Source organism: Bradyrhizobium sp. USDA 3315 (assembly GCF_054056795.1).
In genome coordinates this window covers 2,142,423-2,255,052 of record NZ_JBSRYP010000001.1, presented here as the reverse complement: position 1 = coordinate 2,255,052, position 112,630 = coordinate 2,142,423, and the positions used below count along the sequence as shown (strand labels likewise).

Below are 112,630 nucleotides of genomic sequence, written 5' to 3'. Positions count from 1 at the left end.
GGCATGACCACCAAGATCGAGGCCGCGAAGATCGCGACCACGGCCGGCACCCACATGCTGATCGCCTCCGGCAAGATCGAGCATCCGCTTGCTGCGATCGCCGACGGCGGCCGCTGCACCTGGTTCCTGACCCCCGCCAATCCCGTCACCGCGCGCAAACGCTGGATCGCGGGCTCGCTCGAGCCGAAGGGCACGCTGACCATCGATGCCGGCGCGGTGGCGGCGCTGCGCGCCGGCAAGAGCCTGCTGCCGGCCGGCGTGATCCGGGTCGACGGCCAGTTCGCCCGCGGCGATGCCGTGGTGGTGCGCGGCCCCGACACCCATGAAATCGGCCGCGGCCTGGTCGCGTACGACGCCGAGAACGCCGAGAAGATCATGGGCCGCTCCTCGCCCGACGTGATGACCATTCTGGGCATCAGCGGCCGGTCCGAGATGATCCATCGCGACGACCTCGTGATCGGCCCGGCCGGGGCGATCCCGCCCAAGTAGGCCATTGGATAGGCCATTGGCCGAGCGGGGCGGCCTGCCGCCCACCTGCCATGCCGGTTCCGCGCCTCGCCACCCTTCAATTGCCATGCTAGAACATGGTCTTAGTCCAAAGCTGGTAGTTTCATGAGCGCCCCCCTGAAGGCGATCGACGGCAACGCCGATCTCACCGCCCTGATGACTGACCTCGCCGCCAAGGCGCGCGCCGCCGCGCGCGTGCTGGCGCTGGCGCCGCCGGAGCAGAAGGACCGGGCGCTCGCCGCGATCGAACGCGCGATCCGCGCCAATGCGCCGGCCATCCTCGCCGCCAATGCCGAGGACGTCGCCGAGGCGCGCGCGGGCGGCATGAGCTCTGCCTTCGTCGACCGACTGACCCTGACGCCGGCGCGCGTTGCCGGCATGGCCGATGGCGTTGCGACCGTGCGCGAGATCATCGATCCGGTCGGCGCCGTCACCGAAAGCTGGCAGCGGCCGAACGGCATGACCATCGAACGCGTCCGCGTGCCGCTCGGGGTCATCGGCGTGATCTTCGAGAGCCGGCCCAACGTCGCCGCCGACGCCGGTGTGCTGTGCCTGAAGTCCGGCAACGCCGTGATCCTGCGCGGCGGCTCGGACAGTTTCCGCTCCTGCCGCGCGATCCATGATTGCCTGGTGCAGGGCCTGCGCGAAGCCGGCCTGCCTGAGGCCGCAATCACCCTGGTGCCGACCCGTGACCGTGCGGCCGTCGGCCTGATGCTGACGGGATTGAACGGCGGCATCGATGTGATCGTGCCGCGCGGCGGCAAGAGCTTGGTCGCACGCGTCGAGGCGGAGGCACGCGTTCCGGTGTTCGCGCATCTCGAAGGCGTCAACCACATCTACGTCGACGGCAGCGCCAGGCTCGATATGGCCAAGGCGGTCGTATTGAACGCCAAGATGCGCCGTCCCGGTGTCTGCGGCGCCGTCGAGACACTGCTGGTCGATCGCAAGGCTGCCGGGACGCAGCTGAGGCCGCTGGTCGAGCTGTTGATCGATGCCGGCTGCGAGGTGCGCGGCGATGACGTCGTGCAGGGCGTCGATGCCAGGGTGAAGCCCGCATCCGACGAGGACTGGGACACCGAATATGAGGACGCGATCATCTCGGCGAGGATCGTCGACGGTCTCGATGAAGCGATTGCGCATATTCATAATCACGGCTCGCATCACACCGATGCGATCGTAACGGAGGATGCCGCTGCCGCGGAAAGATTTCTCAACGAGGTCGATTCGGCGATCGTGCTGCACAACGCCTCGACCCAGTTCGCCGACGGCGGCGAGTTCGGCTTCGGCGCGGAGATCGGAATTGCCACCGGCAAATTCCACGCCCGCGGGCCGGTCGGCGCCGAGCAGCTGACGAGCTTCAAGTACCGCGTCCACGGCACCGGGCAGACGCGGCCGTGATCATTGTCGCACGCGCACGGTAAGCCATTGCAGCAAGCATCGAGCGTGTCGTTATCCGCAGCCCAAGCGCTTCCGTTCTATACCAACGGCATGCGCATCGGGCTGCTTGGCGGCTCGTTCAATCCACCGCACGCCGCGCATCGCGCCATCAGCCTGTTCGCGCTCAAGCGCCTGCAGCTCGACCGCGTGTGGTGGCTGCTGACGCCGGGCAATCCGCTGAAGAACCATGATGGCCTGCACGCGCTCGCCGAGCGAGCCGAGGCCGCGCGCCGCGTTGCCGACGATCCGCGCATCGACATCAGCTGTCTCGAAGCTGTCATTGGCGTCAGCTACACTGTGGACACGATCATCCACTTGCGCCGCCGTGTCTCCGGCGTGCACTTCGTCTGGATCATGGGCGCTGACAATCTCGCGCAATTTCATCGCTGGAAAGATTGGCGGCGCATTGCGTCCGATGTGCCGATTGCCGTGATCGACCGTCCGCCCCAAAGTTTCCGCGCCCTTGCCGCACCGGCGGCGCAGGCGCTCGCGCGCTATCGCATGCCCGAAAATCAAGCGACACGGCTGGCCGACCAGCAGGCGCCGGCCTGGGTGTTCCTGACAGGAATGAAATCCAATTTGTCTTCGACCGGACTTCGGAACCCGGACGGGAGCTGGAGAACGGCATGAAGCGCAAAAGGGTTACTGGAATATTGAAACCATTAACCCCACATGCGTAGTATGGCGCGTGGGGCCGAGGATTCGGCACCCGCGATACAGTGAAAGGAATGGTCCCTGGCCACATCTGTATTGTCAAAGTCTGTTTTACCCAAGGTTCCAAAGACTGCGCGTAAAACATCGACGAAAACCGCGGCCTTGCAGGCGCAACCGGACGCCGACAAACCGGATGCCAACAAGACGCTGAGCCTGATCCTCTCCCGCCTCGAGGACATGAAGGCGGAAGAGACGGTCACCATCGACCTTCGGGGCAAATCCGCATATTCCGACTACATGATCGTCACCACCGGCCGGGTTAACCGGCACGTTGGCGCGATCGCGGAAAATGTGACGAAGAGCCTCAAGGAGAACGGGGTCAAGAACATCCATGTCGAGGGCTTGCCCAATTGCGACTGGGTGCTGATCGATTCCGGCGAGGTGATCGTGCACGTGTTCAGGCCTGAGGTGCGCGAGTTCTACAACCTCGAGCGGTTGTGGACTCAGAACCCGGCGGTCGCGGCGGTATAAGGGGGTTCGAGGCCGATGCGAATCGGCTGCAGCGCAGCTAGTCTGCGTTGATGCGCCTTGTCGTGATCTGCATCGGCCGTCTGAAACAGGGCCCTGAACGGGAGCTCGCCGAGCGTTATCGCGAGCGCTTCGAGGATATCGGCCGCAAGCTCGGGTTTCGCGGCCTCGACATCCACGAGATCGCGGAAAGCCGCGCGCGCGACACCGCCGCGCGCATTGCCGAGGAGGCTGCGGCGATCTCCGCATTGCTGCCTGAGAAGCACGCGCTGGTCGCCCTCGACGAACGCGGCAAGAGCATCGACAGTGCGACCTTTGCCCGGCAGCTCGGCCGCTGGCGCGACGAGGGAACAGCACATACTGTCTTCGTGATCGGCGGCGCAGACGGACTTTCGCCTGAATTGCAGCGCAAGGCTTTGTTGCGAATTGCATTCGGCTCCGCGACCTGGCCGCATCAAATGGTCCGCGTCATGCTTCTGGAACAGATTTATCGCGCCGCAACCATTTTGGCCGGCCACCCCTATCATCGCGCGTAAGGCGTGGTGACGGACAGTCGAAACCACTGAACTCACGCGAATGCAGCACAAGCGGGACACAGCTTCGTATTCGGCTTCGCATCTCGGCACCGCCGCGCGCCGCCGCCGGCTGCCGGCATCGCTGCCGCTGTCGCTCGCGATGTTCGCCGCCTATCCGCTGGCCGCGGCGCACGCGCAAGCGACACCACCAGCGCAGCAATCCGCGCCGCCGGCGCAGCAGGCCGCAACCGCGGAGACATCGCCCGATGCGATCAAGCAGCGCGAGCAGGAACTCGAGGCCGCGCGCGAGCAGCAGCGCAAGGCGACCGAGCTGCAGGAGAAGCTGAAGGCCGACATCGCCGCGATCGGCCAGGACCGCAGCAGGCTCAATCAGCAGCTGATCGATATTGCCGGCCAGGTCCGCGGCGTCGAGACGCGGATCGCGGACGCCGAGGCACGCCTGCAGCCGCTCGACGGCCGTGAGCGCGAAATCCGCGCCTCGCTCGATTCACGCCGCTCCGAGGTGATCGAGGTGCTGGCCGCGCTGCAGCGCGCCGGACGACGCACGCCGCCGGCGCTGCTGGTGCGGCCCGAGGATGCGCTGCAATCTCTGCGAACCGCGATGCTGCTCGGCGCCGTGGTGCCGGAGTTGCGCGTCCGCGCCGAGAAGCTTGCGGCCGATCTCGGCGAACTGGTGGCGCTGCGCAAGACCATCTCGACCGAGCGCGACGCGCTGGCGGCCGACCGCGACAAGCTGAAGGAAGACCAGACCCGCCTGGCGGCCCTGGTCGACGAACGGCAACGGCAGCAGAGCGCGGCCGAAAAGGACATGGAGGCCGAAGGCGCCCGTGCCATCGCGCTGTCGAAGCAGGCCGACAATCTGCAGACCCTGATCGCCAAGATGGAGCAGGATCTCAAGAGCGCGGCCAAGGCCGCCGCCACGGCCAGCCTCCAGGGAGCGCCGGCGACGGTTAACGGCAAGCCGAATCTGGGGGCGCTCAAGGACCCGGCCCGCATGAGCCCGGCGGTCGCTTTCGCCTCGGCCAAAGGCCTGTTCTCCTATCCCGTGAATGGCACCAAGATTCGCGAATTTGGCGGTTCCGACGGCGCGGGGGGCGTACAAAAAGGCATTTCTTTGGCAGCCAAGCCGGGCGCGCAGGTCACAACCCCGTGTGACGGCTGGGTTGTTTACGCTGGTCCTTTCCGTAGCTATGGACAACTCTTGATCCTCAATGCCGGGGGCGGGTATCATGTCCTGATCGCCGGGATGGAGCGTATTTCGGTAAACATCGGCCAGTTTGTACTTACGGGGGAGCCGGTTGCGACCATGGGGTCGACGTCCCAAGTTGCATCCATTCTCGCGACAAATGCGAGCCAGCCAGTGCTCTATGTCGAGTTCCGGAAAGACGGCACTCCAATCGATCCAGGTCCATGGTGGGCCGCAAATGAAGGCGAAAAGGTTCGCGGATGATGCGCAAGACTTCGGTAATTCTCCTTAGCGCCGCCACCGGCGCGGCCCTGACGCTTTTCGTCACGCAGCCCCGCGCTGTGCTGATGGGATCGAGCGCGCGCGCCGCGACGTCGGACACCTATCGCCAGCTCAATCTGTTCGGCGACGTGTTCGAGCGGGTGCGCAGCGACTATGTCGAGAAGCCCGATGACAGCAAGCTGGTCGAATCCGCGATCTCCGGCATGCTGTCCGGCCTCGACCCGCACTCGAGCTACATGGACGCCAAGAGCTTCCGCGACATGCAGGTGCAGACCCGCGGCGAGTTCGGCGGCCTCGGCATCGAAGTCACGATGGAGGACGGCCTGATCAAGGTCGTCTCGCCGATCGACGACACCCCGGCCTCGAAGGCCGGCATCATGGCCAACGACATCATCACGACCCTCGACGACGAGGCCGTGCAGGGCCTGACCTTGAACCAGGCCGTCGAGAAGATGCGCGGTCCGGTCAACACCAAGATCAAGCTCAAGATCATCCGCAAGGGTCAGGACAATCCGATCGACGTCACGCTGGTGCGCGACAACATCCGCGTCCGCTCGGTGCGCGCGCGCGTCGAGGCCGATGACATCGCCTATATCCGCATCACCACCTTCAACGAGCAGACCACCGAAGGCCTGAAGAAGGAGATCACCAATCTGCAGGGCCAGATCGGCGACAAGCTGAAGGGCTACGTCATCGATCTCCGCAACAACCCCGGCGGCCTGCTCGAGGAAGCGGTCACGGTGTCCGACTCCTTCCTGGAGCGTGGAGAGATCGTCTCGACCCGCGGTCGCAACGCCGAGGAAACCCAGCGCCGCGCCGCCCATCCGGGCGACCTGACCAAGGGCAAGCCGGTGATCGTGCTGATCAACGGCGGCTCGGCATCGGCCTCCGAAATCGTCGCCGGCGCGCTGCAGGACCACAAGCGGGCGACGCTGGTCGGCACCCGTTCGTTCGGCAAGGGCTCGGTGCAGACCATCATCCCGCTCGGCTCGGGCAATGGCGCGCTGCGCCTGACCACCGCGCGCTACTACACGCCGTCGGGCAAGTCGATCCAGGCCAAGGGCATCGTGCCCGACATCGAGGTGCTGCAGGACGTGCCGGAAGAGCTGAAGGCGCGCACCGACACCAAGGGCGAAGCTTCGCTGCGCGGCCATCTCAAGAACGACGGCGACGAGAAGACCGGCTCGCAGTCCTACGTCCCGCCGGACGCCAAGGACGACAAGGCGCTGAAGATGGCCGACGACCTGCTGCACGGCATCAAGTCGACCTCCAGTGCGCCAGCGGCGCCGGAGGCCGCGCGCGACAAGGCCGCGGTCGACAAGCCGGGCAACAAGGCCGCGAACTGATTTAATCCGATCGATTCGGCGAACAGGGCGGCCCCGCGGGCCGCCCTTTCTGCTTTCGGTGTCCACCTGTAACCGTGCTTTGCCGGGCAGGCCGGCGCGCGGGATTGCACCGCATCGTGCTATCGTTCGCGCTGTTGATTCGGGGAGGGTCATGGCAGAAGCGGCCGACGAACTGAGCACGCCGCTTGGGCAGACGACCGTGGGCAGGACGCGCCGGTTTCGCCTGCCATTCACGGCGATGCAGGCGCTCGCCGTGCTGCTCGGGCTCGTGCTGGTCGGCTTTGTCGGCATCGCGCTGTTCAACGACAACCCGCTCGGGGGCGAGCCGATCGCCCGTGTCACGCTCCGCAATCCTCCGCCCGCCGCCGCTGACGACAAGCACGCTCCAGCGGCCGAACCGGCGGCCAAATCCGCCGCCAAGACCCCGGCCGCAGCCAGTGACGCGAGAACCGTCACCATCATCGACGGCTCCAGCGGCAAGCGCCAGGACGTGGTGATCGGCGCCGGCGATCCGGCCGACAAGGCCGATGGCGATACGCCGCCACTGGCGATGACCGGCATCGATCCGCGCCTGCTGGAAAAGTCACGCTACGGCATGATCCCGGTGGTCGCCGACGGCCTGAAGCCGTTCACGGTCTACGCGGCCGAGGCTGACCGCGCCAAGGCCGCCCGGATGCCCGTGGTCGCCATTGTGGTCGCCGGCCTCGGCGTCGGCGCCGCCAAGACCACCGACGCCATCATGAAGCTGCCGCCGGCGGTGACGCTGGCCTTCACGCCCTATGGCTCCGATCCGGGCAAGCTTGCGGAACGTGCCCGGACCCAGCGTCACGAGATCCTGCTGCAGATCCCGATGGAGCCATTCGACTATCCTGACAACGATCCCGGGCCGCAAACCCTGCTGACCACGCTGAGCAGCGAGCAGAACCTCGACCGCTTCTATTGGCACCTCAGCCGCCTGCAAGGCTATGCCGGGATAGCCAATTTCATGGGAGGCCGGTTCGTTGCGGCCGATCACGTGATGCAGCCCATCGTCCGCGAAGCGGCCAAGCGCGGCCTGAGCTATTTCGACGACGGTTCCACCCCACGTAGCGTCGCGCAGACCCTCTCAGCGGGCCAGTCATTGCCGTTCGCCAAGGCCGATTTCGCCATCGACGCGGTGCCGACGTCGGCGGAAATCGACCGCGCGCTGGTCAAGCTGGAAACCATCGCTAAGGAACGCGGCACGGCGGTGGGCGTCGCCTCGGCGTTGCCGGTCTCGATCGAGCGGCTCGGCGCCTGGCTCAAGACACTGGACTCCAAGGGCATTATGCTTGTGCCATTGACAACGGCGATGCTGAAATCAAAATCGGGCTAAAGATTCAATCCGTTGGTGCAGCTCGATACCTTGCCGGGGGGCCGGGTCGGGCGGCTCCAGAAAATGTGCGAGGTAGCGGCAGCATGGCACGTTATGAAGACCTGCCCTATCGAACCTGCGTCGGCATCATGCTGCTGAATACAGCGGGGCTGGTCTTCATCGGACGCCGCGCGGGCGGCATCGAGCATGTTGACGACGCGCATGTCTGGCAGATGCCGCAAGGCGGCGTCGATCCCGGCGAGGATACGTTTCAGGCGGCGCGACGCGAGCTCTATGAGGAGACCAGCATCAAGTCCGTGGAGAAGCTCGGCGAGGTCTCGGACTGGCTGATCTATGATATCCCACGCACCGTCGCCGGCCGCGCCTGGAAGGGCCGCTATCGCGGACAGCGGCAAAAGTGGTTCGCGTTGCGCTTCACCGGCAATGAGAACGAGATCAACGTCGCCAATCCGGGCGGCGGCCACAAGGCCGAGTTCATCACCTGGCGCTGGGAACCGATGAAGAATCTGCCGGAGCTGATTGTGCCGTTCAAGCGTCCGGTCTATGAGCGCGTCGTGAAGGAATTTGCCGGTCTGGCGGCCAAGTAGCCGACCGGGTCAACGCGCGACGTACCCACTGAATGTCATCAGATAAGCCCTATCGCCCCAATGTGGGCATCGCGCTGTTCAACGCCGACGGACGCGTGCTGATCGGCCACCGGATCAAGGACGACGGTCCGGAGATCGTGCTGCCCGGCCTCGAATGGCAGATGCCGCAGGGCGGCATCGACGCCGGCGAGGATCCGCGCCAGGCCGTGATGCGCGAATTGTGGGAGGAGACCGGGGCGGTCAACGCCGACTATCTCGGCGAGACCGACTGGATGACCTACGAATTCCCCGCCTATGACGGGCCGACATCGCACCGGCTCGCCAAGTTCCGCGGCCAGCGGCAGAAATGGTTTGCGCTGCGCTTCACTGGACGCGACGAGGAGATCGATCCATTGACGCCGCGCAACGGCCAGCCCGCCGAATTCGATCAATGGCGCTGGGAGCGCCTCGACCGCGTCGCCGATCTCGTGGTGCCGTTCCGCCGCGACGTCTATCGCGCGGTCGCGACCCGGTTCGCGGAATTCGCCGGCTGATCCTGCGGCGGTATGCGCCGCGCGTCGCCCGGTGTCATGCCGTAGGTCGAACGGAAGACGCGATAGAAGGTCGCGATGCTGTCGAAGCCGCACGAGAACGCGATCTCGTCGATGCTGCGCTCCCGTATGGCGTAGAGCGCGCGCCTCGCCGCCTTCAACCTTGCCGCCGTCAGCGTCCGCGCAAATGACAGGCCGGTCGGCTCGAACAGCGCATGCAATTGCCGCAGTGAGATGCCGAGCTCGGCGGCAACCGCGGCCGGCGTGAGCGAGGCGCGATGCAGATCGCGGTACAGAATTTCGCGGACGGCATGAAGGTAGCCTGCATGCAGCGCGGCACGGATTTCGTCCTGGCGTGGCCGCACGCGTCCGCGCGCGAGCAGCGCCAGGCGCACCATATGCGCAACGTCGCCAGCGAACTGCCCGGCTTGCGCGAGATCTCGCGTCATCGAGCGGAACATGGCGCCGACAAGCCGGGTCAGGCTCGCATCGCGCGCCAGCGCGACCGGCGGCGCATCCTCGATCCGCGCGCCGAGCACGAGTTCGTCGGTGACGGGGATCTTGAGGCTGAAGAAGTCAAAGCCGTCGGTCCGTTCGGGTGTCGAGGCAAACGGAAGATTGGAATGGCCGAACACCAGGTCGCCGTTGCGCACAAACTGGACACGATCGCGACCGATATTCATGTGGCCGGGGCCGCGCACCTGCCAGGCAAGATGCAGGCTGTTGCTCGGAACGCGCGCGATGTCGGAAGCGGTCCGGCTGACGCGGTAGGAGGAGGCCGACATTTGCGCCAGCACGGCACTGCCCACCGGCGTCGCGGAGAAGCGCCCGCTGAAATCGGCCCTCTTGTCGCGCTCGAGCTCGATCGTGACCCCGAACAGGCTCTTGCCGCGCACCTCGCACCAGTGCTCGAAACGGTCCTGCGGGCGGAGAGCATCGGTGGTGAAAGTCAGCACGGCAGCTTGTCCGTTATGTCAGGAATGAAATCGCGATGCGGTCGGGCCAAATCGTCGTCGCGCTGCAGCTTGTCATTTGTGCACGATCCCTGCTGCAAGCTGCTTCACATATTTGCAGGTCGTTCGTTCGGGCCGACCGCGAAGAAGCGGACTTGTCGAGAAGAGGCGAGCCGCCGCAGCGTCTCTTCCTCATCGTCGGCAACCAATCGGCTCTGACTTGCGATATCGGCCGCGAGGATCGCTGCGACCTTGCGCTTCATGAGTACCAGCCCCCGAACCCAGATATGCCGGGGAGAATGCCGCCAGACGATCCCGCGCGCAACAAGCATTGAACGCTCGCCAGGGCGTGGCGAGCGTTGAATTATTCAAGCCTTGGTGGGCGATGACTGGAAGAGTGTGAGCTATTCCACTAAGGGGGTCGGCTCACTCGACATGGCGGCGCGATCGCCGGTCGGCAACCGCGCCCTAGTGCATAGCCGTCGTGTTGAGCTCTTGCTGGATGCTCTTGAAGTGGTCGAGCCGCTCGATCGCGTGGTCGAGCTCGGAGCCCTCCTTCTCGGCCAGCTTCTCCTGCATCTCGTTGATCGTCTCGGCGAACTTCGCGCGATCGATGTCTGCAAGCGCGGTCGCGACGTCGGCGAGCACGGTGAGGCCCTTGTCCGAGACCTCGGCGAGGCCGCCGAGCACGATCACCTTCTCGCGCTTGCCGGCAGTCGTGATCGTCAGGATGCCCGGTCGAACCGTGGCGATGACCGGAGCGTGTCCGGCGAGCACACCGAAATCACCCTCCACACCGGGGACGTCAACCTGATCGACCTCGCCGGAGAAGGCGAGCTTTTCGGGAGAGACGAGATCGAAGTGGAAGGTGGTCATGGTCTTTCCGTTCTTTGCGCTGTCACCCGCGGGCTCGACCCGCGGGTCCATCAGTCAAAATACTTCACGTGCGATGGATCGCCGGATCAGGTCCGGCGATGACGACATCCCAAAGCTTAGGCGGCTTCGGCCGCCAGCTTCTTGCCCTTCTCGACGGCTTCTTCGATGGTGCCGACCATGTAGAACGCCGCTTCCGGCAGATGGTCGTACTTGCCCTGGCAGAGATCGCGGAAGCCCTTGATGGTGTCGGCGAGGTCGACGAACTTGCCCGGCGAGCCGGTGAAGACTTCGGCGACGTGGAACGGCTGCGACAGGAAGCGCTCGACCTTGCGGGCGCGGGCGACCGTCAGCTTGTCCTCTTCCGACAATTCGTCCATGCCGAGAATGGCGATGATGTCCTGCAGCGACTTGTAGCGTTGCAGGATCTGCTGGACCATGCGCGCGGTGTTGTAGTGCTCGTCACCGACGACGAGCGCCGACAGCATGCGCGAGGTCGAGTCGAGCGGATCCACCGCCGGATAGATGCCCTTTTCCGAGATCGCGCGCGACAGCACCGTGGTGGCGTCCAAGTGCGCGAACGAGGTGGCGGGCGCCGGGTCGGTCAAGTCGTCGGCCGGCACGTAGATCGCCTGCACCGAGGTGATCGAGCCCTTCTGGGTGGTGGTGATGCGCTCCTGCAGCGCGCCCATGTCGGTCGCGAGCGTCGGCTGATAACCCACCGCCGAAGGAATACGGCCGAGGAGCGCCGACACTTCCGAGCCCGCCTGGGTGAAGCGGAAGATGTTGTCGACGAAGAACAGCACGTCCTGGCCCTGGTCGCGGAAGTGCTCGGCGACGGTCAGGCCGGTGAGGCCGACGCGGGCGCGGGCGCCCGGCGGCTCGTTCATCTGGCCGAACACCAGCGCGCACTTCGACTTCACGCTCGGATCCGGATTGTGCGGATCGGCATTGACCTTCGATTCGATGAACTCGTGATAGAGGTCGTTGCCCTCGCGGGTGCGCTCGCCGACGCCGGCGAACACGGAGTATCCGCCGTGCGCCTTCGCGACGTTGTTGATCAGTTCCTGAATCAGCACGGTCTTGCCGACGCCGGCGCCGCCGAACAGGCCAATCTTGCCGCCCTTGGCGTACGGAGCAAGAAGGTCGACGACCTTGATGCCGGTAACGAGGATTTCGGCCTCGGTCGACTGGTCGGTGTAGGTCGGCGCTTCCTGATGGATGGCGCGCACGCCGTCAGACTTGATCGGGCCGGCTTCGTCGATCGGCTCGCCGATGACGTTGATGATGCGGCCGAGCGTGCCCTCGCCGACCGGCACCCGGATCGGTTCGCCGGTGTCGGTCACTTCCTGGCCGCGCACGAGGCCCTCGGTGATATCCATCGCGATGGTGCGGACGGTCGATTCACCGAGATGCTGCGCGACTTCGAGCACCAGACGGTTGCCGCCGTTCTTGGTCTCGAGCGCATTCAGAATCGCCGGAAGGTGGCCTTCGAACTGCACGTCGACCACGGCGCCCGTGACCTGGGTAACGCGACCGATCGGATTGGCTGCTGTAGCCATGGACTGTTCTCCTTCGAAAATCTGCCTTAGACCGCCTCAGCGCCGGAGATGATCTCGATCAGCTCCTTCGTGATCTGGGCCTGACGGGTTCTGTTGTAAATCAGGGTTTGCTTGCGAATCATCTCGCCGGCATTGCGGGTCGCGCTGTCCATCGCGCTCATCTGCGCGCCATAGAACGAGGCGTTGTTCTCCAGCAGCGCGCGGAAGATCTGCACCGCGAGGTTGCGCGGCAGCAGGCTGCCGAGGATCTGATCCTCTTCAGGCTCGTATTCGTAGGACGTGGCGGGCGCCGCGTTGACGGCGGGTGCAGCCACCTCGAGCGGGATGATCTGCTGCGCGGTCGGGATCTGCGCGATCACCGACTGGAAGCGCGAGTAGAACAATGTGCAGACATCGAACTCGCCGGCCTCGAATCGCGCCAGCACCTTGTTGGCAATGTCCTCGGCATTGACGAAGCCGATCTGGCGCACCGAACGCAGGTCGAGATGCTCGACAATGCGCTTCTCGAAGGTCCGCCGCAGCTGCTCGTAGCCCTTGCGGCCGACGCAGAAGAACTTCACTTCCTTGCCCTGCGCGAGCAGCGCGTTCGCCCGCTCGCGCGCCAGGCGCACGATGGCGGAGTTGAACGCGCCGGACAGGCCGCGCTCGCCGGTGCAGACCAGAAGCAGGTGGACCTGATCGTTGCCGGTGCCGGCAAGCAGCGCCGGCGCGCCGGGCGTGCCGTTGGCAGCCGCGGCGATGTTGGAAATCACCGCATCCATCTTGGTGGCATAAGGCCGCGCCGCTTCGGCGGCGTTCTGCGCGCGGCGCAGCTTCGAGGCTGCGACCATCTGCATGGCCTTGGTGATCTTCTGCGTCGCCTTGGTCGAGGCGATGCGGACCCGCATGTCTTTTAGTGACGCCATTCTTCGTTCACCCCGGCGATCCGACCACAATGGTCAGATCGCAAGCCTCCGTTCGTCACGCCCGGCGGCGAGCCGGGCGACGCCCCACTCGTTATGCAAACGTCTTGGCGAAACCTTCGACCACCGTCTTCAGCTTGGCGGCGGTGTCGTCGGACAAATCGCGGCTGGTGCGGATCGCATCGAGGATCTCGGCGTTCTTGCCGCGCAGCAGCGACAGCAGGCCGTCCTCGAAAGCCTTCACCTTGTTGAGCGGAAGCGGATCGAGGTAGCCGTTGGTGCCGGCCCAGATCACGCAAACCTGCTCTTCCATCTTCAGCGGCGAGAACTGCGGCTGCTTCAAGAGTTCGGTCAGGCGCGAACCGCGGTTGAGCAGGCGCTGCGTGGACGCGTCGAGGTCGGAGCCGAACTGCGCGAACGCCGCCATTTCGCGGTACTGCGCGAGCTCGCCCTTGATCTTGCCGGCGACTTTCTTCGTCGCCTTGGTCTGCGCCGACGAACCGACGCGCGACACCGACAGACCGACGTTCACGGCCGGACGGATACCCTGGAAGAACAGGTCGGTCTCCAGGAAGATCTGACCGTCGGTGATCGAAATCACGTTGGTCGGAATGTAGGCCGACACGTCGTTGGCCTGGGTTTCGATGACCGGCAGCGCCGTCAGCGAGCCCAAACCATGCTCCTTGTTGAGCTTGGCGGCGCGCTCGAGCAGGCGGGAATGCAGGTAGAACACGTCGCCCGGATAGGCCTCGCGGCCCGGCGGGCGGCGCAGCAGCAGCGACATCTGGCGATAAGCGACGGCCTGCTTCGACAAGTCGTCATAGATGATCACGGCGTGCATGCCGTTGTCGCGGAAGTACTCGCCCATGGTGCAGGCGGTGAACGGCGCGATGTACTGCATCGGCGCCGGATCGGACGCGGTCGCCGCAACGATGATCGAGTATTCCAGCGCGCCCTGCTCTTCGAGCACCTTGACGAACTGCGCGACGGTGGAGCGCTTCTGGCCGATCGCGACATAGACGCAATACAGCTTGAGGTTCTCGTCCGGCTGGGCGTTGAGCGGCTTCTGGTTCAGAATGGTGTCGAGCGCGATCGCGGTCTTGCCGGTCTGGCGATCGCCGATGATCAGCTCGCGCTGGCCGCGGCCGATCGGGATCAGCGCATCGATCGCCTTGAGGCCGGTGGCCATCGGCTCGTTCACCGACTTGCGCGGAATGATGCCGGGCGCCTTGACGTCGACGCGCTTGCGTTCGGTGGCCTGGATCGGGCCCTTGCCGTCGATCGGATTGCCGAGTGCGTCGACGACGCGGCCGAGCAGGCCCTTGCCGACCGGCGCGTCCACGATCGCGCGAGTGCGCTTGACGGTCTGGCCTTCCTTGATCTCGCGGTCGGCGCCGAAAATCACGATACCGACGTTGTCGGTTTCGAGGTTGAGCGCCATGCCGCGCGTGCCGTTCTCGAACTCGACCATTTCACCAGCCTGAACGTTGTCGAGACCGTAGACGCGGGCGATACCGTCACCGACCGACAGCACCTGGCCAACTTCGGTGACCTCGGCTTCCTGGCCGAAATTCTTGATCTGGTCCTTGAGGATCGCAGAAATTTCTGCGGCGCGGATGTCCATCAGCCTGCCTCTTTCATCGCGTTCTTGATCGAATTGAGTTTGGTGCGAAGCGAACTATCCACCATGCGGCTGCCGAGCTTGACCACCAGGCCACCAATAATGGAGGGATCGACCTTCACGTTGAGCGCGACGTCCTTGCCCGTCACTGATTTCAGTGCGGCCTTCAGCGCGTCGAGATTCTTGTCACTGAGCTGCTCGGCGACGGTGACTTCCGCAGTCGCCTCGCCCTTGAACTTCGCCACCAGCGCGCGATAGGCGCGGATCACATCGGCAACGGCGAACAGCCGGCGATTGGCGGTGAGCACCTTGAGGAATTTGGCCGACGTGCCGGAGATACCGGCCTTGTCGAGCACCGCGGTCAGCGCCTTCAGCTGGGCGTCGGCGGCGAACACCGGGCTGCGGACGAGGCGCTTGAGATCCGCGCTCTCGTTGAGCAAGGCCTCGAACTTGTCGAGGTCGGCCCGGACTTGATCGACGGATTGCTCGTCGCGCGCCAACTCGAACAGGGCCGTTGCGTAACGACCGGACACTCCCGAAACGGACGGATCTTCAGCAGCCACGAGCTCGCTCTTTTTTGCTGTCAAATTCGCAAGGGAAAAACCGTCGCCACCAAAGCAGCGCCTAGCGATCCAAGCCCTTGGAATTCAAGCGGGACTTCGATTTTCGACCGGCACAGGACGTGCCGGGACCGTTAAAATCGCGGCTTTGCTAACATAGCAATCGCGCAGGTGCAACATGACGGCATCGTGAGTGCCGCCTTGTCGCATGCGCTTTTTGCCGACCGCAGCCGGCGGCCAAACCGGAAAATTTGGCGCGCGGAAATTCGCGCGCGTCGGCTCCGATTCGCGCCGCCGCGATTTTGTTCCATCGAAATTTGCATAGGCCTATGGCCGAGCGCGCAGGGAACTCCTGGCCGGCTGCGGTTTCATTTAGCGATTACTTACCGAAAACTTACCGTCGCCTCGATAATCAGTATTGGCAAGTATATTTGTCGTTAAAAATTGGTTAAACAGCAAGATTACGGAACCTCGATTGACTACCCCAAGGCGGTAACAAGATATTTCAGCACGAGATAATCCGGATTTACTGCCCAATTCGTGCCTCATTGAGAAACCAAACGGCCTTGGTCAACGAAGGGACGGGGGTTCCACTTGCCGCGTTAGCGGCAATACTGTCTGAGGGTCTTATCAATGCTGAATATCAAGAAGGCGGCGGGCACCGTAACCCGCTCGCGTACGGCGCTTGCTTTTGTAGCCGCAACTATTCTGGTCGGGGGCAGCGTGACCGAGGCGTCCGCGAAGTCCCGGCACCACCATCATCGCCACCACCATCATCACCACGCCCGCGCCGAAGGCTCGTCCTGGCGCGACGCCAATGCATCGATCCAGCCGTCCGGCGGCCACTCGTTCTCGGGGATGGCCTCCTTCTACGGCAATGAGTCGGGCAGCCGCACCGCTTCCGGCCAGCGCTTCAACCAGAACGCCATGACCGCGGCCCACCGCTCGCTGCCGTTCGGCACCAAGCTCCGCGTCACCCATGGCGGCCGCAGCGTCGTCGTCACCATCAACGATCGTGGCCCGTTCATCCGCGGCCGCGTGCTCGACCTCTCCACCGGCGCAGCCCGCGCCATCGGCCTGACCGGTGCCGGCGTTGGCCGCGTCACCGCCGAGGTCGTCTCGTAAGCGCCTTCAGTAAGCGTTGCGTTGCGTAACGGCCGCGAGGCCTGCTTCGCGCCAAAAAGGCCTGCCGTCGCAAATGACGGCAGGCTTTTTCTTTTGCGGGACGTGCTGCCAGCCGCCGTCATTGCGAGCGGAGCGAAGCAATCCATTTCACCGCGTTTGCGGACACATGGATTGCTTCGTCGCTTCGCTCCTCGCAGTGACGGAGGACAGTGAACGAACTAGAGGAAGCTCTGCGGATCGACGTCGACCTCGAGCTTCAGATTGCCCTTGGTCTTGGGACCTGCATCGAGCCATTCGCGCAGATATTGCGACAGGTCGACATTGCGCAACGACTTCACCAGCAGGCGGAAGCGATAGCGGCCCTTGATGACGGCGAGCGGCGCCTCGGCGGGGCCGAGCACCTGGATCCGCTCATCGAGCGGCGCCACCGCGGCGAGCTTGCGGGCGAAGCCTTCCGCGGTCGGACGGTCGCCGGCGGAGACGATCAGGCTCGCCAGCCGGCCGAACGGCGGGTAGCCGGTGCGCTCGCGAATCTCGATCTCGCTGGCATAGAACGCCTCGCGGTCATTGGCGATCAGGGCCTTGATCACCGGATGCTCGGGCTGGTGGGTCTGCAGAAAGCCGACGCCGCGGCCCTGCTCGCGGCCGGCGCGGCCGACCACCTGGTTCAGCAGCTGGAACGTCCGCTCGGCGGCGCGCGGATCGCCATTGCTCAGGCCGAGATCGGCGTCGATGACGCCGACCAGATTGAGCCGCGGGAAGTTGTGGCCCTTCGCCACCAGCTGGGTGCCGATGATGATGTCGACGCGGCCCTCGGCGATCTCGTTGAGCTCGCTGCGCATGGTCTCGATCGAGGTGATGAGATCGCTCGACAGCACCATGGTGCGGGCCTCGGGGAAGATGTGGGCTGCCTCCTCCTGCAGGCGCTCGACGCCGGGCCCAACCGCGACCAGCGATTCCTCGGCCGCGCAATGTGGACAGATATTCGGGCGCGGCATCGAGAAGCCGCAATGATGACAGACCAGCCGCTGCCGGAACCGGTGATCGACCAGCCATGCATCGCAGATGGTGCAGGCGAAGCGGTGGCCGCAGGCCCGGCACAGCGTCAGCGGTGCATAGCCGCGGCGGTTGAGGAACAGCAGCGCCTGCTCGCGGCGCTCAATGGCATGGCGAATTTGCTCGGCCAGCACCGGCGAAATGAAGCGGCCGCGCGGCGGCGGCGCGCGGCGCATGTCGATCGCCTCGATATGCGGCATGTGCTGGCCGCCGAACCGCGACGGCAGCGCCACGCGCTGGTAGCGCCCCTTGCGCGCATTGACCTCGCTCTCGACCGACGGCGTCGCCGACGCCAGCACGATCGGAATCTTTGCGATATGGGCGCGGACCACCGCCATGTCGCGCGCGTGATAATGCGCGCCGTCGTCCTGTTTGTAGGCCTGGTCGTGCTCCTCATCGACGATGATGAGACCGAGATCGGCATAGGGCAGGAACAGCGCGGAGCGGGCGCCGACCACGACCGGCGCCTTGCCCTCGGAGATCGCGGCCCAGTTGCGCGCGCGCGTGCGCGGCGTCAGCTCCGAATGCCACTCCAGCGGCCGCACGCCGAAGCGCTGCGCGAAACGGTCGAGGAACTGGCCGGTCAGCGCGATCTCCGGCATCAGGATCAGCGTCTGCTTGCCGCGGCGGATATTCTCGGCGATCGCCTCGAAATAGACTTCGGTCTTGCCGGAACCGGTGACGCCGTCGAGCAGCGCGACGTGAAAGCTGCCGCTCGCGGCCAGCGTCCGCATCACGTCGACGGCACTGCGCTGCTCGCGCGAAAAAACCGGCTGCGCATGGGAGGGATCCGGAACGGGCGGCGGTGCCGGCGGCGGCATCGCCTCGACCGTGAGGGTGCCTTCGTCGACCAGGCCGTCGATCACGCCGGAACTGACGCCGGCCTCCCGCGCCGCCTCCGATTTGCCGTGCAGCAAGCGGTCCGACAGCACCTCGATCACCCGCCGGCGTGCCGGCGTCAGGCGCCGCGGCGGCTCGCCGACCAGCCGCACGCCGAGCCGCATCCGCTCCGGCCCGAGATTTTCGCCCATCCGCAGCGTCATCCGCAGCACCATGCCGCGTGCCGACAGGGTGTAATTGGAGACCCAGTCGACCAGCTGACGCAGCTCCGGCTTCAGCGGCGGAACATCGAGCTTCTCGCTGACGTCCTTGAGCCGGTTGTGCAGCCGCGGATCCGGATTGGCATTTTCCGCCCACACCACCGCAACCACCTCGCGCGGCCCGAGCGGAACGCCGATCACGTCGCCCGGCGCAAGCTCCATGCCGCGCGGAACGCGGTAGGAATAGGTCTGGTTCAGCGCGACAGGCACCAGCACGTCGACGACACGTATCGTCGATGCAGAGGCTGGGCCAGGGCGCGTGGTATGGTCCATTGAATCAGAAACCTTGAACCCGAGCGGGCTAGAGATTTGGTTTCTGATTGAACCAGAACCAAATCTCCAGCTTCTTGTTTTGACGCGTTTTCTTCCCGCGAACCGGCGTCCACTTCGCTCGAAAACGCTCTATCACCGCTTCGCGCCTTAGCGAACGGTAAACGAAGGCAGTGCGATATAATCAGGAGATGAGCAGCGCCAATAGCCCTTAGGACACGGACTTAAGACACGGACATGGCCCGGACCGATCAGCCCATCCAGCCGCTCGAGCTCGACTGCGCCGACGCATCGGTCACGCAGGAGATGACGCGCTGGCTGTCGCATCTGCGCGCGGAGCGGCGGCTGTCGCCGAAGACGCTCGAGGCCTATGCCCGGGACGTGCGCCAATGCCTTTCCTTCCTGGCCGGGCATTGGGGCGCGCGGGTGACGCTTGAGGCATTTTCCGCGCTCGAGGCGAGCGATGTGCGCGCCTTCATGGCGATGCGCCGGACCGAGGAGATCGGCGGACGATCGCTGATGCGGGCGCTGGCGGGCCTGCGCTCGTTCGGCCGTTTCCTGGAACGCGAGGGCAAGGGCAAGGTCGGCGCGCTCTCGGCGATCCGCGCGCCCAAGGTGGCGAAGAGCCTGCCGAAGCCGATTCACATGGAAGCAGCGAAACGCTTTGCCGACGCCGACGAGCGCGCGGACGAAACCCGCGAGACCTGGATCCTGGTGCGCGACGCCGCCGTCATGGCGCTGCTCTATGGTTCGGGCCTGCGCATCTCCGAAGCGCTGGGGCTGAAGCGCCGCGACGTGCCGAAGCCCGGCGAAGGCGACGTGCTCGTGGTGACCGGCAAGGGCAACAAAACCCGCATGGTGCCGGTGCTGCAAAACGTGCTGCAATTGATCGCGGACTATGCCGCGATCTGCCCGCATCAGCTCAGCCCGACCGGGCCGATGTTCGTCGGCGCGCGCGGCGGCCCCTTGAGCCCACGCATCATCCAGCTCACCATGGAGCGGCTGCGCGGCGCGCTTGGCCTGCCCGACAGCGCAACGCCGCATGCGCTGCGGCACTCCTTCGCCACGCATCTGCTCAGCCGTGGCGGCGATCTGCGTGCGATCCAGGAATTGCTCGGCCACGCATCGCTGTCGACCACGCAGATTTACACCGGCATCGACAGCGAGCGCCTGCTCGAAGTCTATCGCTCCGCGCATCCCCGAGGTTGAACGTTCGGTTCTGAAAAAATAAAGCGCGGGCTTTGGCCCGCCGTCATGCGCCGTTCATCTTCAGACGGTTACCCAAAACCGTTCGGCCCTTGCCTTGTGCACCGCATTCGGCAATCGTGGCGCGGTCGCATCCGGAGGGGAATCATGAGCGCACATGAAAGTATGGAGCACGCGGAGCATGCCGAGCATGCTTCGGGCGAGAACAAGAAGATCGCGCTCCTGATCGCCGTGATCGCCCTGTGCCTGGCGCTGTCGGAAACGCTCGGCAAGGGCGCCCAGACCGAATCGATCAGCAAGAATGTCGAGGCCTCCAACCTGTGGGCCTTCTTCCAGGCCAAGAGCATCCGCCGGACCGCGGTGCAGACCGCGGCCGAACAGGGCAAGCTGAACCTCGCGACCACCACCGACGAGGCGGCCAGGGCCGCGCTGCAGAAGCAGATCGACGATTGGCAGAAGACCGCTGCGCGCTATCGCTCGGAGCCGGAAACCGGCGAGGGTTCGGAGCAGCTCTCCGAACGCGCCAAGCACGCCGAGCATGAGCGCGACGAGGCCACCGCGAAATATCATCATTTCGAGCTTGCCTCCGCCGCCTTCCAGATCGCCATCGTGCTGGCATCGGCGACCATCATCACGGGCATCATCGCGCTGGCCTGGGTCTCCGGCCTGGTGACGCTCGCCGGCATCGTGATGACGGCGCTCGGCCTGTTCCAGCCGCACTTGCTGCATCTGCATTGAGGCGCAGCGCGCCGCTTTCGAACCGTCATCCTGAGGAGCGCGCCCTTGCGCGCGTCTCGAAGGATCGACGGCCACCGGCCGGGCCGTGCATCCTTCGAGACGCGCGTTCCGCGCTCCTCAGGATGACGGAATAGAAAGTTTTGATCAAAGAGGCTTGCTGGTCTGATGCACGCTTTTGCGGAAGCGCGCGATCACGCGCAGCGTGCGCGCCGCCCAGCCCTCGCCGTCGCCACTGATCATCTCGCGAATGCGCCGCTTGATCGGCTCGACCAGCGCCGTGGCCTTGGCCCGCAGCGCCATCACGAAATTATAGAGCGCCTCGAACCAGGGCATCTCCAGCAGTTTCGGCCGCGTCACGTCGAACAGGAAGGCCGTCACGCCGACGCCGACGAACTTGGCGAACAGGATCAGCGAGACCGCACTGAACCAGTATTGGTTCGCCAGCAGCCAGAGCCCGATCAGCTTGAGCGGAAACAGCGGGATCACCGGCACGACGAAGACAATCAGGGTCATCGCCGGCGACAGCGAATCGACCCGGTCGGCAAGCCATTGCTTGAGCGCGCGGAGCGGAATCCACGCCACCGCTCGCGCCACGATCGGCTCGAGATGGTCCCATAGCCAGGCCTCGACCAGGAAGATGATCGCAAGCAGGACCCAGAACGGCTGAAGCAGGCGGCGCAGCATCGCTATGATCTCAACCCGGCTGACGCCGGACTTTCGATCATCACATATGGATGGCGCGCTTGCCCACCGCAAGCGCGGCTTCCTTGATCGCCTCCGAACGGGTCGGGTGCGCGTGGCAGGTGCGTGCCAGATCCTCGGCCGATCCGCCGAATTCCATCAGAACGCAGGCTTCGTGGATCATTTCGCCGGCTTCGCGGCCGACAATGTGGACGCCAAGCACCCGATCCGTCTTCGCATCTGCGAGAATTTTCACGAAGCCGTCGGTGGTCTGATTGACCTTGGACCGGCCGTTTGCCGTGAACGGGAATTTGCCGACGGTGTACGCGACGCCGGCCTGCTTGAGATCTTCCTCGGTCTTGCCGACCGACGACACTTCCGGCGTGGTATACACAACACCTGGAATGACGTCGTAGTTCACGTGGCCGGCCTGGCCCGCGATGATCTCCGCACAGGCAACGCCTTCGTCTTCCGCCTTGTGCGCGAGCATCGGCCCGGCCACGACGTCGCCGATCGCGTAGATGCCCTTCACGTTGGTCGAGAAGTGCGCGTCGATCTCGACGCGGCCGCGATCGTCGAGCGCAACGCCGGCTTCCTTCAGCCCGAGGCCCTCGGTGTAGGGCACCCGGCCGATGCAGACGAGCACGACGTCGGCTTCGATGGTTTCCGCAGCGCCGCCGGCGGCCGGCTCGACCTTGGCCTGCAGCGTCTTGCCGGAGCTATCGACCGCGGTGACCTTGGCGCCGAGCTTGAAGACGAAGCCCTGCTTCTCGAGCATGCGCTGAAATTGCTTTGCCACCTCGCCGTCCATGCCGGGCAGGATGCGGTCGAGGAATTCCACGACCATGACGTCCGCACCGAGACGCCGCCAGACCGAGCCAAGCTCGAGCCCGATCACCCCCGCGCCGATGATCAACAATTTCTCCGGCACCTTCTCCAGCGACAGCGCGCCGGTCGAGGACACGATGCGCTTCTCGTCGATGTCGATGCCCTTCAGGCGGGCGATATCGGAGCCGGTGGCGATCACGATGTTCCTGGTCTCGACCGTCTCGGACTTGCCGTCGCCGGAGACCTCGACCTTGCCGGCGCCGAGGATCTTGCCGGTCCCCTTGAGCACGTCGATCTTGTTCTTCTTCATCAAGAACTCGACGCCCTTGACGTTGCCGTCGATGCCCTGCTGCTTGAAGTTCATCATCGCGGGCAGATCTAGCTTCGGCGCCGGGACGCTGACGCCCATCTTGGCAAAGGAGTGCCCGGCTTCCTCGAACATCTCGGAGGCGTGCAGCAGCGCTTTCGACGGCATGCAGCCGACGTTGAGGCAAGTGCCGCCCAGCGTCGCGTCCTTCTCGACGACGGCGACCTTCATGCCGAGTTGCGCCGCGCGGATCGCGCAGACATATCCGCCCGGGCCGGTGCCGATGACGACGAGATCGTAAGAAGCCATGATGGAAGGTCCTGTAGCTAAGCTCTGTGACAATTACGCGGGCGCGATCGTGACGGCAGACCGCCGCCCGCTCTTGATCGTGTGCTAGCGACCGCCCGACACGTCGAGGATCGCGCTGGTGACATAGGAAGCCTCGTCCGAGATCAGCCAGACGATGGCGTTGGCGATTTCATCGGCGGTGCCGACACGCTTCATCGGCACCATATGGGCAAGCCGGTGCGCACGATCGGGCTCGCCGCCCGCGGCGTGGATGTCGGTGTCGATCAGGCCGGGCCGGATGCCGGCGACGCGGATGCCCTCATTCGCGACTTCGTAGCCGAGGCCGATCGTGAAGGAATCGATCGCGCCCTTGGAGGCGGCATAGTCGACATAGGTGTTGGGCGCGCCGAGCTTCGCCGCCACCGAGGACAGGTTGACGATGACGCCGCCCTTGCCGCCGTGCTTGGTCGACATGCGCTTCACCGCCTCGCGCGCACACAGGATGCTGCCGGTGACATTCACTGCCATCATCTGCTGGATACGCTCGGCCGACATCTCGTCGACACGCACACCGCTCTTGCCGACGATGCCGGCATTGTTGACGAGCGCGCCGAGCGTGCCGAAGCCGTCGGCCGCCTTGAACAGCGCCAGGATGTCCTGCTCGCTGCCGACATCGCATTTCACCGCGATCGCCTTGCCGTTCCTGGCTTCGATCGCGGCGACGACCTCGTCCGCCGCGGTCTTGTTGGATGCATAGCCGACCACGATGCGATAGCCGCGCGCGGCGGCAGCGAGCGCGGTGGCGCGGCCGATGCCGCGGCTGCCGCCGGTGATGACAACGACCTTATCCGTCACTTTGATCCCCAAATGTGAGCAACCAACAGATCGCGGCGCCCGAGCCGATCGGACGCCGCGCGCGATACGACCTTAGAGGTCCAGCACCAAGCGGGCCGGATCCTCCAGGCTCTCCTTGACGCGCACCAGGAAGGTGACCGCTTCCTTGCCGTCGATGACACGGTGATCATAGGACAGCGCCAGATACATCATCGGGCGCACCTCGATCTTGCCGCCGACCACCATCGGCCGCTCCTGGATCTTGTGCATGCCGAGGATGCCGGACTGCGGCGCATTCAGGATCGGCGTCGACATCAGCGAACCGTAGATGCCGCCATTGGTGATGGTGAAGGTGCCGCCCTGCATCTCGTCGATCTTGAGCTGGCCGTCGCGGGCGCGGCGGCCGTAGTCGGCGATCGACTTCTCGATCTCGGCGATCGACTTGTGGTCGCAGTCGCGCACAACAGGCACCACGAGGCCGCGGTCGGTGCCGACCGCAACGCCGATGTGATAGTAGTTCTTGTAGATCAGGTCAGAGCCGTCGATTTCGGCGTTGACCGCCGGAATGTCCTTCAGCCCCTGCACGACCGCCTTGGTGAAGAAGCCCATGAAGCCGAGCTTCGTGCCGTGCTTCTTCTCGAACGTGTCCTTGTAGAGGGCCCGCAGCTTCATCACCTCGGTCATGTCGACCTCGTTGAAGGTCGTCAGCATCGCGGCGGTGTTCTGCACGTCCTTGAGGCGGCGCGCGATGGTCTGGCGCAGCCGGGTCATCTTCACGCGCTCCTCGCGCGCGGCGTCGTCGGCCGGTGACGGCGCGCGAACCTGCACGGCGGCGGCCGGCTGGTTGACCGGGGTCGGCGCCGAGGCGGCCTTCTCGATCGCGGCCAGCATGTCGCCCTTGGTCACGCGGCCGTCCTTGCCCGAACCCGGAACAGTGGACGCATCGATGCCGCTTTCAGCGGACAGCTTGCGGACCGAGGGTGCCAGCGGCGCATCCGGCGGCGGCGCCTTCGGCGCAGCGGCAGCAGCCGGCGCAGCAGCGGCAGCCGGTGCGGCGGCCTTGGCGGGAGCCGCAGCAGCCGGCTTGGCGGCCGGAGCGGCGCCGTCATTGATCTGTCCGAGCAGCGCGCCGACGGCGACCGTCTCGCCGTCCGTGGCGATGATCTCGCCGAGCGTACCGGCCACCGGCGCGGGCACCTCGATGGTGACCTTGTCGGTCTCCAGCTCCACCAACGGCTCGTCCACCGCGACGGCTTCACCGGCCTTCTTGAACCAGCGGCCGATCGTGGCCTCGGTCACGGATTCGCCGAGCGTTGGAACGCGAATTTCAGTCATGGTCTTTTCCTCGATAACCCTGCGGTCGCAAAATTTGCGGTCGTGAAACTTGTCCGCCACCGCCCGCAAAGCGAGCGATCCGGTACTCCGTGACGACAGCACTTCTGCTGGATGACGCGGGATACCGGATGCCCCGCATTCGCGGGGCATGGCTTCAATGAAAGTCGTTAGTTCAGTGCGTCGTCGAGCAGCGCCTTGAGTTGCGCCAGATGTTTCGACATTAGGCCGGTCGCCGTTGCCGCCGATGCCGGACGGCCGGCATAGCGCGGACGCCTGTTGGGTGCGTGGATCTGGTTGAGCACCCATTCCAGATAGGGCTCGATGAAGTGCCAGGAGCCCATGTTGCGCGGCTCTTCCTGGCACCAGACCACTTCGGCGTTCTTGAAGCGGCCGAGCTCCTGCACCAGCGCCTTCAGCGGCACCGGATAGAGCTGCTCGACGCGCATCAGATAGATGTCATCGATGTCGCGCTTCTCACGCTCCTCGTAGAGATCGTAGTAGACCTTGCCGGAGCACAGCACGACGCGGCGAATCTTGTCGTCCGGCACCAGCTTGATCTTCTCGTCCGGCAGCATCTGCGCGTCATCGTACAGAATGCGGTGGAACGTGGCGTTCTTGCCGAGCTCCTCGAGCTGCGACACCGCGCGCTTGTGGCGCAGCAGCGACTTCGGCGTCATCAGGATCAGCGGCTTGCGGATCTCGCGATGCAGCTGGCGCCGCAGCACGTGGAAGTAGTTCGCCGGCGTGGTCGGATTGACCACCTGCATGTTGTCTTCGGCGCACATCTGCAGGTAACGCTCGAGGCGCGCGGAGGAATGCTCCGGTCCCTGCCCTTCGTAGCCGTGCGGCAGCAGGCAGACGAGGCCCGACATGCGCAGCCACTTGCGTTCGCCCGAGGAGATGAACTGGTCGAACACCACCTGCGCGCCGTTGGCGAAGTCGCCGAACTGCGCTTCCCAGAGCGCCAGCGCATTCGGCTCGGCCAGCGAGTAGCCGTATTCGAAGCCGAGCACCGCCTCTTCCGACAGCAGCGAGTTGATGACCTCGTAGTGGCCGGTGTCTTCGCCGCCGAGATGGTTGAACGGCGTGTAGCGGCTCTCGTCCTCCTGGTCGATCAGCACTGAATGGCGCTGCGAGAAGGTCCCGCGCTCGGAATCCTGGCCGGACAGCCGCACATGATGACCTTCCTGCAGCAGCGTGCAAAATGCCAGCGCCTCGCCGGTGGCCCAGTCGATCCCGACACCGCTATCGATCGCCTTGGCGCGATTGTCGAGGAAACGCTGGATGGTGCGGTGGACGCGGAAGCCGTCCGGCACCTTGGTGATCTTGCGGCCGATATCCTTGAGAACGGCGACATCGACGCCGGTGACGCCGCGGCGGGCGTCTTCTTCCTGGTCAGCAATCTTGAAGCCTGCCCACTTGCCGTCGAGCCAGTCGGCCTTGTTCGGCTTGTAGCCGGCGCCGGCTTCGAGCTCGGCGTCGAGCCGCGCGCGCCAGTCGGCCTTGGCCTTCTCGACCTCGCCCTCGGTCAACACGCCGTCAGCGACCAGCCGCTTGGCGTAGATCTCCAGCGTTGACGGGTGAGAAGCGATCTTCTTGTACATCACCGGCTGGGTGAAGGCCGGCTCGTCGCCCTCGTTGTGGCCGTGGCGCCGGTAGCAGAACATGTCGATGACGACCGGCTTGTGGAATTTCTGCCGGAACTCGATCGCGACCTTGGCCGCGAACACCACGGCCTCCGGATCGTCGCCATTCACGTGGAAGATCGGCGCATCGATCATCTTCGCCACGTCGGACGGATAGGGCGACGAGCGCGAATAGCGCGGATAGGTGGTGAAGCCGATCTGGTTGTTGACGATGAAATGCAGCGAGCCGCCGGTGCGATAGCCCTTCAGGTCGGACAGGCTGAAGCATTCAGCCACCACGCCCTGGCCCGCGAATGCCGCATCGCCATGCATCAGCAGCGGCAGCACGGAGATGCGCATATCCGGCGGATCGCCGTGCTGGTCCTGCTTGGCGCGCACCTTGCCCATCACGACCGGATCAACGATCTCGAGATGCGACGGGTTTGCGGTCAGCGACAGATGGATGTTGTTGCCGTCGAACTCGCGGTCCGAGGAGGCGCCGAGGTGATACTTGACGTCGCCCGAGCCTTCGACCGAGTCGGGGTTGGCCGAACCGCCCTTGAACTCATGGAACAGCGCACGGTGCGGCTTGCCCATCACCTGGGTCAGCACGTTGAGACGGCCGCGATGCGGCATGCCGACCACGATCTCCTTCACGCCGAGATTGCCGCCGCGCTTGATGATCTGCTCGAGCGCCGGGATCAGCGATTCACCGCCGTCGAGACCGAAGCGCTTGGTGCCGGTGAACTTGGTGTCGCAGAACTTCTCGAAGCCGTCCGCCTCGATCAGCTTGTTGAGGATCGCGCGGCGTCCCTCGGGCGTGAACGAGATCTCCTTGTCCGGCCCCTCGATGCGCTCCTGGATCCACGCCTTCTGCGCGGCGTTGGAGATATGCATGAACTCGACGCCAAGCGTCTGGCAGTAGGTGCGTTCGCAGATATGCACGATCTCGCGCAGCGTGCCGTATTCGAGCCCGAGCACGTGGTCGAGGAAGATCTTGCGATCGAAGTCCACCTCGGTGAAGCCATAGGAGCGCGGATCGAGCTCCTCGCGGTCGCGCGGCGCCTCGATGCCGAGCGGATCGAGCTTGGCGTGGAAATGGCCCCGCATGCGGTAGGCGCGGATCAGCATCAGCGCGCGAACCGAATCGCGGGTGGCCTGATGGACATCGGCATCGGACAGCTCGACGCCCTTGGCCTGCGCCTTGGCCGCGAGCTTGGTGCCGACCGCCTTCTCGACCTGGGCCCAGTTGCCGTCGAGCGCCGAGGTCAGCTCGTCGCGCGGCGTCACCGGCCAGTTGTCACGGCCCCACGAGGCGCCCTCGGCGTTCTTCTGGACGTCGGCCGGAGCGTCCTTCAGGCTTTTGAAGAAATCCTGCCATTCGGCGTCGACCGACGACGGGTCCTGCTCGTAGCGGGCGTAGAGGTCGTCGATGTAGGCGGCGTTGGTGCCCTGCAGGAATGATGAGAGTGCAAAAGCGGCGTTCGCGTCTTGGCGAGACATGGGCAGTCCTGGTGATTTTTTTCGGTTCGCGCGTAGAAGACGGCGCTGGTGCCGGTCTGGAAGTGCGCCGGCTGGATTGATACCCTTTACCCTATCTAGGACAGATATTCCTGCCTAAAAGAACTAAGAAATGAATATATTTTCATTTTTTATTGATCGGCATTTCGGCACCAAAACGCAATAAAAAAGCGGGTTCCCCAAGGAGAACCCGCCCCAAATCACGCCAAACCTCGAAGGGAACTCGCCGGACGGCGGTTACTTCAGCATCTCCGCGAGCGTATGCCCGAGGCGCGCCGGCGACGGCGACACCCTGATGCCGGCGGCTTCCATCGCCGCGGTCTTGGAACCGGCGTCGCCCTTGCCGCCCGAGATGATCGCGCCGGCATGGCCCATGCGGCGGCCGGGAGGTGCGGTGACACCGGCAATGAAGCCGACCATCGGCTTCTTGCGGCCGCGCTTGGCCTCGTCCTTGAGGAACTGGGCGGCGTCTTCCTCGGCGGAGCCGCCGATTTCGCCGATCATCACGATCGACTTGGTCTTCTCGTCGGCCAGGAACATCTCCAGCATGTCGATGAACTCGGTGCCCTTGACAGGGTCGCCGCCGATGCCGACCGCGGTGGTCTGGCCGAGGCCCTCCTGGGTGGTCTGGAACACCGCCTCATAGGTCAGGGTGCCGGAGCGGGAGACGATGCCGACCGAGCCGGGCTTGAAGATGTTGGCCGGCATGATGCCGATCTTGCATTCGCCGGCGGTCATCACGCCGGGGCAGTTCGGCCCGATCAGCCGCGACTTCGAGCCCGACAGCGAGCGCTTCACGCGCACCATGTCGAGCACCGGGATGCCCTCGGTGATGCAGACGATCAGCGGGATTTCCGCATCGATCGCCTCGCAGATCGCGTCGGCTGCGCCCGGCGGCGGGACATAGACCACGCTGGCGTCGGCGCCGGTCTTCTCGCGCGCTTCGGCGACGGTGTCGAACACCGGCAGGTTGAGATGGGTCGAGCCGCCTTTGCCCGGCGCCACGCCGCCGACCATCTTGGTGCCGTAAGCGATCGCCGCTTCCGAATGGAACGTGCCGTTCTTGCCGGTGAAGCCCTGGCAGATGACCTTGGTGTTCTTGTCGATCAGAATGGACATGGTTCGAGATGCTTTCGCGAGACGATCGGTGATGGGACTCTATGGTTTGAGCATGATCTTGTCGGAAAACCGGAGACCACTTTTCCGGATCATGCTCAGTGAATACGCCGGTACACGCCGGTGAGCACGTCGGCCCACCCTTCCGCGTCAGGCGAGAACTGGATTTTCATGTTGTAGGTGTTGTCGTCGACGACCTCGTAGACGTGACGGGCATTGCCGCGCAGCGAGCCGCGCACCAGGATCAGCGACTTGCCCGCCCAGCCACCGGACGCCGGTGACGGCGGGTAGTAGCCGAGCGAGTCGTGCCAGAACAATTTGTAGGCCCGATCGTCGCGGTCGTAGGTGAACACGCCGTGGGTGGCGAAGCTCTCCTTGCCGTCGCGGGTCTGCACGCTGTCCTGGATCAGGTAGAAGCCGTTGAGCGCGATGCGCGCAACGACCTGCGAGGTGGCCGGACCGCCCGCGGTCCAGCGCGACGGATAGACCATCTCTTCGCCGCTCCACTCGCCCGCAAACGCCGCGAGCTTGCGGTGTTCGTCCAGCGGTGTCGGAGCGTCGAGATGATCGGCCATCGTTAGCCTCCCTTGACGGCTTTCACGATCTTCTGTGCAGCGTCGTCGAGGTTGTCGGCGGGCAGAACGTTGAGGCCGCTCTCGCGAATGATCTTCTTGCCCTGCTCGACATTGGTGCCTTCGAGGCGCACCACCAGCGGAACCTTGAGGCCGACCTGCTTCACCGCGGCGACCACGCCCTCGGCGATCACGTCGCACTTCATGATGCCGCCGAAAATGTTGACCAGGATGCCCTTCACGTTCGGATCGGCGGTGATGATCTTGAACGCGGCCGCGACCTTCTCCACGCTGGCGCCGCCGCCGACGTCGAGGAAGTTCGCCGGCTCCATGCCGTACAGCTTGATGATGTCCATGGTCGCCATGGCAAGGCCGGCGCCGTTGACCATGCAGCCGATCGTGCCATCGAGCGCGACGTAGTTGAGGTCGTATTTCGACGCCTCGATCTCCTTGGCGTCTTCCTCGGTCTCGTCGCGCAGCGCGACCACGTCCGGATGACGATAGAGTGCGTTGCTGTCGAACGACACCTTGGCGTCGAGCACGCGAAGCTGGCCCTGCTTGGTGACGACGAGCGGATTGATCTCGAGCATCGCCATGTCCTTGGCGGCGAAGGCGGCATAGAGCTGGCCGGTCAGCTTCTCGGCCTGCTTGGCGAGATCGCCGGTCAGCTTCAGCGCCTTGGCAACCGTGCGGCCGTGATGCGGCATGATGCCGGTCGCGGGATCGACCGAGAACGAGACGATCTTTTCCGGGGTCGAATGCGCGACCTCTTCGATATTCACGCCGCCTTCGGTCGACACCACAAAGGAAATTTCGGAGGTCTCGCGATTGACCAGGATCGAGAGGTAGAACTCCTTGTCGATGTCGGAGCCTTCCTCGATGTAGAGGCGATTGACCTGCTTGCCGTGCGGACCGGTCTGCACCGTGACCAGCGTCGCGCCGAGCATCTGCTTGGCGAATTCGGCGACCTCGGCGGCCGATTTGGCGATGCGGACGCCGCCCTTGTCGCCGGCCGATGCTTCCTTGAACTTGCCCTTGCCGCGGCCGCCGGCATGGATCTGGCTCTTCACCACCCAGATCGGGCCGGGCAGCTGCTTGGCCGCCGCGTCGGCCTCTTCCGGCTTCAGCACCGGCACGCCGCGCGAGATCGGCACGCCGAATTCATGCAGCAAAGCCTTGGCCTGGTATTCATGGATATTCATGGAAAGACGCTCCCAAACCCTCGTGCGGCGACCTTTTACGTCAGCCTTGAAACTGGCATACCATATACCAAAGCTCGCGCAACTAAAAAATCCGCCGGAATTTCATCGCCTTGCACCCGACAGGCGATTGAAACCGCCTATCGGGCCATTGCCAATCGAGATTACTTGCCGAGCAGATCGGGCGCGATCTTCTTGCAGGCGTCGACCAGGCCCTGCACCGCACCGACCGACTTGTCGAAAGCCTCGCGGTCCTTGCCCGCCAGTTCGATCTCGACAATGCGCTCGACACCCTTGGCGCCGACCACGACCGGCACGCCGACATACATGTCCTTCACGCCGTACTCGCCGTTGAGATAGGCGGCGCAGGGCAGCACGCGCTTCTTGTCCTTCAGGTAGCTCTCGGCCATCGCGATCGCGGACGCAGCCGGCGCGTAGAAGGCGGAGCCAGTCTTGAGCAGGTTGACGATCTCGGCGCCGCCGTTGCGTGTGCGATCGACGATCTCATCGATGCGCGCCTGCGAGGTCCAGCCCATCTTGACGAGGTCGGGCAGCGGAATGCCGGCGACGGTCGAGTAGCGGGTCAGCGGCACCATGGTGTCGCCGTGGCCGCCGAGCACGAAGGCGGTGACGTCCTCGACCGAGACGTGGAATTCGTCGGCCAGGAAATAGCGGAAACGCGCGGAGTCGAGCACGCCGGCCATGCCGACCACCTTCTTGTGCGGCAGGCCCGAGGCCTTCTGCAGCGCCCACACCATGGCGTCGAGCGGGTTGGTGATGCAGATGACGAAGGCGTCGGGCGCGTACTTCTTGATGCCGGCGCCGACCTGCTCCATGACCTTGAGGTTGATGGAGAGGAGATCGTCGCGGCTCATCCCGGGCTTGCGCGGCACGCCGGCGGTGACGATGCAGACCTTGGCGCCGTCGAGCGCTTCATAGGAATTGGCGCCGACCAGATTGGAATCGAAACCGTCGACCGGTGACGACTGCGCGATGTCGAGCGCTTTGCCCTGCGGCACGCCCTCGGCAATATCGAACAGCACGACGTCTCCGAGTTCCTTGAGGCCGACGAGGTGCGCCAGCGTTCCGCCGATCTGTCCGGAGCCAATCAGAGCAATCTTGTCGCGTGCCATGGGAAATCAGTCCTTTGAACTGTGTACGGGAGGGAGGGAAGTCGGTTGCAAGGGTGGTTATCCCTTTCGAATGATCCATTCAAGTCGCGGCCTGCCCGATTGCGGGCCCTGCCTGGAATTCGATCAGGCATGCCACGGCATCGTCATTCCGGGGCGCGCGAAGCGCGAACCCGGAATCCGGAGATTGGGCGCGAGATTCCGGGTTCGGTGCTGCGCACCGCCCCGGAATGACAGCTTAGGTCTCGACCAGGCCGGTCGACGCGCCGCTCGCGGAGGAGTCCTTCCGGCCGTGCGGCAGCGCCAGGTAGGATTCCGAGCTCATCTCGATCAGGCGCGAGGATGTGCGCTTGAACTCCATCGCCTCGACGCCGTCGGTCGCAAGGTACAGCGACACCGGATCGGCCTCGGCCGAGGCCATCAGCTTCACGGCATTGTCATAGAGCGTGTCGATCAGCGAAATGAAGCGCTTGGCGGCATTGCGCTCGGCGTAGTCCATCACCGGAATGTGGTCGATCAGGATCGTGTGGTAGTCGTGCGCGAGCCTGAGGTAATCGGACGCGGCCAGCGGCTTCTCGCAGATGTCCATGAAGCTGAAGCGCGCGACGCCGTGCGCCGAGCAGGGCACATTCAGGATGCGTCCCTTGATCGGAATGAGGCGCGCCTTGCACGGCGCATTGCCGGTCATCTTGCGCCAGGCCGCGTTGAGCGCGGCATCGGCCGCGTCATCCGCGGGCACCAGCCACATCTTGACGCCGACGAGTTTCTCCAGCCGGAAGTCGGTGCGCGCATCGAGCCGCAGCACGTCCATGTGGTCGGAGATCTGCGCGATGAACGGCAGGAATAGCGCGCGATTGAGCCCGCCCTTGTAGAGATCGTCAGGCGCAACGTTCGAGGTCGCGACCACCACGGTGCCGAGCTCGAACAGCTTTGCGAACAGCCGGCCGAGGATCATCGCATCGGCGATGTCGGTGACGTGAAATTCGTCGAAGCAGAGCAGCCATGCTTCGTCGAAGATCGCCTGCGCTGTGAGCGCGATCACGTCGCCGTCCGCGATCTCGCCGCGCGCGATCTGCTGACGGTAGCCGTAGATGCGCTCATGCGCCTCGGCCATGAATTCGTGGAAGTGCGCGCGGCGCTTGTGTTCGACCGGGCTCTGCTGGAAGAACAGATCCATCAGCATGGTCTTGCCGCGACCGACCTCGCCGTGGACGTAGAGCCCGCGCGGCGGCTTGTCGTCCTTGTCGCCGCCGAACAGCCGCCCGAACAGGCCTTGCTTGCGCTGCGGCTTGTAGCTCGCGAGCCGCTCATCCAGCGCGCCGAATGCCTCGGCGGCGCGGGCCTGCGCGGGATCGGCCTCGATCGCGCCGGAGGCGACCAGGGATTTGTAGAGCTCGAGAAAGGAACTGGGCGAGGCGGACAGCATGAGCCCACCTTACGGCCCTAGTGCGCGGCAAATTGCAAGCCGTGAATTGTGCCAGTGGGGTATGCACTTTCCTCTCCCTCGCCCCGCTCTTGCGGGGAGAGGGCTGGGGTGAGGGGCTCTCACCACCCGACGCGCTCTATCGACGGACCCGTACCCCCTCACCCGGATCGCATCTTCGATGCGATCCGACCTCTCCCCGCAAGCGGGGCGAGGTGAAGAGGCTCACGCGCAGAGCGCGTAGGAATCCTCGACCACATAGGGCCCGCCGCCTGTCGACGCGCGCGACGAGAACAGCACGAAGCGGTCGGCCATGAAGCTGCGGCTCGGGAAGTAGCCGCGCACCGACAGATAATCCGCGACGTCCTGGCTCGAAGCGTCATGCAGACGCGCGAGCGTGATATGCGGCGTGAATTTCCTGCCCTCGGGATCGAGCCCCATCCGCTGCATCATCCGCTCGAGCTCGGCCTGCAGTTCGATCAACGGCCGGCTCGGTTCGACGGCGGCAACCACCGCGCGCGGCTTGCGTCCGCCGAAGCTCGACAGGCCTTGCAATTTGACCTCGAACGGCTTGCGGTTTACCCGAAACAACATCGTCGCGATCTCGTTGGCCCACATGCCATCGATATCGCCGATGAAGCGCAGAGTGACGTGATAATTTTCGGGATCGATCCAGCGTGCGCCGGGCAGGCCGCCACGCAAGCTGGAGAGGGTTTGGCCGATATCGGCCGGAATTTCCAGTCCAGTGAACAGACGCGGCATCGCAATAATCCTCGATGCTTGGCGCGGGTTTTGGGAGCCCGCACCCTGTAACGGCCCGGCGACGAATCACCGATGCCTATTTGTACCCGAGATATGTGACTCTGCGAAGCATGACCCGTTAACAGCTCGTAAACCTACGGACACGGCACGGCTCACTGCCTGCGCTTCAACTGCGTTGCCCTGATATTGCGCCGAGAAATGCCTCCACTGTGGGCAGGATATTTTTCACAACGATGTCCACACCTGCTGCCGTCGGATGCATGCCGTCGGCCTGGTTGAGCTTCGCGTCGGCGGCAACCCCATCGAGGAAGAACGGATAGAGCGGCACGCCAAGGGTCTTCGAGAGATCCGGATAGATCGCGTTGAACTTCGCTGCATACTCACTGCCATAGTTCGGTGGCGCGAGCATGCCGCACAAGAGCACGGCGATCTTGCGCGCCTGCAACTTTGTGATGATGTCGGAGAGCGCGGCACGCGTGACGGCGGGATCGATGCCGCGCAAGGCATCGTTGGCGCCGAGCTCGACAATCACGGCATCGGTTCCATCAGGCACCGACCAGTCGAGCCGCTCGCGGCCGCCCGAGGCGGTGTCGCCGGACACCCCGGCATTGCTCATCTCGACCTTTATCCCCTTGGCTTCCAACGCCTTTTGGAGCCGGATCGGGAATGCCGCCGGGCCCGGGAGGCCGTACCCGGCGCTCAGGGAATCGCCCAGAACCACCATCTTGATCGGCTTCGCCGGGCCCTTCTCCGGGCCATTCTCCAGCCTTGGCGTCTGCGCGCTGGCCGCCGTCATCAAGCCCATAAGCAACACGAGTATGTGCACGAAGATTCTCAACCGGCCCTCGACCGCAGACGCGGAAGTGCCATATGACCGAACCATGGACAGTCTCATCGAATCCTCTTCACTGACCGACGTCGAGCCGGACACCATTGCCGTCAGGAACGTCAATCTCTCGCTCGGCACCGGCGCGGCACGGGTCCATATCCTCAAAGATATCAGCCTTCGTGTGGCAGCGGGTGAGGCCATCGGCCTGATCGGCCCGTCGGGCTCGGGCAAGTCGACCTTGCTGATGGTAATGGCGGGGCTCGAACGTCCTGACAGTGGAGAAGTGGTCGTCGACGGCACCTCGTTCAATGCCCTCGACGAAGATGCGCTGGCGCGCTTCCGCGGCCGCCAGGTCGGCATCGTCTTCCAGTCATTCCATCTGATCCCGACCATGACGGCGCTGGAGAACGTGGCGGTGCCGCTCGAGCTCGCCGGCAATCCCGATGCCGCTGCGCGCGCCGCGCAGGAGCTGCAATCGGTCGGGCTCGGCGAGCGCCTGCATCATTATCCGACGCAACTCTCCGGCGGCGAGCAGCAGCGCGTCGCGATCGCGCGCGCGCTCGCGCCCGATCCCGCGATCCTCGTTGCCGACGAGCCGACCGGGAATCTCGACGAGACGACAGGCAAGCAGATCGTCGACCTGCTGTTCACCAAGCACGCCGAGCGCGGCATGACGCTGGTGCTGGTGACGCACGATCTCGCGCTCGCGCAGCGCTGCGACCGCGTCGTGCGGCTGCGCTCCGGCCGCATCGACGGACAATCCACGACATGAGCATCGCGTCCGAAGTCGCGGTGCAGGGCCGCGCGTCGTCGCTTGCCTTCCGTTATGCGCTGCGCGAATTGCGCGGCGGCCTGCGCGGCTTCTACGTGTTCATCGCCTGCATCGCGCTCGGCGTGATGGCGATTGCCGGCGTCGGCTCGGTCGCCGCGAGCCTTGGCGACGGCCTGTCCCGCGAGGGACGTACGCTGCTCGGCGGCGACGTCGCATTCTCGCTGATCTCGCGCGAGGCCAAACCCAACGAGGTCGCCTATCTGCGCACGCGCGGCGAGGTTTCGATCGCGGCCACGCTGCGCGCGATGGCCCGCAGCAATGACGGCAAGCTGGCGCTGGTCGAGCTGAAGGCCGTCGACGGCAAATATCCGATGCTCGGCGAGCTGACGCTCGAGCCGAACATGCCGGTCGCCGATCTGCTTGCCGAACGCGACGGCGTCTACGGCGCGGCCGCCGATTCGACGTTGCTGGCGCGGCTCGACCTGAAGCTCGGTGACCGCGTCACCATCGGCAGTGCGACCTACCAGATCCGCAGCGTGGTGGTGGCCGAGCCCGACAAGCTTGCCGGCGGCGTCGGCCTCGGGCCGCGCTTCCTGGTCAGCGAAGCCAGCCTGCACGCCACCGACCTGCTGCAACCGGGCAGCCTGGTGCGCTGGATCTACCGCGTGAAGCTGCCTGACGGCGCCAACGACGATCGCGCCACCACCGCGCTGATCGACGGCGCGCGGACCGCCGCGCCGGAGGCCGGCTGGGAGGTCCGCAGCCGCAGCAATGCCTCGCCGCAGCTCGAGCGCACCATCAACCGCTTCACCCAGTTCCTGACCCTGGTCGGCCTCGCGGCGCTGCTGGTCGGCGGTGTCGGCGTCGCCAACGCGGTGAAGAGCCATATCGACCGGCGCCGCGACGTCATCGCTTCGTTCAAGGCGCTCGGCGCCACCGGCCGCGACGTCTTCACGATCTACTGCACGCAGGTGGTGGTGCTGGCCGGGATCGGCTCGGTGATCGGGCTCGTGCTCGGCGCCGCGCTCCCCTTCGTCATCGTCGGCCTGTTCGGCAAGCTGCTGCCGCTGCCGGTGGTGCCCGCGCTGCATCCCGACGAGCTCGCGCTGTCCTTCCTCTACGGCCAGCTCACCGCGCTGGCGTTCGGGCTGTGGCCGCTCGGCCGTGTCCATGACGTGCCGGTCGCCGCGCTGTTCCGCGAGACCGTCGCCAGCGAGTGGCATCGCCCGCGCTGGAGCTATCTGGCGCTGATGGCCGCGGTGATCGCGCTCCTGATCGGAGTCGCGATCGGGCTTGCCTATGACAAGCGGGTCGCTGCCGTGTTCGTCGCCTCGTCGATCGCGGTGTTCCTGCTGCTGCGCGGAATCGCCGAGCTCCTGATGGCGGTGGCGCGGCGGCTGCCGCGCAGCCGCATGACCATGCTGCGGCTCGCGATCGCCAACATCCACCGGCCGGGCGCGCTGACGCCGTCGGTGGTGCTGTCGCTGGGGCTCGGGCTGGCGGTGCTCGTTACCATCACCCAGATCGACGGCAATCTGCGCCGGCAATTCCTGGCCGCCCTGCCGGAGCGGGCGCCGTCGTTCTTCTTCATCGACATCCCCTCCACCGAGGCCGACCGCTTCAATGCCTTCCTGGCGAAGGTCGCCGCCGGCTCGACCGTCGAGGATGTACCGATGCTGCGCGGACGGATCGTGGCCGCGCGCGGCGTCAAGGCCGACCAGCTCAAGCCGTCGGTCGATTCGGAGTGGGTGCTGCAGAGCGACCGGGGCCTGACCTACACCGGCGAAATTCCCAAGGGCTCGAAGATCGTCGAGGGCGAATGGTGGGGGCCGGACTACAGCGGGCCACCGCTGGTCTCGATGGAGAAGAAGATCGCCGACGGCCTGTCGTTGAAGATCGGCGACGAGATCGTCGTCAACGTGCTCGGACGCGACGTGCCGGCGAAAATCGCCAACCTGCGCAACATCGACTGGCAGGGCCTCGGCATCAATTTCGTGCTGGTGTTCTCGCCGAATGCCTTCAGGGGTGCGCCGCACAGCCATGTCGCGACCCTGACGGAACCACACGCCGATTCCGCCGACGACGCGCGCATCATCAAGCAGGTCGCCGACGCGTTCCCGATGGTGACCAGCGTGCGGGTCCGCGAGGCGCTGGAGACGGTCGGCAGCGTGGTCAGCAATCTGGTGCTGGCGATCCGCGGCGCCAGCGCCGTGACGCTGATCTCCGCGATCCTGGTGCTCGGCGGCGCGCTCGCCGCCGGACACCGCCACCGCGTCTATGACGCCGTGATTCTCAAGACGCTCGGCGCCACGCGGGTGCGACTGCTCGGCGCCTACGCGCTGGAGTATCTGATGATCGGTTTTGCAACCGCGGTGTTCGGGGTGATCGCCGGCTCGATCGCGGCCTGGCTGATCGTGACTAGGCTGATGACGCTGAGTTTTATCTGGCAGGCCGGCAGCGCCGCGCTGGTCGTGGTCGCCGCGCTGGTCGTCACGGTCGGACTGGGGCTCGCCGGGACGCTGCTCGCGCTAAACCAGAAGCCGGCCTCAGTGTTGCGGAATTTGTGACAAAATGTAGCGGCGCGAGCGCCGTTTTTGCCTATGATGCTAGGGCAGAGCGACATTCGGCCGCGCGTGGAAGCTTGCGTCGGATGTGTTAATTTCCCACATACCAATCGGGTCGGATAGTCGGTTTGAATGACACGGAATTAATGTTCCGCAAACCGAGCCATCTGAGATAGATTTACGACCGGCGCCGCAAATCCCTTGCGCTCCACCGGGACCAACCACGGGAATTCGACCATGTCGGACCTAGACCGCAACTACGCTTCTCCTTTCGGCCGGGCCGCCGGGCGCATTGACGCTGCGGCCGTCGACGCCGGTCTGCGCGCCTACATGCTGCGCATCTACAACTACATGAGCATCGGCCTGGCCATCACCGGCCTCGCCGCGCTCGGCGTCTACATGGGTGCGGTGACGACCGACCAGTCGGCCGCCGTCGCCAAGTTCGGCAACGCCTATCTGACGCAGTTCGGCTACGCGATGTTCGTGAGCCCGCTGAAGTGGCTGTTCATCCTCGCCCCTCTGGCGATGGTGTTCGTCATCTCGGCCGGCATCAACCGCCTGCAGCCCGCGACCGCCCAACTCCTGTTCTGGGTGTTCTCGGCGCTGATGGGTCTGTCGCTGTCGTCGATCTTCCTGGTGTACACGCACACCTCGATCGTGCGCGTGTTCTTCATCACCGCGGCAACGTTCGGTGCGCTGAGCCTCTACGGCTACACCACCAAGCGTGACATGAGCGGCATGGGCTCGTTCCTGTTCATGGGTCTGATCGGTATCATCATCGCGAGCCTGGTCAACCTGTTCCTGGCGAGCTCGGCGCTGCAGTTCATCGTGTCGGTGGTCGGCGTGCTGGTGTTCGCGGGCCTCACCGCCTGGGACACCCAGCGGCTGAAGAACGACTACATCTACGGCTACGCCTCGCAGGGTGGCGTGATGGCAGAGCGTGCGGCAATCACTGGTGCGCTGTCGCTCTACCTGAACTTCATCAACCTGTTCACGCTGCTCCTGCAGCTGCTCGGCCAGCGTGACTAAGCGCCTCGAGCGAGCCGATCAAATCCAAGCCCCGGCCATCCCGCCGGGGTTTTTCTTTTGGGCGAGGCGAGATGTGGCGTAGCCCGGATGAAGCGCAAGCGAAATCCGGGACAGGCTCATCCGCGGCTTCAACGGCCCCGGATTACGCGGAGCCTGCCATCGGCGCGTTCGTGCGACCCGTTGGCTCCTCCGGGCTACGAAGCTCGGGCACAACTGTGTCGGCGGATCAGCGGATTTGTAGCCCGGATGAGCGAAGCGACATCCGGGACGGTCTTACCACGCGGGTACAGCTTCCCCGGATTCCGCGGAGCCTGTCATCGGGCGCGCGTTCGCGCGACCCGTTGGCTCCATCCGGGCTACAAGCAGACTGACCTGACGCGCTTACACCAGCGACAGCTTGCGATCGATCACGAACAGCACGCGTTCGAGTTCATGGCCACGACGGAGGATCAGGCCGGTCGCGGAAATGACGCTGTACATGCCCTGCTTGCGCGCAAGCCGGGGATCCTTCTCGATCCGGTAGATCGGCATTTCGGATGCGCGCCGGAACACCGAGAACACGGCCCGATCCTTCAGGAAGTCGATCGCATAGTCGCGCCACTCGCCGTCGGCGACCATGCGGCCGTAGAGATTGAGAATGCGGTTGAGCTCAAGTCGATTGAATGTCACGCGGTTAGGCTGAGGGGTCGCGGCGGCGGTGCGCGCCGCGGCACGACTCCCGCTCGGATCAGTGTCCTCCGAGATCAAACTCATCGAGCGCCTCCTGTCACCTCGGTGACGGTCGGGTTCCGAAGGCCCCTCTCCGGGATCGTCACGAGAGTGACATGATCGCGCTAAGCGAGGGGACCCGCAAGGGGCCAATCGCAATGCAACCGGGCCTTAACCACCGCCGCACGCGGCGGATTGTCCGGAAAACCGCAGAGTCACGGGAACGTTAGCGGAATCATATTGCTGCCCCACTTCCGCCCATCGCCCGCCCCGCTGCCCTGCGAAAAGGAAATCCTGCGTTGGCCCGGTCCTTTCGGTTCCGGATTCCTCAGCCCCCAGCCCCCCGGGGCCGTCGGGATCGGGCCTGTTCGCAGGGGAGTCAAATCCCAACACTGGGCCAACGAAAGTTGGTCCTTTTTGTTTTGGGACCTGCGCAAGCAAGACGCGCGCGCCAAGCACCGGCGCCTTCCTTTCGGCAGATCACTGAATGCAGGTTTGTCGCCATGCGGCTGCACGAAAACATGCGTGCGACCGGCGGAAGCCAGCGCATCACGCCTTACCGCAGCGAGGCGCTAGTGAAGTGAGGTGAAGGCAGCGCCGAGCATCGGGCCCGGCTTGTCGCGGTTGCCGTCCTGGACGTACACCGCCGCAGCATCGACACCGTCACGCGTGATGTTCTCCAGCGGCACGGTCCAGCTCCCGGACGAACCGTTCCAGTCACCGACCTTGAGGAGATTGCGCACGACGTTGTGGTAGGTGATCTCGCGGCCGCGGTTCTCGCCGCGCGCGATCGAGATCGGCACCGACTTCGAGATCGAGCAGATCCAGACCTCGCCGCGCGACACGGCCGGCGACTTCGATGCGGCGACCGACACGTTGATCTGCTTGCCGCTCAGCGTCATCGTCACGGGCACCGACATCACGCTGCCGCTCCTTTCGGTGTCCTTGATGGCGTCCTCGATACTGGCGCGATCGCTGCCGATCACATGCGCGGAGCCATTGATCACGGCTTGCGGCGTGTAGACGTCGCGGTCGCCGCGAACATGCGAATAGGCCTTCTGGCGCGCGCTGAAACGGGAATCGGCCAGCGTGTCCTTCCAGCCGAGATAGTCCCAATAGTCGATCGGCATGCTCAGCGCGATGACGTTGGGGTCCTTCGCGAGGTCACCGATGATCTTATCCGCGGGCGGACAGGACGAGCATCCCTGCGAGGTGAAGAGTTCGACGACGGCACGCGGATCGGCGTGGGCGGGGCGGATGATCGCGACGATTGCGCAGATACCAAGGGCGCTGGACCATCGCGAGATACAGTTATAGGCCATCATCGCTGTCATACTGCGAACCAGTCGTGATGATTTCCATCCGTAATTGTACGGAGCATGAAGTCTGTCCCTGAACTTGCGTGCCCCAAAACGCGAGAAAGCGGCCTTTTCATAGGCCGCCTTCTTTTTAGCCGCTACTCACTAAGCAGTGAGGCACCGATCACAAATCCGCGTTGGAGCATGGTCCGGAAAAGTGTGAAGCGGTTTTCCGGACAGACCATGCTCAAACAAAGGGGCCTTAGGCCGCGAGTTTGCGCAGCACATAATGCAGGATGCCGCCGTTGCGATAGTAGTCGAGCTCGTCCAGCGTATCGATGCGGCAGAGCAGCGGGACATCCTTTTTGCCGCCGTCAGCGGAGACGATCTCGGCCGTTAGCGTCTGGCGCGGCTTCAGGTCGCCCTGCAGCCCGCGGATCGTGACCTTCTCGTCGCCCTTGAGGCCGAGCGAGGACCACGACGTGCCGTCCTGGAAGGTGAGCGGAAGCACACCCATGCCGACCAGGTTGGAGCGATGGATGCGCTCGAAGCTCTGGCAGATCACCGCGCGCACGCCGAGCAGGCGCGTGCCCTTTGCGGCCCAGTCGCGCGACGAGCCGTTGCCGTATTCGGCGCCGGCGAACACCACCAGCGGCACGCTCTCCTGCTGGTACTTCATCGCGGCGTCGTAGATCGACATCTGCTCGCCGTCGGGCCAGTGCCTGGTCAAACCGCCTTCCGGAATATTGCCGTCCGCGCCCTTCAGCATGAAGTTCTTGATGCGGATGTTGGCGAAGGTGCCGCGCATCATCACTTCATGGTTGCCGCGCCGCGTGCCGTACTGGTTGAAGTCGGCGGGGCGCACCTGGTGCTCGCTGAGGAACTTGCCGGCGGGCGAGGTCAGCTTGATCGAACCGGCCGGCGAGATGTGGTCGGTGGTGATCTTGTCGCCGAACATCGCGAGGATCCGCGCGTCGACCACGTCCGTGACCGGATCGGGCTGCTTCTTCATGCCTTCGAAATAGGGCGGGTTCTGCACATAGGTCGAGCTCATGTTCCAGCGATAGGTCTCGCTTTCCGTGGTCTTGATCTTGCGCCAGTTAGTATCGCCCTTGAACACGTCGGCGTACTTCTTCTTGAAGATCGTCGCGGTGACGTACTTCTTCATGAAGGCGTTGATCTCCTTGGCGGTCGGCCAGATGTCCTTGAGGAACACCGGCTTGCCGTCCTTGCCGATGCCGAGCGGCTCAACCGCGAGATCCTTGGTCACGGTGCCGGCGAGCGCATGCGCGACGACGAGCGGCGGCGAGGCGAGGTAGTTCGCCTGCACGTCGGGCGAGACGCGGCCTTCGAAGTTGCGGTTACCTGACAGCACGGCGGCGGCGACGATGCCGTTTTCGTTGATTGACTTCGAGATGTCTTCCGGCAGCGGGCCGGAATTGCCGATGCAGGTCGTGCAGCCGAAGCCGACGAGGTTGAAGCCGACCTTGTCGAGATCGGCCTGCAGGCCAGAATTGGCGAGATACTCCGCCACCACCTGGCTGCCCGGCGCGAGCGAGGTCTTCACCCACGGCTTGGCCTTGAGGCCCTTGGCGGCCGCCTTGCGCGCCAGCAGGCCGGCACCGATCAGCACGCTCGGATTCGAGGTGTTGGTGCAGGAGGTGATCGCCGCGATCACGACGTCGCCATGGCCGAGATCGAAGTCACGGCCCTCGACCGCATAACGCTTCTGCTCGCCCTCGGGCTTCTTGTATTCGCCGACCAGCGCGGTCGCGAAACCGGTCGACACCGCCGGCAGCGCGATGCGGCCTTCGGGGCGCTTCGGTCCGGCCATCGACGGCACGACGTCGCCGAGGTCGAGCGTCAGCGTGGTGGTGAACACCGGGTCAGTCGACTTGGCGGTACGGAACAGGCCCTGCGCCTTGGCGTAGGACTGCACCAGCTTGACGCGATCGGCCTTGCGGCCCGAGGTCTTCAGGTAATCGATGGTCGCGGCGTCGACCGGGAAGAAGCCGCAGGTCGCGCCATATTCGGGCGCCATGTTGCCGATGGTCGCCTTGTCCGCGACCGAGAGATAGTCGAGGCCCGGGCCGAAGAACTCGACGAACTTGCCGACCACGCCGAGCTTGCGCAGCATCTGGGTGACGGTCAGCACGAGGTCGGTGGCGGTCACGCCTTCCTTGAGCTGGCCCTTGAGCTTGAAGCCGACCACTTCGGGCAGCAGCATCGACAGCGGCTGGCCGAGCATGCAGGCCTCCGCCTCGATGCCGCCGACGCCCCAGCCGAGCACGGCGAGGCCGTTGACCATCGTGGTGTGCGAGTCGGTGCCGACCAGCGAGTCGGGATAGGCGACCTCGAAGGTGCCGGTCTTCCGGCCGGCCGTCATCTTCTCCTTCTTGGTCCACACCGTCTGCGCGAGATATTCGAGGTTGACCTGGTGGCAGATGCCGGTGCCGGGCGGCACCACCGAGAAGTTCGAGAACGCCTTCTGGCCCCACTTCAGGAACTCGTAGCGCTCCTGGTTCTGCTTGTATTCCTCGGTGACGTTCTTCGCGAACGCCTTGTTGTCACCGAAGAAGTTGACGATAACCGAGTGGTCGATGACGAGATCGACCGGCACCAGCGGGTTGATCTTCTCGGCATCGCCGCCGAGGTTCTGCATCGCGTTGCGCATCGCCGCGAGGTCGACCACGGCCGGGACGCCGGTGAAATCCTGCATCAGGACGCGCGCTGGGCGGAACGCGATTTCGTGCTCGAGCTGGCGCTTCTTCAGCCACTTCGACACCGCAACGATGTCTTCCTTCTTGACGGTGCGGCCGTCCTCGTTGCGCAGCAGGTTCTCCAGCAGAACCTTCATCGAATACGGCAGCTTCGAAATCCCCTTCAGTCCGTTCTTCTCTGCCTGGGGCAGGCTGTAATAGACGTAGGACTTGCCGCCGACCTTCAGGGTCTTGCGGCATTTGAAGCTGTCGAGCGAGGTCATGCGAGGAATCCCAATTCTCAGTTATACCCGGCAAGGGTAACTAAACACCGGCGATCGACACTGGCCAAGGGATGGCCTGGGGTGGGTTGCGGCCGCCGATCGTGTGTGCTGCATCAAGTTCCGGGCTTATAGAACCTTTCTAGAAGCGCCGCCACACCGACAAGCGTGCGACAGCGTTGCGCGACCCAAAAATTCTCACGCGGTAGCGAAAGATTTCAGAGGGCTGTGACAAGACGAACCATGCGGCTCTCGGGACGAAATCTGAAATGCGTGCGCGGCGGACGCGAGGTGTTTTCCGGCCTCGATCTGTCGGCCACGTCAGGCGAGGCGCTCGCCATCACCGGCCCCAACGGCGCCGGCAAGACCTCGCTGCTGCGCGTCCTCGCCGGGCTATTGGTTCCCGCCGAGGGTGTGGTCGCGCTCGAAGGCGGCGACGCCGAGCTCAGCCTGCCCGAGCAGGCCCACTATCTCGGCCACCGCGACGCCCTGAAGCCGGCGCTGAGCGTTGCGGAAAATCTGTCCTTCTGGCGGGAATTCCTCGGCGGCGAGACGCAGGACGCCGGCCGCTGCCTTGCAGCGATGGCGCTCGACCACGCCGCCCATCTACCGGCGGCCTACCTCTCCGCCGGCCAGCGCCGCCGCCTGTCGATCGCGCGCCTGCTCTCGGTGCGGCGGCCGGTATGGCTGCTGGACGAGCCGACATCGGCGCTCGATGCAGCCGGACAGGCGCTGTTCGTCGACCTGATGCGCGACCATCTCGCCGGCGGCGGCCTGATCGTCGCGGCGACGCATCTGCCGCTCGGCATCGATGCGCGTGATCTGCGGATGGGAGGCGCGGCATGAGCGCGCTTGGCGCCTTGATCCGGCGCGACATCCGCATCGCGCTGCGCGTCGGCGGCGGCGCGCTGATCGGCGTGCTGTTCTTCCTCACCGTCACGGTGCTGATGCCGTTCGCGGTGGGCCCGGATCTCGCGCTGCTGTCGCGGCTCGGCCCCGCCATCCTCTGGCTCGGCGCGTTGCTGGCGAGCCTGCTCACGCTCGACCGCCTGTTCACGGCCGACCACGAGGACGGCTCGCTCGACCTCATCGTGATGAGCCGGACGCCGCTGGAGCTCGCCTGCGCCGCCAAGGCGCTGGCGCATTGGCTCGCCGCCGGCCTGCCGCTGATCATCGCAACCCCGGTGCTCGGCCTGCTGCTCAATCTCGACGGCACCGCGACGCTCGCGGTCGCCGCAACGCTGCTGGCGGGAACACCGGCGCTGACCTTCACCGGCATGATCGGCGCGGCCCTGGCGGTGACGCTGCATCGCGGCGGGCTATTGCTGGCGGTGCTGGTGCTGCCGCTGTCGATCCCGGTGCTGATCTTCGGGGTTGCGGCCTCACAGGCGGCGATATCGGGCCCCCTGCCCTTTGGAACACCATTCTCGATCCTCTGCGCGCTGTCACTTGCCAGCCTCGTGATCGGCCCCTTTGCCGCCGCCGCGAGCCTGCGGCACGGGCTGGACTGAAATGAGCCCGATCAAATCTCGCCGGGAGGAGATCGGCCGATTGCCTGCGACACATCGGACGATTATCAGGGTGCCATGACGCTGACCGACCTCGCCAATCCGACCAAGTTTCTGGCGCTGACCGCGCGCATGCTGCCGTGGCTCGCGGGCGTGACCGCGATCCTGCTCGCGATCGGGCTCTACCAGTCGGCGATGGCGCCCGACGACTACCAGCAGGGCGCGACGGTCAAGATCATGTTCATCCACGTGCCGAATGCGTGGCTGTCGATGTTCGTCTGGGGCGTCATGAGCGTGGCCGCGCTCGGCACCCTCGTGTGGCGGCATCCGCTCGCCGACGTCGCCGCGAAAGCCGCAGCTCCGATCGGCGCCGCCTTCACCTTCCTTGCGCTCGTCACCGGCTCGCTGTGGGGCCGGCCGATGTGGGGCACCTATTGGGAGTGGGATGCACGCCTGACCTCGGTCTTGATCCTGTTCCTGATGTATCTCGGCCTGATGGCGCTGTGGCGCGCGGTGGAGGACCCGTCGCGTGCGGCGCGGGCGGCGGCGGTGCTCACGCTGGTAGGCGCGATCAACATCCCGATCATCAAGTTCTCGGTCGACTGGTGGAACACGCTGCATCAGCCGGCCTCGGTGTTTCGCGCCGGCGGGCCGACGCTCGACAAGGCGTTCCTGTGGCCGCTGCTGGTGATGGCGATCGCGTTCTCGCTGCTGTTCATCACCTTGCACCTGGCGGCGATGCGCAACGAGATCCTGCGCCGGCGCGTGCGCAGCCTGCAGATGATGCAGGCGAGCCGCGTCTCGTTCACGAGCGAGGTGGGCGGCGGTTCGCAAGCAACCGCGTCAAACGAAATTGGAGCGGCGTGATACGATGGCGCTTGGTCCCTACGCCTCCTTCATCGTGACGTCCTACGCGCTGGTCGCGGCGGTTGTGCTGCTGCTGATCGTCTGGATCATCGCCGACTATCGCCGGCAACAGGCGCGTCTCAGGGAGATCGAGGCCAGCGGCGTGACGCGCCGCTCCGGCCGCAGTGCGGCGGATATAGGATGAGCGATCAGGCGACCAACAGCCCGCCGCAAGCACGCCGCCTGCTGGTGGTGCTGCCGCTGCTGATCTTCCTCGGCCTCGCCGGGCTGTTCCTGCTGCGGCTCTATGGCGGCGATCCCTCGAAAATCCCGTCGGCGCTGATCGGCCGGCCGGCGCCGCAGACCGCGCTGCCCGCGCTCGACGGCCTGGTGCGGGACGGCGCGCCTGTCCCCGGTCTCGATCCCGCCGCCTTCAAGGGCAAGGTCTCGGTAGTCAATGTCTGGGCGTCGTGGTGCGTGCCCTGCCACGACGAGGCGCCGCTGCTGACCGAGCTCGGCAAGGACAAGCGCTTCCAGATCATCGGCATCAACTACAAGGACTCGCCCGAGAATGCCCGGCGCTTCCTCGGCCGCTACGGCAATCCATTCGGCATCGTCGGCGTCGACGGCAACGGCCGCGCCTCGATCGAATGGGGCGTTTATGGCGTGCCCGAGACCTTCCTGGTCGGGCGCGAGGGTACCATCGTCTACAAGCTGGTCGGCCCGGTGACGCCGGACAACGTCAACCGCGTGCTCAAGGCCGAGATCGAGAAGGCGCTCGCGGCGGGCAGCTAGCGACAGCGGCTTATTGGCCCTCCCTCTCCCCGTCCTTTACGGGGAGAGGTCGAAATTCGCGCGAAGCAGGAATTTCGGGTGAGGGACTTTGGACGGTGTTTGTAACAAACTCCGAGCCTATCCGTGGAGAGACCCCTCACCCCAACCCTCTCCCCGCATCCGCCTTCGCCCGAAGGCGGGCTTCGGCGGACAAGAGAGCGGGGCGAGGGAGCAGAGTGCTGATCACCCCTTCCGCACGTCGCCCGCGTCGGCCTCGCTCGCCTCCAGCGAGACCGGCTCGAGGTGATAGCGCTTGGTCAGCGGCATCTGGGCGATGGCGAAGATCATGGTCAGCGGCGTCACGCCGAACACCTTGAAGTTCACCCAGAAATCGGTGGTCTGCGTGCGCCAGACGAGCTCGTTGAGCACCGCCATGCCGGCGAAGAACAGCGCCCAGCGCATGGTGAGGATGCGCCAGCCCTGCGGCGTCAGGTTGAACACCTGGTCGAACATGATGGCGATGAAGGACCGGCCGAACAACAGCCCGCCGCCGAGCACGGCCGCGAACAGCCCGTAGATGATGGTCGGCTTGACCTTGATGAAGGTCTCGTCGTGCAGCACCAGCGTCAGCGTGCCGAACACCAAGACGATCGCGCCGGTCACCAGCGCCATGATCGGCACGTGCCTGGTCACCACATAGGATGCGATCATCGCGGCCACGATCGCCACCATGAACGCGCCGGTCGCGACGAACAGATGGTACTTGGCGTTGGCGATAAAGAACACGAGCAGTGGCCCGAGTTCGGTCGCCAGCTTGAACAGCGGATGCGGCTGGGTCTTGTCCATCAACTCTCTACTTTGATTTGAGGCATGACCCGATCCGAAAACCGGTGTCCACTTTTCGGGGTCATGCCTCGATTCCAGCAATTGCCTTGGCAAAATCCTTCGCCGCGAAGGGCGCGAGGTCCTCGACGCCTTCGCCGACGCCGATGAAATGCACCGGCAGCTTGTGCTTCTCCGACAGCGCGACAAGGATGCCGCCGCGCGCCGTGCCGTCAAGCTTGGTCATCACGAGCCCCGTGACGCCTGCCGTACGATGAAACGCCTCGACTTGCGACAACGCATTTTGTCCCACCGTGGCGTCGAGCACGAGCAGCACCGCGTGCGGCGCCGACGCATCGACCTTCCTGATGACGCGCACGACCTTTTCCAGCTCGTTCATCAGCTCGGACTTGTTCTGCAGGCGGCCGGCGGTGTCGATCAGCAGCACGTCGCGCTGCTGCTCCTTGGCCGCGGTCAGCGCGCTGAAGGCAAGGCTCGCCGAATCCGAGCCCTGGGCGCCTGATATGACCGGCGACTTGGTGCGCTCGCCCCAAACCTTGAGCTGCTCGATCGCCGCGGCGCGGAAGGTGTCGCCGGCGGCCAGCATGACCTTGCGGCCCTCGGCGGAGAATTTCGCGGCCAGCTTGCCGATCGTCGTGGTCTTGCCGGAGCCGTTGACGCCGACCACCAAGATGACGAACGGCTGCTTCGCGGTATCGATCTCGAGCGGCTTCGCCACCGGCGACAGCACCTTCTCGACCTCGGTCGCGACGACGTCCTTGACCTCGTCGGCCGAGATCGCCTTGTCGTAGCGCCCCTTGCCGACAGCCTCCGCAATGCGGACCGCGACATCGGTACCGAGATCGGCGCGCAGCAGCACATCCTCGATGTCATCGAGCATGGCCGAATCGAGCTTGCGCTTGGTGACGAGGTCGGCGACCGCGGTCCCGATCGAACTCGAGGTCCGCTTCAGGCCGCCCTTCAGCCGCTGCCACCAGCTCTGTTTTGGAGTTCCCGCACTGGTATCGTTCATGGCGCGGACGTGTTAGCCGTTTCGGCCCATAAACGAAAGTCTCGACGAATTGATCGATGTTCCCCAACTAACCGCGGAAGAAATCCTGGGCCGGGTGCTCCACCGCGACGGCCTGATGCTGGTGATCGACAAGCCTGCCGGCCTGCCGGTGCATCGCGGTCCCAAGGGCGGCCCCAATCTGGAGGCCTCGTTCGACGCGCTGCGGTTCGGCCTGCCGCGGCCGCCGGTGCTGGCGCATCGGCTGGACAAGGACACCTCGGGCTGCCTCGTCCTGGGACGTCACCGCAAGGCAACCGCCTCGCTCGGGCTGTTGTTCAAGCACAGCAAGATCTCGAAGACCTATTGGACCGTGGTCGAGGGCGGCCCTGCCGAGGATGAAGGCACCATCGACATGCCGCTCGGCCGGCTCAACGCCGAGCGCGGCTGGTGGCAGAAGCCGGACCCGGATGGCCAGAAGGCGATCACCAACTGGAAGGTGCTGGGGCGTGGCGATGGCCTCACCTGGCTCGCGATGGAGCCGGTCACCGGCCGCACCCATCAGCTGCGGGTGCATTCGGCGGCGATGGGCTGGCCGATCGTCGGCGACAATATCTATGGCAATGGTCCGCGCTTCGGTGAGCCGACCCTGCATCTGCATTCCCGCGAGATCGGCATCCCGATCTCCAGGAACAAGGACCCGGTGCATGTGGTCGCGCCGGCACCCGAACACATGCGGGAGCGGCTCAGGGCCTGCGGCTGGAACGGCGACTAAGCATGATCCGGAAAAGTGCAAAGCGGTTTTCCGAAAAGATTATGCTCAAACAAAGAGCTAAAGCGCGATGACGATCCAGCCCAACCTCATCGCGCTTTAGCCTCCGTGATTTTACGGAGAATTATCCTTTACGGAACATTCAGGCCCATCCGCTAGTCCTGAAGGCGGCTTAGAAAAGCGCGCCGCGACGGCTCAGGACGAGCAATGCTGAATGATGGACAAGCAATTGTCGACGAGGTCGAGGCTGCGATACGCGCGGGCTCCGCCGATAAATGCCTGGCCACGGCAAGGCGCGTCACCAGCCTCTTCCTCGCATCCGCCGGCAAGTTCAACAGCGAACAGATCGAGCTGTTCGACAACGTGCTCGAGCGTCTGGTGAAGACCATCGAGTTGCGCGCGCTCGCCGACATCAGCGCCCGGATGGCGCTCACCGACATCAGCGAGCAGCTCGCACCGGTCGCCCAGGCACCGCCCGCGATCATTCGCCGTCTCGCCAGCAATGACGAGATCAGGATCGCGCGGCCGATCCTGCAGGAATCGTCGCGGCTCAGCGCGGACGATCTGGTCGAGATCGCACGGACCAAGAGCGAGCAGCATCTGCTCGCCGTCGCCGGCCGCTGGTGGCTGAAGGAGGCCGTCACTGACGCGCTTCTGGCGCGTCGCTTTGCGAGCGTGAGCCACCGCCTGGTCACCAATCCCGGCGCCAAAGTATCGCCGGGCGGATTTGCCGTCATCCTCGCGCAGGCCGAGCACGATCCGGTCCTTGCGGTCGAGACCGGCATTCGCGCGGACCTGCCGTCGGAGCTCCGCCTTCAACTCCTGCGCCGCGCGACGGAAGAGGTTCGCGGCCGTCTGCTGGAACGCGCCCCGCCCTATCTGTTCGAAGAAATCCGGCATGCGATCGCAGCGGTCGCCGCCGGCGTCGAGCGCGACATGTCGCAAGTCCGCGACTTCACCGCGGCCAAGCACCACGTCGCGAAGCTGAAGGACGACGGCAAGCTCAACGAAGCCTCACTGCTCGGTTTCGCCAGGCAGCGAAAATATGAAGAGACCATCGTTGCGCTGGCGTATCTTGCGCAGTCGAACATCGAGGTGATCCGCTCCTTGATGCAAAGCCTGCGCAGTGAAGGCCTGCTGGTGCCGTGCCGGGCGGCAGGCCTGAGTTGGGACACCACCGCCGCGGTAATGGAATGTCGCTATACCACCGGCTCCATGGGACCGGTCGAACTCGCCCATGCGAAGAGCCAGTTCACGAAATTGACCCGCGAAAACGCCGATCGCCTGCTGCGGTTCTGGCAGGTTCGCGCGTCGCAGCCGGCAAGGCTGGGCGGGCGCACGCACTGAGTGCGTCATGCACGATGACGCGATGGGTATCGAGCAACCCGTCAAACAGCTGGTTCAGTGTCATCACCCGCGAATGCCGGCGATCCGCTGCTCCGGAAGCGCCATGCGCGACTCCCCACATTCGTCGTCCCGGCGCAGGCCGGGACCCATAACCACCGCATTCGGTGACCGTGCGAGATCGCGGCCCCAGCGTCGCTCAGCAATTGAGATCTGGGGTAATGGGTCCCGGCCTGCGCCCATAGGCGCTAAGATAGTTTGATCATAGTCTGATAGTGGCGCTTATGTCTGGGTGGCTCGCGTAGATGTCGCCGGAGAGCGTGACTGGCTCTGCAGAGTAGAGCGATTGCGGGCTGTGGAATGATCGCTTGCCGTAGCGAAGCTACGAGCTGGCGCAGCAGACGCCACGTCACTGGGTGGGTCAGGCGGCGTCGGCCAAGCGGGGAGAGTCTTCGAGTTCGTCGACGAGCGGCTCGAGCAATAGAATGATCAGCAGATGAGCGAGGATATGGGGTCTGGCGGACCGCTCGTCGGTTCCGGGAGGTCCCTTCAGGCCAATCAGGCTTTTCAGCCGCTTGAAGCCGAGCTCAATGCGCCATCGCAGCCGATAGAGGGCGAGGATATCTGCAGTCGTGAAGTCCTCTGGCCTGAGTGAGGTCACCAGGATCACCCAATCTGCGGCGTCAAGTGTTTGCCTGGAGAGCTGATGACCTCCCTTTTGTGCAGTCCGGCGCGCCTTGCGTCGCGCAGCCGCAGCAGCTTGCGCCGGCTTCTTCGCGGCAACCAGACGCACTGCGAGCGGCGGCGCACCTGACTTGCGCTTTATCCAAATCGGCCGATCGATCAGGCCACGCGCCGAGGCGTTGCGCAGTTCGGCAGTGAGGTCAACAAGATTACCTTCGGCATCGAGCCAGCGCGCGCTCTTCCAGCCGGCCCGGATCACGAAGTCCGCATCGGCATCGACGAGATGCGCCATGCGCTCCGGTTGCAGATAGGCGCGATCGGCAAGACGGATCTCACCGGCAACCGCCGGTATCCGATCCAGCGTCTCGCCCGCTCGCTGATCGGTCAGTTCGAAGTGACCAAAGCGCTCCTGCGGAAGATCGAACGCGCTATGGATACGCCACACTGCGTTCTTGTTCCTGCCGCTCGTCCCAGCCTTGGGGACCGTCGTGGCGTCAACAATACGGATCAGACGACCGCGGCTCGCCTTCGGCGCCGCGGCGGCAAGCGCCTGCTCGACCAAGATTGCCAGCCAATCTCCGCACTGACGTAAGCGATACAACAGAGCCACGTTGGAGATATCGACAAGCCCAACCGACGTGGCCCATGCCGCCGTCAACCGCAGCCCTTTCTCACCAAGGCAATAAGCCAAGATCAGGCGCAGCAAGTCGACCGCATTGCTGATCTCCCGCGGACGGACAAACGCCTTCGTCTTGCGCGCGCTAATGTTCAGAGCCTCGGCTCCGCCAAGTCGGGCGACAACGCGCGCCCAATCTTTGTTCACAAGCGATTCGTGTGCCATTCCATCTTGGAATCACAAGCGAATCCAAGGCGCAAATCCTATTTTAGCGCCTATGGGCCTGCGCCGGGACGACAATGGGAGCGAACTTTCTCAGCAGCCCGATGCAATGAGCCGCGCACCGTCATGGCCGCGGATAGTCATCGCGCGCACGATGCCCGGCGCCTCTCTCTCGATCGCGACCGGCAGGAAGTGCTCGGTGCGGCCCTGCCGCTCGCTCTCGATCAGCACCTCGCGCGTCGCGCCGACGTCGGCATCAAGCCGGCGCAGCAGCGCGGCTTCGCCTGCCGCGCGCAGCCGCCTGGCGCGCTCCTTGATCGCGCCGCCGGCAACTTGCGGCATTCGCGCGGCGGGTGTTCCCGGGCGCTTCGAATAGGGAAACACGTGCAGGAAGGTGAGATCGCACTCCGCGACCAGATCGAGCGAACGCACGAACATCGCTTCAGACTCGGTCGGGAAGCCCGCGATGATGTCGGCGCCGAGAGCGATGTCCGGCCGCAGCCGGCGGACCTGCGCGCAGAAATCGATCGCGTCCTTTCGTGAATGGCGGCGCTTCATCCGCTTCAGGATCATGTCGTCGCCGGACTGCAACGACAGATGCAGATGCGGCATCAGTCGCGGATCGTCGGCGATGACATCGAGCAGGTCGCGATCCGCTTCGATCGAATCGATCGACGAGATGCGCAGCCGCTTCAGCTCGGGCACATGGCGCAGGATCTGCCGGGTCAACTGGCCGAGTTTTGGCGCGCCCGGCAGGTCGGCGCCATAGCTCGTGAGATCGACGCCGGTCAGCACGATCTCGGCATGGCCGCGCTCGACCAGCGCACGGACCTGATCGACCACCGCGCCCATCGGCACCGAGCGCGAATTGCCGCGGCCGTAGGGGATGATGCAGAAGGTGCAGCGATGATCGCAGCCATTCTGCACCTGAACGAATACGCGCGGCAGGCCGCGCTCGAAGCCGTCGAGCAGATGCGGCGCCATCTCGGTCACCGCCATGATGTCGGCGACCGCGACCTTCTCGCTCGCATCGATGCCGAACGGCGCCTCGAAAGCTGCACGCGTCGCCTGCCAGGCGTCGCCACGCATCTTCTCGTCATTGCCGACGACGCGATCGACCTCGGCCATCTCGGCGAACATCCGACTTTGCGTCTGCGCCGCACAGCCGGTGACGACGATGCGCGCATGCGGGCGTTCGCGTTTCAGCTTGCGGATCGATTGCCGCGCCTGCGCCACCGCCTCGTTGGTGACGGCGCAACTGTTGATGACGATGGTGTCCGAAAGCCCCGCCTGCTCCGCCTCGCGGCGGATCACCTCAGATTCGAAGGAATTGAGGCGGCAGCCAAAGGTGACGACATCGACGCCCATAACCGATCTCACGCCCAATCAAGCGACGCTGGCGAACAGCGCCGGATCGAAGCGGCCCTCATACTCGAAATCGGCGGTGCCGGTCATCAGCACGTGATCGTCGCGCTCGCGCCACTCGATGCCGAGCTTGCCGCCGGGCAGCGTGATCTCGACGCTGCGATTGGCACGCTTCAGCCGCGCCGCCGCGACCGCCGTCGCGCAGGCCGCCGAGCCGCACGCTCTGGTGAGGCCGGCGCCGCGTTCCCAGGTGCGGATCGTGATGTGGTCGCGATCGACGATATGGGCGAGCGTGATGTTGGCGCGCTCCGGAAAGATCGGGTGGTTTTCCAGCAGCGGGCCGAAACGTTCGAGATCGTAGGCATTGACGTCATCGACCCAGAAGATCGCATGCGGATTGCCCATCGAGACCACCGAGGGCGAATGCAACACCGGATTGTCGATCGGCCCGACCTGCAGCTCGATGTAGCGGGTGTCGCGAAATTCCTCAGCCAGCGGAATGTCCTGCCAGCCGAACTTCGGCGCGCCCATGTCGACGGTGTAGAGATCGGGCGCCGGCCCCTGCCAGCAATTGAGCAGGCCGGCGCGGGTCTGGAACGTCACTGATGTCTGGCCGGTCTTCTCGAAGATCCGCCGCACCACGCAGCGCATGCCGTTGCCGCAGGCCCCGGCCTCCGAGCCGTCATTGTTATAGATCGAGATGAACGCTTCGGTGCCGTCGAGCCGAGGCGGCTGCAGCACCATCAGCTGGTCATAGGGCACGCCCGCCGGCGAAGCCACGGCGCGCGCCTCCGCCGCCGACACCTGTGCCCGACCTTGTGCCGCTGAATCGCGCAGGTCGACGACGACGATCTCGTTGCCGATGCCGTTCATCTTGGCGAATGCGTGATTGGCGAGCGCGCTCATCGATTTTCCCAAATTCTGCCCGGTTATATGGCGAGTGGTGGCCAGTTAGCCAGCCTGAATGGCCCCATGACACATCTGTCATGGGACGAATGCAGAACTTGCGTGTTAGGAATATCGCACCTCGCGGACCGCGCGCCGGGACAGATCGAGCGGCCGTCTGGGGAAGGGGATGGAGAATAGCCAATGAACCGTATCAACACGCTCCGCGCGGCCTTGGTCGCGCTGCTGCCCTTGGCCGCGATCGCACTGGCAAGCCCGGCCCCCGCCCAGTCGCCGTCAGCCTCGCCCGCTCCCGCAGCGAGCCCGAGCCCAACCCCGGCGCCTGCACCATCGGCGACGCCGGTGCCCCCGCCGGCCGAGACCAAGTCGCCGGCCGACAGCCCGGCCGCAGCGCAGACCCCGGCGCCGGCGCCGGCAGCCCCGGTGCAGACCGCCGACCCCTTCGGCGAGCCGTTCACGCTGGAGCCGAAAAAGGTCGTGATGCTGAAGGGCACCGCCAATTGGGATTCCGCCTTCGACGCGCTGATCGAGGCGTTCAAGCAGCTCACCGCGCTGCTCGACAAGGACGGCGTCAAGGCAGCGGGCAATCCGATGATCGTCTACACCTCGACCGACGACACCGGCTTCACCTTCATCGCCGAGATCCCGGTCGATCAGGACGTCAAGAACCTCGGCAAGAACATGAGCATGGGCAATTCGCCTGACGGCAAGGCGCTGAAGTTCGTCCATCGCGGTTCCTACGACAACATGGATAACACCTATGAGGCGATCACCAACCACCTCGACGACAAGAAGCTCGAAGCCAAGGACACCTTTATCGAGGAATACATCACCGATCCGCTGAAGACCGCGGAGGACAAGCTTGTGATCAACGTCTACGTACCCCTGAAGTGAGCCAGATGACCCATCGCCTTCTCCTTGGCCTCCCCTTCGGCCTCTCCTTCGCCGTCCCCCTGATCGCGACCACGCTGCTGGCTGCGCCCGTACTGGCCAATGACGACTTTCCGCCGGCGGTTTCGGTCACCGGCGAGGCGACCGTGTCGGCGCCGCCCGACCAGGCGCAGCTTGACGCGGGCGTCACCACCGACGCCAAGACCGCACGCGAAGCCGCCGAAGCCAACAATGTGACGATGGGCAAGGTGCTGGCCGCGCTGAAGGGCGCCGGGATCGCGGAGAAGGACTTTCAGACCTCGCGGCTGTCGCTGCAGCCGCAATTCGCCAATCGTGGGCCGTCGTCGCCGAACGCCCCGCCCAGCATCGTCAGCTACCATGCGAGCAATCGCGTCACGATCAGGCTGCACGATGTAAGCAAGGTCGCCAGCGTCATCGACGTGCTGGTCGGCGCCGGCGCCAACGATATCGGCGGGCTCAATTTCTCGGTGTCGCAGGCCTCGAAGCTGCTCGACGAGGCGCGCGAAAAGGCGATCGCCGACGCCCGCCGCAAGGCCGAGATCTACGCCAAGGCCGCCGGCGTCACGCTCGGTGCGCCCGTGAATATTGCGGAGGTCGGCTCGGCGCCGGTACCGGTGTTCCGTCCCAAGATGGCAACGGCCGGCTTCGCCGCGCCGACGCCGGTGGCGCAAGGCGAGGAAACGCTGACGGTCAATGTCAGCGTCTCCTGGGCGATCAAGGAGAAGTAAGAGGCTACAGATCTCTCGTCTCCTTCCCCCCTGAAAGGGGGGAAGGTCGGGATGGGGGTCAGCCGCAGGCTCCGCTGCAAGTGGAGGGAGCAGATCCCCACCCGCTTTGCCCTGACGAGCAAAGCGACCTCCCCTTTTCAAGGGGGTGAAATCGTAGCCCGGATGAAGCGCAGCGCAATCCGGGGCCGACTTCTCCGCGGATGGACTTTCCCGGATTACGCTGCGCTTCATCCGGGCTACTTATCGCTCTAAATCTCGAACACCTGCCCGGGCTTCAACGTCAGAAACTTCTCGCGCGGCACGCTCGCCGCATCGAGCGCTTCGCCAAGCGCGATCGCGGGCGCGTCGATCGCCTCGTCGGTCAACTGGAATGTGCCGTGGTGATGCGCCAGCGCCTGGGCGGCGCCGCAATCGGCCAACGCCTTCACCGCATCCTCCGGGTTCATGTGCTGGTCGCGCATGAACCAGCGCGGCTCATAGGCGCCGATCGGCAGGATCGCGAGCTGCAACGGTCCATACGCCTCGGCCACCCGGCGGAAATGTCCTCCGTCGCCGTAGCCGGAATCGCCAACGATGTAGAGCTTGCCGGCCGGCGTCTCCAAAACAAAACTCGCCCACAACGCCTTGTTGCGATCGAACAGCCCGCGCGCCGACCAGTGCCGCGTCGGCACCAGTGTCACGGCAAGGCCATTGCCGAGCTCGACGCGCTGATGCCAGTCGAAGGCCTCGGCTTTGATCGCGGCATCGGATGCGCGCATCGTGACGTCGTTGCCGAGCGGTGTGATCACGCGAGGACCAAATGCCCCCGCGAGCTTCGACAGCGTCGCGACGTCGAGATGGTCGTAGTGGCCGTGCGACACCAGCACGACATCGATCCTGGGCAGTTTATCGAATGCGATGCCGGGATCGTTGTGCCGCTTCGGCCCGGCGAAGCTGAACGGCGAGGCCCGCATCGACCACACCGGATCGAACAGGATGTTGAGGCCCGCGGTCTGGATCAGCCAGCTGGCATGACCGACGAAACAGAGCCGCACCTTGTCGCCCTCGATGCGGGGCGGCGGCGTATCGGCATGGGGGCTCGGCGCCCATTCCGGCCAGACTGCGCGCTTCCGGCCGCCCCCGAACTGCCAGCGCAGCACCTCACCAAGCGATTTCGGCGGCGAGCCGTCCGGATCGAAGAAGTGCAGGCCGTCGAAATGATCGGAGACGGGGCCGTCGTAGGTTTTCATGGTCGTCATCCAGATCGAGGGCACGCCGATTGCGGCGGCGGCTCCGGTCAAGGTTGCAAGAAGGCGGCGGCGGGTGATCAGCACGCGGGTTCCGGAATAGGAGGCAGGCTCCGGTTATATGGGTGGCAGCGGCGAATTCGGAACCAATAGGGCAAATCGACGTGATTTCAGTACCTTACTGTCCAGACTGAGCGGATTTCAGCGAAACTTTCCTTGACTTTGCCGCCCCGGCAGCGTTTAACCCGGCCACTTTCTCGGAAAGCTCCGTCTTTTCGACCCGCCGACTGGTCCTGGAGGCCAGAGGCCAACGCCCGACAGCGCGATGCGCCCTCGGGCGCGAAAGTGTTTGGATTTCCTTCTCCCTCGCCCCGCTCTTGCGGGGAGAGGGTCGGGGTGAGGAGCTCTCTCCGCGCACTGCGCGTGTGGATAGCCCTGTACCCCCTCACCCGCCGCGCAAATGCGCGGCGACCTCTCCCCGCAGGCGGGGAGAGGTAAAAGAGGACAACGGCATTGTTCGACAATCTGTCGGAACGGCTTGGTGGCATTCTCGATCGTCTGACGGGGCGCGGTGCGCTGACCGAAAAGGACGTCGATGCCGCAATGCGCGAGGTGCGCCGCGCGCTGCTCGAGGCCGACGTCGCGCTCGAGGTGGTCCGTAGCTTCATCGACCGGGTCCGCGAGCAGGCGATCGGCGCCACCGTCGTCAAGTCGGTGACGCCGGGCCAGATGGTGGTGAAGATCGTCCATGACGAGCTCGTCGCCACGCTCGGCTCCGACGGCCAGACCATCGATATCAACTCCGTGCCGCCGGTGCCGATCATGATGGTCGGTCTGCAAGGCTCCGGTAAGACCACCACCACCGCAAAGCTCGCGCGCCGCATGGTCCAGCGCGACAAGCGCAAGGTGCTGATGGCCTCGCTCGACGTCTACCGCCCGGCGGCGATGGAACAGCTCGCGGTGCTCGGCCGCGACCTCGACATTCCGACGCTGCCGATCGTCGCCGGCCAGATGCCGCCGCAGATCGCAAGGCGCGCGTTGGAGGCCGGCAAGCTCGGCGGCTACGACGTCGTGCTGCTCGACACCGCCGGCCGCACCACGCTCGACGAAGACATGATGAAGGAGGCGGCCGAGATCAAAGCCGCCGCCAACCCGCACGAAGTGCTGCTGGTCGCGGATAGCCTCACCGGCCAGGACGCGGTCAACCTCGCGCGCTCGTTCGACGAGCGCGTCGGCCTCACCGGCATCGTGCTGACGCGCGTTGACGGCGACGGCCGCGGCGGCGCCGCGCTGTCGATGCGCGCGGTCACCGGCAAGCCGATCAAGCTGATCGGCACCGGCGAAAAGACCGACGCGCTGGAAGACTTCCATCCGAACCGCATCGCCGGCCGCATCCTCGGCATGGGCGACGTCGTCTCGCTGGTCGAGAAGGCCGCCGCCAATATCGACACCGAGAAGGCCGCGCGCACCGCCGAACGCATGCGCAAGGGTCAGTTCGACCTCAACGACATGCGCGAACAGCTGCAGCAGATGGCCAATATGGGCGGCATCGGCGGCCTGATGGGCATGATGCCCGGCATCTCCAAGATGAAGAACCAGATCGCGGCGGCCGGCATCGACGACAAGATCTTGAAGCGCCAGGTCGCGATCATCGACTCGATGACGCGGCAGGAGCGCAAGAACCCGGACATCCTGAAGGCGAGCCGCAAGAAGCGCATCGCGGCAGGTGCTGGCCAGAGCGTCGAGCACGTCAACAAGCTGCTGAAGATGCATCGGAACATGGCCGACATGATGAAGGCCATGGGAAGCGGCAAACGCGGCCCGCTCGCCGGCATCGCGCAGGCGATGGGATTCGGCGGCGGCATGAAGCCGCCCTCGGCCGAGGAGATGAAGGCGCTCGCCGAGAAGATGCAGGGCGGCGCCGGCGGCGGTCTGCCCAATCTGCCGAAGGATTTGCCGGCCGGGCTGCGCGGCGGCTTGCCAAACGTGCCGGGCCTGACTGGCCTTTCCGGCAAGCCGATGCTGCCGGGCCTCGGCGGCTTCCCGGGCAAGAAGAAATGAGGAATTCGTCGCGACGGCTCGCATACGGCCGGAGCAACGCGGAATGCCAATCAATCGAACACATCGAACTTTGAAGGAGAACTGAATGTCCGTTGTTATCCGCCTCGCTCGCGCAGGCACCAAGAAGCGTCCCGTCTATCACGTCGTCGTCGCCGACTCGCGCTTCCCGCGCGATGGCCGCTTCATCGAGCGTCTCGGCCACTTCAATCCGCTGCTGCCGAAGGACAACGAGTCGCGCCTGAAGCTCGACATGGACAAGGTGAAGGCCTGGCTCGCCAAGGGCGCGCAGCCGTCGGATCGCGTCACCCGCTTCCTCGACGCCGCCGGCGTCAAGAAGCGCGCGCCGCGCAACAACCCGGAAAAGGCCGTGCCGCGCAAGGAGCGCAAGGCGCAGGCCGAAGCCGCCGCCAAGGCTTAAGGCTGAACGGCGACCACGGTGGCTGCACCGGTCTGTGTCGCCCGTATCGGCGCTGCGCATGGCGTGCGCGGCGCCGTCAGGCTTTGGACCTTCACCGAAGATCCGCTGGCCGTGAAGGACTACGGTCCGCTGATGACCAAGGACGGCACGCGCCAGTTCGAGGTCACGCATGTGCGTGAAGCCAAGGACCATCTGGTGGTGACGCTGAAGGGCGTCGCCAGCCGCGATGATGCCGAACGGCTCAACGGGCTCGAGCTCTACGTTCCGCGCGACCGGCTGCCGGACACCGACGACGGCGAATACTACCACACCGATCTGATCGGGCTCGCCGCAGTGACGACGACGGAGCAGCCGCTCGGCAAGGTGATCGCGATCCATAATTTCGGCGCTGGCGACATCATCGAGATCGCCCCGCCGCAGGGCGCGACGATGCTGCTGCCGTTCACCAATGCCGTGGTGCCGACTGTCGATCTCGACGGCGGCCGCGTGGTGATCGACCTGCCCAAGGAAATCGACGGCGACGATCCGTCGGCCGCCTGACCGAGAATAATTTTCAACCCGTCATCCGGCCCTGCTGCTCGAGCCAGTCGCAGAACACCGCGCTGTGCGGATCGTTGCTGCGCCCCGCCGGGAAGTAAGCGAAGTAGCTCCGCGCCGGCAGGCTGACATCCGGAAACGGCGTCACCAGGCGCCCGGCCGCGAGATCGTCCGCGATCAGCGCGGTCGGTCCCATCGCGACGCCGAGACCATCGAGCGCGGCCTGGATCGTCAGATAGAAGTGATCGAAGGTCAGCGCGGCCGCCGGCTCCAGCGCGGATTGCCCGGCCTCGGTGAGCCAGTCGCGCCACAGCCGCGGCATCGACGTGACATGCAGCAGCGTGTGCCTGGAGAGGTCCGCGATCTCATTGAGCCGCAGCTGCGCCAATAGCGACGGACTGCACACCGGCAATCTCCGCTCCGACACCAGGAAGCGCGACGAGAAGCCGTGGAAGGTGTCGGGACCACCGCGGATCACGACGTCGAATGATTCAGACAACGCATCCACCGGATCGTTCGACGTGCTCAGGCGTACCTCGATATCCGGATGCTCGGCGCGAAACCGGCTCATCCGCGGCAGCAGCCAGCGCAGGCTGAAGGTCGCGAGCGCATTGACGCGCAACACCGCGACCGCCAGATCGCCGCGCCGCTCGCGATGCTGCTGCACGGCGGCGGAAATCCGGTCGAGCGCGGGCGCGAACTCTGCCAGCAATGCCGCGCCTGCCGGCGTCAGCACCACGCGCCGCACCGATCGCCGAAACAGCGACGGCGCCCCCAGCCATTCCTCGAGCAGGCGGATCTGCTGACTGACCGCGCCATGGGTCACGCTGAGCTCAGCGGCGGCTTCCTTGAAGCTGCCTAGCCGGGCGGCGGCCTCGAAGGCACGCACCGCATTGAGCGGCGGCAGGCTGCGGCGTGGGACGAACATGATCCCTCAATACAAGATTTTCTAACGTATGATCCGATTATTCCTGATTTGTGACAAGCGCCTTGGCGGCGCATACTGCCATGCAAGCTCCTTGTATAGCTTTCTTTTCTGAGGTCCCCTCCTGATGCTCGCCTGCGCAATCTTTAGATTTTCTTGCATTGGAGGGCGGCAATGAGCGTGTCGGCCGAAACCGGCACGACGCGGCCCGACCGTGCCCGGTCAACCCGCACCCTGACCGTGACCGGGCTCAACCACGCCCTCCACGACGGCTACACCGACGTCATCTACGTGCTGCTGCCGGTCTGGCAGGCCGAATTCGCGCTGAGCTACGGCCTGCTGGCGCTGCTGCGCGGGCTCTATGCCGGCGCCATGGCCGGGCTGCAGATTCCGGTCGGACGCATCGCGGAGCGGATCGACGGCAAGGTGATCCTGATCGCGGGCACGGCGCTGTCGGCAGTCGGCTACGCGTTTGCTGGATTCTCCGGCGGCGTCATTGGCCTCGGCCTGGCGCTCGCGCTCTCCGGCGCGGGGTCGAGCACGCAGCATCCGATCGCTTCCGCCGCGGTGTCGCGCGCCTATGGCGCGGCGGCGCGCGGGCCGCTCGGCATCTACAATTTCTCGGGCGATCTCGGCAAGGCGGCGATCCCGGCCCTGACCTCGATCCTGCTGGTGATCATGTCGTGGCGGCACGCGCTGCTCGTGCTCGCTCTCGCAGGCTTGCTCGTCGCGGTCTGCATTGCGCTCTGGATGCCGGCCGTCGGCAAGGGCGCCGAGCACAAGGCGGCATCAGCATCGCGCGGCGCCAGCACAGGCCGCGGCTTTCACTGGCTGCTCGCGATCGGAATTCTCGACACCGCGGTCAGGATGGGCTTTCTCACCTTCCTGCCGTTCCTGTTGCGCGACAAGGGCGCCTCGCTGCCGACCAACGGTCTCGCGCTGGCGCTTGTCTTCATCGGCGGCGCCGCGGGAAAATTCACCTGCGGCTGGCTCGGCGCACGGGTCGGCACGCTGCGCACCGTGCTGATCACCGAAGGCGGCACAGCGGCGCTGATCGCAGCGGTGCTGGCGCTGCCGCTCGCACCCGCTATCGTGCTGCTGCCGCTGCTCGGCGTGATGCTCAACGGCACCTCCTCGGTTCTCTATGGCACGGTGCCCGAGCTCACCCCCGCGCATCAGACCGAGCGCGCCTTCGCGCTGTTCTATACCGGAACGATCGGATCGGGCGCGATCGCGCCTGTTATCTACGGCCTGCTTGGCGACGCGCTCGGCCCGACGCTCGCCACCGCTACGACCGCGCTCACGGCGCTGGCGATCTGTCCGCTTGCCGTCGCGCTCGCGCGGCATCTCGCTGACGATCCGAAGGCGGCGTGACACAAATGGGTTTGGCTTGTAGCCCGGATGAAGCGCAGCGCAATCCGGGACCGCTCCTCATCGCTGGCAAGATTCCCGGATTGCGCTTCGCTCCATCCGGGCTACTTAAGCAATGGTCTCACGGAGCATCCCAATGACAAGCACGCACAAGGCCTGGCGGCTGCACGCCCACAACGATCTGCGCTTCGAGGATGTCACGACGCCGATGCCCGCGCCCGATGGCGTCGTGGTGCGGATCGAAGCCGGCATGGTGCTGTCCTACACCAACAGGCTGCTGTCCGGCGCACTGCCCTACAGCCTGCCACCGATGCCGTTCGTGCCGGGCACCAACGCGATCGCGCGCGTCGTCGCCGCCGGCGACAACGTCACGCACGTGCAAAGCGGTGACCGCGTGTTCCTGAGCCCGCATCTGCGCGGCGACGTGCCGGATCGCGATCCGCCGCAGATCCTGATCGGCCTCACCGCCACGGTGACGACGCCGGAGGCGCTCGCATTGCAGGCGCGCTGGCGCGACGGCGTATTCGCGGAGATCGCGCACTGGGCGGCCGCCTGCGTTACGCCACTTGCCAATCTCGACGATAAGCGGGCGACCGAGCTGATCGGGCTCGCAAAACTGATCGTGCCGTTCGGCGGCTTGCAGCGCTCCGGCCTGCGCGGCGGCCAGACCATCATCGTCAACGGCGCGACCGGCTATTTCGGTTCGGGCGGCGTGATGCTCGCGGTCGCGATGGGTGCGGGCCGCGTCGTTGCGGTTGGACGCAAAGCTGCCGCGCTCGAGCAATTGCGCGATGCGTTCGGCCCGCGCGTCATTCCCGCTGTTGTCAGCGGCGATGCCGCAGCCGACCTTCAAGTCATTCGCCGCGCCGCTGGCGGCAGCGCCGATGTCGCGCTCGATTTGCTCGGCGCCGCCAAGAGCACGTCGACCACACTGTCCTCTCTGCGCGCGCTCAGGCGTGGCGGCCGGATGGTGCTGATGGGCAGCGCCGAGGTGCCGCTCGAACTCTCGTTCCGCGAGATGCTGGCCAATGACTGGGAGGTGGTCGGGCAGTTCATGTACGACCGCACGGCACCAGGCCAGCTCGCCGGGCTCGCCGCCGAAGGCCTGCTGGACCTGCGCAAGATCAATGTCGCGACCTTCAAGCTTGCCGACTTCCGCCGCGCGGTGGACGCGGCCGCCATGATGCAGAGCCTCGACCTCACGGCCGTGGTGCCGTAACCAGAGGCCATGACATCGCAAGACACCACAGCCCAGGCGACACCATGGCGCGCCACCGTGCTGACCCTGTTCCCGGACATGTTTCCGGGGCCGCTCGGCGTGAGCCTCGCCGGCAAGGCGCTGGCTGGCGGACTCTGGGCGCTGGAAGCGCGCGACATCCGGGCCTCGGCCACCGACAAGCACCGCAGCGTCGACGACACGCCGGCCGGCGGCGGTCCGGGCATGGTGCTGCGGGCCGATGTGCTGGCGGCGGCGATCGACGCCGCCGATATCGTGCCTGACCGCCCGCGCCTGCTGATGAGCCCGCGGGGTCGGCCATTGAGCCAGGCCCAGGTCGCGGAGCTTGCGGCCGGCCCCGGCCCCCTCATCGTCTGCGGCCGCTTCGAGGGCATCGACCAGCGGGTGATCGAGGCGCGGGGCCTCGAGGAGGTCTCGATCGGCGATTATGTGCTGTCCGGCGGCGAAATCGCCGCGATGGCCCTGATCGACGCCTGCGTCCGCCTGCTTCCGGGGGTGATGGGCAAGCAGGCCTCGGGAACCGAAGAAAGCTTTTCCGAAGGACTACTGGAGTACCCCCAATACACCCGACCGCAGGAGTTCGAGGGCCGGCCAATCCCCGAAATCCTGATTTCCGGCGATCACGCCAAGGTCGCGGCCTGGCGGCTGGCCCAGTCCGAGGCCCTGACCGCGGCCCGGCGGCCCGATCTCTGGGCCCGCAAAGCCGGCCAAAAAGCCGCTCGGCGAGGGACAAAAAACAAGACAGACGGGTGACAAACCCTGCGCTTTGCCTTATACGGGCGGCCAAATCCGCACCCGCGCAGGATAGATGGACGTTTGCGCAGCCCGCGAAAGGCTGGGCGCGCCGCCGATGGAGATTTCAATGAACCTTATTCAGCAGCTCGAAAAAGAGCAGTTCGACAAGCTCGCCGCCACCAAGGATATCCCGGAATTCGGACCCGGCGACACCGTCATCGTCAACGTGAAGGTGGTCGAAGGCGAGCGTACCCGCGTGCAGGCCTATGAGGGCGTTTGCATCGGTCGTTCCGGTCAGGGCCTCAACGAGAGCTTCACCGTGCGCAAGATCTCCTACGGCGAAGGCGTCGAGCGCGTCTTCCCGGTGATGTCGCCGATGATCGACTCGATCAAGGTCGTGCGTCGCGGCAAGGTTCGTCGCGCCAAGCTTTATTATCTGCGCAACCTGCGCGGCAAGTCGGCCCGCATCGTCGAGAAGCAGGACCGCCAGACCGCCGTCGGCGAGTAACGTTTCCCTCAGGGGATGTGACCGAAAGCGCGGGGCCTGCCCCGCGCTTTTTTGTTGCGGCATACCTATCTGACGTGCAGGCCCGCGCATGGATCGATTGTCGCGGCTATAAGCCCTGTGTTAGAAATTTAGAATGGTTCCGGATCAAGCAAGCCAGCGCTGTCCAAGTCAGACCTGCAAGCGCGTCGTGATCGACGATCGCTCGCGGCTGCCCGGCCGCTTCTTCGGGCGCTTTGCGACGTCGGCAACATCAGAGCTTAGACGCGCAGCGTAACGCTGCCTCGACGCTTTCGCCTGCCCGCGCGCTTAAGACGCGCTCATGCCATTCCACCACTGAATTTCTTCTGGAGCTGAAGCTCATGTCCAAACCGACAACGCTGTACGACAAGATCTGGAACGACCATCTGGTCCACGAGGCCGACGACGGCACCTGCCTGCTCTATATCGATCGCCACCTGGTGCACGAGGTGACCTCGCCGCAGGCGTTCGAAGGGCTGCGCGCCGCCGGCCGCAAGGTGCACGCGCCCGAGAAGACACTCGCCGTCGTCGACCACAACATCCCGACCACCGACCGCTCGAAGCCGAACCCCGATCCTGAGAGCATCGAGCAGATGCGGGTGATGGCGGAGAACGCCAAGGAATTCGGCATCGAGTATTACAATGAGTTCGACAAGCGCCAGGGCATCGTTCACGTCATCGGTCCGGAGCAGGGTTTTACGCTGCCCGGCACCACCATCGTCTGCGGTGACAGCCACACCTCGACGCATGGCGCGTTCGGCGCGCTCGCGCACGGCATCGGCACCTCCGAGGTCGAGCATGTGCTGGCGACGCAGACGCTGATCCAGAAGAAGGCCAAGAACATGCGCGCGATCGTCGACGGCAAGTTGCCCGAAGGCGTGACCGGCAAGGACATCATCCTGGCGATCATCGGCGAGATCGGCACCGCCGGCGGCACCGGCTACGTGCTGGAATATGCCGGCGAGGCGATCCGTGCGCTCTCGATGGAAGGCCGCATGACGGTCTGCAACATGTCGATCGAAGGCGGCGCGCGCGCCGGCCTGGTTGCGCCCGACCAGAAGGCGTTCGACTTCCTGCGCGGCCGCCCGAAGGCGCCCAAGGGCGCCGCCTGGGACGCCGCGATGCGCTACTGGGAGACGCTGCGCTCCGACGAGGACGCGCATTTCGACCACGAAATCCGGCTCGATGCGGCCAAGCTGCCGCCGATCGTCACCTGGGGCACGAGCCCTGAGGACGTCATCTCGGTGACCGGCTTCGTGCCCGATCCCGACAAGATCGCCGATGAGGCCAAGCGCATCTCCAAGCATCGCGCGCTGAAATATATGGGCTTGTCCGCCGGCACGAAGATCACCGACATCAAGCTCGACCGCGTCTTCATCGGCTCCTGCACCAACGGCCGCATCGAGGATCTGCGTGCCGCCGCGAAGATCGCCGAGGGCAAGACCGTCAACGCCAACGTCAACGCGATGATCGTGCCGGGCTCGGGCATCGTGAAGGAGCAGGCGGAAGCCGAAGGCCTCGACAAGATCTTCATTGCGGCCGGCTTCGACTGGCGCGAGCCGGGCTGCTCGATGTGCCTTGCGATGAACCCGGACAAGCTGAAGCCGGAAGAGCGCTGCGCCTCGACCTCGAACCGCAACTTCGAGGGCCGCCAGGGCTTCAAGGGCCGCACCCATCTGGTGTCGCCCGCGATGGCCGCAGCCGCCGCGATCGCCGGACACTTCGTCGACGTCCGCGACTGGCGGTAAGGCAAGCGCCAGATTCTTTTTTGACGCGTTTTCTTCACGCGAACCGGGACACTTCGCTCGAAAACGCTATTGCTTCGTCTCAAGCTCGAGCCGTTTCGGAAACGGCTCGTTAACGGGGCGCACGCACACTGCCTCCTTGCGAAAACAAGCCTTCGCAAGGAGCGCGTGCCGTGGCCGATAAACCCGAATTCGTCGACATGATCAGCGACGCGACGCGCCAGAAGCGCCGTCGTGCAGTAGCGCGCATCATCGATCCGCTTCCCGAGGTGAAGGAAACCTCGCGCCTCAGCCACTGGCCGCCGGAGCGCTGGACGCAATGGCGGATGGAAAACCTGACGCCGTGGAAGATAAAGTCCTGGAAGCTGAAGAACTGGGATTAGCGTTTCTTTCTTGACGCGGTTTCTTCACGCCAACCGGCATCCACTTCGCTCGAACACGCTTTGGCGCACAAAGAGAGTGACTCAACAAGACGGGCGCCGTGGGGCGCCCGCTGTCATTTCAGACTTTACCAATAGACCCGGTACGGCCGCCAGTAGTGGCGGTGGTGCCACCACGGCCGGCAGATCCGGCGCGGTCCGTAATAGGTCCAGACCACCCGGCAACGGCGGTGATGATAGTAGGCCGGGTAATAGTAGGACGATCCGTAGAAGAAGCGCCGGTGATGGAAGTGCCGGCGATAATAGAGCCGATAGCCGTAGCGGTAACCGCCGCCATAGAAGCGGTGATAACCGCCATAATGGCGATGGAAGCCGCCATGGCGATAGCCGCCATGGAACGCCGGCGCGGCGCGGAAGCCGCCACCATGAAAACCTCCGCCGCCGTGGCCGCCACCGCCGTGCCGGACCTGGGTCGTCATGGCATCGGCCGCAGACCTTGCCGCGGGCGCGGCGGCCGGGCTCGCCAGCGACAGCGCTTCGGCGCGCTGCTGCGAAGCAACCGACAATGCGAAGACAGCGGCCGCCGCAACGCCGAGACGGCGCACCAATCCGCGCCGCAAATAGCTCTCCCTCATCTCTGAACCTCCCTGACAACGGCAACGAGCACCAAGCTGCATGGCAGCCGGTTTCATTGCGTTCATTGCAGTCGCTCCCGGCATGACGCTAGAAATCGCTGAGTGAATGCGCCATGAACGCGCAAAACGCTGCGGCGAAACGTCCGGGAGAAACGTCAGTGACTGTCTATGTGATCGTGCAACTCAAGATGACCGATCGCGCCGCCTATGATCAGTATCAGGCGCGCTTCTTCGACGTATTCAGGAAGTTCAACGGACGCCTGCTGTCGGCCGACGAACAGCCCGCGGTGATCGAGGGCAGCTGGGATCGCGACAAGCTGGTGCTGATGTCATTCCCTGACGAAGCCGCATTCCGTGCCTGGTCGGAGTCGCCCGAATATGTCGAGATCTCCAGGGATCGCAAGGCGGGTGCGCAGGGCATTGTGCTGCTGGCGAAGGGCTTCGCGCCCTGAGACGGATGGAGCAGCTCCGATCGGAGCTGCTCTCTTGTTGCACGGCTGATGTCGCGCACGGCGCGACTGCGTGCATCACCAGAACGGGCCGAACCCGAAGCCGAAGGTGAATGGCGCCGGCGCAGCATAGGGGTACGGCCGATAGTAATAGGGCCGCCCGTAATAATAGGAGCCGTACGGCCGATAATAGGAATAGGGCCGGTAGTACGGCCGGTAATAAGGACGGTAGCCGTAGTGATAGTGGCGACGATGGTAATGATGATGGCGCTGCGCGCTGATATCCGTTGCCTTGCCTGCTTGCCGCTGCGGTGCCGCGGCCTGCGGCTTGGCTGATGCCGCGGCGGTTGCCGATGCCGGCGCCGTCAACGCGAATGTACAAGCGACAGCCGCGAGACCGATCCATCTCATCATGATCAACTCCTGCAGATTGCGATGGATATCATCTCGCGTGGGCGAATCTGCCGGTTTGATGGCTGAGAACGACAACAGGCCCGCTGCTCACGGGCCTGTGTCTCAACTGCGCTAATACGCCGCGCGATCAACGGCGCCAGTGGCGACGATGCCCCCAGCCGCGGTGATGTCCGCGATGCCAGCCACGATGCCACCCGCGCCCACCCCAGCGTACCTGCGTGGTCGCCTGGTTCGCGTTGTCCTGAACCGTGGCGGCTGTGCCCGGCGTGGCGAGCGACATCGCGCTTGCACGCTCGGCCGGCGCCGCCAACACCAACACGGCACCGACAGCCGCGAGCCCCAGAACCTTCATCGCCTTCATGAATTGTCTCCTTGATCCCTTGAAGTCACGTCTTGCAACGACGACTCGAACTTCTGCTTGACGCGTTTTCCTCACGCGAACCGGTGTCCATCCCGCATCACGTGCGGGACAGGCTCCGCTGGAAACGCCTGGGCTTTCGAATCGACGCCGTTGCCGCGACGCAGATCGCTAGCAGAATGCGGACGACGTGAATGGGAAGTGAATGACTGCGCCACGAACATGAATGCCGCCGGCGCGATCAGGTTCCGGCACTGCGCGATGATTTTTCGCGTTGGTGCGCAAACGACATAGACGATGGTCGTATCTCGCCTTCCGTTTGTTGCAGGAGATTGCCGTGACACGAACAAGCCCACGCAGATCGATGTTTCAAACAGCCCTCGCGGCGCTCAGCTGTTCCATCATGCTCGGCGATGTCGCGCTCGCCGCCAAGGACCGGGCGACGACATCGGCACCGCAAGCCATCGCACGCGGATGCTGATGGCGGCGGCGGTTTATGGGCGACAGGTTTGATCGCGGCTGTTGCGATGATCGGCGCAACGCGCCGACATACGCGTAACTAGCCCGGCCGCCAGAAGCAGTTCATGCGCGGCGTGATCACGGTACCGCTCGGCCGGTGCTCCTGCACATAGGTCGCGGTGCAGTCGCGCACGGCGTTCGGACCGGGGTTGTAGCGCGGGATGACATCGGGTTCCCAATGATCGGGCCGGGACCGGTAGATCGGCACGCGCTTCAGCCGGCGGCGCTCGACGACGCGCGTGCGCGCGACCGGTGCCGCCTCGCCGACGCGCGCCTCAGCCGCCGCGCTCTGTGCCTGCGCCTTTGTCGCCGGGAGCGAGAGCCCGACTGCTACAGCCAACAGCGCTGTCGCCACGATCCGTTTCATTACGCCCACCCAAGCTCGATTCTTGAGCCCCATTCGTGGGCGGCACGGTCTCCCATTGCGCCGCCAAGGTCAACTGCGCTGGCGCCGCAGATAGCACTCGCGCTAAAGGAGTGTCATGTGGACCACAGAAAAAGCCCCCTCGCTGGCCGAGATGGAGGCCATGGCGCACGAGGTTTTCGAGCGCCTGCCCAAGACGTTCCGGGCCCTCTGCGAGGGCCTGATCATCCGCGTCGACGACTTTCCGACCGACGAGGTGCTCGACGAGATGCAGGCCGAGAGCGAGTTCGACCTGCTCGGCCTGTTTCAGGGCATCGGCCTGCCGCAGCAGAGCCATAGCGACGTGGCCCGGCTGCCCAACCTGGTCTGGCTGTACCGCCGGCCGATCCTGGATTACTGGGCGGAGCACGACGAGACCCTCGGCCACATCGTTCGCCACGTGCTGATCCATGAGATCGGGCACCATTTCGGCCTCTCCGACGCCGATATGGAGGCGATTGAGGCCGATGCGGGCTAGCCCTGCAGAAATGGCCCTTTTACCGCTGTCACATTCGCGATAAACATCCGGCAGATATCCGCTATTTTTTGCCCGGGAAGAGCACCGATGGACAAGTTCACCACGCTGGAAGGCGTCGCGGCGCCGCTGAAGATCATCAATGTCGACACCGACATGATCATTCCGAAGCAGTACCTCAAGACCATCAAGCGCACCGGCCTTGGCAAGGGGCTTTTCTCCGAGCAGCGCTACAAGGATGACGGCAGCGAGAACCCGGATTTCGTCCTCAACCAGCCCGCCTATCGCAACGCGAAGGTGCTGGTCGCCGGCGACAATTTCGGCTGCGGCTCGAGCCGCGAGCACGCGCCCTGGGCACTGCTCGACTTCGGCATCCGCTGCGTGATCTCGACCTCGTTTGGCGACATCTTCTACAACAACTGCTTCAAGAACGGCATCCTGCCGATCCGCGTGTCGCAGGAGGACCTCGACAAGCTGTTCGACGACGCCGAGCGCGGCGCCAATGCGACGCTGACCATCGACCTCCCCAACCAGGAGATCCGCGGTCCCGACGGCGGTAAGGTCAAGTTCGAGATCGACCCGTTCCGCAAGCACTGCCTGATCAACGGCCTCGACGACATCGGCCTGACGATGGAAAAGAAATCGTCGATCGACAGCTACGAGACCAAGCTTAGGGAACGCGCCTGGGCTTGAGGCTCAGCCCATCATCGTGCCCCGGTGCCGTCAGGCGCCGGGGCTTTTCTTTGCCGAATTCGCTCGCCGCAAACCCGCTGATAGCTGACGCGCATGCTGCCTGATATCGTCACCTTCTGGCACGGCTCGATGGACGCGCTGCGCCAGACCTGCCTGCGCTCGCAGGCGGCGGCGGGGCACAAGGTCACCGTCTACAGTTTCGATCCGATTCCCGGCCTGCCCGACGGTATCGGCAATGCCGAAGCCGAAGCCGTGCTGCCGCATTCGTTCGCGGAGAAGCTGCGCCCGGCGGAGCCCGACGGCTCGTGGCGCGACTGGACCATGCTGCAGTTCAGCGACTTCTTCCGCATGCGGCTGATGGCGCGGCGCGCCGGTCTCTGGCTCGACGCCGACGTGCTGCTGCTGAAGGGCGTCGAGCTCGATCCGGCAAAGCCCTATTTTGCCTGGGAGCGGCCGCGGCAGCTCGGCAACTCCGTGCTGTATCTGCCGCCCGACGATCCGATCGTGCGCGCCTTCGATGCGCTGATGCAGCAGGACGAGCTGATCCCGGACTGGCTGGCGCTGCGCCACCGCCTGACCTTTGCGATGCGCCGGCTGCGCGGCAAATCCAACCGCCTCGCCGACATCCGTGTCGCGATCTACGGCCCGGCGGCCCTCACCGCGCTGGCGCGCCGCGCGGGCGAGTTGCAGCACGCGCTGCCGAAGCGATCATTCTACGCCGTGCATGCCGAGCCGAAGCTGTTCTTCGAGCCGTCGGATTTTTCGCGCTACCTGAACGATCCCGCGATCATCGGCCTGCACATCTCGCCGAAAGGACGCGGCAAGGAGGCGCCGATCCCGGGCAGCCTCTACGCGTGGGCAGCGGAGAGGTTTGGGGCGCGATAATCACCCTCCCCTGGAGGGGGAGGGTCGACGCGAATGAAATGAGCGGCGGGGTGGGGTGACAGTCTCTCCACGCATAATCTGCTCGTGTTGAGAGATTACCGCACCCCGGCTCGCATTTCGCTACGCTCAACGCGATCCGACCCTCCCCCTCCAGGGGAAGGTGGAATTAATGCCCCATCGCGGCGATCGCATCGGCGATCGCGATCGTGCGCCTGGCCATCTCGGCGTGCAGGCGCTCGACCATGCGGCCGTCGAGCTGGATCGCGCCGCGCGAGGCGTTCTCCGGCTTCTCGAAGGCGGCAATGATCTTGCGCGCCTCGGCGACCTCGGCCTCCGGCGGCGTGAAGATCGCGTTGCAGGCATCGATGTGGCTCGGATGGATCAGCGTCTTGCCGTCGAAGCCGAGATCGCGGCCCTGCGCGCATTCCTCCGCGAAGCCGTCGACATTGCTGATGTCGCTATAGGGCCCGTCGAGGATCTCGAGCCCGTGCGCGCGGGTCGCCAGGATGCAATGCGTGATCATCGGAATCATCGCCGCGCGGCCCGGCTTCATCCGGATCCGGGTTTCGCGGGCAATGTCGTTCGGCCCGAACACGAAGCCGGCGAGCCGGGTTTCGGAATCCTTCGATGCCGCGGCCAGCTTGTCGGCGTCGAGCACCGCGCGCGCGGTTTCGATCATCGCCCAGACCCGGATCGAGGCAGGCGCACTGATGTCGCTGAGGCGATCGGCGACGGCGTTGAGATCGTCGACGGTCGAGATCTTGGGAACCAGGATCCCGTCCGGCTGCGACTTGCCGGCCATGCCGATGTCGTCGACCCACCAGGGCGTGTCGAGCGCGTTGATGCGGATCAGCACCTCGCGCTTGCCAAAGCCCTTGGCCGCGACCGCCGTGGCGATCTGCTCCCGGGCTGTGGCCTTGGCGTCGGGGGCAACGGAATCCTCCAAGTCGAGGATAATGCCGTCCGCCGGCAGCGTCCGGGCCTTTTCCAGCGCCCGTGCATTCGATCCCGGCATGAACAACAAGCTGCGGCGCGGACGGGTCATCGACATTCTCCTGGGGGCTCGGGCTCCGCCGGTGGCCATTGTTTAGGCATCGGGCGGGAACCATTCTTCAACGCTGCCGTATCATCTCAGGCCACACGCCGAAAGTCTTGTTCCCGTTACCCGCATGTGGTTAGCCAGAGGCCATGAAATTCTTTCCGAAGCAGTTGATCGACGGCTACCGGACGTTCGCGACCCAGCGGCTGCCGACCGAGCAGTCGCGCTACCAGGACCTCTCGGAGCGCGGCCAGTTTCCTGAGACCATGGTGATCGGCTGCTGCGACTCCCGCGTCTCGCCGGAGGTGATCTTCGACGCCGGCCCCGGCGAGTTGTTCGTGGTCCGCAACATCGCCAATCTGGTTCCGGTCTATCAGCCCGACAGCAACGCCCACGGCGTCTCGGCCGCGCTGGAATATGCCGTGACCGTTTTGAAGGTGAAGAACATCGTGGTGCTGGGCCACGCGCAGTGCGGCGGCATCCGCGCCTTCGTCGACAAGATCAAGCCGCTCACGCCCGGCGACTTCATCGGCAAATGGATGCAGATGTTCATAAAGCCCGGCGAAATCGTCGAGCAACGCGAGCATGAGACCATGCAGGATTTCGTCGTCCGCATCGAGAAGGCCGCGGTGTTCCGCTCGCTGGAGAACCTGATGACCTTCCCGTTCGTGCGCGAACGCGTCGAGAGCGGCGAGATGCAGCTGCACGGTGCCTATTTCGGCGTCGCCGAGGGCTCGCTGTTCGTGCTCGACCGGGTCGCGAAGGAATTCATCAGCGTCCGCGACGAGCTGAAATCGGGCGAGTAGAATCTACTCGTCGCCGTGATGGCCGCTGCCCCAGCGGTCGGAGATCGCGAGCATGAAGGACGACACCACGAATACCAGGTGCACGCCGACCAGCCAGGCGAGCTTGCTGGGGTCGAACGCGGTATCGAGGTTCATGAACGCCTTCAGCACCTGAATCGCCGAGATCGCGACGATCGACGCCAGCAGTTTTTGCTTCAGGCCGCCGAAATCGACCTTGGTCATCCAGTCCGGCCAATCCGGATGCCCTTCCGGATCGATCTTCGAGACGAAGTTCTCGTAGCCCGAGAACACCACGATCAGGATCAGATTGCCGGTCAGCGAGATGTCGATCAGCGCCAGCACGCCGAGAATGATGTCGGATTCCTTGGCATCCGGCACATGCAGGATGAAGTGCCACAGCTCCATGCAGAACTTGAACAGCAACGCCGCGAGGCTGATGACGAGGCCGAAATAGAACGGCGCCATCAGCCAGCGGCTGTTGAACAGCAGGTTCTCGAAACGACGTTCAACCCGCTTCAGCGTCGGATTGGGCCGATAGGTCCCCGGTTGTTCCGCTTCCGCCATGCCACGCGCTTCCTGACGCCGTATTCCCGCGGCAGCTTTTATGCCGCCTTCTGCTTGGCGGTGATCAGCTTGCGGTTGATCAGGACTTCGGCGATCTGCACGGCATTGAGCGCCGCGCCCTTGCGCAGGTTGTCCGACACGCACCAGAACGACAGGCCGTTCTCCACTGTCGCGTCCTCGCGGATGCGGCTGATATAGGTCGCGTCCTCGCCGGCCGCCTCATAGGGCGTGACGTAGCCGCCCGGCTCGTGCTTGTCGATCACGAGGCAGCCCGGCGCGCGGCGCAGGATGTCGCGCGCCTCGTCCGGCGTGATCGGATTGGCGAACTCGACGTTGACGGCTTCGGAGTGACCGACGAAGACCGGCACGCGTACGCAGGTGGCGGCGAGCTTGATCTTCGGATCGAGGATCTTCTTGGTCTCCGCCATCATCTTCCACTCTTCCTTGGTGTAGCCGTCTTCCATGAAGACGTCGATCTGAGGAATGACGTTGAAGGCGATGCGCTTCGGAAACTTCTTATTGACCAGCTCGTCATTGGTGTAGACGGCCTTGGTCTGCGAGAACAATTCGTCCATCGCGTCCTTGCCGGCGCCCGACACCGATTGATAGGTCGAGACCACGACGCGCGTAATCGTCGCCTTGTCGTGCAGCGGCTTCAGCGCGACCACGAGCTGCGCGGTCGAGCAGTTCGGGTTGGCGATGATGTTCTTCTTGGTGAAGCCGGCGGTCGCATCCGCGTTGACCTCGGGCACGATCAGCGGCACGTCGGGGTCCATGCGCCAGGCCGAGGAGTTGTCGATCACGACCGCGCCGGCGGCGCCGATCTTGGGCGACCATTCCTTGGAGACCGAACCGCCGGCCGACATCAGGCAGATGTCGATGTCGGAGAAGTCATAGTGCTCGAGCGCCTTCACCTTCAGCGTGCGGTCGCCATAGGAGACCTCGATGCCGACGCTGCGGCGCGAGGCCAGCACGACGACCTCGTCGGCGGGGAATTTGCGCTCGTCGAGAATGTTGAGCATTTCGCGCCCGACATTGCCGGTCGCTCCGACCACCGCGACTTTGTAACCCATCGTTCACTCTCCGCCGAAAAATGCCCGTTCCCCCGCAAGCTGCGGAAAGGGAAGAGGCAGCGCTTCTATGCGAGAAACCCCGTCAAGACAACGTTGCGTAGCTTTTGAGCGTTTTGATGCGTTTATTTCGGGCCGATCCGGCCGCGCCCCATCATACGAGAAATCCGTCAGCACTGACGAGCTTCGTCGACGAGGTGTACGCCACGCTCTCCCGGCTGTTCGCCTATGTCGCCGTGCTCGCGCTGTTCGTCGTCCTCGGCAACTATCTATGGAAGCAACTGCCCGACGCAACGGCGATGGCGGCCCCTGCCGCCGCAGGCTGGAGCCCGGCCGGCCGCACGGCGCCGGCCTTTGCCGTGAGCCGGATCGATCTGCGAGATAAAACAGAGACTTACGAGATCTTCCGGCACCCCGAGGGCGGCCGCAAGGACGTCGTCCGCTGGGCCGATGCCAACGGTGCAGCGGTCGCCGAGCTGGAAATCTACCGCCCCGGCGGCGAGGCCATGGGGCCTGCGGTCACCGAGATTGCCGGGCGGTTCGACCCGGATGGCGTCCGCGAGCTCGAGGCGGCCGGCATCGTCGACAGCAAGTTCGGCAGCGTCACCTTGCTGCGCCCGGCGCGGCAGGACGGCGACCGTGCCTGCCTCGGCTTCCTCAAGCAGGCCGACGCGCCTGACCTCCGGATCTCTGGCTGGACCTGCCAGGGCACCAGCCTGCCGGCGCGGCGCGCCGCGATCGTCTGCATGCTGAACCGCCTGACCCTGCTGGCCGCGGGCAACGATCCGCGGCTCGCCGCCTTGTTCGCACATGCCGAGCTCAAGCGCACCGACTGCGTTACCTCCGGCGCGCCCGCCCTGTCGGCCGACTGGGTCATGGGCAGCGAGAACCCGCGCCTGCGCGGCGCGCTTTGATGGCGAGACCGTGGCAAGGCACTGGTTTTCATGAAACTTTTGCGCTTGGACACGCATTATCTCGGCCGGTGTGGCGCAATTGACCTAGTGACGGCCTCCCCACCATGGCTACAATGTGTTCCGAGTGATTTTGGCGGACGCGCCAGCCCCGATGGGGCCGTAATGACGAGGATGCGATGACCTTGAAATTCCCTGCCGCGAACAAGCTCGTGGTGTTGCTTGCCGCGGCTGCCGTCACCGCAACCGCGTTCGGCATGACCGCGGCCAGCGCGCAGAGCCCGGCCAAGCGCAAGCAGCAGGAGCAGTATGACCGCGACGGCCGCCGCTATTACGGCGCGCAAGGTCCGAACCGGGTCTATCAGCAGGGTCCGCGCACCCGCGTTTACGTCACCACGCGCTCGTGGCTCGACGCCGGCACCGAAGTGCTGCCCGGCGACCGCAAGTTCAACGACTACGCCTATCCGCCGGATATCGGCTATCCCTCGTTCGCGCGCGAGAACAACAACCGCCCGATCGATCGCCAGCCGCTCAGCCCGCCGGCCGATCTCGGCGGCTATCCGCGGAATTTCCCGCTGTACTGAGAATTTCGGTGAGCAGCCGATACGAAAATGCCCGGCTCCGGCCGGGCATTTTCATTTTTGGTGCTGTCACGCGTGCAGCTTCTGCAATTCCTTCAGGATCGCCTCGCCCATCTGGCTCGTGCTGGCCGGCGTGGTGCCTTCCGACTTGATGTCGGCGGTGCGCAGGCCGCTGGCGAGCACGGCCGCGATCGCGGCATCGACCTTGTCGGCGAGCTCGCCCATGTCGAAGGAATAGCGCAGCGCCATGCCGAACGACGAGATCATCGCGATCGGATTGGCGAGGCCTCGGCCTGCGATATCGGGCGCCGAGCCGTGCACCGGCTCGAACAGCGAGCGCCGCTTCTTCGTCTTCGAGTCGACTTCGCCGAGCGAGGCCGACGGCAGCATGCCGAGCGAGCCGGTCAGCATCGCCGCGATGTCCGACAGCATGTCGCCGAACAGATTGTCGGTCACGATGACGTCGAACTGCTTCGGCGCCTTGACGAGGTTCATACCGCCGGAATCGGCGAGCTGGTGCTCGAGCGTGACGTCCTTGTATTCGCGCGCATGGACCTGGGTCATGACCTCGTTCCAGAGCACGCCCGACTTCATGACATTGCGCTTCTCCATCGACGTCACCTTGTTGCGGCGCTTGCGCGCCAGGTCGAAGGCGACGCGGCCGATGCGCTCGATCTCGTAGGTGTCGTAGACTTGGGTGTCGACCGCGCGCTTCTGGCCGTTGCCGAGATCGGTGATGGTCTTCGGTTCGCCGAAATAGACGCCGCCGGTGAGCTCGCGGACGATCATGATGTCGAGCCCCTCGACCACGTCGCGCTTCAGGCTCGAGGCCTCGGCGAGCGCCGGGTAGCACACCGCCGGGCGCAGATTGGCGAACAGGCCGAGATCCTTGCGCAGCCGCAGCAGGCCGGCCTCGGGACGCACCTCATAGGGCACGCTGTCCCACTTCGGGCCGCCGACCGCGCCGAAGATCACGGCGTCCGCCGCCGTCGCCTTGGCCATGTCGCCCTCGGAGATCGACACCTTGTGGGCGTCATAGGCGGAACCGCCGACCAGGCCCTGCTCGGTCTCGAACTTCGCGATGCCCTGCGCATTCAGCCAGTCGATCAGGCGCTGCACCTCGGCCATCACTTCGGGGCCGATGCCGTCGCCGGGGAGAAGCAGCAGTTTATGGGTCGCCATGGTGTTACCTCGAGCTAATCGTTGTTGTCTTTGCCGGGCAAGAGCGCGAAGCGTGTCCTCGCACAGATGACCCGGCAATCCATCCCGCTTCGAAAGGTCTCTCTGAAGATGGATGGATGCCCGGGTCGAGCCCGGGCATGACGAGCGGGGGAAATCCGGCCGGAGTGCTAAAACGCCGGAGCCGGATTGGCAAGGCACCTCGGATCGGCCCAGAATGGTCCCAACGGGCAACCCGCGCCTCTAGAAGCCAACAAGACGGACCTCATGACCGCAGCCATCGTCTACGCCTTCGCCTCGGCGATTTTCCTCGGCGCCGGGGTGGTGCTGGCGCAGCTTGGCCTGCGCACCGTCGAGCCGCTGTCGGGCGCCGCGATCAGCGTGCCCTCTTTCACCCTGCTGTTCCTGGTGCTGTCGCCACTGATCCTGCATGGCGAGCCGGTGGTCTGGCGCGCCCTGCCGATCTTCATGGCGATCGGGCTGTTCTTCCCGGCCTCGCTGACGCTCCTGACCTTTGCGTCGAACCGGGCGCTCGGGCCGGTCATCACCTCGACGCTGGGCAATCTGGCACCGCTGTTTGCGGTCGCCGCCGCCGTGGTGCTGCTGCACGAGCCCTTGCTGCCGCAGCAGCTCATCGGCCTCGTCGTCGCGGTCGCGGGCGCCGCCATCATCACCGTGACGAGGCCGCGCGACCTCGGCCATTGGCGCAGCTGGGCCCTGCTGCTGCCGCTCGCGAGCGCGCTGGTGCGCGGCATCGTGCCGCCGATCGCCAAGCTCGGCCTTGCGATCTGGCCGAGCCCACTATGGGCCTGCCTGGTCGGCTACGTCATGTCCTCGCTGGTGGTGCTGACCGTGCAACGGGTCCGCAAGGGCAGCTTCATGGTGCAGGCGCCGCGCGAGGGTCGCTTCTGGTTCGCGCTGACCGGGATCAGCAACGGACTCAGTGCGCTCAGCCTGTTCGCCGCGGTCCGCAACGGCCCGATCACGCTGGTGGCGCCGCTCGCCGCGATCTATCCGCTGGTCACCGTGGTGATGAGCGCGATGATGCTCAAGCATGTCGAGATCACGGCGCGGATTGTCGCCGGAACCCTGCTGACCGTGATCGGCGTCGCGCTGGTCCTCATCGCCTGATTGCCTGATACGCAAGACAGTGTTGCAGGCATCGGCGCTGGGCAGCGCCGATGCGGCCTGTCACAATGGCCGCATTGCCGGAGTGAATTGTGAGAGCCCCCGCCCCGTCCTACCCGCATCCCGCGCGGCTGATCCTTATTCTGTCGCTTGCACCGACGGTCGGTCTCGGCATCGGCCGGTTTGCCTATTCGCTGGTGCTGCCCGACATGCGCGAGCAGCTGGCCTGGTCCTATTCGGCCGCCGGCTTCATGAACACGATCAATGCCGCCGGCTATCTGGTCGGCGCGCTGCTCGCCTCGCGCCTGATTGAACGCTTCGGACTTGCCGCGTCGGTGCGCTGGTCGACGCTGGCCTGCGCGCTGTCGCTGGCGCTTTGCGCCCTCTCGGGCAATTTCGCGGTGCTGAGCTTTGCCCGCCTGCTGGTCGGCTTCGCCGCCGCGATCGGCTTTGTCGGCGGCGGCGCGCTCGCGGCGACCATCGCGCAATCGCGACCCGAACGCGCGAATTTCCTGCTCAGCCTGTTCTATGCCGGGCCAGGCGTCGGCATCCTCGCATCGGGCTTGATCGCGCCCTTCGTGCTGCAGCGTTTTGGCGCCGGCTCGTGGTGGATCGTGTGGTGGGCGATGACGCTGCTTTCCGCGATCATGACCCTGCCGCTGATGCTGGCGCCGCTCCACGCCAACGCCGCCGCCGGCGGCATCGTGCGGACCCAATTCGCTGTCATGCCGGTCCTGATCTACCTCGCCGCCTACTTCCTGTTCGGCGCCGGCTACATCGCCTACATGACCTTCATGATCGCCTATGTCCGCGACGGCGGCGGCGGCGCGGCTGCACAGAGCGCGTTCTGGAGCCTGATCGGCGTCAGCGCATTCGTCACGCCCTGGGTCTGGGGACGGGTGCTGGCGCTCGACCGCGGCGGGCTCGCCACCACCATTATCCTCGGCGTCAACGCGCTCGGCGCCAGCCTGCCGATCTTCGGGCATTCGCCGCTGCTGCTGGCGATCTCGGCGCTGGTGTTCGGCGTCGCCTTCTTCGCCGTGGTCGGCTCGACCACCGCCTTCGTGCGTTTCAACTACCCGCCACAGTCATGGCCGACCGCGATCGCGGCGATGACCATCGCCTTCGGCATCGGCCAGACGCTCGGACCGATCGTGGTCGGCGCCATCACCGACGCGGTCGGCAGCCTGTCATTTGCGTTGAACGTCTCGGCCGCGATGCTTGCGCTCGGCGCGCTGCTGTCGGCGTTTCAGAGGAAGGTCCCCTCCCGGCGTCGTCCCGGCGAAGGCCGGGACCCATAACCACAGCTGGTTGGGATGTAAGGAAGCGTCTCCCCTCGTACCTATTCCCTCGGCCGCGGGGTATGGGTCCCGGCTCCCGTGCGCAATTGCGCACTAGGCCGGGACGACGGCTAACTTCCGCTGAACGAATTGTAGCCCTGGTCTTCCCAGTAGCCGCCCTTGTAGTCGTTGGTGACTTCCATCGAGAGCACGTATTTCGGGTTCTTGAACCCGAGCTTGGTCGGGACCCGGATCTTCATCGGAAAGCCGTAGGCGCGCGGCAGGATCTCGTCGCCGAATTTGAACGTCATCTGGGTCTGCGGATGGAGCGCCGAGCGCATGTCGAGCGGCGAGTTGTAGCCGTCCTTGTCGGCGCACTGGAACCAGACATATTTGGCACGGGTGTCGGCGCCGACCAGCTTGAGGAAGTCGCGCAAGGGCGTCCCGGTCCAGCTGCCGATCGCGCTCCAGCCCTCGACGCAGATGTGGCGCGTCACCTGCTTGACCTGCGGCAACTTGTACAATTCGTCGAGCATCCACGACTTCTTGTTCTCGACCAGCCCGCGCACCTCGAGCTTCCAGTCAGCGCCTGCGATCTCAGGCGCGTCGTCGAGATCGTAATAGGCGTTGAACGGGAACGGCTTGGTGATCATGCTCTCGGGGAAGGTCGGCGCCAGCGCATCCGGATTGAACATCCAGGCCTGCACCGCATCGTTGAACTTCGAAACGTGTTTCAGCATTTCCTCGGCCGACGACGAATCGACCACATCGCAGCCGGTCAATAGCGTCAGCGCGCCGAGGCTGGTGCCCGCCGTGATGAAGCGACGGCGCGTCAGCTCCGGCATCGCCTTCACCGCATCGCGCACGAGCAGCTTCTTGTCGACACCGGGGATCAGGAGCTTGCGGAGACGACCCATGACAAACCTCCTACAGCATGATCCGGAAAAGTGCGAAGCGGTTTTCCGAACAGATCATGCTCAAATAACAAGAAGCTAAAACGCGATGACAATCTCATCGCGCTTTAGCGTCCGATGATCATGGCGCGCAGGCTCTTCGGCACCAGCAGCGCGAGCGCGACATGGATCACCAGGAAGGCGACGATCAGCGCCATGCAGGTGAAGTGAACATAGCGGGCGAAATCGTAGCCGCCGAACAGCGACACCAGCCAGTGCAGCTGCACCGGCTTCCACATCGACAGGCCGGACAGCACGATGACGACGCCGACCACGATGATGCCGGCATAGAGCAGTTTCTGCACCGAATTGTATTTGCTGAGATCGTCATGCGACAGCTTGAAGGTCAGCGCCGCCTTGGTGTCGGCAATCACGCCGCCGGGGGTGATCGGCAGCAGCTTCTTGCGGAAGCGGCCGGTGGCGAAACCCAGCGCCAGATAGACCAGGCCATTGACCATCAACAGCCACATCGCGGCGAAATGCCAGAGCAGCGCACCGCCAAGCCAGCCGCCAAGCGTGATGCTCCGCGAGAAGGTGAAGCCAAACAGCGGCGAGGCGTTGTAGATTTGCCAGCCGGACATGATCATCAGGATCATCGCGAAGGCGTTGATCCAGTGCACCATGCGCACCCAGACCGGCTGGATCGCCTTCGCGGGCGCCGCGGTCTCTGCCTGGTGGTCGCTGACGGCAAGGCTCGTCATGGGATATCTCTGCTCGTGGTCGTTACCGGGTTATACGCCCGGAACCGGCGGTCCGTTACGGGGTCGCGCATCATCAGATTGATATAGGCTGCTTCATATGGTCACAAAAATGCGAGCCGGGGCGAGGCGCCGGCTCGCTATGTCGCGGGTCCTTTGAGGGACTAAAGCAGGCCGCCAGGTGTTACGTCGCCGGCATCAGCACGGTATCGACCACATGGATGACGCCGTTCGACTGGTTGACGTTGGAAATCGTCACCATCGAGCTGCCGCCCTTGGCATCGACGATCCAGACCTTGCCGTCCTGCTTCTTGACGGTCAGCTCCTCGCCCTCGGCGGTCTTCAGCCTCTTGCCGTCGGTGAGGTCGGAGGCCTCGAGCTTGCCCGGCACCACATGGTAGGTGAGGATCTTGGTCAGCGTCGCCTTGTTCTCGGGCTTGACGAGGGTGTCGATGGTTCCGGCCGGCAGCTTGCCGAACGCGGCATTGGTCGGCGCGAACACCGTGAACGGGCCCTTGCCTTCCAGCGTGCCGACCAGGCCCGCAGCCTTCACCGCGGCGACGAGCGTGGTGTGATCCTTCGAGTTGACGGCGTTCTGCACGATGTTCTTCGACGGGAACATCGCGGCGCCACCGACCATCACGGTCTTTTCCTCGGCGCGGACCGGCGCCACGACAGTGGCCGTGATCGCGAGCGCGCTGAAGGCGGCGGCGGTGAGATAGGCAATACGCTTCGACATGGTTTCATCTCCCGATGAGTAGGCCGACCGGCGAGGCTTCGCCGGCGTTGAAGGGGCAACAACGGCGCGTGCTGGTTGATCAGTGCGTCGTCGTTGGCTGAGCTACGGCAGGCTTTCCGGACGGTTTCCGGAAATAATTCTTTGTGATTGTTGAAACCGGCCGGCGCGCGCTGCGTACACGCGACGCCTCGTGCTGCCCGGCATGCATTCCATTCAGCGGAATGGACGCGTGCGCTGCCGCGAGCAATTTGCTTGCCGCAGCTAGCTGATTGGTTCAGCTTGAGGTTGCGGCACAGCTTCGCAGAAAGCGGCCGCGGGGAGGCATCATGAGCAGCATCACGGCTGACGGCCACGCCGCACCTGCGGTGAACGATGCAAGCATCGACATCGGTCCGCTCGAGCAGAAACACCTGCAATACGCCAACTACCGCGCGGTTGCGGACACAACCGAGATCACGAAAACGCATTGGCACATCGCCACCGCCAACGCGCTCGGCTGGGGCTTCGACGGCATGGACGGCGTGATCTTCGCGCTGATCTCGCCGATGGTGATCAAGGAATTTTCGCTGAGCCTGCCGGAGTACCGCTCCGGCATGCAGATCGCGCTGTTCATCGGCATCGCGGGGCTTTACTTCTGGCCATGGCTCGCCGACCGCTACGGTCGCCGCACGCTGCTCGCCGTCAATATCGCGCTGTTCACGCTTCTGATGCCGGTCGCGGCGATGTCGCCGACCTTTGCGGTGTTCGTGATCGCGCGCTCGCTGTTGTTCTTCGCGCTCAACGGCGAATGGTCGCTCGGCTCGATGCTGGTGGCGGAGACCTGGCCGGCCCGGCTCCGCGGCCGCGTCATCAGCATCACCCGCTCGGCCTGGTGCCTCGGCGCCACGCTCGCCGGTGCGATCACGGGCCTCGTCGCCGCGAATTTCGGCTGGCGCATCGCGGTCATGGTGCCCGGCGTGATCGCGCTGCTCGCGATCTATATCCGCTCCACCTGCCCGGAATCGCCCTATTGGGTGCGCGCGCAGGACCGCAAGCGGCGCATCTCGGAGACGCTGGCGCGCGGCAGCACGGTCAGCGCCGAGGACAGCGCCTGGTTCGGCAAGGCCAAGTCGGTCGGCATCCGCCAGGTGTTCATGCCCGACGTGCTGCCCGCCACGCTGGTCGCGCTGTTCGTCGCCTGCGCCAGCACATGCATCTACGGCACGGTCGGCGCCTGGATGCCGCTGTATCTGTCGACCGAGAAGCACTGGTCGACCGCCGAATACAGCCTGTTCTACGTGTTCTACGGGCTCTGCGGCTTCCTCGGACTGTGCCTGGTCGGCTGGCTGATCGACAAGATCGGCCGCCGCCGCACTTTCATCATCACCCTGATCGAGGGTGCGATCTTCATGACGCTCTGGGTCTATTCCGAGGACCGCGTGCTGCTCTGGGCGTTCGGGCTCGCCTGGTGTCTCGGCTTTCTCGGCTTCTGGGGGCCGAGCACGACGCTGACCGCGGAGATCTTCCCGACCCGGATCCGCGGCGCCGCCAACGGCGTGGTCTGGGCGATCGCCTATTTCGTCGGCTTCGTGCTGTTCCCGTTCGTCTCGATCGCGCTCCAGCAGCACACCGGCTCGTTCGCGCTGGCGTTCCTCTGCATCCCCGTGCTGATGATCGCGATGGCGATCGGCGTGTACCTGTTCGTGCCGGAGCATACCGGCAAGGAGCTGAACGAGATCATCGAGTGAGTCGCGCGGGACTCCGTCGTTTGTAGCCCGGATCAAGCGCAGCGAGATCCGGAACCAGCCTCTCCGCGGGCAGACCGTCGGATTACGCTTCGCTCCATCCGGGCTACGGAGCTCCAACCTCCCCTTGAAAAGGGGAGGTCGCTTTGCTCGCAGAGCAAAGCGGGTGGGGATCAGCGCTCTTCGCATACAGCATCGCCTGCGGCTGACCCCCATCCCGGCCTTCCCCCTTTCAGGGGGAAGGAGAAGACGGACCTCATCTAATCCCGGTTCGCCGGCGTCTGGATGAAGCCGCGGTTGTGGGTCGGGCTGATCAGGATCTCGTTCATGCACACCCGTGCCGGCATGCTGGCGACGAAAGCGATGGTGCGGCCGCAATCCTCGGGCTGCAGCATCTTGGCCTGCTCGGCTTCGCTCGGCACCACCGGCCGCTGCTTCAGGATCGGGGTCGCGACCTCACCCGGGGACAGGCAGCAGGCGCGCAGGCCGTTGACGCATTCGTCCATGTTGAAGGAATGGGTCAGCGCCAGCACCGCGTGTTTGGTCGTGGTGTAGGCCGGGCCCGGCATCTTCGAGACGTGGCGGCCGGCCCAGGAGGCGACGTTGATGATGCAGCCGTCCTTCTGCTTGCGCATCGTCGGCAGCACCGCGCGCATGCAGTAGAGCACGCCGTTGAGGTTGACCTCGACGAGCTTGTCCCAGCCTTCCAGTTCCATGTCGGCCCAGCTGCGCTTCGGCACATTGATGCCGGCGCTGTTGACCAGGAGGTCGATGCGGCCGTGCTTGCCGACGATCGTCTCGGCGGCCTTGTTGACATCGGTCTTGTTGCTGACATCGAGCGGGATCGCCTCGGCCTTGCCGCCCTTTTTGGTGATGTTGGCCACCACGCGGTCGAGCTCTTCCCTGCGGCGGCCGGAGACCACGACGGTCCAGCCGTCCGCAGCCAGGAACTCCGCCCCGGATTCGCCGATTCCGGTGCCGCCGCCGGTGACCCAAGCCACGCGTTTCCCATTATTTGTCATGCAAACTGTCTCCGTTGCTTTCCGAAGGGCGTTTTTGCTAATCCAGCCGAAATCTTCCGGCCCTTCGCCCCTCGGGGAATGTTTGCATGAACACGACCACCAACGCCAATCTGTTTTCCCGCCTGTTCGACGGCCTCGACGACCCCAACCGGCTCGCGATCGAGCAACACGACGGCAGCCGCATCTCCTATGGCGATTTGATCGCGCGCGCAGGCCAGATGGCGAACGTGCTGGTTGAGCGCGGCGTCAAGCCGGGTGACCGCGTCGCGGCGCAGACCGAGAAGTCGGTTTCGGCCCTCGTGCTGTATCTCGCCACCGTGCGCGCCGGCGGCGTCTACCTGCCGCTCAACACCGCCTATACGCTGAACGAGCTCGAATACTTCATCACCGACGCCGAGCCGGCGCTGGTGGTCTGCGATCCTTCCAAGCAGGACGGCATCAAGGCGATCGCCGCCAAGGTGGGCGCCAAGGTCGAGACGCTCGGTGCCAGCGGCAAGGGTTCGCTGACCGAGGCCGCCGACAAGGCGGCGAAGGAATTCGCCACGGTGCCGCGCGGCAACAATGATCTCGCCGCAATCCTCTACACGTCGGGCACCACCGGCCGCTCCAAGGGCGCGATGCTGTCGCACGACAATCTGGCCTCGAACTCGTATTCGCTGGTCGACTACTGGCGCTTCACCGACAAGGATGTGTTGATCCACGCGCTGCCGATCTATCACACCCACGGCCTGTTCGTGGCCAGCAACGTGACGCTGTTCGCGCGCGCCTCGATGATCTTCCTGCCGAAGTTCGATCCGAACGTGATCATCAAGCTGATGTCGCGCGCCACCGTGATGATGGGCGTGCCGACCTTCTATACCCGCCTGCTGCAGAATCCCGGCCTGAACAAGGACGCCACCGGGCACATGCGGCTGTTCATCTCGGGCTCGGCGCCGCTGCTCGCCGACACCCATCGCGAATGGTCTGATCGCACCGGCCACGCCGTGCTCGAGCGCTACGGCATGACCGAGACCAACATGAACACGAGCAACCCCTATGACGGCGGCCGCGTGCCCGGCGCGGTCGGCTTCGCGCTGCCCGGCGTTTCGGTGCGGGTCACCGATCCCGAGACCGGCAAGGAGCTTCCGCGGGAGACCATCGGCATGATCGAGGTCAAGGGCCCGAACGTGTTCCAGGGCTACTGGCGCATGCCGGAGAAGACCAAGGCCGAATTCCGCGCCGACGGCTTCTTCATCACCGGCGACCTCGGCAAGATCGACGACAAGGGCTATGTCCACATCCTCGGCCGCGGCAAGGATCTTGTGATCTCGGGCGGCTTCAATGTCTATCCGAAGGAGATCGAGAGCGAGATCGACGCCATGCCCGGCGTGATCGAGTCAGCCGTGATCGGCGTGCCGCATGCCGATTTCGGCGAAGGCGTCACCGCCGTTCTGGTCTGCGCCAAGGGCGCCGATGTTAGCGAGGCCGCGGTGCTGAAGGCGCTCGACGGACGGCTGGCGAAGTTCAAGATGCCGAAGCGCGTCTTCGTCGTCGAGGAATTGCCGCGCAACGCGATGGGCAAGGTGCAAAAGAATATTCTGCGGGATACGTATAAGAATATTTACGCGAAGGGATGAAGCCGCAAGAACGTCGTGAGGGGTAGATGGAGCGGGAGCAGGCTATCCAGATTAACGATCAACTCGTCATCGCGCACGAGGCGATGAAGAAGGCTCGAATCGCGATTGCGGAGCTCGGAAAGCAGGAGCGGCTTGAATTGGATGGCCCGCTTTATGACCTCCTGCTCGAGCTGGAATGGCAGGTGATGCTACCGCTCTACGAACAGTTTCGCGACCTGATGAAGCTGGAGCTTCACGAAGAACTGCCTCCCCCGACCTCCGAACTGAAGTGGAGTGACGTGCGTCTCCCCCGTGGCGCTACGGAAGCTGCGCTCGACGACGTCATCATGTCGGCCCTGACATCGCGATGGCAAAAGGTCGCGATGATTATAGGGGTCGCGATGGCAGACTGCGAGAAACTGAAATTGCCAATAGCTCCTGAAATGATCGGAGCACGCTTGCGATTCCTGTCCCACGCCGATCGGATCGAGGGTGTCGGAGACCTCCGACGGGTCACAGCGAAGTACGGCTGAAGGACGAGCCGATCAGTGCCCTCCGACGAGGCTGATCACGAACCGTCCGCCGACAATGAAGAGATAGGCCCCGAACGCCACCTCCAGCGCCCGCTTCGACAGCGCGTGCGCGACCTTGACGCCGAGCGGCGCGGTGACGAGCGTGGTCGGCATCACCAGCAGCGCACCGATCAGCGAGACGTAGCCGAGCGCGAACGGCAATTGCAGCGCGGTGACGTCGGGGAAGCGCGCGGCGGCGGGCCAGCCGGCATAGACATAGCCCAGCGCACCGGGGATCGAGATCAGCACCGCGAGCGCCGACGAGGTCGCGACCGCCTGATGGATCGGCCGGCCGTAGAAGGTCATCAGCAGATTGGCGAACAGGCCGCCGCCGATGCCCATCAGCGTCGACAACAGGCCGACGAAGAAGCCGTAGATGCGCATCAGGAAACCCTTCGGCACGTCGTCGCCGAATTTCCAGGTCTCGCGCGCCAGCAACAATCGCGCGGCCGCCGACCACGCCACCATCACGAACACGATCTTGAACAGCCGCTCCGGCGCAAAGCGCGCGGTGACGCTGCCGGCGGCGACGCCGATCACGATCGGCAGCCACCAGCGCTTCAGGATCTCGATATCGACCGCGCCGCGGCGATAATGGGCGCGGAACGAGCTCAGCGAGGTCGGGATGATGATCGCGAGCGAGGTGCCGATGCACAGCGGCATCCGCACCTCGAGCGGGACGCCGGCGAGGCGGAAGCATTCGTAGAACACCGGCACCAGGATCGCGCCGCCGCCGATGCCGAACAGGCCGGCGAGAAAGCCGGACAGCGCCCCGACCGCAATCAGCAGCAGCGCAAGTTCGAGCAATTCCTTGGGATCGAGGCCGGCCATCATGTCCTTCGCATCGTCAGGAGGCGCCTGCCTCGGTGCGGTCGGCCAACCACAGTGCGACCAACGCTGCCACGGGAGCAGCGACCGCAATCAAGGCAAAGCGGAGTGGGATCGAGGACGTCGCGCCCTGCATCGGCAACGTCAGCACGTCGATTAACAGTCCGACGCAGGAGAAAACAAGCAGGATGGCCGGATCGTCGGCGCCGGCGCGGCCGGCACATCCGCGCCGCTCGAGCGAATTTGGACGGATGGACGTTGAGGCCATGTCGAGCTCCTCAAATCGTGGAGCCGTCAGGCTAGACCCTTCTGAAAGACGGGGGTATTGCTGCAGATGAGCAGGCTCTCTTGCGAAATGCGGAAGGATCAGGCTTGGACCGGCTTGCGGCGATGGCGGCCTTTGTCCGCGCGGTCGAGAGCGGCAGCCTGTCGGCGGCCGCGCGCGCGCTGCCAAGTTCGCTGACCTCAGTGAGCCGGCAGATCAGCGCGCTCGAGGAGCATTTCGGCACCCGCCTGCTACTGCGTACCACCCGCCAGCTCGCGCTGACCGACGACGGGCGCATCCTCTACGAGCGCGCGAAATCGATCCTCGGCGAGATCAGGGAGATCGAGGCGGCGCTGGCGCGCGACCCGCATCAGCCATCGGGACGGATCCGCGTCAGCTCGCCGAGTCTGATCGGTCGGCTCGTGATCGCGCCGCTGCTGGTCGAGTTTCTGCGCCGCTATCCGGCGCTGTCCGTCGACCTTCTGCTGGTCGACCGCGCCGTCGATATGGTCGACGAGGACATCCATCTGGCAATACGCATCGGCCGCTTGCGTGACTCGCAACTCGTGGCGCGCAAGCTCACCGATCTGCAGCTGATCGTGTGCGCGTCGCCGGACTATCTGGCCCGGCGCGGTGCGCCGCGGACACCGGACGATCTTGCCGGGCATGACTGCCTGGTGTTTTCCGATTCGCCCGGCAGCGCGGAGTGGCGCTTTGCCGACGGCAGCAAGACGGGCCGCAAAATCCGCATATCCGGTCGGCTCTGGATGAATAGCCTCGATGCGCTGGTCAGCGCGGCGCGGGAGGGCGCCGGCATCGTCCGCGCGCCGTCCTGGCAGGTGCAGTCCGAGCTCGCCGACGGCCGCCTGCAGCGCCTGCTGATCGACCACGAGCCGGCGCCGACGCCGCTGCATCTGATGCTTCAACCCTCACGTCTCGCATCGCCTAAGATCAGGGCATTTGTCGATTATCTGGTGGAACGCTGGGGCAAAATCGACGCCTTGCGACCCCCGTTTGCGGACAGCTGAGCGCGCCAATCGATCCGCGAACATCTTGATTCACTACTTGGCTCGCTTGACCTTGCATCTGGTATACCACACTGCGGATCAACCAGAATTCGGCAACTCTAACAATGAACTTCGGTTCGACCGAAGGCTATTTGGCCGTTGCGCGGGGTGATCCGACTCCGTAAATAGAACTCCTCTACCGCGTTCCCCGATGGGCCGGCCGCGGTCCCTCACAACATAAAGCCCGCCGATGACCGCCAGGATCGAACGACCGCTTTCACCCCATTTGCAGACCTACCGGTGGACGCTGACGATGGCGCTGTCCATCGTCCACCGCGCCACGGGTCTGGCCCTCTATTTCGGCACGCTGCTGCTGGCCTGGTGGCTGATCGCCGCCGCTTCCGGCCCCTCGGCTTACGCCAACGTCCAGGCCTTCACCGGCAGCGCGATCGGCAAGCTGATCGTGTTCGGCTACACATGGGCGCTGATGCACCATCTCTGCAGCGGCATCCGGCATTTCGTCTGGGACCTCGGCTACGGCTTCAAGGCCAATGAGCGCGAAGCCCTGACCTGGGGCGCGCTGGTCGCCGGCATCGCGTTGACCGTTTTGGTCTGGATCATTGCCTACGCCGTGGGAGGTGGACGATGAGCGGCCCCTCCTCGATGCGCACGCCGCTGGAGCGCGTCCGCGGCCTCGGCTCCGCGCACACCGGCACGGGCGATTTCTGGCGCCAGCGCCTCACCGCGGTTGCGATGACGCTGCTGATCGTTCCCGTGATCGTCGTGGTGATCACGCTGATCGGCCGCAACCATGCCGGCGCGGCGCAGATCCTCGGCTCGATCCCGATCGCCATCATCCTGCTGCTCTTCATCATCGCCAGCACCTGGCACATGAAGATCGGCATGCAGGTCGTGATCGAAGACTACATCCATAACGAGAAGCTGAAGATCGCCAGCGTGATGGCGAACAACTTCTTCTGCGTCGCGGTCGCATTGGCCTCGATCTACGCAATCCTCAAATTGTCGTCGGGAGTTTGATCCATGGCCGGTGAAGGAAACGGCAAGGCCACCAACGGTGGCCCGGCCACGAACGGCAAGGCCTACCCGATCCAGGACCATACCTACGACGTCGTCGTGGTCGGTGCCGGCGGCGCCGGCCTGCGCGCCGTGGTCGGCTGTTCGGAAGCCGGGCTGCGCACCGCCTGCATCACCAAGGTGTTCCCGACCCGCTCGCACACGGTGGCGGCGCAGGGCGGCATCTCGGCCTCGCTCGGCAACATGCATCAGGACGACTGGCGCTGGCACATGTACGACACCGTGAAGGGGTCGGACTGGCTCGGCGACCAGGACGCGATCGAATACATGGTGCGCAACGCGCCCGACGCGGTCTACGAGCTCGAGCACTGGGGCGTTCCGTTCTCGCGCACCGAGGACGGCAAGATCTATCAGCGCCCGTTCGGCGGCATGACCATCGACTTCGGCAAGAGCCAGGCACAGCGCACCTGCGCCGCCGCCGACCGCACCGGCCACGCCATGCTGCACACGATGTACGGCCAGTCGCTGCGCCACTCGGCCGAGTTCTTCATCGAGTTCTTCGCCATCGACCTGATCATGGACGACCAGGGCGTCTGCCGCGGCGTGATCGCGCTCAAGCTCGACGACGGCACACTGCACCGCTTCCGCGCCCAGAGCACGATCCTGGCGACCGGCGGCTATGGTCGCGCCTACGCCTCCTGCACATCGGCGCACACCTGCACCGGCGACGGCGGCGGCATGGTGCTGCGCGCCGGCCTGCCGCTGCAGGACATGGAATTCGTCCAGTTCCATCCGACCGGCATCTACGGCTCGGGCTGCCTCGTCACCGAAGGCGCCCGCGGCGAAGGCGGCTATCTCGTCAACTCCGAGGGCGAGCGCTTCATGGAGCGCTATGCGCCGTCGGCCAAGGACCTCGCTTCGCGCGACGTCGTCTCGCGCGCGATGACGATCGAGATCCGCGAAGGCCGCGGCGTCGGCAAGAAGAAGGACCACATCTTCCTGCACCTCGACCACCTCGATCCGAAGGTGCTGCATGAGCGGCTGCCGGGCATCTCCGAATCGGCCAAGATCTTCGCCAATGTCGACGTCACCCGCGAGCCGATCCCGATCGTGCCGACCGTGCACTACAACATGGGCGGCATCGCCACCAACTATCACGCCGAGGTGCTGACCAAGCGCAATGGCGACGACAATTCGGTGGTGCCGGGCCTGATGGCGATCGGCGAAGCGGCCTGCGTCTCGGTGCACGGCGCCAACCGCCTCGGCTCCAACTCGCTGATCGACCTCGTGGTGTTCGGCCGCGCCGCGGCGCTGCGCCTTGCCGACAAGCTGACCGCGAACGCCAAGCAGCCGGAGCTGCCGAAGGATTCCGCCGATCTCGCGCTCGGCCGGCTCGATCACTTCCGCCATGCCTCCGGCGGCACGCCGACCGCGAAGCTGCGCGACAGCATGCAGCATGTGATGCAGAACAATTGCGCGGTGTTCCGCACCGGCGACGTGCTGCAGGAAGGCCAGAACCTGATCCACAAGGTCTATGGCGGCGTCGGCGACATCTCGGTGTCGGACCGCTCGCTGGTGTGGAATTCCGACCTGGTCGAGACGCTGGAATTCGACAATCTGATCGTGCAGGCGGTCGTGACGATGGATTCGGCGGCGAACCGCACCGAAAGCCGCGGCGCGCATGCGCGCGAGGACTTCCCGGACCGCAACGACAAGGACTGGATGAAGCACACGCTGACCTGGATCGATCCGGCCGGCAAGACTGCGATCGAGTACCGTCCGGTGCACAGCTACACGATGACCAATGACGTGCAGTACATCCCGCCGAAGGCGCGGGTCTACTGAGAACGAAGGCGAGCAAGCATGGTTGAATTCGCACTTCCGAAGAATTCGAAGATTTCAGGCGGCAAGACCTGGCCGAAGCCGGCCGGCGCCACCGAGACGCGCGAATTTCGGGTGTATCGCTGGAACCCGGACGACGGCAAAAATCCGAGCGTCGACACCTATCATGTCGACACCAATGATTGCGGTCCGATGGTGCTGGACGGCCTGATCTGGATCAAGAACCACATCGACCCGACACTGACCTTCCGCCGCTCCTGCCGCGAAGGCGTCTGCGGCTCCTGCGCGATGAACATCGACGGCCAGAACACGCTGGCCTGCACCAAGTCGATGCACGACGTCGGCGCGGGCGGCGCCGTGAAGGTCAATCCGCTGCCGCACCAGCCGGTGGTGAAGGACCTCGTTCCCGACCTCACCAATTTCTACGCCCAGTATGCCTCGATCGAACCGTGGCTGAAGACCACGACGCCGACGCCGCAGAAGGAGTGGAGGCAGAGCCACGAGGACCGCGAGAAGCTCGACGGCCTCTACGAGTGCATCCTGTGCGCCTGCTGCTCGACCTCATGCCCGAGCTACTGGTGGAACAGCGAGCGCTTCCTCGGCCCCGCCGCGCTACTGCAGGCAAACCGCTGGGTCACCGACTCCCGCGACGAGGCGACCGGCGAGCGGCTCGACAATCTCGAGGATCCGTTCCGCCTCTATCGCTGCCACACCATCATGAACTGCGCCAAGGCGTGTCCGAAGGGCCTCAACCCCTCCGAAGCGATCGCCGAGCTCAAGTTCAAGCTGGTCGAACGCCAGATCTGATCCGTTGCAGCCGCGGCTGGCGCTGTTATCAGCGGCCAGCCGCAGCGGGCCGGATCAGGATATCGGCGCCGACCGCATCGACGCCGGATCGATCGAGGTCGAGTACGACATCGACGATGCTGTGATCGTCCGGATCCATCGTCACGGTGAAGCCGAGATCGCGGCACATCCCGATCATCGTGGTGTTCTCGGTCAGCACCTGGCCGGACAGACGCTTCAATCCCTCCGACCGCGCATAGTGGATCAGGAGCTGCATCAGCGCCCAGCCGAGGCCTTTGCCCTTGAGATCGGACTGCAGCAGGATCGCGTATTCGGCATTCTCGTACAGCGAGTCCGAATGCAGCCGGACCGCACCCATCATCTCGCCGGTGTTCGGATCGAGCGCCACAAACGCCATCGCCCGCGCATAGTCGAGCTGGGTCAGGCGTGCGATGAAGGCGTGCGAGAATTCCTTCATCGCATGGAAGAAGCGCAGCCTGAGGTCTTCGGCGGTGACACGCTTGAAGAACTCGCTGACCATCGGCTCGTCTTCCGGCCGCATCGGACGCACCGTGACACGCGAGCCGTCGCGCAGCGCAAGCTCGCCTTCCCATTGCGACGGATAGGGCCGCACCGCGAGCCGGGTGTGGCCGGCAAACAGCCGGGTGGGTTTGCGGATCGCGACCCGCGCATCGAGCGCGAGCACGCCGCTCTCGTCTGCCAGCATCGGATTGATGTCGAGTTCGGCGACCTCGGGAATGTCGGCCGCCATCTGCGCCAGCTTGACGAGGGTGAGCGGCACCACATCGGCCGGGACCGCCGGCACATCGCCATAGCCGCCGAGCAGCCGCGAGACGCGGGTGCGTCCGATCAGCTCGCGGGCGAGATTCATGTCGAGCGGCGGCAGCGCCAGCGCCTTGTCGTTGATCACTTCGACCGCGGGGCCGCCGCGGCCGAACACGATCACCGGACCGAAGGTCGGATCTTCGGCGATGCCGAAGATCAGCTCGCGCGCCGCGCGCCGCACGATCATCGGCTGGATCGTCACGCCCTGCAGGATGGCGTCGGGCCGGGCACTCCGTGCCCGCGCCATGACGGTCCGGGCGGCCTCGATGACGCTGTCTTTGGTGCGCAGATCGAGGATCACGCCGCCGACGTCGGAGGCGTGCCGGATGTCGCGCGAGAACACCCGGACCACGATCGCATGTCCTTCGGCGAAGAGCGGCGCCGCCTTCTCGGCAGCGTCCTCGGCACTGTCGGCGACGAGCGTCGTCACGATCGGAATATGATAGGCCGCGAACAGGGCGACGATCTCGGCCGGATCGAGCCAGGCGCGCCCTTCCGACAGCGCGTTCACGACGACGTGGCGCGCCGCCGCCGTCTCCGGCGTGAACACCGATGCGACGCCAGGCGGGGTTGCGGCGAGCGCGGTCGAGGCCTCGCGGTAGCGCACCAGATACATGAAGGCGCGCACCGCATCGTCCTCGGTCGGGAAGTGCGGAATCCGTGCCGCCTCGAAGATCGCGCCGGTGCGCTCGTCGGCGCCGACCCAGGCCGCGAGCACCAGTGCGGCGACCGCACTCCGCTTCGTCCTGCGGTCGCGGACGCATTGCGCCACCGCCTCTGCAATTCCTTGGGCCGGCGCAACCGCGGTTTCCACATTCGCGACCAGCACCGCATCGCTGTTCGCATCATCGAGCAGTGCGCTGAGCGCCACCACGTAGCGGTCGGCATCGGCATCGCCCGCGATGTCGACCGGATTGGCATAGGACCAGCCCGGCGGCAGCACCTTGTCGAGCCGTTCGATGGTCTCCGCCGTCAGTGTCGCAGGAACGCCGCCGAGCTCGGCCAGCCGGTCGGTCGCGAGGATGCCGAGCCCGCCGCCATTGGTCAGGATCGCCAGTCGGTTGCCGCGCGGAACGAAGCCGCGGCCAAGCAGTTCGGCGCAATCGAACAGCTGACGCAGGTCGTAGACGCGCAGCATGCCGGCGCGACGGAATGCGGCGTCGTAGACCGCATCGGAGCCGGCCAGCGCGCCGGTGTGGGTCGCGGCGGCCTTGGCGCCCTGCGCCATCCGTCCCGACTTGACGATGACGACCGGCTTCAGCCGCGCCGCGGCGCGCGCCGCCGACATGAACTTGCGCGCGTCCTTGACGGCTTCGAGATAGATCAGGATCGCGCTGGTGTGGTCGTCGAGCGCGAAATAATCCAGGAGGTCGGCGACGTCGACATCGAGCTGGTCGCCGATCGACGCGATGCCGGAGAAGCCGAGCCGCCGCTCCGCCGCCCATTCGATCATCGCCGACGCGACCGCGCCGGACTGCGAGATCAGAGCAACGTGCCCGTCGGACGGCTGATGCGAGGCGAAGCTCGCATTGAGCTTGGCGCGCGGCACCATGACGCCGAGGCAGTTCGGCCCGATCAGGCGCATGCCATGCCGTCGCGCCGTCTGCCCCGCGGTCTCCGCGAGCGAGCCCGCGCCATGGCCAAGACCGGCCGACAGGATCGCAGCACCGGCAACGCCGGCCGAAGCCGCCTCCGCGACGATTTCGGGAACCGCCGCCGCCGGTGCGCTGATGACGACGAGATCCGGAACGAATGGCAGCGATTTCAGGTCGGGAACGGTCGGCGCACCATCGACGTCGGCATAGTTCCGATTGACGACGCCGACGCGGCCGGTGAAGCCGCTCGCCTCGATGTTCCTGAGCACCGCCGCGCCGAGCGACGACGGACGCGGGCTGCCGCCGACGATTGCGATGCTTCGAGGCGAAAATAGCCGCTCCAGGCCGTACGTCGACATTGCATGGTCTCGCAGGAACACGCGGAGGCGCCCGCTTCATGCGCCCTCGACCAACTCTACTGCTTCGCTTGGCTGCATGCACCTATCGCAGTTTCGAGTCGAGATGATGAAACTGTGTTGCCGATCAATGCAGGCCGAGCGCCAGCGCGAGGTTGAAGGTCAGGAAGCTCGCGACATAGGCCAGCGCGAGCATGTAGATGAACGTCACCACCATCCACTTCGCGCCGCCGGTCTCGCGGCGGATCACCGCGAGCGTCGAGGCGCATTGCGGGGCGAAGATGTACCAGACCAGCAGCGACAGCGCGGTCGCCAGCGTCCATTTCTGCGCAAGCACCTGGCCGATCTGGTCCGCCGCCTCCTTGCCGCCCTCGATCGAATAGACCGTGCCGAGCGCCGCGACCGCGACCTCGCGCGCCGCCATGCCGGGGATCAGCGCCACCGCGATCTGCCAGTTGAAGCCGATCGGCCGCAGCAGCGGCTCGAGCGCATGGCCGATCATCGCCGCAAAGCTGTAATTGATCGCCGGCCCCTCGGCACCGGCCGGCGCCTGCGGGAACGAGGCCAGGAACCAGATCAGCACCATCATCGAGAGGATCGTGGTGCCGGCCCGGTACAGGAACATCTTGGCGCGGGTGAACACGCCGATCGCGATGCTCTTCAGCCGCGGCATCTTGTAGTCCGGCAATTCCAGCATGAACGGCGCCGGCGCGTGATCGCGCCACAGGAAGAATTTCGCGATCGCCGACACCGTCAGCGCGCTGGTGATGCCGGCGGCATAGAGGCCGAACATCACGAGCCCCTGCAGGTTGACGAAACCCCACAGCGTGGTCGCCGGAACGAAGGCGGAGATGATCAGCGTGTAGACCGGAATGCGCGCCGAGCAGGTCATCAGCGGCGCGATCAGGATCGTGGTCAGGCGGTCGCGGCGGTTGTCGATGACGCGCGTCGCCATGATGCCGGGAATCGCGCAGGCAAAACTCGACAACAGCGGAATGAAGGCGCGGCCATGCAGCCCGGCGCCGCCCATGATGCGGTCCATCAGGAACGCGGCGCGCGCCATGTAGCCGAAATCTTCCAGCAGCAGGATGAACAGGAAGATGATGATGATCTGCGGCAGGAACACGATTACGCTGCCGACGCCGGAGATCACGCCGTTCTGCAGGAAGCTCTGCAACAGGCTCCAGCTTTCGGGCAGCAAATTGTGGATCAGCTGCCCGAGCGCGGCGAAGCTGTCCGACAGGAATTCCATCGCGGGCTGTGCCCAGGTGAACACCGCCTGGAACATCACGAACAGGATCACGGCCAGGATCACGAGACCCCAGACCGGATGCAGCACGACCGAATCGATTCGGTTGGTCAGCGTGTCGGGCTTGGTCGGCAGCGTCACCGCCGCCGCGATGATGCGGTCCGCCTCGCGCTGCGCCGCCTTGAGGTCGGCGATCGTCGGCGTCGTCCATTCGCTGGCCGCCGCCTCATGCGACTTGGCCAGGAATTCGTCGGTCCGCTTCAGGAGCTCGTCGATGCCGCCCTTGCGGACCGCGACCGAGGTCACGATCGGCAGGCCGAGCTCCTGCGACATCCGGTCGATGTCGATCGTGACGCCGCGGCGCTTCGCGATATCGATCATGTTGAGCACGAGCATCATCGGCCGGCCGACGCGCTTCAGCTCGAGCACCAGCCGCAAGGTCAGCCGCAGATTGGTGGCGTCCGCGACGCAGAGCACGAGATCGGGCACCGCCTCACCGTCGAAGCGGCCGAGCACGATGTCGCGGGTGATCTCCTCGTCCGGGCTGCGGCCGCGCAACGAATAGGTACCGGGCAGGTCGAGCACGGTCACGCTGCGGCCCTCCGGCGTGACGAAGCCGCCGGACTTGCGCTCGACCGTGACGCCCGGATAGTTGGCGACCTTCTGACGGCTGCCGGTCAGGCTGTTGAACAGCGACGTCTTGCCGGTGTTCGGCGCGCCGACCAGCGCCAGGCGCAGGGATGCAGCGGTCATTCGACGATCACAGCCATGGCTTCGCTCCGGCGCAGCGCGATCGTGATGTTGTCGACGCGCACCGCGATCGGGTCCTTTCGGATCGTGCCTTCATGCAGGATTTCCACGCGCGCGCCCTCGACAAATCCCATCTCGACCAGGCGCTGCTCCAGCTCCTGAGGAGACAGCGATGAGCCCGTCACGAGCGCATCGAGCCTGATGATCTTTCCGACAAAACCGCGATCCGCATGTCCGAGCCGGACGTCCTGCAAATCATCCCGGGAGCTGTTTGGATCGCCTGTCATGCGGCCTGTTTTTCAGCAGGTAGTCACAGGGTCAAGCGTTTGCCCGTGAGAGGTTTTAGAACTCCTAAAAACAGCGCCCGGAAGCGCCATCCAGGCCGATTTTCCGCTTGACTGCCGGCGAGATGCTAACAAGGTCGTGATGCCGCCGCGCCGCAGCCGCCCGTACTGCCCCGGACCCGAGCCGGCTGCGAATTGATCGATCCGGGTTGGCCTCCGGTAACCTTGACAGGTCGCGGAATGGCGAATGAGCGTCCGCGCCGCGCCCGGCGGCGCCGTTTCGCTTCCTCCCGCGCAACGGTTTGCGTTATGGTCCGCGCGGAGCCGGAGCGCCCGTGCAGACCGCACAACGCAATTCGCTGAGACTGTTGCAATGGATGATGGCCGCCGCGCTGGCCCTTCCGCTGGCGCTGTTCGTTTTTGCCTCCGCAATGTCCTGGATCTCGACCAGCGAGGCCGCCAACCAGGAGATCCAGCGCACGCTCGATGTCGCCCATGAGCACGCGCTGAAGGTGTTCGAGACCATCGATCGCGGCCTCGCCGAGGTCACCGAGGTCGTCCGCGGCATGGGCGATGCCGATATCGTCGCGCGCGAGAAGAGCCTGCACCAGCGGCTGCGCCAGGTCGCCATGGCGCTCCCCCAGGTGAAATCGGTCTGGGTGTTCGACGCCAACGGCCGTGCCCTCGTCAACAGCCTGGTGCAGCCGGCCCCCGACGTCGACTTCTCGGACCGGGATTACTTCCGGATCCATGCCCAGGGCGACATCGGCACCTATATCGGCGAGGTGCTGACGCCGCGGCCGCCCTATCTGGGCTCGCGGTTCTTCAGCGTCGGCCGGCGCCGCAACGGCGACGACGGCAGCTTTGCCGGCGTGATCCAGGCCTCCGTGCTTCCGGAATATTTCGAGAATTTCTACGCCAGGATCGGCCGCGAGCCCGGCAGCTTCCTGGCGCTGATCCGGACCGACGGCGCCGTGCTGGCGCACTTCCCTGCCGTTGACCACGATGTCCGGTTCGAGCCGAACGGCCCGCTCGGGCGGCAGATCGTCGCCAATCCCGAGGCCGGGACGATGACGATCCAATCCCCGGCCGACGGCATCGAGCGGCGCATGCGCTACCAGCGGCTGGCCGGATACCCGATCTATGTCAGCGCCGGCCTCGAAACCTCGGCGATCCAGTCGCGCTGGAGGTCGACCATGGCCCAGCACCTGATCTTCGGGATCCCGGCCACCGCCCTGCTGTTCGGCCTGCTCGCGCTCGCCTTCCGGCGAACCCAGCGCCTGCAGGAGGAGGCCAACCGGCGCATCGAGGCCGAGGAGGCATTGCGGCACGGCCAGCGGCTCGAGGCACTCGGGCAGCTCACCGGCGGCGTCGCGCACGACTTCAACAACCTGCTCACCGTGATCCGCGCGTCGGTCGACATGTTACGGCGGCCGGACCTGCCGGAGCCGCGGCGGCAGCGCTACATCGATGCGATCTCCAACACCGTGAACCGTGCCGCCAAGCTGACCAACCAGCTGCTTGCATTCGCGCGCCGGCAGACCCTCAAGCCCGAGGTGTTCGACGCCTGCCAGAATGTCCGCACCCTGAGCGAGATGATCGCAACCCTGATCGGCGTGCGCATCGAGATCACGGCGCAAGTGCCGGACGAGACCTGTCTCGTCAACGCCGATGCCGGCCAGTTCGAGACCGCCATCATCAACATGGCGGTGAACGCGCGCGACGCCATGGACGGCGTCGGCCGGCTCACGATCGCGGTCCGCGCCGTGGACAGACTGCCGTCCGCGACCAGCACGGCGCCGAACTCGCCCGGCGATGTCGCGGTGTCGGTGACTGACACCGGCGTCGGAATCCCGCAGGAGCTGTTCGGCCGCATCTTCGAGCCGTTCTACACCACCAAGGAGGTCGGTCACGGCACCGGCCTCGGCCTGTCGCAGGTGTTCGGCTTCGCCAAGCAGTCCGGCGGCGAGGTGACCGTCACCAGCGAAGTCGGCAAGGGTGCGACATTCACGCTGTATCTGCCGCGCGTCGTCGGCGGGCATGGCGCGCGAACGCCGCGCGCCGACGACACGCCCTCGGTCGATCGGACCGGCGCATCGGTCCTGATCGTCGAGGACAATGCCGAGGTCGGAAAGTTTGCCGCGGACACGCTGATCCAGCTCGGCTGCACCTGCGTGCTGGTGGACAACGCCACCCACGCACTGGAGGAGCTCGCCGTCGACGCCGACCGGTTCGACCTGGTGTTCACCGATGTCGTGATGCCCGGCATGAGCGGCATCGAGCTTGCGGAAGAGATCCGCCGGCAGCGCCTCGATCTGCCGATCGTGCTCGCCTCCGGTTACAGCCAGGTGCTGTCGCAGCAGGGCAGCGGCGGCTTCGAGCTGCTGCAGAAGCCCTATTCGGCCGAGCAGCTCGCGCGCGTGCTGCACAAGGCAACGCGCTCGCGCCGGCTGAAGCGCGATCAGGCGCCGGCGGGGTGAGGTAGTTGCGCGGCACATCTCAAGCACGCTCTCGTCCTGGCGAAAGCCAGGACCCATAACCACCGCAGTTGATTGGGAACGGGATCGCGGCTCCAGCGCCGCGCAACAATTGGCATTCGGGGTAATGGGTCCTGGCTTTCGCCAGGACGACGGTGAGGATGAGTCGCAATTCAAGATATCAAACAGCGCGGTATCATCACCCGCGCATGCTGGGGAGAATGAGAGTCCACAGTTGCTTCCCAGGCGTCGTCCCGGCGAAAGCAGGGAGCCATACGCCGCGGCGGATGTTGTGGCGGGGACTCGTCGTTGCAATACACGCAGCTGACCGCCGGTCCCAGTGCGGAACCGGGTAATTTGCCTGGCGTTATCGTGCCATGGGCAAAGCTGAGGCAAGATCCAAATCGTCGGACGGGCCGTCGTCGGCCAGGACTTCATCGTCCCGGAAAGCGAGCGCAAAGGCGGCCGATCAAGAGCGCAAGGATCCCGCGCCAAGCGAAGCTGACGAGAAGTCGGAATTCGTCGAGGTGATCGCCGAGAACGGCGACGATGTCGAACCGCCGCCGCCGGAAATCGTCGAACCCGATCCCGAATTGTCGGCCGAAGAGGCCGAACAGGCGCGCAAGGACTATTTGCTGACGCGGTTCTGGATCAGCGCGCGCGGCTATTGGGGCCGGAGCGGCGACCGGCTGGCGTGGCTGTTCACGATCGGCCTGCTGCTGCTGATCGTCGCCAATGTCGCCGTTCAGTACGGCATCAATGTCTGGAATCGCGCGATCTTCGATGCGATCGAAAAGCGCGACGCGGCCAGTGTCTTCCACCTGACGGCCATCTTCTTTCCGCTGGCGATCGGCAGCGTGCTGCTGGGGGTCGCGCAGGTGTTCGGCCGCATGGGCATCCAGCGGCGCTGGCGCGCCTGGCTGACCAACGCCGTCGTCTCGCGCTGGCTGACGAACGGCCGCTACTACCAGCTCAACCTCGTCGACGGCGATCACAAGAATCCGGAGTACCGGATCGCGGAGGATCTGCGGATCGCGACGGATTCTCCGGTCGACTTCGTCGCCGGCGTGACGTCGGCGCTGCTCTCGGCCGTCACTTTCATCGTCGTGCTCTGGACCATCGGCGGCGCGCTGACGGTGACGCTCGGCGGCTCGTCGATCAGCATCCCGGGCTTCCTGGTCATTGCCGCCATCATCTATGCGGCGATCGCGTCGGGCTCGATCACGGCGATCGGCCGCAGCTTCGCGCAGATCTCCGAGGACAAGAACCAGGCGGAAGCGGAATTCCGCTACATCCTGACCCGCGTGCGGGAGAATGGCGAAAGCATCGCGCTGCTCGGCGGCGAAACCGAGGAGCGCGACGGCATCGACAAGACGTTCTCGAACGTGTTGCGGCAATGGGCACGGCTCGCCGGGCAACACATGCGCACGACGCTGGTGTCGCAGGGGTCGAATCTCATTGCGCCGGTGGTACCCTTGCTGCTGTGTGCGCCAAAATTCCTCGACGGCAGCATGTCGCTCGGTCAGGTGATGCAGGCGGCCTCGGCCTTCACCATCGTGCAGACCGCGTTCGGCTGGCTGGTCGACAACTATCCGCGGCTCGCCGACTGGAACGCCTGCGCACGGCGCATCGCCTCGCTGATGATGTCGCTTGACGGGCTCGAACGCGCCGAGACCGGCGACGGCTTCGGCCGCATCGAGCGCTGCGAGACCGAGGGCGAGGCCATGCTGAGCCTCAACGACCTTTCCGTCACGCTGGACGACGGCACCGCCGTGGTCGGCGAGACCGAAGTGGTGATCGAACCGGGGGAGCGGCTATTGGTCGCCGGCGAATCCGGCACCGGCAAGAGCACGCTGGTGCGCGCCATCGCCGGCCTGTGGCCGTGGGGCGGCGGCAGTGTCGGCCTGCACGCGGACCGCCGCCTGTTCATGCTGCCGCAAAAGCCCTACGTCCCCTCGGGCACGCTGCGGCGCGCGGTGGCCTATCCCGGCGCGGCGGAGGACTGGAGCGTCGATGAGATCAGCTGTGCCCTGCACAAGGTCGGCCTCGACCATCTCAAGGACAAGATCGAGGAGGACGCGCCGTGGGACCAGACCCTGTCCGGCGGCGAGAAGCAGCGGCTCGCCTTTGCCCGACTGCTGCTGCACACCCCCGACATCGTCGTGCTCGACGAGGCGACGTCCGCGCTCGACGAGAAGAGCCAGGACAAGATGATGGAGACGGTGACGACGGAACTGCCGAAGGCGACCATCGTCAGCGTCGCCCACCGCGTCGAGCTCGAAGCGTTCCATAGCCGCAAGATCGTGCTGGAGCGCCGCAAGGGCGGCGCCAAACTGGTCAGCGACGTCGATCTGATCCCGCGCAAGGGTAAGCGAAGGCTGCTCGGCCGCTTCCTGCGGCAACGGCAGGCAGCGGGCAAGGCGGCGTAACGGGCGTTGGCGCTGCCGGCAAAACCGGCTATGCATGCCGCGCTTTTGACGAGGCCATGCGTGATCCCGAGCAACGACATATCGCCGGCGCCGTTCGGCGCCTTCGCGCCCAATGCGGCGCAGGCCGCCATCATCCGCCTGGCGCATGGCTCAGGATTGAAGCGCGGCGCATTCCGGCCCTGGCTGTCGAAACTGGTCAATCTGTTCGGCGCGGGTCCGCTCGACGTGACCTATCAGGGCGCATCGTTCCGCTTCTATCATCAGCAAAGCGCGACCGAGCGCGGCGCGCTGTTCAATCCCGATTACAACCTTGAAGAACTCGCCTTCCTGCGGGCGCATGTCGGCGCGGATGGCACCTTCGTCGATCTCGGCGCCAATGTCGGCACCTATGCGCTGGCGCTGGCGCGCGATGTCGGGCCCGGTGGCAGGGTGATCGCGATCGAGCCGCATCCGGTGACGCATGCGCGGCTCAAGTTCAACACCCAGGCCTCCGGCTTTCCGCAGGTGCGCCTGGTTGCGGCGGCTGCCGGCCCGACCGATGGCGAACTGATGATCGAGACCGACGGCGACAATCTCGGCGCCAGCCACATCGTCACCGGCACGCCGACGGGCAAGGCGTTCAAAGTGCCGTCGCTGCGGCTGCAACGCATCCTCGACGAGGCCGGAGTGAGCAAGGTCGACGCGCTCAAGATCGACGTCGAGGGTTTCGAGGACCGCGTGCTGATCGGCTTCTTCCGCGACGCGCCGCAGTCACTGTGGCCGCGCGCGGTGGTGATCGAGCATCTGTCGAAGGACGAATGGACCGACGACTGCATTGCGGACATGCATGCGCGCGGTTACGTCGAGCAGGGCCGGACGCGCAGCAACACGCTGCTGGTACGGAGTTGACAGCCCTGTCTTCTCCTTCCCCCTGAAAGGGGGAAGGTCGGGATGGGGGTCAGCCGCAGGAACGGTGCCTGCGAAGAGAGCAGATTCCCACCCGCTTTGCTCTCGCGAGCAAAGCGACCTCCCCTTTGCAAGGGGAGGTGACACGAGAACGCGGATGCAAGTGCATCACAACAAGGGAGGCTCGCGATGATCGACCATATCGGCTTTTCTGTCTCCGACTATCAACGCGCGAAGGCGTTCTACCAGACGGCGCTGGCGCCGCTCGGCTACGGCCTGATCATGGAAGTGCCTGCGGAAGTGACCGGGCACGCGCCCGCCGCGGGCTTCGGCTCCGACGGCAAGCCGGACTTCTGGATCGGCGGCGAAGGCGCGATGAACAAGCCGGTGCATATCGCCATCACGGCCAAGGACCGCGCCACCGTCGATGCCTTCTACAAGGCTGCGATGGCGGCCGGCGGCCGCGACAACGGCGCGCCCGGCATTCGCGCGCATTATCACCCGAACTATTACGGCGCATTCGTGCTCGATCCCGACGGCCACAATATCGAGGCGGTCTGCCACACGCCCGGGTGAAACATCGGAACGCCGCGGCGCGCGATCCGTTGTCGCTTCGAACTTCGATGGAGCGATCAATGCGCGCGACGCGATCTGGCATCGGCAACCGCCGCGGGGCCTCGATATGATGCCGATCGAGCCTCCCGAGATTCCGCCGACGACGCCGGGCACACCGAGCGAACCGCCGCCGGGAATTCCGCCCGGCAGTCCGCGCCCCGAGATTCCGGAGCCGGTGCGCGAACCCGGCGAGCCGCCGCGACCGGACGAGTTGCCTGGCAAGACACCTGACGAATCACCGGTGCGCGGACCGCCTGGACCGTCCGGCCCGCCACCTGCGACAGATCGACTCGCCGGCCGATGAGTCGCTCTTGCGCCCAAGTTCCACATCGATCGCAAATGTGTCGGCGCGTTTCTTCTGAACGCGCGGTGAACAATCACACACGCAACCCGTTATAATGTCGAAATAAACTTCGCCGATGATTCGTGGCTCGCCACAATCCGGCCTAACGGCTGGCGGTTCATCGTCCTGCCGAATTGTTCGGTTCTCACTTTGCTTTCCTGCCCAGACTTTCCGCCGGGGACTCCTAGACAATGACAAAGCTTCGTCTCGTGCTGCTTGCCACGACTGCGCTGACGGTGATGCAATTCGCCACCTCAGCGTCGCACGCCCAAACTTCGCCTCTTGTCGTCGCACAGGCGCAGCAGAAGGAAGAAACCGGACCTGACGGAAAGCCGAAGGCGCGGCCGGCGCCGGGTGCGCCGGGTGCTCCCGCACGTCCCGCACCGCCGGCCGCAGCACCGCATCCGCAGGCGCCACCTCCCGCCGCGGCACCCGCGCATCCCGCTCCGCCGGCCGCAGCACCCGCGAAGCCGACCCCGCCTCCAGTACCTGCCCGGCCCGAGCCGCCCGCAGCTGCACCGGCAAAGCCGACGCCGCCTCCGGCAGCCGCACCGCATCCGGCACCGCCGCCGGCTCCCGCACGGCCCGAGCCGCCTGCGGCGCGCCCGACGACACCTCCGCCGTCGGCTGCTCCCGCACATCCCACACCGCCGCCGCCCGCGGCCGCACCCGCGAAGCCATCGCCGGCACCGGCACGGCCGGAGCCGCCCGCAGCAGCGCCTGCGAAGCCGACCCCGCCACCGCCGGCGGCCGCCCCCGCACATCCGACGCCGACGCCACCGCCGCCGGCCGCAGCACCGCAGCGACCCGGCACGCCGCCGCCCGGCGCAGGACCCGCGCACACGCCGCCGACGCCGGCGCCCGGCGCCACGCCGAATGCCGCGCCGGCAGCACGTCCCGGCACCCCGCCCACGGCGGCAACGCCGACTCCGACGCCCGCAACGCCAGGAGCTCCGACAACGGCGCCGGCCGAACGCCGCCCCGGCGATCGTCCGGGTGGCGAACGCGGTGAACGCCCTGGCGGCGCCAAGCAACCGCCGGGCACCCCGCCCGCGGCGACTTCAACGCCCGCGCCTTCGGCAACGACAACGCCGCCGGCAGCAGGGGCACGACCGGGCACGCCGCCCGCCGCGACAGCTCCCGGTGCGACACCGACGCCGACACCTCCGGCAGCCGGCGCACAGCCCGCGCGTCCAGGCACCCCGCCTGCCGCAACAACGCCTCCGGCACCCGGCGCGACGCCGACGCCACCGGCGCCAGGTCAGCAGGGACGTCCGGCGACACCGCCCGGAACACCGGCAACCCCGGGCGCGGCAATGGGCGCGCCCGGCGCGGCCCCGGCTCCGGGTCAGCCGGCAGCACGTCCGGGCGTCGCGCCCGGCGTATCCCCAGCCCAGGGCGCAGCTATGGGCGCGCCGGCACCGTCGGTCGTCCCCGGCTCGGCCGCCGCAACGCCGCCGCCCGGCCGCGCGCAATATGCGCCGCCGACGGTTGCGCCCGCCTTCCGCGCCGCGCCTGCCGTCGCAGCGCCGCTGCCGCCGCCACCGCGGCATGACAACATCAAGCCGCTCGCGATCGGCGCCGCCGTCGGTGCCGGCGTGGTCGCTGGCGCCATCATCGGCGGCAGCATCGCCGACCTGCACAGCCAGCGCCAGGAGGTGGTCGAAGGCGGCCGCACCATCTACACCGAGCCGGACCGCGTCATCATCCGCGATCCCGGCGGCCAGGCCTATGTGCGCGGCGACGACGTCTATCGCTTCCGCTATGGCGCGCGCGACATCCGCACCGAGACGATCGGCGGCGAGACGCGGACGGTCGTGGTTCGTCCCGACGGCAGCGAGATCATCACCGTGGTCGGCTCCGACGGCCAGATGTTGCGCCGAATCCGCAGGGATACTGGCGGCCGCGAGGTCGTCATCATCGACAACAGCTATCGCGATCCGCGCGCAGTCGGTGGTTTCTATGTCGACGCCCCGCCGCCCGTGGTCAACATTCCCTACGATCGCTACATCGTCGACGCGCAGGACGCGTCGCCCGACGTGATCTACGAGACCATGGAGGCACCGCCGGTGCAGCGGATCGAACGGCGCTACTCGCTGGACGAGATCCGCTACAGCCCCAATGTCCGCATGCAGATGCCGAGCATCGACGTCAACACGATCAACTTCGACTCCGGATCGTGGACCATCCCACCGGACCAGGCGGCGAGGCTGCAGGTGATCGCCGACGGCCTCAACCGAGCCATCCAGCGCAACCCGCGCGAGGTGTTCCTGATCGAGGGCCACACGGATGCGACCGGCAACGACACCGACAATCTGTCACTGTCGGACCGCCGTGCGCAATCCGCCGCCGAGCTCTTGACGCAGCAGTTCGGTGTGCCGGCTGAGAACCTGACCTCGCAGGGCTATGGCTCTCAATATCCGAAGGAGCAGACCGACGGACCGAGCCGCATCAACCGGCGCGTCACCGTCCGCCGCATCACCCCGCTGCTCAACGGCGGCACCGCCTCGGCCGCGCCGCCGCGCTGAGCCGGCGCGACATCACGATACGAAATGGCCGGGAGCGATCCCGGCCATTTTTGTTTGTTCTCCTTCCCCCTGAAAGGGGGAAGGTCGGGATGGGGGTCAGCCGCAGGTGACGGTGGCTGCGGAGAGAGCAGATCCCCACCCGCTTTGCTCTGGCGAGCAAAGCGACCTCCCCTTTTCAAGGGGAGGTTGGAGAAGCGTCGCCCCCGCAAGCGGGAGAGGTACAGCGGGTATGCTGATCGACCCAATCTCATCATTCGTTACTTCCCCGCACCCAGTCCCAGCGCCTCGACCATCACGCGGAACACTTCGGTGTTGTCCATCGAGCCGTGGACGCGCTCGCTGCCCGGGCCCGTCGCGGTGAGAATGACGTCCTCGCCGGAATGCACGCTGGCGCCGATCATCGCCGGCAGATTGCCGAAGCGCAGCACGACGCCGGGGACATCCTTGTACTTGTCATTGGCCTTGAACGTGTCGGGCTGGTCGCCCTTCACGGTCGGCTCGTTCGGATCGTCGAGTTTCGGGCGGAACGTCTCGTAGTGATCCGGCAGGCTGGCGGAGAAGATTGCAAGCCGCCGGCTGACATCGACCCTTGACGGATAACCTTCGGCGTCCGGCGCCGGATAATTCGGGAACCCGGCTTTCTCGTAGACACCGACGCGCTCGCGCAGCGGCACGTTGGGTGTCGCCGCCATGTCGTCATTGATGGTGCCGACCAGGCTGTTCGGATGGTTGTGATCGGCCACGACCAGGATCAGCGTGTCGTCGTTGCGCGCTTTCGCCCAGTCCTTTGCCAGCCGCACCGCATTGTCGAGCATGATGGTGTCGTAGACCGCGCGCTCCATGTCGAGCAGATGGGCGTATTTGTCGATCAGGCCGGACTCGACCATCAGGAAGAAACCGGCCTCGTGCTTCGACAGCACCGTGAGCGCGGCCTGGACCTGCTCGGTCAGGTCCGGCTGTTCGGGGAATTTCCTGACGCCGCCGCCCCTCAGGAACTTGCGGTCGAGCGCGCCGTCCATGTTGCCGGCGGCGAACAGGCCGAGCAGTTGGCGGGTGTCCGGTTTGGCCGCGAGCGTGGCGAGTTCGCCTGCGGTCGTCGCGACCGGATAGCCGGCGTCGCGGAAGCGCGCGAGATAGTCGACATCGTCCTTGCGTTTCGATCCGGACGCGGATTGCGGCAGGAAGTTCGCGGAGCCGCCGCCCATCAGCACGTCGGGCTTCGCGTCGAAATATTGCGCGACGATCGCGTCATAGGCGGCGCGGCGGCGGATATGCGCAACCATCGCCGCCGGGGTCGCATCCTCGACCTCGGTGTTGGTGACGATGCCGACCGCGAGGCCCGCCCGGCGCTTGGCGAGGCTCGCGATGGTCTCGACCCTGGGATCGTCGAGCGGATCGGGCGTGCGATCGGCGTAAACGCCGAACGCATTGACCGCGGCCTTGTGGCCGGTGGCGTAGGCGCTCGCGGCATTCGCCGAATCGGTGATGATCGAGTCCGAGCCGGCGGTCGCGACCAGCGCCATATGCGGCATGTCGTCGATCGCGAGCTTGCCGCGGCTCTTGCCCTCCGCGATTCCCTTGGAGAGGATTCGCGCGGCGACGCGATGCGACGGCGACATCCCGTCGCCGATGAACAGGATCACGTTCCTGGCCTTGCGTGCCCCGGTGTCGTAGACGGTCCAGGTCACGGTCCGGCTCTGCGTGCCGTCACTGACTTCGACGGCGACCTGCCCAGGCTTGACGAGCGAGACATCGCGCAGCAACAGCGCCGACTGCTCCCGGCCGGCCTCGTGCGCGGTGAATGTGCCGCCCTGGCCGAACACCGCGGCATAGTCCGCGCCGTTCAGCGTGACCTTGAGCTTTGCTTGATCGACCAATTCCGGAAGCTCGACCTTGAAGTCGAATTTGGCGCCGACGAGGATATCGGCGCGATCGATCGGATAGATCGTCTGGGCGAACGCCGGCGCTGCCGACAACGCCAGCGTGACGGCCATACCGGCAACTTGCTTGATCATGATCGATGCTCCGCTCTCGCGCATCATGCGCATCGGAGCGGAGGCTAGTTGCGGCGGATGACGGCGCAATGAGGCGCGCCGGGGCGTATTGCCGCAAGGGCCGGCGCGATTTCAGCGCGCCATCTGCTGCGGATCGTAGAAGAAGCGCTCTTCGACCAGCTCCTCGTCGCGCCAGGTCTGCCAGGCGACCTCCTCCATGCTGCGGACCTTGCCGTCCTTGCCGGTGAATTCGAAGCGCCAGCAGATCGCCGAATGATCGCCGTCGAGCAGGAGCGGCCCGAGCCGCGTGGTCTTGACGCCGGCGACCGCCGCCAGCACCGCCGCCTCGCGCGCCGCCAGCGCCTCGCGGCCGACCCGCCACTCGCCGTCATTCTCCTGGGTGCGGGCATCGACCGCGTAGAAGTTCCTGATCGCGCCGACATGGTCGTTGGACTCGACCGTGTCGGCGAAGGCTTGCAACGTCTTGAGCGAAGGCATAAGCACTCTCCATTTACCGACTGATAGTCGGTATTTATCGACCAAGAGTCGGTAAGTCAACTGGCGCGACTACGGAACCCGGGCTAGAGATGGATGATGGCAACCCAGGCCGAACGGCGCGAGAAAACCAGAGCCGCCATCGTCAAGGCGGCGCGGCGCATTTTTGGCGAGCGCGGCTTCGCCGCTGCGACGATGGACGACATCGCCGCCGGCGCGCGTGTCGCCAAGGGCGCGGTCTATCATCACTTCGCGACCAAGGAGGCGGTGTTCGAGGCGGTGTTCGAGCAGGTGTCGATCGACCTTGTTGCCGATCTCGACCGCATCTCGCGCGCCGAGAACGATCCGCTGGCGGCGATGGCGGCGGGCACGCAGGGCTATTTCGCGGCGTGCTCGAAAGGCCCGACCGGCCAGATCATCTTGCGCGACGGCCCCGCCGTGCTCGGCTGGGAACGCTGGCGCGAGATCGACGCCAAGCATTTCGGCGGCAAGTTTCCGCGCGCGCTGGCCGCCGCGATGGATGCCGGCGTGATCGCCAGGCAGCCGATCGAGCCCCTGGCGCGGCTGCTGCTCGGCGCGGTGACGGAGGCCGCGGTTGCGGTCTCCGCGGGGCCGGATATCGGCAAGACCGGCACCGATTACGCGCGCGCGTTCCGCTCGCTGCTGGATGCGCTCAGGATGAAGTAGGCAGGCCTCTCTCCCCACGTCGTCCCGGCGAAGGCCGGGACCCATAACCACAGGGAGGAGTCGTGGAAGCGCGCTGGAGCACCAGCGTGCTTCATAACCATGGCCGGTGGTTATGGGTCCCGGGTCGCGCTTCGCTTGCCCGGGACGACAAGGCGAGAGGGTGCCGCCTCAGTCCTTGTCGTTCTCGAGCTGGAAGATCTGCGAGCCTTCGCCGCTCGAGATGAGGCCAGCCTTGTTGTACAGGCCTAGCTTGGCGCGG

Annotated in this window: 108 protein-coding genes (2 of these 108 only partly in view); 58 read left to right on the top strand and 50 right to left on the bottom strand. The window is 65.4% G+C overall.

Going from position 1 to position 112,630, the window contains the following annotated elements; genetic code table 11:
• From proB to ACVIYL_RS10405, 10 genes are all read left to right on the top strand, one after another.
• Positions 1-489, top strand: partial view of a glutamate 5-kinase gene (proB, locus tag ACVIYL_RS10450; protein WP_057020908.1) — the 3' portion only. It extends 654 nt beyond the left edge of the window; the window shows 489 of its 1,143 coding nt (coding positions 655-1,143); its start codon lies beyond the left edge, outside the window; its stop codon occupies positions 487-489.
• A gap of 123 nt (positions 490-612) precedes the next feature.
• A complete protein-coding gene (locus ACVIYL_RS10445) occupies positions 613-1,905 on the top strand; it encodes a glutamate-5-semialdehyde dehydrogenase (protein WP_456778456.1) in 1,293 nt (430 codons plus the stop codon).
• A 45-nt stretch (positions 1,906-1,950) separates the two neighbouring features.
• On the top strand, positions 1,951-2,574 hold the full coding sequence (locus tag ACVIYL_RS10440) for a nicotinate-nucleotide adenylyltransferase (RefSeq protein ID WP_080583350.1): 624 nt from the start codon (positions 1,951-1,953) through the stop codon (positions 2,572-2,574).
• A 186-nt stretch (positions 2,575-2,760) separates the two neighbouring features.
• Positions 2,761-3,129, top strand: a complete 369-nt coding sequence (rsfS, locus tag ACVIYL_RS10435) for a ribosome silencing factor (RefSeq protein ID WP_016847840.1) — start codon at positions 2,761-2,763, stop codon at positions 3,127-3,129.
• A gap of 50 nt (positions 3,130-3,179) precedes the next feature.
• Positions 3,180-3,662, top strand: a complete 483-nt coding sequence (rlmH, locus tag ACVIYL_RS10430) for a 23S rRNA (pseudouridine(1915)-N(3))-methyltransferase RlmH (protein WP_076834612.1) — start codon at positions 3,180-3,182, stop codon at positions 3,660-3,662.
• Positions 3,663-3,702: 40 nt separating this feature from the next.
• A complete protein-coding gene (locus ACVIYL_RS10425; protein ID WP_456778455.1) occupies positions 3,703-5,112 on the top strand; it encodes a murein hydrolase activator EnvC family protein in 1,410 nt (469 codons plus the stop codon).
• Positions 5,109-6,476 (top strand): S41 family peptidase, encoded by a 1,368-nt coding sequence (locus tag ACVIYL_RS10420; protein WP_018269401.1) that lies wholly within the window; start codon positions 5,109-5,111, stop codon positions 6,474-6,476. The genes ACVIYL_RS10425 and ACVIYL_RS10420 overlap by 4 nt, the downstream gene beginning before the upstream one ends.
• A 151-nt stretch (positions 6,477-6,627) precedes the next feature.
• A complete protein-coding gene (locus ACVIYL_RS10415; protein WP_456778454.1) occupies positions 6,628-7,830 on the top strand; it encodes a divergent polysaccharide deacetylase family protein in 1,203 nt (400 codons plus the stop codon).
• 83 nt (positions 7,831-7,913) lie between these two features.
• Positions 7,914-8,417 carry an RNA pyrophosphohydrolase gene (locus ACVIYL_RS10410; RefSeq protein ID WP_076864732.1) on the top strand — a complete coding sequence of 168 codons (504 nt, stop codon included), beginning with the start codon at positions 7,914-7,916 and terminating at the stop codon, positions 8,415-8,417.
• A 32-nt stretch (positions 8,418-8,449) separates the two neighbouring features.
• Positions 8,450-8,950 carry an RNA pyrophosphohydrolase gene (locus ACVIYL_RS10405; protein ID WP_456778453.1) on the top strand — a complete coding sequence of 167 codons (501 nt, stop codon included), beginning with the start codon at positions 8,450-8,452 and terminating at the stop codon, positions 8,948-8,950.
• Here the strand turns inward: ACVIYL_RS10405 and ACVIYL_RS10400 are convergent.
• The 7 genes from ACVIYL_RS10400 to ACVIYL_RS10370 all read right to left on the bottom strand — a co-directional run bounded on the left by ACVIYL_RS10400 (position 8,908) and on the right by ACVIYL_RS10370 (position 15,421).
• Positions 8,908-9,903 (bottom strand): helix-turn-helix domain-containing protein, encoded by a 996-nt coding sequence (locus tag ACVIYL_RS10400; protein ID WP_456778452.1) that lies wholly within the window; start codon positions 9,901-9,903, stop codon positions 8,908-8,910. The genes ACVIYL_RS10405 and ACVIYL_RS10400 overlap by 43 nt on opposite strands.
• Positions 9,904-10,007: 104 nt before the next feature.
• Positions 10,008-10,232, bottom strand: a complete 225-nt coding sequence (locus tag ACVIYL_RS10395; RefSeq protein ID WP_253641114.1) for a hypothetical protein — start codon at positions 10,230-10,232, stop codon at positions 10,008-10,010.
• A 136-nt stretch (positions 10,233-10,368) separates the two neighbouring features.
• Positions 10,369-10,776, bottom strand: coding sequence for a F0F1 ATP synthase subunit epsilon (locus ACVIYL_RS10390; protein WP_456778451.1), 408 nt, complete (start codon positions 10,774-10,776; stop codon positions 10,369-10,371).
• Positions 10,777-10,892: 116 nt separating this feature from the next.
• Positions 10,893-12,335, bottom strand: coding sequence for a F0F1 ATP synthase subunit beta (gene atpD, locus ACVIYL_RS10385; RefSeq protein ID WP_438075997.1), 1,443 nt, complete (start codon positions 12,333-12,335; stop codon positions 10,893-10,895).
• Positions 12,336-12,361: 26 nt separating this feature from the next.
• Positions 12,362-13,240: a F0F1 ATP synthase subunit gamma gene (locus ACVIYL_RS10380; RefSeq protein WP_456778450.1), complete on the bottom strand. Its 879-nt coding sequence runs from the start codon at positions 13,238-13,240 to the stop codon at positions 12,362-12,364.
• A gap of 91 nt (positions 13,241-13,331) precedes the next feature.
• Positions 13,332-14,861 carry a F0F1 ATP synthase subunit alpha gene (atpA, locus tag ACVIYL_RS10375; RefSeq protein ID WP_225645261.1) on the bottom strand — a complete coding sequence of 510 codons (1,530 nt, stop codon included), beginning with the start codon at positions 14,859-14,861 and terminating at the stop codon, positions 13,332-13,334.
• Complete coding sequence (locus tag ACVIYL_RS10370) at positions 14,861-15,421, bottom strand: F0F1 ATP synthase subunit delta (RefSeq protein WP_229189993.1); 561 nt, start codon at positions 15,419-15,421, stop codon at positions 14,861-14,863. The genes atpA and ACVIYL_RS10370 overlap by 1 nt, the downstream gene beginning before the upstream one ends.
• A 630-nt stretch (positions 15,422-16,051) precedes the next feature.
• Here ACVIYL_RS10370 and ACVIYL_RS10365 point away from each other — a divergent pair.
• A complete protein-coding gene (locus ACVIYL_RS10365) occupies positions 16,052-16,543 on the top strand; it encodes a septal ring lytic transglycosylase RlpA family protein (RefSeq protein ID WP_225163857.1) in 492 nt (163 codons plus the stop codon).
• A gap of 218 nt (positions 16,544-16,761) precedes the next feature.
• Here ACVIYL_RS10365 and ACVIYL_RS10360 read toward each other — a convergent pair whose 3' ends face one another.
• Positions 16,762-18,972, bottom strand: a complete 2,211-nt coding sequence (locus ACVIYL_RS10360) for a primosomal protein N' (RefSeq protein ID WP_456778449.1) — start codon at positions 18,970-18,972, stop codon at positions 16,762-16,764.
• A 234-nt stretch (positions 18,973-19,206) separates the two neighbouring features.
• On the opposite strand from ACVIYL_RS10360, the gene ACVIYL_RS10355 reads away from it, so the two are divergent.
• Both ACVIYL_RS10355 and ACVIYL_RS10350 read left to right on the top strand, forming a co-directional pair.
• Positions 19,207-20,178: a tyrosine recombinase XerC gene (locus ACVIYL_RS10355; protein WP_456778448.1), complete on the top strand. Its 972-nt coding sequence runs from the start codon at positions 19,207-19,209 to the stop codon at positions 20,176-20,178.
• Between the two features lie 144 nt (positions 20,179-20,322).
• Entirely contained in the window at positions 20,323-20,913 is a 591-nt protein-coding gene (locus tag ACVIYL_RS10350) for a DUF4337 domain-containing protein (RefSeq protein ID WP_028336314.1), read from the top strand.
• Positions 20,914-21,057: 144 nt separating this feature from the next.
• Here ACVIYL_RS10350 and ACVIYL_RS10345 read toward each other — a convergent pair whose 3' ends face one another.
• The 12 genes from ACVIYL_RS10345 to ACVIYL_RS10290 all read right to left on the bottom strand — a co-directional run bounded on the left by ACVIYL_RS10345 (position 21,058) and on the right by ACVIYL_RS10290 (position 35,360).
• Positions 21,058-21,597, bottom strand: a complete 540-nt coding sequence (locus ACVIYL_RS10345) for a hypothetical protein (protein ID WP_225163860.1) — start codon at positions 21,595-21,597, stop codon at positions 21,058-21,060.
• Between the two features lie 40 nt (positions 21,598-21,637).
• Positions 21,638-23,038, bottom strand: coding sequence for a dihydrolipoyl dehydrogenase (lpdA, locus tag ACVIYL_RS10340; RefSeq protein WP_253605457.1), 1,401 nt, complete (start codon positions 23,036-23,038; stop codon positions 21,638-21,640).
• A gap of 84 nt (positions 23,039-23,122) precedes the next feature.
• Positions 23,123-23,872 carry an SDR family oxidoreductase gene (locus ACVIYL_RS10335; RefSeq protein WP_028336311.1) on the bottom strand — a complete coding sequence of 250 codons (750 nt, stop codon included), beginning with the start codon at positions 23,870-23,872 and terminating at the stop codon, positions 23,123-23,125.
• Positions 23,873-23,944: 72 nt separating this feature from the next.
• Positions 23,945-25,186 carry a 2-oxoglutarate dehydrogenase complex dihydrolipoyllysine-residue succinyltransferase gene (gene odhB / locus ACVIYL_RS10330; RefSeq protein WP_456778447.1) on the bottom strand — a complete coding sequence of 414 codons (1,242 nt, stop codon included), beginning with the start codon at positions 25,184-25,186 and terminating at the stop codon, positions 23,945-23,947.
• A gap of 167 nt (positions 25,187-25,353) precedes the next feature.
• The gene (locus ACVIYL_RS10325) at positions 25,354-28,314 is read right to left on the bottom strand and encodes a 2-oxoglutarate dehydrogenase E1 component (protein WP_456778446.1); all 2,961 of its coding nucleotides are present in this window, start codon (positions 28,312-28,314) and stop codon (positions 25,354-25,356) included.
• Between the two features lie 255 nt (positions 28,315-28,569).
• On the bottom strand, positions 28,570-29,451 hold the full coding sequence (sucD, locus tag ACVIYL_RS10320) for a succinate--CoA ligase subunit alpha (RefSeq protein ID WP_028340814.1): 882 nt from the start codon (positions 29,449-29,451) through the stop codon (positions 28,570-28,572).
• Positions 29,452-29,546: 95 nt separating this feature from the next.
• Positions 29,547-30,023, bottom strand: coding sequence for a DUF1579 family protein (locus ACVIYL_RS10315; protein ID WP_057020925.1), 477 nt, complete (start codon positions 30,021-30,023; stop codon positions 29,547-29,549).
• Between the two features lie 2 nt (positions 30,024-30,025).
• Positions 30,026-31,222 (bottom strand): ADP-forming succinate--CoA ligase subunit beta, encoded by a 1,197-nt coding sequence (gene sucC / locus ACVIYL_RS10310; RefSeq protein WP_057020926.1) that lies wholly within the window; start codon positions 31,220-31,222, stop codon positions 30,026-30,028.
• 161 nt (positions 31,223-31,383) lie between these two features.
• Positions 31,384-32,352, bottom strand: coding sequence for a malate dehydrogenase (gene mdh / locus ACVIYL_RS10305; protein WP_028336306.1), 969 nt, complete (start codon positions 32,350-32,352; stop codon positions 31,384-31,386).
• A 235-nt stretch (positions 32,353-32,587) separates the two neighbouring features.
• On the bottom strand, positions 32,588-33,775 hold the full coding sequence (gene zapE / locus ACVIYL_RS10300) for a cell division protein ZapE (protein ID WP_456778445.1): 1,188 nt from the start codon (positions 33,773-33,775) through the stop codon (positions 32,588-32,590).
• 222 nt (positions 33,776-33,997) lie between these two features.
• Positions 33,998-34,534 (bottom strand): RNA 2',3'-cyclic phosphodiesterase, encoded by a 537-nt coding sequence (gene thpR, locus ACVIYL_RS10295; protein WP_456778444.1) that lies wholly within the window; start codon positions 34,532-34,534, stop codon positions 33,998-34,000.
• A gap of 166 nt (positions 34,535-34,700) precedes the next feature.
• Positions 34,701-35,360 carry an arylesterase gene (locus tag ACVIYL_RS10290; RefSeq protein ID WP_076834707.1) on the bottom strand — a complete coding sequence of 220 codons (660 nt, stop codon included), beginning with the start codon at positions 35,358-35,360 and terminating at the stop codon, positions 34,701-34,703.
• Between the two features lie 55 nt (positions 35,361-35,415).
• Here ACVIYL_RS10290 and ACVIYL_RS10285 point away from each other — a divergent pair, with 55 nt between their 5' ends.
• The 3 genes from ACVIYL_RS10285 to ACVIYL_RS10275 all read left to right on the top strand — a co-directional run bounded on the left by ACVIYL_RS10285 (position 35,416) and on the right by ACVIYL_RS10275 (position 39,728).
• Positions 35,416-36,135, top strand: a complete 720-nt coding sequence (locus ACVIYL_RS10285; protein WP_074125617.1) for an ABC transporter ATP-binding protein — start codon at positions 35,416-35,418, stop codon at positions 36,133-36,135.
• Positions 36,132-38,702, top strand: a complete 2,571-nt coding sequence (locus ACVIYL_RS10280; RefSeq protein ID WP_456778443.1) for an ABC transporter permease — start codon at positions 36,132-36,134, stop codon at positions 38,700-38,702. Before ACVIYL_RS10285 ends, ACVIYL_RS10280 begins: the two co-directional genes overlap by 4 nt.
• A 234-nt stretch (positions 38,703-38,936) precedes the next feature.
• Positions 38,937-39,728 carry a Bax inhibitor-1/YccA family protein gene (locus ACVIYL_RS10275; protein ID WP_021078796.1) on the top strand — a complete coding sequence of 264 codons (792 nt, stop codon included), beginning with the start codon at positions 38,937-38,939 and terminating at the stop codon, positions 39,726-39,728.
• A gap of 381 nt (positions 39,729-40,109) precedes the next feature.
• Here ACVIYL_RS10275 and ACVIYL_RS10270 read toward each other — a convergent pair whose 3' ends face one another.
• The 3 genes from ACVIYL_RS10270 to acnA all read right to left on the bottom strand — a co-directional run bounded on the left by ACVIYL_RS10270 (position 40,110) and on the right by acnA (position 44,717).
• Complete coding sequence (locus ACVIYL_RS10270; RefSeq protein ID WP_028336300.1) at positions 40,110-40,481, bottom strand: DUF2794 domain-containing protein; 372 nt, start codon at positions 40,479-40,481, stop codon at positions 40,110-40,112.
• A gap of 527 nt (positions 40,482-41,008) precedes the next feature.
• Positions 41,009-41,770 (bottom strand): DUF1223 domain-containing protein, encoded by a 762-nt coding sequence (locus ACVIYL_RS10265; RefSeq protein ID WP_057020930.1) that lies wholly within the window; start codon positions 41,768-41,770, stop codon positions 41,009-41,011.
• Between the two features lie 226 nt (positions 41,771-41,996).
• The gene (gene acnA / locus ACVIYL_RS10260) at positions 41,997-44,717 is read right to left on the bottom strand and encodes an aconitate hydratase AcnA (RefSeq protein WP_456778442.1); all 2,721 of its coding nucleotides are present in this window, start codon (positions 44,715-44,717) and stop codon (positions 41,997-41,999) included.
• Between the two features lie 240 nt (positions 44,718-44,957).
• Here acnA and ccmA point away from each other — a divergent pair, with 240 nt between their 5' ends.
• The 5 genes from ccmA (at position 44,958) to ACVIYL_RS10235 (ending at position 47,863) form a co-directional block, all read left to right on the top strand.
• A complete protein-coding gene (gene ccmA / locus ACVIYL_RS10255) occupies positions 44,958-45,560 on the top strand; it encodes a heme ABC exporter ATP-binding protein CcmA (protein WP_456778441.1) in 603 nt (200 codons plus the stop codon).
• The gene (gene ccmB, locus ACVIYL_RS10250; protein WP_168857728.1) at positions 45,557-46,225 is read left to right on the top strand and encodes a heme exporter protein CcmB; all 669 of its coding nucleotides are present in this window, start codon (positions 45,557-45,559) and stop codon (positions 46,223-46,225) included. The genes ccmA and ccmB overlap by 4 nt, the downstream gene beginning before the upstream one ends.
• A gap of 75 nt (positions 46,226-46,300) precedes the next feature.
• Positions 46,301-47,089, top strand: coding sequence for a heme ABC transporter permease (locus ACVIYL_RS10245; RefSeq protein WP_456778440.1), 789 nt, complete (start codon positions 46,301-46,303; stop codon positions 47,087-47,089).
• A gap of 4 nt (positions 47,090-47,093) precedes the next feature.
• A complete protein-coding gene (ccmD, locus tag ACVIYL_RS10240; protein ID WP_092087034.1) occupies positions 47,094-47,273 on the top strand; it encodes a heme exporter protein CcmD in 180 nt (59 codons plus the stop codon).
• Positions 47,270-47,863, top strand: coding sequence for a DsbE family thiol:disulfide interchange protein (locus ACVIYL_RS10235; RefSeq protein ID WP_057020936.1), 594 nt, complete (start codon positions 47,270-47,272; stop codon positions 47,861-47,863). Before ccmD ends, ACVIYL_RS10235 begins: the two co-directional genes overlap by 4 nt.
• A 222-nt stretch (positions 47,864-48,085) precedes the next feature.
• Here the strand turns inward: ACVIYL_RS10235 and ACVIYL_RS10230 are convergent, their stop codons facing one another.
• Together ACVIYL_RS10230 and ftsY are read right to left on the bottom strand one after the other, a co-directional pair.
• Positions 48,086-48,688, bottom strand: coding sequence for a septation protein A (locus ACVIYL_RS10230; RefSeq protein ID WP_038384708.1), 603 nt, complete (start codon positions 48,686-48,688; stop codon positions 48,086-48,088).
• A 61-nt stretch (positions 48,689-48,749) separates the two neighbouring features.
• Complete coding sequence (gene ftsY / locus ACVIYL_RS10225; protein WP_456778439.1) at positions 48,750-49,697, bottom strand: signal recognition particle-docking protein FtsY; 948 nt, start codon at positions 49,695-49,697, stop codon at positions 48,750-48,752.
• A 49-nt stretch (positions 49,698-49,746) separates the two neighbouring features.
• On the opposite strand from ftsY, the gene ACVIYL_RS10220 reads away from it, so the two are divergent.
• Together ACVIYL_RS10220 and ACVIYL_RS10215 are read left to right on the top strand one after the other, a co-directional pair.
• On the top strand, positions 49,747-50,448 hold the full coding sequence (locus ACVIYL_RS10220) for an RluA family pseudouridine synthase (RefSeq protein WP_028336290.1): 702 nt from the start codon (positions 49,747-49,749) through the stop codon (positions 50,446-50,448).
• 204 nt (positions 50,449-50,652) lie between these two features.
• Positions 50,653-51,792, top strand: a complete 1,140-nt coding sequence (locus ACVIYL_RS10215) for a DUF2336 domain-containing protein (protein ID WP_253605469.1) — start codon at positions 50,653-50,655, stop codon at positions 51,790-51,792.
• Between the two features lie 418 nt (positions 51,793-52,210).
• Here the strand turns inward: ACVIYL_RS10215 and ACVIYL_RS10210 are convergent, their stop codons facing one another.
• The 3 genes from ACVIYL_RS10210 to dapF form a co-directional block, all read right to left on the bottom strand.
• Entirely contained in the window at positions 52,211-53,296 is a 1,086-nt protein-coding gene (locus tag ACVIYL_RS10210) for an IS4 family transposase (protein WP_253604643.1), read from the bottom strand.
• 108 nt (positions 53,297-53,404) lie between these two features.
• Positions 53,405-54,679, bottom strand: a complete 1,275-nt coding sequence (gene mtaB / locus ACVIYL_RS10205) for a tRNA (N(6)-L-threonylcarbamoyladenosine(37)-C(2))-methylthiotransferase MtaB (RefSeq protein ID WP_456778438.1) — start codon at positions 54,677-54,679, stop codon at positions 53,405-53,407.
• A gap of 18 nt (positions 54,680-54,697) precedes the next feature.
• Positions 54,698-55,582, bottom strand: a complete 885-nt coding sequence (gene dapF, locus ACVIYL_RS10200; RefSeq protein WP_456778437.1) for a diaminopimelate epimerase — start codon at positions 55,580-55,582, stop codon at positions 54,698-54,700.
• 183 nt (positions 55,583-55,765) lie between these two features.
• Between dapF and ACVIYL_RS10195 the strand changes: the two genes are divergently transcribed.
• Both ACVIYL_RS10195 and ACVIYL_RS10190 read left to right on the top strand, forming a co-directional pair.
• A complete protein-coding gene (locus tag ACVIYL_RS10195) occupies positions 55,766-56,476 on the top strand; it encodes a GyrI-like domain-containing protein (RefSeq protein WP_028340834.1) in 711 nt (236 codons plus the stop codon).
• A 5-nt stretch (positions 56,477-56,481) separates the two neighbouring features.
• The gene (locus tag ACVIYL_RS10190; RefSeq protein ID WP_456778436.1) at positions 56,482-57,222 is read left to right on the top strand and encodes an SIMPL domain-containing protein; all 741 of its coding nucleotides are present in this window, start codon (positions 56,482-56,484) and stop codon (positions 57,220-57,222) included.
• 248 nt (positions 57,223-57,470) lie between these two features.
• Here ACVIYL_RS10190 and ACVIYL_RS10185 read toward each other — a convergent pair whose 3' ends face one another.
• On the bottom strand, positions 57,471-58,535 hold the full coding sequence (locus tag ACVIYL_RS10185) for an MBL fold metallo-hydrolase (RefSeq protein WP_456778435.1): 1,065 nt from the start codon (positions 58,533-58,535) through the stop codon (positions 57,471-57,473).
• A gap of 426 nt (positions 58,536-58,961) precedes the next feature.
• Between ACVIYL_RS10185 and ffh the strand changes: the two genes are divergently transcribed.
• From ffh to rimM, 3 genes are all read left to right on the top strand, one after another.
• Positions 58,962-60,509, top strand: coding sequence for a signal recognition particle protein (ffh, locus tag ACVIYL_RS10180; protein WP_456778434.1), 1,548 nt, complete (start codon positions 58,962-58,964; stop codon positions 60,507-60,509).
• 85 nt (positions 60,510-60,594) lie between these two features.
• Positions 60,595-60,927 (top strand): 30S ribosomal protein S16, encoded by a 333-nt coding sequence (gene rpsP, locus ACVIYL_RS10175; RefSeq protein ID WP_016847621.1) that lies wholly within the window; start codon positions 60,595-60,597, stop codon positions 60,925-60,927.
• Between the two features lie 18 nt (positions 60,928-60,945).
• The gene (rimM, locus tag ACVIYL_RS10170) at positions 60,946-61,467 is read left to right on the top strand and encodes a ribosome maturation factor RimM (protein WP_225163579.1); all 522 of its coding nucleotides are present in this window, start codon (positions 60,946-60,948) and stop codon (positions 61,465-61,467) included.
• 13 nt (positions 61,468-61,480) lie between these two features.
• Here the strand turns inward: rimM and gcvA are convergent, their stop codons facing one another.
• Positions 61,481-62,392 (bottom strand): transcriptional regulator GcvA, encoded by a 912-nt coding sequence (gene gcvA / locus ACVIYL_RS10165; protein ID WP_456778433.1) that lies wholly within the window; start codon positions 62,390-62,392, stop codon positions 61,481-61,483.
• Positions 62,393-62,563: 171 nt separating this feature from the next.
• On the opposite strand from gcvA, the gene ACVIYL_RS10160 reads away from it, so the two are divergent.
• From ACVIYL_RS10160 to ACVIYL_RS10135, 6 genes are all read left to right on the top strand, one after another.
• The gene (locus tag ACVIYL_RS10160; protein ID WP_456778432.1) at positions 62,564-63,763 is read left to right on the top strand and encodes an MFS transporter; all 1,200 of its coding nucleotides are present in this window, start codon (positions 62,564-62,566) and stop codon (positions 63,761-63,763) included.
• Between the two features lie 133 nt (positions 63,764-63,896).
• On the top strand, positions 63,897-64,979 hold the full coding sequence (locus ACVIYL_RS10155; RefSeq protein WP_456778431.1) for a zinc-binding dehydrogenase: 1,083 nt from the start codon (positions 63,897-63,899) through the stop codon (positions 64,977-64,979).
• A 9-nt stretch (positions 64,980-64,988) separates the two neighbouring features.
• Positions 64,989-65,750, top strand: a complete 762-nt coding sequence (gene trmD / locus ACVIYL_RS10150; protein ID WP_456778430.1) for a tRNA (guanosine(37)-N1)-methyltransferase TrmD — start codon at positions 64,989-64,991, stop codon at positions 65,748-65,750.
• A 109-nt stretch (positions 65,751-65,859) separates the two neighbouring features.
• Positions 65,860-66,240 (top strand): 50S ribosomal protein L19, encoded by a 381-nt coding sequence (gene rplS, locus ACVIYL_RS10145; RefSeq protein ID WP_018269387.1) that lies wholly within the window; start codon positions 65,860-65,862, stop codon positions 66,238-66,240.
• Positions 66,241-66,599: 359 nt separating this feature from the next.
• Positions 66,600-68,006 (top strand): 3-isopropylmalate dehydratase large subunit, encoded by a 1,407-nt coding sequence (leuC, locus tag ACVIYL_RS10140; protein WP_456778429.1) that lies wholly within the window; start codon positions 66,600-66,602, stop codon positions 68,004-68,006.
• A gap of 170 nt (positions 68,007-68,176) precedes the next feature.
• Positions 68,177-68,386, top strand: a complete 210-nt coding sequence (locus ACVIYL_RS10135) for a hypothetical protein (protein ID WP_016847629.1) — start codon at positions 68,177-68,179, stop codon at positions 68,384-68,386.
• Between the two features lie 125 nt (positions 68,387-68,511).
• On the opposite strand, the gene ACVIYL_RS10130 is transcribed toward ACVIYL_RS10135, so the two are convergent.
• The gene (locus ACVIYL_RS10130) at positions 68,512-69,018 is read right to left on the bottom strand and encodes a hypothetical protein (RefSeq protein WP_456778428.1); all 507 of its coding nucleotides are present in this window, start codon (positions 69,016-69,018) and stop codon (positions 68,512-68,514) included.
• A gap of 158 nt (positions 69,019-69,176) precedes the next feature.
• Between ACVIYL_RS10130 and ACVIYL_RS10125 the strand changes: the two genes are divergently transcribed.
• Complete coding sequence (locus ACVIYL_RS10125) at positions 69,177-69,470, top strand: DUF1330 domain-containing protein (RefSeq protein WP_456778427.1); 294 nt, start codon at positions 69,177-69,179, stop codon at positions 69,468-69,470.
• 75 nt (positions 69,471-69,545) lie between these two features.
• Here the strand turns inward: ACVIYL_RS10125 and ACVIYL_RS10120 are convergent, their stop codons facing one another.
• The 3 genes from ACVIYL_RS10120 to ACVIYL_RS10110 all read right to left on the bottom strand — a co-directional run bounded on the left by ACVIYL_RS10120 (position 69,546) and on the right by ACVIYL_RS10110 (position 71,125).
• Positions 69,546-69,881, bottom strand: a complete 336-nt coding sequence (locus ACVIYL_RS10120) for a hypothetical protein (RefSeq protein WP_456778426.1) — start codon at positions 69,879-69,881, stop codon at positions 69,546-69,548.
• 127 nt (positions 69,882-70,008) lie between these two features.
• The gene (locus tag ACVIYL_RS10115; RefSeq protein WP_057020951.1) at positions 70,009-70,242 is read right to left on the bottom strand and encodes a hypothetical protein; all 234 of its coding nucleotides are present in this window, start codon (positions 70,240-70,242) and stop codon (positions 70,009-70,011) included.
• 556 nt (positions 70,243-70,798) lie between these two features.
• Positions 70,799-71,125, bottom strand: a complete 327-nt coding sequence (locus ACVIYL_RS10110; RefSeq protein WP_057020952.1) for a hypothetical protein — start codon at positions 71,123-71,125, stop codon at positions 70,799-70,801.
• A 115-nt stretch (positions 71,126-71,240) separates the two neighbouring features.
• On the opposite strand from ACVIYL_RS10110, the gene ACVIYL_RS10105 reads away from it, so the two are divergent.
• The 3 genes from ACVIYL_RS10105 (at position 71,241) to ACVIYL_RS10095 (ending at position 73,214) form a co-directional block, all read left to right on the top strand.
• On the top strand, positions 71,241-71,639 hold the full coding sequence (locus tag ACVIYL_RS10105; protein WP_016847635.1) for a metallopeptidase family protein: 399 nt from the start codon (positions 71,241-71,243) through the stop codon (positions 71,637-71,639).
• An 87-nt stretch (positions 71,640-71,726) separates the two neighbouring features.
• Positions 71,727-72,329: a 3-isopropylmalate dehydratase small subunit gene (gene leuD / locus ACVIYL_RS10100; protein WP_028336269.1), complete on the top strand. Its 603-nt coding sequence runs from the start codon at positions 71,727-71,729 to the stop codon at positions 72,327-72,329.
• 93 nt (positions 72,330-72,422) lie between these two features.
• A complete protein-coding gene (locus ACVIYL_RS10095; RefSeq protein ID WP_456778425.1) occupies positions 72,423-73,214 on the top strand; it encodes a hypothetical protein in 792 nt (263 codons plus the stop codon).
• A gap of 166 nt (positions 73,215-73,380) precedes the next feature.
• Here the strand turns inward: ACVIYL_RS10095 and ACVIYL_RS10090 are convergent, their stop codons facing one another.
• Entirely contained in the window at positions 73,381-74,259 is an 879-nt protein-coding gene (locus ACVIYL_RS10090; RefSeq protein WP_310883409.1) for an HpcH/HpaI aldolase/citrate lyase family protein, read from the bottom strand.
• 143 nt (positions 74,260-74,402) lie between these two features.
• Between ACVIYL_RS10090 and ACVIYL_RS10085 the strand changes: the two genes are divergently transcribed.
• On the top strand, positions 74,403-75,059 hold the full coding sequence (locus ACVIYL_RS10085; RefSeq protein WP_310883410.1) for a carbonic anhydrase: 657 nt from the start codon (positions 74,403-74,405) through the stop codon (positions 75,057-75,059).
• A 3-nt stretch (positions 75,060-75,062) separates the two neighbouring features.
• Here ACVIYL_RS10085 and ACVIYL_RS10080 read toward each other — a convergent pair whose 3' ends face one another.
• Together ACVIYL_RS10080 and ACVIYL_RS10075 are read right to left on the bottom strand one after the other, a co-directional pair.
• Positions 75,063-75,623 carry a TIGR00645 family protein gene (locus ACVIYL_RS10080; RefSeq protein WP_253605505.1) on the bottom strand — a complete coding sequence of 187 codons (561 nt, stop codon included), beginning with the start codon at positions 75,621-75,623 and terminating at the stop codon, positions 75,063-75,065.
• Positions 75,624-75,661: 38 nt separating this feature from the next.
• A complete protein-coding gene (locus ACVIYL_RS10075) occupies positions 75,662-76,696 on the bottom strand; it encodes an aspartate-semialdehyde dehydrogenase (protein WP_028337877.1) in 1,035 nt (344 codons plus the stop codon).
• A 116-nt stretch (positions 76,697-76,812) separates the two neighbouring features.
• Between ACVIYL_RS10075 and ACVIYL_RS10070 the strand changes: the two genes are divergently transcribed.
• Complete coding sequence (locus ACVIYL_RS10070) at positions 76,813-77,607, top strand: hypothetical protein (protein ID WP_456781804.1); 795 nt, start codon at positions 76,813-76,815, stop codon at positions 77,605-77,607.
• Positions 77,608-77,783: 176 nt separating this feature from the next.
• Entirely contained in the window at positions 77,784-78,188 is a 405-nt protein-coding gene (locus ACVIYL_RS10065) for a hypothetical protein (protein ID WP_069277254.1), read from the top strand.
• A 66-nt stretch (positions 78,189-78,254) separates the two neighbouring features.
• On the opposite strand, the gene leuB is transcribed toward ACVIYL_RS10065, so the two are convergent.
• Positions 78,255-79,367 carry a 3-isopropylmalate dehydrogenase gene (leuB, locus tag ACVIYL_RS10060; protein WP_092086966.1) on the bottom strand — a complete coding sequence of 371 codons (1,113 nt, stop codon included), beginning with the start codon at positions 79,365-79,367 and terminating at the stop codon, positions 78,255-78,257.
• A gap of 264 nt (positions 79,368-79,631) precedes the next feature.
• Between leuB and ACVIYL_RS10055 the strand changes: the two genes are divergently transcribed.
• Positions 79,632-80,495: an EamA family transporter gene (locus tag ACVIYL_RS10055; protein WP_456778424.1), complete on the top strand. Its 864-nt coding sequence runs from the start codon at positions 79,632-79,634 to the stop codon at positions 80,493-80,495.
• Between the two features lie 89 nt (positions 80,496-80,584).
• Positions 80,585-81,793 (top strand): YbfB/YjiJ family MFS transporter, encoded by a 1,209-nt coding sequence (locus tag ACVIYL_RS10050; protein WP_456778423.1) that lies wholly within the window; start codon positions 80,585-80,587, stop codon positions 81,791-81,793.
• A gap of 110 nt (positions 81,794-81,903) precedes the next feature.
• Here ACVIYL_RS10050 and ACVIYL_RS10045 read toward each other — a convergent pair whose 3' ends face one another.
• The 3 genes from ACVIYL_RS10045 to ACVIYL_RS10035 form a co-directional block, all read right to left on the bottom strand.
• Positions 81,904-82,689: a molybdopterin-binding protein gene (locus tag ACVIYL_RS10045; protein WP_456778422.1), complete on the bottom strand. Its 786-nt coding sequence runs from the start codon at positions 82,687-82,689 to the stop codon at positions 81,904-81,906.
• 104 nt (positions 82,690-82,793) lie between these two features.
• Positions 82,794-83,426, bottom strand: coding sequence for a cytochrome b/b6 domain-containing protein (locus tag ACVIYL_RS10040; protein ID WP_225163596.1), 633 nt, complete (start codon positions 83,424-83,426; stop codon positions 82,794-82,796).
• A gap of 181 nt (positions 83,427-83,607) precedes the next feature.
• Positions 83,608-84,162: a fasciclin domain-containing protein gene (locus ACVIYL_RS10035; protein WP_456778421.1), complete on the bottom strand. Its 555-nt coding sequence runs from the start codon at positions 84,160-84,162 to the stop codon at positions 83,608-83,610.
• Between the two features lie 326 nt (positions 84,163-84,488).
• Here ACVIYL_RS10035 and ACVIYL_RS10030 point away from each other — a divergent pair, with 326 nt between their 5' ends.
• Entirely contained in the window at positions 84,489-85,889 is a 1,401-nt protein-coding gene (locus ACVIYL_RS10030; RefSeq protein WP_456778420.1) for an MFS transporter, read from the top strand.
• Between the two features lie 257 nt (positions 85,890-86,146).
• On the opposite strand, the gene ACVIYL_RS10025 is transcribed toward ACVIYL_RS10030, so the two are convergent.
• Positions 86,147-86,908: an SDR family oxidoreductase gene (locus ACVIYL_RS10025; RefSeq protein WP_225645292.1), complete on the bottom strand. Its 762-nt coding sequence runs from the start codon at positions 86,906-86,908 to the stop codon at positions 86,147-86,149.
• Between the two features lie 86 nt (positions 86,909-86,994).
• Between ACVIYL_RS10025 and ACVIYL_RS10020 the strand changes: the two genes are divergently transcribed.
• Positions 86,995-88,524 carry a malonate--CoA ligase gene (locus ACVIYL_RS10020; RefSeq protein ID WP_456778419.1) on the top strand — a complete coding sequence of 510 codons (1,530 nt, stop codon included), beginning with the start codon at positions 86,995-86,997 and terminating at the stop codon, positions 88,522-88,524.
• 26 nt (positions 88,525-88,550) lie between these two features.
• Entirely contained in the window at positions 88,551-89,036 is a 486-nt protein-coding gene (locus tag ACVIYL_RS10015; protein WP_456778418.1) for a DUF3658 domain-containing protein, read from the top strand.
• 12 nt (positions 89,037-89,048) lie between these two features.
• On the opposite strand, the gene ACVIYL_RS10010 is transcribed toward ACVIYL_RS10015, so the two are convergent.
• Entirely contained in the window at positions 89,049-89,909 is an 861-nt protein-coding gene (locus tag ACVIYL_RS10010) for a sulfite exporter TauE/SafE family protein (RefSeq protein ID WP_456778417.1), read from the bottom strand.
• A 13-nt stretch (positions 89,910-89,922) separates the two neighbouring features.
• The gene (locus ACVIYL_RS10005) at positions 89,923-90,171 is read right to left on the bottom strand and encodes a hypothetical protein (protein WP_456778416.1); all 249 of its coding nucleotides are present in this window, start codon (positions 90,169-90,171) and stop codon (positions 89,923-89,925) included.
• 104 nt (positions 90,172-90,275) lie between these two features.
• Here ACVIYL_RS10005 and ACVIYL_RS10000 point away from each other — a divergent pair, with 104 nt between their 5' ends.
• From ACVIYL_RS10000 to ACVIYL_RS09980, 5 genes are all read left to right on the top strand, one after another.
• A complete protein-coding gene (locus tag ACVIYL_RS10000; protein ID WP_456778415.1) occupies positions 90,276-91,196 on the top strand; it encodes a LysR family transcriptional regulator in 921 nt (306 codons plus the stop codon).
• A gap of 229 nt (positions 91,197-91,425) precedes the next feature.
• Complete coding sequence (gene sdhC / locus ACVIYL_RS09995; RefSeq protein WP_028337891.1) at positions 91,426-91,824, top strand: succinate dehydrogenase, cytochrome b556 subunit; 399 nt, start codon at positions 91,426-91,428, stop codon at positions 91,822-91,824.
• Positions 91,825-91,838: 14 nt separating this feature from the next.
• Positions 91,839-92,213 (top strand): succinate dehydrogenase, hydrophobic membrane anchor protein, encoded by a 375-nt coding sequence (gene sdhD / locus ACVIYL_RS09990; protein WP_085964893.1) that lies wholly within the window; start codon positions 91,839-91,841, stop codon positions 92,211-92,213.
• A 3-nt stretch (positions 92,214-92,216) separates the two neighbouring features.
• A complete protein-coding gene (sdhA, locus tag ACVIYL_RS09985) occupies positions 92,217-94,055 on the top strand; it encodes a succinate dehydrogenase flavoprotein subunit (protein WP_229192491.1) in 1,839 nt (612 codons plus the stop codon).
• Between the two features lie 18 nt (positions 94,056-94,073).
• Positions 94,074-94,859 (top strand): succinate dehydrogenase iron-sulfur subunit, encoded by a 786-nt coding sequence (locus tag ACVIYL_RS09980; protein ID WP_028337893.1) that lies wholly within the window; start codon positions 94,074-94,076, stop codon positions 94,857-94,859.
• 28 nt (positions 94,860-94,887) lie between these two features.
• Here ACVIYL_RS09980 and ACVIYL_RS09975 read toward each other — a convergent pair whose 3' ends face one another.
• From ACVIYL_RS09975 to ACVIYL_RS09965, 3 genes are all read right to left on the bottom strand, one after another.
• A complete protein-coding gene (locus tag ACVIYL_RS09975) occupies positions 94,888-97,638 on the bottom strand; it encodes a bifunctional acetate--CoA ligase family protein/GNAT family N-acetyltransferase (protein WP_456778414.1) in 2,751 nt (916 codons plus the stop codon).
• Between the two features lie 124 nt (positions 97,639-97,762).
• Complete coding sequence (feoB, locus tag ACVIYL_RS09970; RefSeq protein ID WP_456778413.1) at positions 97,763-99,637, bottom strand: ferrous iron transporter B; 1,875 nt, start codon at positions 99,635-99,637, stop codon at positions 97,763-97,765.
• Positions 99,634-99,921: a FeoA family protein gene (locus tag ACVIYL_RS09965; protein ID WP_057018132.1), complete on the bottom strand. Its 288-nt coding sequence runs from the start codon at positions 99,919-99,921 to the stop codon at positions 99,634-99,636. Before ACVIYL_RS09965 ends, feoB begins: the two co-directional genes overlap by 4 nt.
• A 332-nt stretch (positions 99,922-100,253) precedes the next feature.
• Here ACVIYL_RS09965 and ACVIYL_RS09960 point away from each other — a divergent pair, with 332 nt between their 5' ends.
• From ACVIYL_RS09960 to ACVIYL_RS09935, 6 genes are all read left to right on the top strand, one after another.
• Entirely contained in the window at positions 100,254-102,398 is a 2,145-nt protein-coding gene (locus ACVIYL_RS09960) for an ATP-binding protein (RefSeq protein ID WP_456778412.1), read from the top strand.
• Positions 102,399-102,772: 374 nt separating this feature from the next.
• The gene (locus tag ACVIYL_RS09955) at positions 102,773-104,824 is read left to right on the top strand and encodes an ABC transporter ATP-binding protein/permease (protein ID WP_456778411.1); all 2,052 of its coding nucleotides are present in this window, start codon (positions 102,773-102,775) and stop codon (positions 104,822-104,824) included.
• Positions 104,825-104,854: 30 nt separating this feature from the next.
• Positions 104,855-105,712 carry an FkbM family methyltransferase gene (locus ACVIYL_RS09950; protein ID WP_253605548.1) on the top strand — a complete coding sequence of 286 codons (858 nt, stop codon included), beginning with the start codon at positions 104,855-104,857 and terminating at the stop codon, positions 105,710-105,712.
• A gap of 186 nt (positions 105,713-105,898) precedes the next feature.
• On the top strand, positions 105,899-106,285 hold the full coding sequence (locus ACVIYL_RS09945) for a VOC family protein (protein ID WP_310883311.1): 387 nt from the start codon (positions 105,899-105,901) through the stop codon (positions 106,283-106,285).
• Positions 106,286-106,394: 109 nt separating this feature from the next.
• On the top strand, positions 106,395-106,628 hold the full coding sequence (locus ACVIYL_RS09940; RefSeq protein ID WP_225163158.1) for a hypothetical protein: 234 nt from the start codon (positions 106,395-106,397) through the stop codon (positions 106,626-106,628).
• Between the two features lie 230 nt (positions 106,629-106,858).
• Positions 106,859-109,195 carry an OmpA family protein gene (locus ACVIYL_RS09935; RefSeq protein ID WP_456778410.1) on the top strand — a complete coding sequence of 779 codons (2,337 nt, stop codon included), beginning with the start codon at positions 106,859-106,861 and terminating at the stop codon, positions 109,193-109,195.
• A 257-nt stretch (positions 109,196-109,452) separates the two neighbouring features.
• On the opposite strand, the gene ACVIYL_RS09930 is transcribed toward ACVIYL_RS09935, so the two are convergent.
• Positions 109,453-111,210, bottom strand: coding sequence for an alkaline phosphatase (locus ACVIYL_RS09930; RefSeq protein WP_456778409.1), 1,758 nt, complete (start codon positions 111,208-111,210; stop codon positions 109,453-109,455).
• Between the two features lie 111 nt (positions 111,211-111,321).
• On the bottom strand, positions 111,322-111,687 hold the full coding sequence (locus tag ACVIYL_RS09925) for a nuclear transport factor 2 family protein (protein WP_456778408.1): 366 nt from the start codon (positions 111,685-111,687) through the stop codon (positions 111,322-111,324).
• A gap of 96 nt (positions 111,688-111,783) precedes the next feature.
• Between ACVIYL_RS09925 and ACVIYL_RS09920 the strand changes: the two genes are divergently transcribed.
• Positions 111,784-112,371, top strand: coding sequence for a TetR/AcrR family transcriptional regulator (locus ACVIYL_RS09920; protein WP_092087858.1), 588 nt, complete (start codon positions 111,784-111,786; stop codon positions 112,369-112,371).
• A 168-nt stretch (positions 112,372-112,539) separates the two neighbouring features.
• Here the strand turns inward: ACVIYL_RS09920 and argG are convergent, their stop codons facing one another.
• A protein-coding gene (gene argG, locus ACVIYL_RS09915) for an argininosuccinate synthase (RefSeq protein WP_456778407.1) crosses the window boundary here: on the bottom strand, positions 112,540-112,630 show its 3' portion. Its footprint extends 1,247 nt past the window's final position; 91 of the gene's 1,338 nt are visible here — the last part of the coding sequence; the start codon falls outside the window, past its right edge — the gene reads right to left on this strand; its stop codon occupies positions 112,540-112,542.

Excerpts from the sequence above, each read along its gene's own strand:
- ACVIYL_RS10445 (WP_456778456.1), top strand. The coding sequence starts at position 613 with ATGAGCGCCCCCCTGAAGGCGATCGACGGCAACGCCGATCTCACCGCC.
- rlmH (WP_076834612.1), top strand. The coding sequence starts at position 3,180 with ATGCGCCTTGTCGTGATCTGCATCGGCCGTCTGAAACAGGGCCCTGAA.
- ACVIYL_RS10425 (WP_456778455.1), top strand. The coding sequence starts at position 3,703 with ATGCAGCACAAGCGGGACACAGCTTCGTATTCGGCTTCGCATCTCGGC.
- ACVIYL_RS10420 (WP_018269401.1), top strand. The coding sequence starts at position 5,109 with ATGATGCGCAAGACTTCGGTAATTCTCCTTAGCGCCGCCACCGGCGCG.
- ACVIYL_RS10415 (WP_456778454.1), top strand. The coding sequence starts at position 6,628 with ATGGCAGAAGCGGCCGACGAACTGAGCACGCCGCTTGGGCAGACGACC.
- ACVIYL_RS10410 (WP_076864732.1), top strand. The coding sequence starts at position 7,914 with ATGGCACGTTATGAAGACCTGCCCTATCGAACCTGCGTCGGCATCATG.
- ACVIYL_RS10405 (WP_456778453.1), top strand. The coding sequence starts at position 8,450 with ATGTCATCAGATAAGCCCTATCGCCCCAATGTGGGCATCGCGCTGTTC.
- ACVIYL_RS10395 (WP_253641114.1), bottom strand. The coding sequence starts at position 10,232 with ATGCTTGTTGCGCGCGGGATCGTCTGGCGGCATTCTCCCCGGCATATC.
- ACVIYL_RS10390 (WP_456778451.1), bottom strand. The coding sequence starts at position 10,776 with ATGACCACCTTCCACTTCGATCTCGTCTCTCCCGAAAAGCTCGCCTTC.
- atpD (WP_438075997.1), bottom strand. The coding sequence starts at position 12,335 with ATGGCTACAGCAGCCAATCCGATCGGTCGCGTTACCCAGGTCACGGGC.
- ACVIYL_RS10380 (WP_456778450.1), bottom strand. The coding sequence starts at position 13,240 with ATGGCGTCACTAAAAGACATGCGGGTCCGCATCGCCTCGACCAAGGCG.
- atpA (WP_225645261.1), bottom strand. The coding sequence starts at position 14,861 with ATGGACATCCGCGCCGCAGAAATTTCTGCGATCCTCAAGGACCAGATC.
- ACVIYL_RS10365 (WP_225163857.1), top strand. The coding sequence starts at position 16,052 with ATGCTGAATATCAAGAAGGCGGCGGGCACCGTAACCCGCTCGCGTACG.
- ACVIYL_RS10360 (WP_456778449.1), bottom strand. The coding sequence starts at position 18,972 with ATGGACCATACCACGCGCCCTGGCCCAGCCTCTGCATCGACGATACGT.
- ACVIYL_RS10355 (WP_456778448.1), top strand. The coding sequence starts at position 19,207 with ATGGCCCGGACCGATCAGCCCATCCAGCCGCTCGAGCTCGACTGCGCC.
- ACVIYL_RS10350 (WP_028336314.1), top strand. The coding sequence starts at position 20,323 with ATGAGCGCACATGAAAGTATGGAGCACGCGGAGCATGCCGAGCATGCT.
- ACVIYL_RS10345 (WP_225163860.1), bottom strand. The coding sequence starts at position 21,597 with ATGCTGCGCCGCCTGCTTCAGCCGTTCTGGGTCCTGCTTGCGATCATC.
- lpdA (WP_253605457.1), bottom strand. The coding sequence starts at position 23,038 with ATGGCTTCTTACGATCTCGTCGTCATCGGCACCGGCCCGGGCGGATAT.
- odhB (WP_456778447.1), bottom strand. The coding sequence starts at position 25,186 with ATGACTGAAATTCGCGTTCCAACGCTCGGCGAATCCGTGACCGAGGCC.
- ACVIYL_RS10325 (WP_456778446.1), bottom strand. The coding sequence starts at position 28,314 with ATGTCTCGCCAAGACGCGAACGCCGCTTTTGCACTCTCATCATTCCTG.
- sucD (WP_028340814.1), bottom strand. The coding sequence starts at position 29,451 with ATGTCCATTCTGATCGACAAGAACACCAAGGTCATCTGCCAGGGCTTC.
- ACVIYL_RS10315 (WP_057020925.1), bottom strand. The coding sequence starts at position 30,023 with ATGGCCGATCATCTCGACGCTCCGACACCGCTGGACGAACACCGCAAG.
- sucC (WP_057020926.1), bottom strand. The coding sequence starts at position 31,222 with ATGAATATCCATGAATACCAGGCCAAGGCTTTGCTGCATGAATTCGGC.
- mdh (WP_028336306.1), bottom strand. The coding sequence starts at position 32,352 with ATGGCACGCGACAAGATTGCTCTGATTGGCTCCGGACAGATCGGCGGA.
- zapE (WP_456778445.1), bottom strand. The coding sequence starts at position 33,775 with ATGCTGTCCGCCTCGCCCAGTTCCTTTCTCGAGCTCTACAAATCCCTG.
- thpR (WP_456778444.1), bottom strand. The coding sequence starts at position 34,534 with ATGCCGCGTCTGTTCACTGGACTGGAAATTCCGGCCGATATCGGCCAA.
- ACVIYL_RS10285 (WP_074125617.1), top strand. The coding sequence starts at position 35,416 with ATGGACAGTCTCATCGAATCCTCTTCACTGACCGACGTCGAGCCGGAC.
- ACVIYL_RS10280 (WP_456778443.1), top strand. The coding sequence starts at position 36,132 with ATGAGCATCGCGTCCGAAGTCGCGGTGCAGGGCCGCGCGTCGTCGCTT.
- ACVIYL_RS10275 (WP_021078796.1), top strand. The coding sequence starts at position 38,937 with ATGTCGGACCTAGACCGCAACTACGCTTCTCCTTTCGGCCGGGCCGCC.
- ACVIYL_RS10270 (WP_028336300.1), bottom strand. The coding sequence starts at position 40,481 with ATGAGTTTGATCTCGGAGGACACTGATCCGAGCGGGAGTCGTGCCGCG.
- ACVIYL_RS10265 (WP_057020930.1), bottom strand. The coding sequence starts at position 41,770 with ATGACAGCGATGATGGCCTATAACTGTATCTCGCGATGGTCCAGCGCC.
- acnA (WP_456778442.1), bottom strand. The coding sequence starts at position 44,717 with ATGACCTCGCTCGACAGCTTCAAATGCCGCAAGACCCTGAAGGTCGGC.
- ccmA (WP_456778441.1), top strand. The coding sequence starts at position 44,958 with ATGCGGCTCTCGGGACGAAATCTGAAATGCGTGCGCGGCGGACGCGAG.
- ccmB (WP_168857728.1), top strand. The coding sequence starts at position 45,557 with ATGAGCGCGCTTGGCGCCTTGATCCGGCGCGACATCCGCATCGCGCTG.
- ACVIYL_RS10245 (WP_456778440.1), top strand. The coding sequence starts at position 46,301 with ATGACGCTGACCGACCTCGCCAATCCGACCAAGTTTCTGGCGCTGACC.
- ccmD (WP_092087034.1), top strand. The coding sequence starts at position 47,094 with ATGGCGCTTGGTCCCTACGCCTCCTTCATCGTGACGTCCTACGCGCTG.
- ACVIYL_RS10235 (WP_057020936.1), top strand. The coding sequence starts at position 47,270 with ATGAGCGATCAGGCGACCAACAGCCCGCCGCAAGCACGCCGCCTGCTG.
- ACVIYL_RS10230 (WP_038384708.1), bottom strand. The coding sequence starts at position 48,688 with ATGGACAAGACCCAGCCGCATCCGCTGTTCAAGCTGGCGACCGAACTC.
- ftsY (WP_456778439.1), bottom strand. The coding sequence starts at position 49,697 with ATGAACGATACCAGTGCGGGAACTCCAAAACAGAGCTGGTGGCAGCGG.
- ACVIYL_RS10215 (WP_253605469.1), top strand. The coding sequence starts at position 50,653 with ATGCTGAATGATGGACAAGCAATTGTCGACGAGGTCGAGGCTGCGATA.
- mtaB (WP_456778438.1), bottom strand. The coding sequence starts at position 54,679 with ATGGGCGTCGATGTCGTCACCTTTGGCTGCCGCCTCAATTCCTTCGAA.
- dapF (WP_456778437.1), bottom strand. The coding sequence starts at position 55,582 with ATGAGCGCGCTCGCCAATCACGCATTCGCCAAGATGAACGGCATCGGC.
- ACVIYL_RS10195 (WP_028340834.1), top strand. The coding sequence starts at position 55,766 with ATGAACCGTATCAACACGCTCCGCGCGGCCTTGGTCGCGCTGCTGCCC.
- ACVIYL_RS10190 (WP_456778436.1), top strand. The coding sequence starts at position 56,482 with ATGACCCATCGCCTTCTCCTTGGCCTCCCCTTCGGCCTCTCCTTCGCC.
- rpsP (WP_016847621.1), top strand. The coding sequence starts at position 60,595 with ATGTCCGTTGTTATCCGCCTCGCTCGCGCAGGCACCAAGAAGCGTCCC.
- gcvA (WP_456778433.1), bottom strand. The coding sequence starts at position 62,392 with ATGTTCGTCCCACGCCGCAGCCTGCCGCCGCTCAATGCGGTGCGTGCC.
- ACVIYL_RS10160 (WP_456778432.1), top strand. The coding sequence starts at position 62,564 with ATGAGCGTGTCGGCCGAAACCGGCACGACGCGGCCCGACCGTGCCCGG.
- ACVIYL_RS10155 (WP_456778431.1), top strand. The coding sequence starts at position 63,897 with ATGACAAGCACGCACAAGGCCTGGCGGCTGCACGCCCACAACGATCTG.
- trmD (WP_456778430.1), top strand. The coding sequence starts at position 64,989 with ATGACATCGCAAGACACCACAGCCCAGGCGACACCATGGCGCGCCACC.
- rplS (WP_018269387.1), top strand. The coding sequence starts at position 65,860 with ATGAACCTTATTCAGCAGCTCGAAAAAGAGCAGTTCGACAAGCTCGCC.
- leuC (WP_456778429.1), top strand. The coding sequence starts at position 66,600 with ATGTCCAAACCGACAACGCTGTACGACAAGATCTGGAACGACCATCTG.
- ACVIYL_RS10130 (WP_456778428.1), bottom strand. The coding sequence starts at position 69,018 with ATGAGGGAGAGCTATTTGCGGCGCGGATTGGTGCGCCGTCTCGGCGTT.
- ACVIYL_RS10120 (WP_456778426.1), bottom strand. The coding sequence starts at position 69,881 with ATGATGAGATGGATCGGTCTCGCGGCTGTCGCTTGTACATTCGCGTTG.
- ACVIYL_RS10115 (WP_057020951.1), bottom strand. The coding sequence starts at position 70,242 with ATGAAGGCGATGAAGGTTCTGGGGCTCGCGGCTGTCGGTGCCGTGTTG.
- ACVIYL_RS10110 (WP_057020952.1), bottom strand. The coding sequence starts at position 71,125 with ATGAAACGGATCGTGGCGACAGCGCTGTTGGCTGTAGCAGTCGGGCTC.
- ACVIYL_RS10105 (WP_016847635.1), top strand. The coding sequence starts at position 71,241 with ATGTGGACCACAGAAAAAGCCCCCTCGCTGGCCGAGATGGAGGCCATG.
- leuD (WP_028336269.1), top strand. The coding sequence starts at position 71,727 with ATGGACAAGTTCACCACGCTGGAAGGCGTCGCGGCGCCGCTGAAGATC.
- ACVIYL_RS10095 (WP_456778425.1), top strand. The coding sequence starts at position 72,423 with ATGCTGCCTGATATCGTCACCTTCTGGCACGGCTCGATGGACGCGCTG.
- ACVIYL_RS10090 (WP_310883409.1), bottom strand. The coding sequence starts at position 74,259 with ATGACCCGTCCGCGCCGCAGCTTGTTGTTCATGCCGGGATCGAATGCA.
- ACVIYL_RS10085 (WP_310883410.1), top strand. The coding sequence starts at position 74,403 with ATGAAATTCTTTCCGAAGCAGTTGATCGACGGCTACCGGACGTTCGCG.
- ACVIYL_RS10080 (WP_253605505.1), bottom strand. The coding sequence starts at position 75,623 with ATGGCGGAAGCGGAACAACCGGGGACCTATCGGCCCAATCCGACGCTG.
- ACVIYL_RS10075 (WP_028337877.1), bottom strand. The coding sequence starts at position 76,696 with ATGGGTTACAAAGTCGCGGTGGTCGGAGCGACCGGCAATGTCGGGCGC.
- ACVIYL_RS10070 (WP_456781804.1), top strand. The coding sequence starts at position 76,813 with ATGCGTTTATTTCGGGCCGATCCGGCCGCGCCCCATCATACGAGAAAT.
- ACVIYL_RS10065 (WP_069277254.1), top strand. The coding sequence starts at position 77,784 with ATGACCTTGAAATTCCCTGCCGCGAACAAGCTCGTGGTGTTGCTTGCC.
- leuB (WP_092086966.1), bottom strand. The coding sequence starts at position 79,367 with ATGGCGACCCATAAACTGCTGCTTCTCCCCGGCGACGGCATCGGCCCC.
- ACVIYL_RS10055 (WP_456778424.1), top strand. The coding sequence starts at position 79,632 with ATGACCGCAGCCATCGTCTACGCCTTCGCCTCGGCGATTTTCCTCGGC.
- ACVIYL_RS10045 (WP_456778422.1), bottom strand. The coding sequence starts at position 82,689 with ATGGGTCGTCTCCGCAAGCTCCTGATCCCCGGTGTCGACAAGAAGCTG.
- ACVIYL_RS10040 (WP_225163596.1), bottom strand. The coding sequence starts at position 83,426 with ATGACGAGCCTTGCCGTCAGCGACCACCAGGCAGAGACCGCGGCGCCC.
- ACVIYL_RS10035 (WP_456778421.1), bottom strand. The coding sequence starts at position 84,162 with ATGTCGAAGCGTATTGCCTATCTCACCGCCGCCGCCTTCAGCGCGCTC.
- ACVIYL_RS10030 (WP_456778420.1), top strand. The coding sequence starts at position 84,489 with ATGAGCAGCATCACGGCTGACGGCCACGCCGCACCTGCGGTGAACGAT.
- ACVIYL_RS10025 (WP_225645292.1), bottom strand. The coding sequence starts at position 86,908 with ATGACAAATAATGGGAAACGCGTGGCTTGGGTCACCGGCGGCGGCACC.
- ACVIYL_RS10020 (WP_456778419.1), top strand. The coding sequence starts at position 86,995 with ATGAACACGACCACCAACGCCAATCTGTTTTCCCGCCTGTTCGACGGC.
- ACVIYL_RS10015 (WP_456778418.1), top strand. The coding sequence starts at position 88,551 with ATGGAGCGGGAGCAGGCTATCCAGATTAACGATCAACTCGTCATCGCG.
- ACVIYL_RS10010 (WP_456778417.1), bottom strand. The coding sequence starts at position 89,909 with ATGATGGCCGGCCTCGATCCCAAGGAATTGCTCGAACTTGCGCTGCTG.
- ACVIYL_RS10005 (WP_456778416.1), bottom strand. The coding sequence starts at position 90,171 with ATGGCCTCAACGTCCATCCGTCCAAATTCGCTCGAGCGGCGCGGATGT.
- sdhC (WP_028337891.1), top strand. The coding sequence starts at position 91,426 with ATGACCGCCAGGATCGAACGACCGCTTTCACCCCATTTGCAGACCTAC.
- sdhD (WP_085964893.1), top strand. The coding sequence starts at position 91,839 with ATGCGCACGCCGCTGGAGCGCGTCCGCGGCCTCGGCTCCGCGCACACC.
- sdhA (WP_229192491.1), top strand. The coding sequence starts at position 92,217 with ATGGCCGGTGAAGGAAACGGCAAGGCCACCAACGGTGGCCCGGCCACG.
- ACVIYL_RS09980 (WP_028337893.1), top strand. The coding sequence starts at position 94,074 with ATGGTTGAATTCGCACTTCCGAAGAATTCGAAGATTTCAGGCGGCAAG.
- ACVIYL_RS09975 (WP_456778414.1), bottom strand. The coding sequence starts at position 97,638 with ATGTCGACGTACGGCCTGGAGCGGCTATTTTCGCCTCGAAGCATCGCA.
- feoB (WP_456778413.1), bottom strand. The coding sequence starts at position 99,637 with ATGACCGCTGCATCCCTGCGCCTGGCGCTGGTCGGCGCGCCGAACACC.
- ACVIYL_RS09965 (WP_057018132.1), bottom strand. The coding sequence starts at position 99,921 with ATGACAGGCGATCCAAACAGCTCCCGGGATGATTTGCAGGACGTCCGG.
- ACVIYL_RS09955 (WP_456778411.1), top strand. The coding sequence starts at position 102,773 with ATGGGCAAAGCTGAGGCAAGATCCAAATCGTCGGACGGGCCGTCGTCG.
- ACVIYL_RS09950 (WP_253605548.1), top strand. The coding sequence starts at position 104,855 with ATGCATGCCGCGCTTTTGACGAGGCCATGCGTGATCCCGAGCAACGAC.
- ACVIYL_RS09945 (WP_310883311.1), top strand. The coding sequence starts at position 105,899 with ATGATCGACCATATCGGCTTTTCTGTCTCCGACTATCAACGCGCGAAG.
- ACVIYL_RS09940 (WP_225163158.1), top strand. The coding sequence starts at position 106,395 with ATGCCGATCGAGCCTCCCGAGATTCCGCCGACGACGCCGGGCACACCG.
- ACVIYL_RS09935 (WP_456778410.1), top strand. The coding sequence starts at position 106,859 with ATGACAAAGCTTCGTCTCGTGCTGCTTGCCACGACTGCGCTGACGGTG.
- ACVIYL_RS09930 (WP_456778409.1), bottom strand. The coding sequence starts at position 111,210 with ATGATCAAGCAAGTTGCCGGTATGGCCGTCACGCTGGCGTTGTCGGCA.
- ACVIYL_RS09925 (WP_456778408.1), bottom strand. The coding sequence starts at position 111,687 with ATGCCTTCGCTCAAGACGTTGCAAGCCTTCGCCGACACGGTCGAGTCC.
- ACVIYL_RS09920 (WP_092087858.1), top strand. The coding sequence starts at position 111,784 with ATGGCAACCCAGGCCGAACGGCGCGAGAAAACCAGAGCCGCCATCGTC.